Origin of the sequence: Campylobacter sp. IFREMER_LSEM_CL2127 (genome assembly GCF_025771745.1) — a bacterium.
Classification (GTDB): Bacteria; Campylobacterota; Campylobacteria; order Campylobacterales; family Campylobacteraceae; genus Campylobacter_D.
The window spans coordinates 1-105,306 of the sequence record NZ_JAKMQV010000005.1 but is presented as its reverse complement, the minus strand read 5'-3'; the positions used below and the strand labels follow the sequence as shown (position 1 = coordinate 105,306).

Sequence of the window (105,306 nt, the reverse complement as noted above, 5' to 3'; positions counted from 1 at the left end):
AGAAATTAGTTGTTTGTGATAAATACGAAATTATAAATTTTCTTGTTTTAAAGCTTCTGCTTGGTAATAAGCGATTAATGGCTCGATGATCTCATCAAAAAGACCACCTTCCAAAATCGCATCAAGTCTATATAAAGTAAGATTTATTCTATGATCGCTAATTCTATTTTGAGGGAAATTATAAGTGCGTATGCGCTCACTTCTATCGCCACTTCCAACTTGTGATTTTCTTGCCTGGCTTTCTTTTGCTAAGCGTTCTTGTTCTTGCATTTCAAAAAGTCTTGCTTTTAAGACTTTCATAGCACTTTCTTTGTTTTTATGCTGGCTTTTACCATCTTGATTTACTACAACTATACCTGTTGGAATATGAGTAATTCTTACAGCACTATCTGTGGTATTAACACTTTGTCCACCATGACCGCTACTACGCATTACATCGATTTTTAAATCATTTGGATTGATTTGAATTTCAACATCATCAACTTCTGGCATAATAGCCACTGTAATAGCTGAAGTATGAACTCTACCTTGAGATTCTGTTTCAGGTACTCTTTGAACTCTGTGCGTTCCACCTTCGTATTTTAATCTTGAATAAGCTCCATTTCCTTTGATGAGAATGATAATTTCTTTAAATCCCCCTACACTACCCTCGCTAGAACTTACGATTTCGTATTTGTAATCACGATTTTCAGCATAGCGTATGTAGGCTTTTACTAAGTCTCCAACAAATAAAGAAGCTTCATCTCCTCCTGTTCCAGCACGAATTTCTAAAAATATATTTTTATCATCGTTTGGATCTTTAGGCAATAAAAGAATTTTTAATTCTTCTTCAAGTTGTGGCTTTAAGACTTCGAGATTTTTAAGCTCTTCTTTTGCAAGCTCCCCTAGTTCTGCATCAGATAAAAGAATTTTATTTTCTTCGATTTCATCTAAAGTTTTAAGGTATTCTTTTGCTTTTTCTACTATGGGTTCTAAATTCTTTTGCTCTTTAGATAGAGCTGTCATTTTAGAAATATCATTAGAGATATTAACATCGCTAAGAAGAGTATTTAACTCATCAAAGCGTGCTAAAAAAGGTTTGAGTTTATCAGCTAACATTAAAAATTATGCTAATTTATTTACCAATAATGCTAATCTACTCACACGGCGTGATGCAGTTTGTTTTTTCAAAAATCCACGGCTTACCATAGCGTGAATGCTTTTATTAGCTACTTTTAGTGCATTTTGTGCAGCTTCTTTGTCATTGTTTGCTGCTGCTTCGCGAACCGCTTTTGTAATGTTTTTTAATCTTGTTCTATAAAATCTATTTCTTTCAGTTCTTTTGATAGTTTGTCTTGCTCTTTTTTCAGCAGATTTATGGTTTGCCATAATTTTCCTTTTTTATATAAATTAAATTGCTAATTATACAAGATTAAAATTAAAATTTAATTAATTTAAGTAATTTTAAAGTATTAATTAATCATATTCATGGCTTTTACTATGCAAGATTTTTGATCTTGACATTGATTTTCTAATTTTTCCGCAAGAGTTTCTTCATGTGTGACTGCAATAAAAACCATAATTACACTAAAAAGAGTAGTTAGAATTTTCATTAATTTTTCCTTTTTTAAATATTTTGAAAAATTATAAAAATTCTTTGTGGAAATAATGTGAATTTAATATTTTATATTATTTGTTTTTAAAAAATCGCGTAGTTTTTCGTACTCACCATTTTCCAAATAACGATATTTTCCTGCTTTTAACATACCAAGATCTAATGCTCCAAAAGCTACTCTTTTAAGATCCATCACTTCTAAATCAAAATGTCCAAAAAAGCGTCTTAACTCTCTATTTTTACCTTCATTAATGATTACTTTTAGTTTTGTATAGCCACCACTTGAGCCAAAAATTTCAAAGCCTAAAAATGGAGCAAAACTCATTGAGGTTATTTTGGTTTTAGCATGAGCCCCTTTTTTTTCATTTTGAATTTCTAAGCCATTTTGCATTGCTTCGATAACATTTTTATCTATATTACCTTTTACTTTTAAGTAATATTCTCTTTCTAAATCACTATGCATAAGTGCATCTGCTATCACAGGTGAATCAGTTAACAAAAGCAATCCCTCGCTTGCAAAGTCAAGTCTTCCCACGCTAAGCCAAGTGCTAAATTGTTTTGGCAGGGTATGATAGATGGTTTTTCTACCTCTATCATCTTTTTTACTAACTATTTCACCTTTTTGTTTGTGATAAATGATGACTGAAAATTGTGTTTTTTTATGGAGTTTTTTACCATTGATAAAAACTTTATCTTCAGCATTTACGCTATCACTTAGCAAGGCTGTTTTTTTATTGATTTTTACTAAGCCTTGTTTGATTAGCTCATCAGCCTCACGGCGAGAGTATTTGCTATTGTGTGAGATGAATTTATTAATTCTCATAATTTTACTTTACATCACAAAAATAGTTGGTACTATAGTCGGATATTTTTTGATTTTTCTAAAAATATGCTTTCTTAGTACTTGTCTAATTTGAGCTTCTAAAACTTTTGGATTATCTAAAATTTCATCTTTTACATTTGGGAAAAATTGACTTAAAACATCACTCATTTCTTTTGAGAATGCTCCGTCTTGTTTATCAGCTACCAAGCCATAACTAAATACTCTTGGTTTATTAATTAGTGTTTTACTTGCTTTATCAAGCTGGGCGATGATGACAACTATGCCACTATCTGCTAGTTTTTGTCTATCAATTACCACATCATCTGCGATTTGTTTGTTGATTTGATTATCTACAAAGACTTTTCCTGTTTTAACTGTTTTAACGCGTTTGATGTATTTTTGACAAAGCTCTACTTGATCCCCATCACTCATTAAGTAGATATTTCTTTCAGGTATACCACATTTTAGAGCGGTTTCTTTGTGTTTATTGATATGATTATATTCTCCATGCACTGGTAAGAAAAATTTAGGTTTTACCAAAGTTAGCATGAGTTTTTGTTCTTCTATACTAGCATGTCCGCTTACATGGATTTCGCTAAATTCTTGATAAGCTACTTTAGCTCCTGCTTTTAAAAGAAAATCAAGCACAGCAGAAACATTTGCTTCATTACCTGGTATTGCTTTAGCTGAAATGATAACTTGATCGCTAGGTTTGATTTTGATAAATTTATGCTCATCAGTTGCCATTCTATATAAAGCACTCATAGTCTCACCTTGACTTCCTGTGGTGACAATTAGCACTTCGTTGTCTTTGTATTTGCTTACTTCATCAGCGTCAATGAAAATTTTTCTATCAAGTTTGATATAGCCAAGTTCCATAGTGGTATAGAGATTTCTTTCCATAGAGCGTCCTATAACACACACTTTTCTGCCGTATTTTAAACCATAGCTAATAGCTTGATATACACGGTGGATATTAGAGCTAAAGGTGCTCATGATTACTCTGCCTTTAGTTTTGGCAAAAATTTGATCAAAAGTAGGTCCTACGGAGCTTTCACTTTTTGTATAACCCTCTTTATATGAATTTGTGCTATCACTTAAAAGACAAAGCACGCCTTCTTCGCCATATTGAGCTAAACGACTTAAATCCGTTGGATAGCCATCAATTGGTGTTTGATCTATTTTAAAATCGCCAGTGTGTATGATGGTTCCTGCTTTAGTTTTAATAGCCAAAGCACAAGCGTCGATGATAGAGTGGGTTATGTGAATCCATTCTAAGTTAAATTCACCTATTTCATAAATTTGTCTTTTTGTTATAGGTCTAAACCATTTACGCTCAGCTTTTAAACCATGTTCTTCAAATTTATTTGAAATCATACCTAGTGCTAAAGGTGTTGCGTAGATAGGAAATTGAAATTCTTTGAAAAAATACGGCACAGCGCCAATGTGATCTTCATGGGCATGAGTGATGATGATAGCACGAATTTTATTTTTAATTTTTCTTACATAGTCAAAATCAGGTATGATAATATCTACTCCATGCATGGTTCCATCTGGAAAACTCATACCTATATCAACGATAATCGCATCGTTGTTGGTTTCAAAAACAGTGATATTTCCACCGATTTCTCCAAGTCCACCCAAAGGTGTAATACGAATTTTATTTTCGCTTGAGTTGTTGTGTTTTAAAGGGTGAAGTCTTAGCTCGTGCATGATTTTATTAGCTTCTATGCTTTTAGCAAGTTCTATTTGCCATTCTTCATTACCACTTAATTTAGAAGGTAAATTTCTATTTTTTTTCTTTTTCTTTTTTTCTTCGCTAGCTTCAGTTTGAGTATTTTCTACTTTTGTTCCATTTTTATTTTCGCTATTTTGATCTTGATTTTGTGAATCTTTTTTTCTTTTGTTTCTAAATTTATTAAATCTTTTAGTTTTATTTTGCTCTTGAGTTTTGTTTTCTTCGCTCATAGTCATCCTTTAAATAGTCATAAAATTTAAGGTATGAATCAACGCTAATTTCATGAGCTCTTGAGGTAGAAGAGAGATTTAGTGCTTCAAATGCTTTTAAAATTTTTTCTTTTTTATTTTTAAAATTAGATAAGAGTTGTTTTCTAGGATTTTGAAAACAAGCTCTAAGAAATTCTTTAAAAGCTTCTATATTTTCACATTTTTGCTGATAATGAGTAGTTTTTATTAACTTCATTACAGCTGAAGTAACTTTTGGTGGAGGATTAAAGCTTTGTGGTTGTATATCAAAAAGCATTTGTCTTTGGCATATCAATGCACAAAGCACCCCTAAAGCCGAAAAATTACTTTCTTTTTCATTTGCACAAAATTTCTGTGCTACTTCTTTTTGCACCATTACTATAAGCCCAAGACAATTTTGATCTTCTAGGGCTTTTAAAATCAAATTTGTAGCAATATAATATGGTAAATTTGCTACCAAAAAGTACTCTTTATCGCTTAAACTTCCTTGATCAAAAGCATCACTTGCATTTTGATGAATAAGCTCAAAATTTCCACCTTCAATCTCATTTTGAAATTTTTTATTTAAAATAGGAATCAAATCTTTATCAATCTCATAAGCTCTAATATGAGCTTGTGGGATTTTCAAAAGTTCTTGCGTTAAATCACCTAAGCCAGGCCCAATCTCAACTATATTTTTAGTATCTTTGGGTATGGCTTGGATGATTTTATCTACCACGCTTTTATCACATAAAAAATTTTGCCCAAAATGTTTTTTTGCTTTTATCATAAATTTATTTTATCTAAAAAATATTAATTATAGCATTATTTTAAGCGCTAATTAGATAAAATTTGAATTATTTTTTATAAAGGTTAATTTTTGAAAAATCTTATAGTATGTGCAGGAGGAAATGAAGATTTTAAATTTGCACAAAGTATTGGCATAGGTTTGGTTAATTCTGCTTTTTCTCTAGGTAAAATTTTAAGTCAAGTAAAAGTAGATAGAGTGATTTTTATAGGTACATGTGGAATTTACCAAGAAGGAAAAATTTTAGATATTTATGAAAGTTCTAACGCAGCGAATTTAGAATACGCAGATTTATTTGATAGTTTTTATACGCCTATAACAAATGAGATTAGATTAAATGTTTCACATGAAACTATGATTAATTCTTCAAATTATATTTGTAAAGATGAAAATATCGCCCAAGAATTTTTTAAAAAGGGTGTACATATAGAAAATATGGAAGCATACGCAGTGCTTTCTTGTGCAAAAATGCAAGAGATAGAAGGAATTTGTTATTTATGTGCGACAAATTTTTGTAATGAATTTGCACATGAAGATTTTTTAAAAAACCATCAAAAAGCAAAAGAATTATTAAAAGAATTTTTGTTAGATAAAAAACTTATATAGGAAAAAAATTGAGTGAATTAAAAAATATATTAGATTTTACTAAAGAAGAATTAGAAAATTTAGTTCAGCCAAAATTTAGAGCAAAGCAAATTTTTGAATGGGTATATAAAAAATATGCAGATGATTTTTTACAAATGTCATCTTTGCCAAAAGATTTTAGAGTGTACTTGCAAGAAAATTTTCATTTTTCACCTTTAAAATGTGTGAAAGATGAAAAAAGCAAAGATGGTAGTATAAAATATCTTTTTGAACTTTTAGATGGTAAAAAAATAGAAGCTGTTTTGCTACCAATGAAAGAAGAACTTGTAGATGAAAATGGAAAAATCATCAAACATGCAAGATATACTATTTGTGTTTCCTCTCAAGTGGGGTGTAAAAGTGGGTGCAGTTTTTGTCTGACTGCTAAAGGCGGTTTGAAAAGAAATTTGACTGCAGGAGAAATAGTAGGACAAATTTTATGGATTAAAAAACATAACAACATACCTTATGAAAGAAGGGTTAATATAGTCTATATGGGTATGGGAGAGCCTTTGGATAATCTTAAAAATGTTTCTAAGGCAGTTAAAATTTTAGCTGATAATGATACCTTAGCGATAAGTCCTAGAAGACAAACTATAAGTACAAGTGGTTTGGCAAAACAGATTAAAGAGCTTGGAGAAATGAATTTAGGTGTGCTTTTGGCTATTTCGCTCCATGCTGTAAATGATGAGCTTAGAAGTGAATTAATGCCTATTAATAAAGCTTATAATATAGCAAGTATTATGGAAGCGGTGAGAAATTTTCCTATAGATCAGCGTAAAAGAGTGATGTTTGAATATCTTTTAATCGATGGGATAAATGATAAAATAGAACACGCAAAAGAACTAGTCAAGCTCTTAAATGGTATAAAAGCTAAAGTAAATTTAATACTTTTTAATCCACATGAAGGAAGTTTATATAAAAGACCAAGTGTTGAAAATGCGGTTAAATTTCAAGATTATTTAAGTGTAAAAGGTGTTACTTGTACGATAAGAGAAAGTAAAGGACTTGATATTTCAGCTGCATGCGGACAGCTTAAAGAAAGGCAGAGCAAACAATGACTTTTTTAGATATAGCACAGCTTATTTTTATAAGTATAGTGGTGATCATAGGACTTGGTGGGATTATTTATGTATTAAAGAATGAAAATAAGAATGATTAGTTTGGTTAGTTTTAGTCTTTTATATATTGTTCTATTTTAATTATAGTTTGATTTATTATCTCATCAAAGTTTTTTTCATTTAAATCATCTATAAAAACATAATTTTTATCGTAGGTAGACCATAATATACTGTCTTTTTTTGTATATAATCCTATAGTTGGAATTTTTAGATTGCTTGCTATATGTATAGTACCTGTTGAAGGGCTTATTAGACATTCTGTTTTCGAAATAATTTCTACTAAATTTAAAAGGTCATCATCGTTTTTAAATATAAAAATTTTATTTAAAAGTTCTTTATCAAATTTTTGAATTTGAACTATGAAATTATCATGAACTTTGTCATATGTTGGAACAACTATATTAATGTTTTTAGTATTTAAAATTTTTTTTATCATCTTTAAATAAAAAATTATACTATTCTTATTAAATTGACTTATTGCAAAAGGATTTATTGTTATAAATTTTTTTATTTTATATTCTTTTAAAAAATTATTTACTAAATCTTTGTTTGATTGTTTTGTTGTTAAAGTTACATTAAATTCTAAGCTTTTTATTTTTTTGTCAAATATTTCTGGATTAATCTTTCTAGCGTAATAGAGATTTATATTTTCTATATTTTCATTTTTAATTTTTTTTAATAAACTAATCCATACAACCTTGCATTTTAAGCAACAAAATATAGTTTTAAATTTAGATTTTATTATAATATTTTTTACATTTGTTTTTTTTAGTATTTTGATTATATGTTTTGTTGAAATGTAACTTATAAGATAGTCTAATTTATATTTGTTTATCATCTCTATAATGTTTTCTTCATTTATTATTTCTATTTTATCTACAAAATTAAATTCTAAAATATTTTTTAGATAAGGATTTGTAATAAATACTGTAATTTTGGCTTTATAAAGATGTTTTATAGCATAGAGCATTTTAAGAGATAATATATTATCTCCTATTTGAGTAGAACAAAAATATCCTACATTAAAATTTTTATTTTTCATGTTTTTCCTGCATTTTCAAAAATTCACCTTTTATATCTTTTTGAGATTGTATCAAAAATTTTTGATTTTTATATGTAAATTCTAAGCTAAAAGAGTGTAAAAGCAGTCTTTTAGCACCTGTGATTTGAGCTCTTTCGATATCACTCATTTTTCCATCTAATATTTGCTCTATTTGTGTTTTTTCTAAACCATATAAAGGTTCACCTAAAATTTTATGTTTCACATGAAACAAATGTAGTCTTATTTGGTGTTGTCTTCCTGTTAGAGGTTTAGCTAAAATTAAACTGGCATCTAAATTTTCAAAATATTCCAAAGTGTAAAATTGCGTTAAAGCTTCTTTGCCATTTTCACAAATTTGCATCCTAGTTTTGACTGCATCATAGTCTTTAGCTAAATTCATGCTTTTATCTACTATAAATTCTTTTTCAGTTTTTCCTTTTACTAGAGCAAGATAGCTTTTTTGAACTAATCTTTTTTCAAATATAGTTTTTAACTCAATTTGTGCATTTTTATGTTTTGCTATGAGTAAAAGTCCGCTTGTTTCTTTATCTAGTCTATGAGCCACGCAAGCTTTTTCACCCCATAAATGCCAAATTTCATCACAAAGACTATAAGTGCAATTGCGTCCATTAGGATGAGTTAGCACTCCACTTGGTTTTTCTACGATGGCAAAATCTTCATTTTCAAAAACTATTTCTAATCCTTTGGGGTTATTTTCATATACGATTAATTCTACTAAACCATCTAAAAATTTGTTTTTTTCTTCTACCAAATTTCCATTGCAAAATAGTCTTTTTTTATCAATGAGTTTTTGTGCTTCGCGCATAGAAATTTTTAACTCATCCATAAGTAGTCTAAATGCCTTTTTTCCATTATTTGCTAGTTTCTTTTTTATATATGCCATTTAATAACTTTCTTAGGTAATTTATAATAAAATTCAAACTATTTTTTTCATAAAAATTATATAAAAAAAGGTCTTGAAAATGGTTGAAAGATATAGTAGAGAAATCATGGCTAAAAAATGGGACATGCAAGCAAAATATGACGCATGGTTAAAAGTGGAATTAGCTGCTGTGAAAGCGTGGAATAAACTTGGTCTTATTAAAGATGATGATTGTGAAAAAATTATAAAAAATGCAAAATTTGATATAGCAAGAATAGATGAAATAGAAAAAACTACCAAGCATGATGTTATCGCTTTTTTAACTAGTGTAAGTGAAAGTTTGGGCGAGGAAAGTCGTTTTGTGCATTATGCAATGACAAGTTCAGATTGTATTGATACTGCAGTTGCTTTGCAGATTAAAGATAGTTTAGAATTAATCTTGCAAGATTTAGATCAAGTTTTGGCAGCGATTAAAACAAGAGCGTATGAGCATAAAAACACCTTAATGGTAGGAAGAAGTCATGGAATTCATGGAGAGCCTATAACTTTTGGCTTAGTTTTGGCTATTTGGTATGATTCGCTAGTTCATGCAAAAGATTTAATCATTCATGCAAAAGAAGTGATTAGCTATGGAAAAATTAGCGGTGCTATGGGAAATTTTGCTCATGCTCCGCTTGAATTTGAAGAAGAAGTTTGTAAAAACTTAGATTTAAAGCCGGCACCAGTTTCAAACCAAGTTATACAAAGAGATCGTTACGCACAGGTTATCTCGGCTTTAGCTATTTTAGCTTCAAGTTGTGAGCAAATCGCTGTTGCTATCCGCCATTTTCAAAGAACAGAAGTATATGAAGCTGAAGAATATTTTTCTCAAGGACAAAAAGGAAGCTCAGCTATGCCTCATAAAAGAAATCCTGTTTTGAGTGAAAATATCACCGGTCTTTGTAGGATGATAAGAGCTTATGTAACACCTGCTTTAGAAAATGTAGCATTGTGGCACGAAAGAGATATATCACATTCTAGTGTAGAAAGATTTGTATTACCTGATGCTTTTATCACGACTGATTTTATGCTTTCAAGATTATGCGGTGTGATAGAAAAGCTTTTGGTGTATCCAGAAAATATGATGAAAAATTTAAATTTAACCGGGGGACTTGTATTCTCTCAAAGAGTGTTGCTTGAACTTCCATTTAAAGGTATAAGTAGAGAAGAAGCTTACAAGATCGTTCAAAGAAATGCTATGAAAGTTTGGGCTGATTTACAAAATGGCAAGCCTGCGTTAAATGAAAAAGGTGAGAGTTTGTTTTTACTAGCTTTATTAGCTGATGAGGATTTGAAAAAATCTTTAAGTGAAGCAGATATTAGAAATTGCTTTGACTATAACTACTACACAAAGAATGTAGATAAAATTTTTGCAAGAACTTTTAAATAATAAATTAGGGGTTGTGAGTGAAAGTATTAAAAAGAAATGGTAGAACTGAAGAATTAGATGTTTCTAAGATTAAAAAATATACCACCGATGCAGTGGCAAATTTAGAAAATGTTAGCCAAAGTGAGCTTGAAGTAGATGCAAAAATTCAATTTCGTGATGGCATAACAACAGAAGAAATCCAACAAACTCTCATAAAAACAGCAGTAGATAAAATAGATATTGATAGACCTAATTGGACCTTTGTTGCTGCAAGATTATTTTTATATGATTTGTATAAAAAAGTAAGTGGTTATAGTGGTTATAAACATTTAAGAGAATACCTTGAAAAAGGTGAAAAAGAAGGTAGGATTTTAATCGGTTTAAAAGAAAAATACGATTTAGATGATCTTAATGCTTATATCAAGCCAGAACGCGATTTGCAATTTACTTATCTTGGTATAAAAACTTTATATGATAGATATTTGATTAAAGATTCTAAGGGTATGCCTATAGAATTACCACAACAAATGTTTATGGCTATTGCGATGTTTTTAGCGCAAAATGAGTTAGATTCTCAAACTTGGGCTAAGAAATTTTATGATTTAATCTCAACTTTTGAAGTAATGCTTGCAACTCCAACCCTTTCAAATGCAAGAACCACAAGACATCAATTAAGTTCATGTTATATAGGAAGCACGCCTGATAATATAGAAGGGATTTTTGATTCTTATCAAGAAATGGCACTTTTATCTAAATTTGGTGGTGGTATAGGCTGGGATTGGTCTAAGGTGCGTGCTATGGGTGGAAGTATAGATGGGCATAAAAATGCAGCAGGTGGGATCATACCATTTTTAAAAATCACCAATGATATAGCAGTAGCTGTTGATCAACTTGGTACTAGAAAAGGTGCAATTGCTGTATATATTGAACCTTGGCATATGGATATTAATGACTTTTTAGATTTGCGTAAAAACTCAGGTGAAGAAAGAAGAAGAGCGCATGAGCTTTTCCCTGCTTTGTGGATTAATGATTTGTTCATGAAAAGAGTAAGAGCAAATGACAAATGGACGCTTTTTGATCCTGCTGATACAGCAAGTTTGTGTGATTTATACGGTGAAGAATTTGAGAAAAAATATGAAGAATTTGAAAAAGATGAAAGCATAGTCAAAGAAATTGTTGATGCTAAAGAGCTTTGGAAAAAAATTCTTTTATCTTATTTTGAAAGTGGCTTGCCGTTTTTATGTTTTAAAGATAGTGCAAATAGAACAAATCCAAATTCCCATGCAGGAATTATAAGAAGTTCAAATTTATGTACAGAAATTTTTCAAAATACAGAACCAAATTATTATCAAATCAAAATCGTATTTGATGATAAAACAGAACTTCATTTAGATGAGGATGAAGAGCTTACAATAGATGGAGGATATAAAAAGCTTGCTAAAAAAGTTTCTACTTTAGATAGTATTAATGGTAAAAAAGTCTATATAGTAGAAAAATACAAAAATGAAGGAAAAACTGCAGTTTGTAATCTTGCGAGTATAAATTTAAGTAAAATCAATACCAAAGAAGACATCCAAAGAGTAGTGCCAACGGCAATAAGAATGCTTGATAATGTGATTGATTTAAATTTTTATCCTCATGTAAAGGTTAAAAATACCAACCTAAAATCACGCGCTATAGGACTTGGTGTGATGGGTGAAGCGCAAATGCTAGCTGAAGCTCAAATTTATTGGGGTTCTAATGAACATTTTGAAAAAATTGATCGCATTATGGAAATGATTAGTTATGAGGCTATTTTAGCTAGCTCAAATTTAGCCTTAGAAAAAGGAAGTTATCCTGACTTTGAAGGATCAAATTGGAGTAAAGGTATAGTGCCAATTGATGTAGCAAACGAAAATGCCAAAAAGCTTACCGCAAGTGAAGGTTTATTTGATCAAAGTGAGTGCGATTGGGAAAAATTAAGAGAAAAACTAAAAAGAGATGGTATAAGAAATGGTTATTTAATGGCCATAGCGCCAACTTCTTCTATCTCTATTTTAGTGGGTACTACTCAAACAATTGAGCCTGTATATAAAAGAAAATGGTTTGAGCAAAACTTAAGCGGTATGATACCAACTGTGGTGCCAAATCTAAGTGCTAATACTTGGCAGTATTATACCCCTGCTTATGAGCTTGATCAAAAAATCTTAGTAAAAGCAGCAGCGATTCGTGGTAAGTGGATTGATCAAGGTCAATCATTAAATATCTTTGTTTCTTTAGATAAGGCAAGCGGTGGATATTTAAATGAAATTTATCAACTTGCTTGGGAATTAGGTGTTAAATCAACTTATTATCTAAGAAGCGAAAGCCCTGATAGTCAAAAAGTAAATGATGATGTGGTTGATAGAACTATAGAATGTGAAGGTTGTCAATAAAAATGGAGAAACAAAATGCATACAAAAAACTCACTACCGGAGCTTACGCTTAGGGGTATAATACTAGGAAGTATTTTAACGATTATTTTTACTGCCTCAAATGTATATTTGGGGCTTAAAGTTGGTCTTACTTTTTCTACTTCTATTCCTGCTGTTGTGATTGCAATGGCTGTTTTAAAAATCTTTAAAGACTCTAATATTTTAGAAAATAATATGGTTCAAACTCAAGTTTCAGCCGCAGGTACGCTTTCGGCTGTGATTTTTGTTATACCAGGTCTTTTTATGTGTGGATATTGGTTTGAATTTCCACTTTGGCTTACTTTTATGCTCTGTCTTTGTGGGGGTGGATTGGGCGTGCTTTTTACCATACCTTTGCGTAGAGCTATGGTGGTAGAGAGTAAATTAGCTTATCCTGAAGGAAGAGCTGCTGCTGAAATTTTAAAAGTAGCTAATAAAGATCAAGCTGATAAAAAAGGAAAAGTAGGCTTAAAAGAAATCACACTTGGCGTGGCTTTTGCTTCTGTGATAAGTCTTTTTTCAAGTGGTTTTAAACTACTTTCAAGTGGAAGTAGCTTTGCATTTATTTGGCAAAAAATGACTTTTGGCTTTTCTATGGGTTATTCAGTGGCACTTTTGGGTGCTGGATACTTAGTAGGTATAGCTGGAGGTGTTGCATTGCTTGCGGGTATGGTACTTGCTTGGATGGTTTTTGTTCCATATTTTTCTGCTAAAGAAAGTTTTGACGCGAGTTTAAGTGCACTTGATATAGCTAATCAAATTTGGGCTCAAAAGGTGCGTTTAATAGGCACAGGAGCTATTGCCATAGCAGCATTATGGACTTTAATAGAACTTGCAAAACCTGTATATGATGGCATGAAAAATATGCTTAAAAAAACCTCGTTAAATCTTTCACAAGATCCTAAAGATATGGATTTATCTTTAAAAGCTATGCTAGGTTTATTTGTACTTATGTGTATAGGTTTGTTTGTCTCATTTTACGCTTTTGTGGCTGATTCAAATTTAGCAAGTGGCTATCAAATTCTTTTTGCCTTAGTAGGAACTTTAGTGGCTATTTTTATAGGCTTTTTTGTAGCTTCTGCTTGTGGATATATGGCAGGTTTGGTGGGTTCATCATCTTCTCCTATTTCGGGTATAGGGCTTATTGGGATTATGATTTCTTCTTTGATTATTTTACTTTTGGGTTATCAAGTAGATTTATTTAGTGATCCTTTAATGTCTAAATTTGCCATCGCTTTTGCTATATTTACTACTAGTGTTATTTTAGCAACTGCTGCTATTTCTAACGATAATTTACAAGATTTAAAAACTGGCTATTTAGTGGGTGCAACTCCTTGGAAACAACAAATTTCCTTGATAATAGGTTGTGTGTTTGGTGCTTTGGCTATTGCTCCTGTGTTAAATTTATTATATCAAGCTTATGGTTTTGTGGGTGCAATGCCAAGAGAGGGAATGGATGAGGCAAATGCACTTGCTGCACCACAAGCAAATTTGATGAGTACTATAGCACAAGGCATTTTTAACGCTAATATCGATTGGAGTTATATTATAGCGGGAGCTTTTGTGGGCGTTGGTATAATCATCATTGATCGTTTATTAAGAAAGAAAAATATGTCTTTGCCACCTTTAGCTGTGGGTATAGGTATATATTTACCACCTGCTGTTAATATGCCTTTGTTTATAGGTGGATTATTAGCGTATTTAATCAAAAAGCGTTTAGAGCAAAGATATGCTAAAAATGCTCATAAAAAAGAACTCATTCAAGAGCATGAGCAAAAAGGAACCTTATTTGCCTCTGGTTTGATAGTAGGTGAGAGTTTATTTGGAGTGTTAATAGCTGGTTTAACCGTGCTTTCTATTAGTAGAGGTGGGGCTGAAGATCCACTTGCTATTGCAACTTCATTTAAAGACGATGGGATTATAGGTTTTGTAGTTTTTGTAGCGATTATGCTAATTTTTGCAAGAAGAGTACTTAAAAAATGAATTTAGATTATTATTATGCTTTGATTTTAGGAATCATTGAGGGTCTGACAGAATTTTTGCCTGTTTCATCTACAGGGCATATGATCTTGGGTGCTGAAATTTTGGGTTTAAATATAGATGATTTCTGGAGAAGTTTTTTTATCATTATTCAACTTGGTTCTATACTAGCGGTGATTTTTATTTTCAAAGATAAACTAACTCAAAAACTTGATATTTGGTTAAAACTTGCTGTGGGCTTTTTGCCAGCAGGTGGAGTGGGTTTTATAGCATATAAGTTTTTAAAAGAGATATTTAATGGCTATACCGTGGCTACTATGTTAATCATTGGTGGGATTGTTTTTATCATCATAGAGCTTAAACATAGAAAAAAAGACTATGATATACATTCTTTAGATGAGGTAAGTTATAAACAAGCTTTTTTGATAGGTTTAACCCAAGCTCTTGCTATCATACCAGGTACTTCAAGAAGTGGAGCAAGTATTATAGGTGGCTTATTGCTTGGGCTTGATCGTAAAGTGGCTTCTGAATTTTCATTTTTACTTGCAATTCCTACCATGATTATAGCAACAGCTTATAGCATTTATAAAGAACCACAAGTTTTAAGCAATATGAATAATTTCATTCCTTTAGCCATAGGTTTTGTAACAGCTTTTATAGTGGCTTTTGTGGTAATTAAAATATTTTTAAAATTAATCAGCAAAATAAACTTTATACCTTTTGGAATTTATAGGATAATTTTAGGTTTTGTATTTTTATACCTTTTTATGAGTGGTGCCTTAGATATATCAAGAACAGGTGTTTGAAATATAAAAATATCCTTTATTTAAAAAAAGTTTAAGTTTTTCATAGCTAAAATTAGTCTTATATTTTAATTTAAGCTCACAAGGTTAGTGAGTGTTAAGGGTAGAAATGACAAAAGATATAATTGCATATGCAAATAATGAAACTTTGGTAGATACTCAAAGTTTTAACAATGATACAAATTTAACTCCGATTTATTTTGATAACTCTAAAGAAAGTTTAGAAGTTATCCGCCACTCTTGTGCGCATTTAATGGCTCAAGCGATTAAAAGTCTATATCCAGAGGCTAAATTTTTCGTAGGACCTGTGATAGAAGATGGGTTTTATTATGATTTTAGAGTTGATAGTAAGATTTCAGAAGAAGACTTAAGTAAAATCGAAAAGAAAATGAAAGAACTAACAGAAGCAAAGCTAGACATCATAAAATACGAACTTTCAAAGACTGAGGTTAAAGAAAAATTTGCTAATGATGATTTAAAACAAGAAGTTTTACTAAGAATTCCTGATGGAAAAGTAAGTATTTATAAGCAAGGCGAATTTGAAGATTTATGTCGTGGACCTCATGTGCCAAATACTAGATATTTAAGATTTTTCAAGCTTACTCGTGTAGCGGGAGCGTATTTGGGTGGCGATGAAAAAAGAGAAATGCTCACAAGAATTTATGGTACTGCTTTTGCAGATAAAGAAAGTTTAAATGAATACTTAAAAATCATTGAAGAAGCTAAAAAAAGAGATCATAGAAAACTTGGTAATGAAATGAAGCTTTTTGCCTTTGATGATGAAATAGGCGGTGGGCTTCCTATATGGCTTAGTAATGGTGCAAAATTAAGAAGCAAATTAGAGCATTTGCTATATAAAGCACATAGATTAAGAGGCTATGAGCCTGTGCGTGGGCCTGAACTTTTAAAAGCTGATGCGTGGAAAATTAGTGGGCATTATGCAAACTATAAAGAAAATATGTATTTTACGCAAATTGATGAGCAAGAATATGGCATTAAGCCGATGAATTGTGTAGGACATATTAAAATTTATCAAAGTGATGTTAGAAGTTATCGCGATTTACCTTTGAAATTTTTTGAATACGGTGTGGTGCACCGCCATGAAAAAAGTGGAGTTTTACACGGGCTTTTTAGGGTAAGAGAATTCACTCAAGATGATGCGCATATTTTTTGTATGCCAAGTCAGATAAAAGAACAAGTTTTAGAAATTTTAAGCTTTGTTGATACTTTGATGAAGGCTTTTGAGTTTGATTATGAAATGGAAATTTCAACACGCCCAGCAAAAGCAATAGGCGATGATGAAATTTGGGACATAGCTACAAAGGCTTTAAAAGAAGCTTTAGATGAACAAGGTTTAAAATATGGCATTGATGAGGGTGGTGGAGCTTTCTATGGTCCAAAAATCGATATTAAAATTACCGATGCGCTAAAAAGAAAATGGCAGTGTGGAACTATACAAGTAGATTTTAACTTACCAAGCCGTTTTAAACTCGAATACACAGATGCAGATAATGAGAAAAAACAACCTGTAATGCTTCACCGTGCTATTTTGGGTTCTTTTGAAAGATTTATAGGAATTTTAGTAGAGCATTGTGCGGGTGAGTTGCCATTTTTTATAGCACCAACTCAAGTAGCTATAGTGCCTATTTCACAAAATCATCATGATTATGCAAAAGAAATAGCAAGAAAACTTTTAGAACTTGGCATTGATAGTGAAGTGTATAATAAAAATGAAAGCTTAAATAAAAAAATCCGCACCGCCGAAAAAGCACATGTGCCTATGATACTTGTTTTAGGTGATGAAGAAGTAGCAAACCAAAGTGTGGCTTTAAGAGATAGAAGAGCAAAAGAGCAAAAAACAATGACTTTAGATGAATTTATAACCCTAACAAAGGAGAAATTAAGTGAGGTACGCTTTTGAGTAAAGAAAAAGAAGTATTGCTAAATGAAGAAATTCAAGCAGATGAGATCAGATGTATAGGTGATGATGGCAAGGTTTATGGCATTATTAGTAGTGATGAAGCGCTAGATATAGCAAATAGACTAGGGCTTGATTTGGTGATGATAGCCCCCGAAGCCAAACCACCTGTATGTAAGATAATGGATTATGGAAAATTCCGTTATCAACAAGAAAAGAAACAAAAAGAAGCAAAGAAAAAACAAAAAGTTATTGATATAAAGGAAATCAAACTTTCTGTGAAAATCGCTCAAAATGACATTAATTATAAAGTCAAACACGCAAGCGAGTTTTTAGAGCAAGGCAAGCATGTGAAATTTAGAGTGTTTTTAAAAGGTCGTGAGATGGGCTCTCCTGAAGCAGGGGTGGCGTTGCTTGAAAAAATTTGGCAAATGGTTGAAGATATAGCAGATAGAGACAAAGAGCCTTTACTCGAAGGACGCTATGTAAATATGCTAGTAACTCCTAAAAAGAAAAAATAATCACAAGCCTTTTTAAGGCTTGTATTTTAAACTTATGCTAGAAGAAAATCCACAATTTTTAAAAGAACAAATCATAACTTACCTTGGCAATAAAAGATCCTTGCTTGATTTTTTAAATCAAGGCTTTAAATTCGCACAAAATGAGCTTAAAAAAGACAAATTTAGTTTTTGTGATGTATTCAGTGGCTCTGGGGTAGTTTCGCGTTTTGTGAGGCCTTATGCGAGTTTTATCATGGCAAATGATTTGGAAGATTATTCTAAAATCATCAATGAATGTTATTTGAGTAATCAAAACGCACAATTTTTACAAGAATTACAAAAATATTATAATTTTTTAATTTCTGATTTAAAACTCAAAAAAGGCTTTATAAGCAAGCTTTATGCACCAAATGATGATGAGTATATCCAAAAGAATGAAAGAGTTTTTTATACGCTTAAAAACGCTATGTATTTAGACTCTATGCGAGAAAAAATTTCAAGCCTGCCAAGTAATATACAAAAATACTTCATCGCACCACTTATTTATGAAGCAAGTGTGCATGCAAATACAAGTGGGGTTTTTAAAGGTTTTTATAAAGATAAAAATGGAGTAGGAAAATTTGGAGGAAATGGAGCAAATGCGCTTAGTCGTATAAAGGGTGATATAGCTTTAAAAATGCCTATTTTTTCAAATTTTACTTGTGAATATGAGGTTTTTCAAAAGGATGCAAATATTTTAGCTAAAGAGCTTGATAGCTTTGATGTGGCGTATTTAGATCCACCTTATAATCAACACCCTTATGGGTCAAATTATTTTATGTTAAATTTAATTGCTAATTATAAAAAGCCAAAGGAAATTTCAAAGGTTTCTGGCATACCAAAAAACTGGAACCGCAGTGCTTTTAACAAAGAAAAAAAAGCCGAAGATGCTTTGTTTGATTTGATAAGTGATTTAAAAGCCAAGATTGTATTGCTTTCTTATAATTGCGAAGGTTTTGTAAAAAAAGAAAATTTCACAAAAAGACTTCAAAGTCTTGGAGAATGCTTTGTGCTTGAGCAAAAGTATAATGCCTTTAGAGCTAGTAGAAACCTTTCTAAACGCTCTATGCATATACAAGAACAACTTTATGTGTTAAAAAAACACTAATCTTGCATGTATGTATTTAACTGCTCAAAAAGCTTTTCTTTTAAAGCAATAGGTTTGTTTATTTTAATATATGGTATCCAATATCTTATCAAATTTAAAAGTTCATCATCATAAGTATAAAATGCCTTGATGTAAATGAAATTCTCATCCTCATCTATAAATTTGTATTTAGTAAGGGCATTTTTTCTTAAAAAATATTCTTTAGCTTTTTTATCAAGTTTTAAAATAGCTTCTTTGTTTTCTTTGCTAATCCAATTACTTTGATCTTTTTGAATTTGTTTTAAAAACTCTTCTTTTGGGGTAAAAATTTCTTTCTTTTCTACTTTTAGTTGTGTGATTTTAGAAAAAGTAAAGGTTTTTAAAGTATCGTTTTCATCTGCTAAAAGATACCATATGTGATTAATATTAATGAGTTTGTATGGATTAGCTTTTCTGTGTTTTTCTTTGTAGTGAAAGCTAATGGAGTGTTTTGCTATGATAGCTGCGCTTAGTTCTTCAAAAACTTCTCTATCAAGTGTTTCATAGTTTTGGGTTTTGACTAAAAAGGCTTTATTGATTTTTTCATTAAGCAAGTCGTTTAAAAACTCTTTATCTAAACTAGGATAAAGCCTACCTATACCGCTTAAAATAGCAAAATTTTGTATATCTTTAAAGCTTAATTTTCCTAAAACATAGCCTTCTAAAAAGTATTTTCCATTTTCTTTTTTTATAGGGATAAAAGCAAGACGTTCATGCAAGTCTCTTTGTATAGTGCGAATGCTGACATTAAATTCTTGTGCAAGCTCTTCTAAACTAAAACGCTCACCATTGTTTAAACACTGCAGTATAGAAACTAAACGCGTAGAAAGCTTGTCTTTTTCCATATACAACCTTTTTTGTTTATTTTAGCAAATCTTTGATGTTTTGTTTGATTGTTTTTGGATCGTTTTCATAAGTGGCTAAAAGCTCTTGAATAAGCTTTAAAAAATCATTAAAATCATCAGGATTTTCTTTTTTAAATTTAAGCACTCTATCTAGGATGATAAAAGCAGCTTCTGTTTTGTCATTTTCTTTTTCATAAAGCTCTTTTAGCTCTAAAGCAAGCTTAGTGTAAGTATAAGCTTGCTTTGGCTTTGAGATGATATTAAAGATGTTTGATTTATAGCTAAAAAGCAATGAAAAAAGTTGAGGTAGTTTGTTTAGCATGGTTTATTGTTCAATATATCCGCAATCTCTACATTTTCTTTTTCCATTAATAGAAACATCTTTATTTGTAAAAGGAATTTGTACCCAAGAATGCTGTATATCGCCTAAGCGCTCTTTTCCACATTGAGAGCATTTTTCTATTATCTGACACCTTTCATTTTTTCTTACTTTTTCAAATTTGTGATATGTTCCAAATTCTCTGTGCTGACAATAAATACATTTTTCATAACCTCTGCAAGAGTACGGATCTGTTATAACTCTTTCTGCAAAGTTGTGATTGTATTTACTGATATATTCATTACAGTCAGGGCATGTTTTTGAAAGATAGCATTGAGGTTTTCCTTCTTCATTGCTGTAAGTTCCTCCGTGCCACCCAATTCCACATTTTGCACTAATTGCTATAGATTTTAAAGTATCTAAAAATCCCATTTTATTCCTTTTATATTTTTAAATTTTCATTGCTAAACATAAAATCATCAAATTCTTTTCGTGTTTTAAATAAATCATCAACACCAAATTTTTCTGCAAGATTTATAATAGATTGATTTGCTTGTGTATAGTTGCTGTTATTTAAGGCGGTTTGTAATTCTTGAAAACTCATATTGCTAGTATTTTTTAAATCACGCATATAATCATCTATGAAAATTTCCAAAGATTCTTGGTTTTCTATCATTTTAGGCATGATTTTATCAAAAACCATTTCAACTTCTTCTCTTCTTGCTTTAGCTAAATTCGCCTTAGCAAAAATTGCAACAAAGCTATTTATTGTTATTTCAACAGTTTTAGAAAATAAAACCACAGCTAATGAACAAATGAAAATGGATATTCCTATGGATAAAATTTGAGCTAATTGACTTCCACCTAATGCTTGACAAATTTGTTCTTCTAAGGCAATTGCAAATATAGTCATGATAGCTGAAAACAAAGATTTTAATATCACTTTTATAAGTTCATCAAAACTTTTAATTTTACCAGTTATATAAGCATATATTGCATTCCATATAGATTTTAAACTACTTCTTAAATTTTTCCACAAAGCTTTTAAGTGCCCACCAATTCTTTTAAAATATTGCGAAACAATTCCAACAATAACATCTATAATACCATAGCTAGCTCCTCTTATAAAAGCATCTTTCCCGCTTTCAATTACTCTTGATAACAAACGCTTAAATCTTACTTCAAAATCCTCATGTTCTTTTTTTATAAATTCGCTTTTAAGTTCAGCTATAACACCGCTTGCAAATGTACTAAGAACAACAACACCAGCATCACTAGCTCCAGTTTGAAAAACATTTATGGCAGCTTGTTTTGCTTGAATAATATATACTTCTTTTAAGGCCTTATCTTTGTCTGTATGGTTTGTAGGTTCGTTTTTCTTTAAATGATTAAAAATCTCTTTCTTTGTCTCAAGTTCTTTTTTTAAAGACTCTTTTTCTTCTTCGGATGCTTTTTCTATAGTGCTTTCTAATTTTTCTATCTCTTTTTGTGCATTTTCGTATATTTTTTTATTGACTACAATATAATCTATTTCTCCATTTTTAATTTTATTAAAATCATCTTCATGTTTTTTGCTAAATATATCATCACTTTTTTTGATAGTAATAGTTTTATCTTTGCTTTCTTCTTGTGTATAGCCAGCTTTTTCTCTTTCACTACCTTGAGTAAGAAAAGAAAATTTGCTTTTATATTCTTGAAGTTTTTTTTCTAAAGAAGCTTGTTTTTCTTCAGGCGCTTTTTCTATAGCACTTTCTAACTTTTCTATTTCTTTTTGCGCCCTTTCGTAAGTTTCTTTATCAGTTTTAATATAGTCTAAATTTCCATTTTTAATCGCTTCAAAATATCTATTATATTCTTTTCCAAATATACTATCATTAACAGCTTTTAATTGTTCTGTTTTAGCTATTTCGCCTTTTTCGTTTAAAGTTACGGTATCTACTATAGTATGATTTGTTTTGGTTAAGTTGTCTAGATTGACATTGTTTGTCAAATTTTTAATTTCTTCATCGCTATAATTTGCCAAAATTGTCTCTTTTTTGTATAGATCAATATTTTCCCCTTTAAAGACTTTGCTTATTTCGGCAAGCTCATCTGTTGTGAAGCTTCTATTTTTATTTTTATTATATGCGTTGCTGATGTTTTCTTTACCAACTTCTAGTGTTTCATAAAATTGACCAAAACCATTTGGGTTGTTGCCATGTTGTTGCGTAGCTTTTTGCATATTTGTTGTAAGTTTTGCACTTTCCATATAGGCTTCATATGAGTTGACATTAAATATATTGATGGGTAATCTTGCTAAACTTTGTGTCCCTAGTTCTTCTAGTAATTCATCAAACAATGATACAGTATTCATAATATCTTCCTTATTTTAAAAGCGGAAATTCCGCTTTTAAATAGTTTGTATTTCTTTATTTAAATTTTGTGCTATTTGGACAGCTTTTTTAAATTCTTTATTTACTATGCCATCTTCAGTCAGTACATTTACTTTGCAGATACCACTAATTGCTTTTACTAAATTGACAATAAATTGAGTATATGCTTTTTCACCATTAGTAAATTTAGAATAATCACTTTCTCTTATAATCATTAATTTAAAAGTTTGTAATTCTTTAATTAAAATTCCATCTAAATTTTGTATAGCTATAAGAGATTCATTTACAATAGAACTAATTGCTGTTGTTGCAATTCTTGCAGTATCCATTTCACTTGCTGCTGCTTTTGCTTTATGTAGGTTACTTTTTGCTTCGTCCAAAGCTTGCTCTCCAATTTTAGAATATAAAAACCCTCCAACTGCTAAAACAGGCGCAGCTACTATACCACCTAAAACAGCCATTCCACCAGCCATTCCAAATCCACCTGCAGCTAAGCTACCTCCTCCAAGCCATGCTAAAGTAGCATTAGTAGCCGCTGCACCACTTAGTGTAGAAATTAAAGTTCCGGTAGAAGCGCTTGCAAGTAATCCAACACTACCATAAGCTCCAAGACCAGCTAAAGCCCCAGCACCAAGAGATGCTATCCCACCCGTAGCTAATTTTGTAAAGTCAATTACACTTTCTTTGGTAAATTCTATAAATTCATTAATATTAAATTTTAAATCATCTTTGGAAAAATCATCGCTTTCTATATTTTTAAGTTTAGAAAAAATATCAATAAACTCTTTAAAAGAATTTTGATGAATATGCAACTTTGCATGCCCTAAATTTTCCAAAGCTTGTTCAGCATTTTTTCTAGCTATATCTAATTTTTCTTTTGCATAATCAAAAATTGCTTTAGCATTATTATCTAACTCTTCTGCTGCACACTTATCTTGATAACCATCGTATGCTTTTTTAGCACCAAATATACCTGTTGCTAAAGCTATTCCGCCTAAAATAAATGGAACTGCCATTTTAAATCTCCTTTGTTATTAAATTTATTTTGTATTTTTTATCTAGCTTCAATTTATCTTGCAATAAATTACATATTTTTATATTTTCGTTATAAAAATCCTTTTTACTCATAGTGTCTTTAAAATATTTATTGTAAAAATCTTCCACTCTGCATACTAAGGGTCTTTCGTTGTAAATTTTACAAGAGTTATCTTCTTGTAAATTAATGCAAACACCATTTATATTAAAGTGTTTCAACTCTTCAATGCCATTAATATTTTTACAGCATGCTCCACATGAAGTGCAAGGAAAATTATGTTTTAATATTATTTAACCCTCCTTATTATTTTTTTATGTCAATTATATCAATACCCCCCCCCCGTATTGTCAAGGTTTTGTTTAGTATTATTTACTTTTTTTAATTATTCTTGCAAGCACTACTACACCTGATAAAATTAGCACATAAGACACTACTACATTTATAATTCCGTATTTTTCTATTAAAAATAAACTTGGTAATATAACGCACCATAATATAAATATAAATAAAGCCCAAAAGGCTCCGCAGACAATAGTCCATATAGCAGTAGCTATCATGACTATAATGCCAATTACAACCGCCATTTACAACTCCTTTTAATGTGATTGTTTGTTGCTATGATAGATAGTCTTTAGTGTATATTACTAAAATTGCTTTCCAAATACAGCTTCCATTTTTATAGCTATTTCTTCATCTTCTTTTGATTTGTTATTGTTTAGAGTATCCTGCTTTTCGTTGAATATTGAGTTAGGTTTGTAAAAATCACTTGCAGTGTATGTTTTTTTATTATCTTGCATGCTAAAACTTTTATTGTTGTTTTTGAAAACATCATTCTCTTTAGTTTTATCGTACCATTTTTTTATGCCATATCCAGTTGCAGCTAAAGCTACTCCACCTAATATTAAAGGTAGCATTTTTTCTCCTTATTTGTGAAATATTGAATAAATTATATTTAACCCTTGTGACAGGTTGTGTCATATAAAAATTTAATTTTTCTAAAGCATAGTTGTAGTAAAATGATAGCTTTCTTTTATGAAAAAATTGATCCAAAGGATACACATGCCAAAAATGAAAAGCGTTAAAAGTGCTGTTAAACGCTTCAAAGTAGGTAAAAATAAAATCAAAAGAGGCGCTGCTTATAGAAGCCACATTTTGACTAAAAAACCTGCTAAAAGAATGCGTGATCTTCGCACTTCTAAGTATGTTCACTCAACCAATGTTAAAGCGGTTGAAAAAATGTTAGGAATTTAAGCTCGCTTAAATTTAGTTTTTGACGAAAGTCATTCAAACTCCCCTTATTTTTAAAGGGCAAGATTCGTTTAACGAACGCCAATTTGTGAAAGGATAAATATGGCAAGAGTAAAAACAGGTGTTGTAAGACGCCGCAGACATAAAAAGGTTTTAAAACTTGCGCGTGGTTTTTATAGTGGTCGCCGCAAACACTTTAGAAAAGCTAAAGAACAATTAGAAAGAAGTTTGGTTTATGCGTATCGTGATAGACGCCGCAAAAAACGTGATTTCCGTCGTCTTTGGATAGTACGTATCAATGCAGCTTGCAGACTAAATGATATTAGTTATTCAAGATTTATAAATGGTCTTAAAAAAGCAGGCATTGAGCTTGATAGAAAAATCTTAGCTGATTTAGCGATGAATGATGCAGCTGCTTTTGCTAAAATAGCAGATGCTGCTAAAAAAGCACTTTAATCTTACTGCAAGGCTTTTTATAAGCCTTGTTTTTCTTTTTATTCCTTTTTTTAATTCTCTTTTTGCAAAAGATATTTTACTTTTTAAAGTCTATGATGAAAAAACATTTAAAGATGTAAATTTAAGTCATTATCTTATGAGTGAAAAACTTGATGGCGTAAGAGGGCTTTGGAGCGGTAAGTCTATGCAAACAAGGGCAGGAAATGCCATAAAACTCCCTTTGTTTTTCACAAAAAATTTTCCTAAATTCGAATTAGATGGAGAGTTTTGGGTAAAAAGAGCTTCTTTTGAAGAAATTTCATCTTTAATACGCCAAGAAAATCCCGATGAAAAACTCTGGCAAAAAGTAAGTTATAATGTCTTTGATGTGCCAAATGCTTGCAAAGAATTTAAACTTGATCCTTGTACTTTAGAAGCAAGATTGGAAGTTTTAAAAAAGTATTTAGCTAAAAATCCAAATGATTTTATAAAAATCATCCCACAAATTCGCATTAAAGATAAAAATCATTTAAAGCAATTTTACCAAGATATCATTTCGCATAAAGGCGAGGGTGTGATCATAAGATTAAACAACGCACCTTATGAAAAGAAAAGATCAAACAATGCTTTTAAACTAAAACCTTTTGATGATACAGAATGTGTTGTAAAAAAGCATTTTAAAGGTAAGGGAAAATTTGAAGGCAAAATGGGATCTTTGCTTTGTGAAGCAGTGATTGAGGGTAAAAAAGTAAGTTTTAAGATAGGCTCGGGCTTTAAAGAAAGCGATCGCTTAAACCCTCCACCAATTGGTGCTATCATTACTTTTAAATACAACGGCTTAACCAAAAATGGCAAGCCAAAATTTGCTAGTTTTTTAAGAGTACATGAAAATAGCGTTTTAAAGTAAAAGTAAATTTCAACTTTTCTTTAAAAAAGCACTAAAACAAAGATAAAACACAAAAGCTATACAAGCACTAGCTATAATGCATGCTCCACTTGCAAGATTATAATAAAAACTTATAAAAAGCCCTATCACGCAAAAACTTATGCTCAAAAGCGTAGAGATGATCATCATTTGTCCAAGCTTTTTAGAAAAGCTCTCGGCGATAAATGCAGGTATGCTAAGCAAAGCTATCACAAGTATAAGTCCTACTACTTTGATACTTATAACGATACAAAAAGCCATCATCGCGATTAAAAGATAGTGAAAAAGATTGGTTTTAACCCCTCTTAAGCTTGCAAATTCTTTATCAAAGCTTAGAATTTCAAATTGACGATAAAAAAGCAATACTAAAATGATAAAAATCACATCAATCACTGCAAATAAAACTATATCTTGTGTAGGTACAGACAAAATACTACCAAACAAATATCCCATTAAATCACCATTATACCCAGGGGTTAAGTCTATGAGTATGATACCAACAGCCATTCCAAAAGCCCATATAACACCGACTATATTGTCACTTCTAAAAGGATATTTTTGGACTAAAAACGCTACAAGCAAGGCTAAAAAAAGAGTAAATAAACTCGTGCTAACAAGCACTGGCAAACCAAAATAAAATGCTATACCTATACCCCCAAAAGCCCCATGTGTAATGCCTCCTGCCATAGAACTTAAGCGGTTGATCATGATCAAAGTCCCCATAATCCCACAAGCAATGCTAGTTAAAAATGCAGCCAAAAAAGCATTTTGTATAAAAGAGCTAGATAAAAGTTCAAGCATGGTTTTTTCCTTCACAGCAACACTGCTCCAAGCTAAGCTCCACATCACAAAAATGCGTGTGATTTTGGCTTAAATGCGCTAGTAAATGTGCCTTTTTTTCAGGGGTGTTTTCATGCAAGAATAATTCTTTATTTAAATACGCGATTTTATTTGCATAAGCTAAGCTTACATTTAAATCATGGCATATTACTATCACGCCAACCCCGCTTTCGTGTAATTTTTTCAAAAGCTCAAAAATCTGCACAGAGCCTTTAGTATCTATACTTGCAGTAGGCTCATCAAGGATTAAAAGTTTGCATTCACTTGCTAGAGCTCTTGCTATATAAACTCTTTGTCTTTGACCTCCACTTAGTTCGTTGATTTTTTTATCCCAAAAATTTCTCATACCTACTTTTTCTAAGGCTAGCAAGGCTTGCTCTTGATCTTTTTTGGTATAAAAACCAAAGAATTTTTTATCCACCCTTCCCATCATCACCACTTCTAGCACGCGTACTGGAAAGTTTGGATTAGCTAAAGTATTTTGTGGGACATAACCTATATCTTTTAAACTTAAGTTTTCAAAGTTTATGTTTTTATGGCTATTTAGTAAGCCTAGTATGAGTTTTAAAAGTGTAGATTTGCCCCCGCCATTTGGCCCTACTATGGCTAAAAAGTCTTTGTTTTCATAGTTTAGGTTGATATTTTTTAAAACCTCATCTTGATTATATGAAAAGTTTAAATTTTTAATATTGATTTTTATCATTGTAAAACGCTTGCTATATTTTTTGCATCTTTTAAAAGCTCATTTTTATAATCACTTGGCAAATGATCAAGTTCTATGATTTTAAGATTATAATTACTTGCCATAGCTTTAATGGTATTGTTATTAGCTCCTTTTGGTACAAAAATAGCTTTTATTTGCTCTTTTTGTATGAGTTTTGCAAGCTTAGCTAAGTCTTTTGGTTTAGGTTCTTTTCCTTCTATTTCAACAGGAATTTGGCTTAGATGATATCTTTTGGCAAAATACCCCCAAGATGGATGATAGACTAAAAAGTGCTTGTTTTTTGCATTTTTAAATAAAGCTTGTATTTGTAAATTTAATGCATCCATTTCTTTTAAGAAATTTTCTAAATTTTGCTCATAAAATGCTTTATTTTTCGGGTATTGTTCTATAAGTGCTAAAGTGATATTTTTAGCATGAGTTTTTGCTAAAAGTGGATCAAGCCATGTGTGAGGGTCATCTCCATGATGATGGTGTCCTTCATGTGCATGCTCTTGCAAAGGTATAAAATCAATACCATTTTGAGTAGAGATGATTTTGGTATTTTTGAGATTATCTTTAAGTTTTAAAATCCAAATTTTTTCAAATTCTAAATTTGCTGTGAAGTAAATATCGCTTTTTTCAAGTTTTAAAATACCACTTGGTTTAAATTCGAAAGTATGCTCATTTGCATTAGGTGGTATGACTATATTAATATCTAAAGTATCTTTGGCAATTTGCTTTACAAAGTAAGCTTGTGGAGCTATACTAACACTTACCAAATCTTTGGCATATATACTTAAAAATGAAATCAAACACAAAAACAATACACGCATAATTTTCCTTTCTAAAAACAAAAAAATATTATACTATATTAGAAAAAATAAGGAGTGAAGATGAATTTATGGAATAAAAAAGCAAAAAGCTACGCAAGGTATAATCCTAGTTTAAACGAAATTCAAAAAGCTACTTTCTCAAGACTTGGATCTTTACAAGATAAAAGCGTGGTAGATATAGGCTGTGGGAGTGGTGTTTGGACTTTGCATTTAGCACAAAAAGCAAAAAGTATTTTGGGTGTAGATAGCTCTAGTGCTATGCTTGAAATTTTACAAGAAGATGCAAAAACTCATGCTATATCAAATGTAAAAACTTTAAATTTAGATTTTGAAAACTTTTATAAAAACAATAACACGAAATTTGACTTAGCCTTTTTAAGTATGTCTCCTGCTTTGCAAAATGAAAAAGACTATAAAGCTTTTTTAAGCTTAGCTTCTAAAAAGGTGTATTTAGGCTGGGCAAGTAGGCGTAAAAGTAGCTTTTTAGATCCTATATTTGAGCATTTTAATACGCATTTTAAAGGTTTTTATGAAAGTGACTTACAAAGTTTTTTAAATGCGCAAAATATCCCTTATGAGTATGAAGTTTTTAACGAAACTAGAGTGGTAAAAAGAGATAAAGAAAGTGCGATAGAAAATGCTTTGTGGCATTTGAGTATGAATGGTGTTAATGCAAATAAACAAGAGTTAGAAAGCTTTGTAAAAGATGAGGTAGAAGAGCTTATAGAAGCTAAGATAAAACTTCTGATTATTAATTAAATTTCAAGGCTAAATAACCTTGAAATTTAAAGTTTTTCCTGCCATAAATGGCACTACATCACCGTATTTTTGCGCTACTTGCCATTCTTGTTTTTCTAAAGTGATGATTTTATCTTTTTCAAATTTAAGATTATGAATTTTACAAGCATTATCTGAAATAAATTTTTGTAAATTTGCTTCATTTGAGTGTTTTTCAAAAAGTTCAGCCAATACAGGTAAAATCACTGGCGCACTAAATACACCAGCTGCGCACCCACAGCATTCTTTAGTGTGTAATGGATGAGGTGCACTATCGCTTCCAAACATAGCCTTTTCATAACCGCTAAAAGCAAGCTCACATAAAGCATCTTTGTCTTCATAGCGTTTTGCAATAGGCTTGCAAAATAAATGCGGATCCATCTTACCGCCCACTACATCATCAAGCGTTATCATCAAATGGTGTAAAGTGATAGTTGCGTATAAATTTTCATAATCTTCTAACAAATCACATGAAACCTTAGTGGTAATATGCTCCATTACGATTTTTAATTTTGGAAAGTTTTTAGCTAATTTTTCATAAATTTTAGCAAAATTTGCTTCTCTATCCATTACAAAATCATTTGTTTCTCCATGCACAAGCAAAGGCAGTCCAAGCTCACTCATAGCATTTAATGTGGGTTTTAACTTTTCTATATCAAAGCTTGAAATTCCATTATCTGAGTTGGTAGTGATACCTGCAGGATAAAGTTTTATGGCAAAAAGCTCATCTTTGATTTTTTCTAAAAATTGCTCATCATAGTCTTTAAAAAATAAAGTCATCAAAGGCGTAAAATCTTCATTTTTACACGCTTTTAAAATGCGTTCTTTATAAGATTTTAATGCATTTGTTTCGGTAAGTGGGGTGATTAAATTTGGCATGATAACCCCTGCTTTAAAGTCTTTTGCGCTAAATGGAGCTACAAGTTCAAGCATGCTTTCATCGCGTAAATGTAAATGCATATCCAAAGGGTTTTTAAGTGTCATTTTATCTCCTATTTGAGTTTATATAAGCCGTTTTTGAGTTTTTCAAGCAAAGCTTTTTCTTCTAAAAATTTAAAAGTAGAAATGATGGTTGGTTTGCTGATGTTTAGTTGTTTAGAAAGTTCTTCTATGTTTGCAAAGACAAAGCCATCTTCATTAGCATGAAGGGCTAAAAATTCTAAAATTTCAAAGCGTTTTTTACCAAAGATTTTTGCGCATAGCGTTTTTACTTTATCATCCATTCTCTAACCAAATCAAAAAGAATAAAACTCCAAGTAATTATAGCTAAAACCACGCTAAAAAACACCCCAGCACTCGCACAATCTTTTGCTTTTTTAGCTAAGATGTGAAATTCGCTCGTGCAAAGATCCACGCAAGCTTCTATAGCAGAATTTAGCGCTTCTACAATTAAAATTAGTACCAAAACAAATACAAGCACAAAATGCTCTAAAAAACTCACAGGTAAAAATAAGCTTGCAAAAATCAAAGGTAAAATAATGGCAAATTCTATCCTAAAAGCCATTTCATCTTGGAGTAAAAATTTAATTCCACTAAAGGCATAGCTTGCATTTTTAAATAAAGAATATTTCGGCTTCATTAAGGATTTTCCTTTAAATTTTTGCTAAATATATCATAATTTGCCTCATATTCTTTGCTATTTACACCAAAATACCCCAGTAAGCTTGAAAAAAGATTATCTTGAGAAAGTTTATAGTCTTTTTTGCTTTGTAAATCTTGGCTTAATTTGCTATCTTTACTCCAAAATATCATCGGTATGTGTTTTTGATCTTTTGGCGCTATTAAATAAGGCATACCATGAAGATAAATTCCATTTTCACCTAAACTCTCCCCATGATCTGATAAATAAAGTAAAGAAGCTTCTTTGGTAGGATTTTGCTTAAGCATATCTATAAGGCTTTTTATAATAAAGTCTGTATAAAGTAAAGTATTATCATAGGTGTTGATGATTTGTTCGTGTGAGCAGGTATTTAGCTCGTTTGTATCACATGTTGGCATAAATTTTTTAAATGCATTTGGATAGCGTTTGTAGTAAGTTGGCCCATGTGAGCCTTGTAAATGTACAACGATGATTTTATTTGAATTTGCATTTTCAAGTTCTTGTTTTACAAGTTCAAGTAAGCTTTCATCATAGTCTTTTGCAATGAGTTTGTGTTTTATACGATCGCAATTTCCTTTACAACCCCCTGAATTATTACCAAACCAAACACTTTGTATTCCAACCTTTTGCAAGATATCTAAAACATTTTCTTCGTATAATCCATCTTCAAAATTTACTCTTTTGTGTCTTGAAAACATACAAGGCAAACTTCTTGCAGTAGCCGTTCCACATGAGCTTACATCGTTAAAATACACTAAATTTGGCTCATTTTTGGTATAAAAATTCGTATCATTTGTACTATATCCACCTAAAGAATAATTACTCGCTCTAGCAGTTTCACCTATGACTAAAATCATAAGCTTAGTTGTATTGGTATCTTTTAAACTTGCATCATTTGAAATGATAGTTAGTTCTTTTTTACCTGCTAGCTTTTTCTTTGTAAATTCTATGCTTGAGTATATTGGGTAAAATGGCAAATTATACATTCTAACGATATTGTGTGATCTTAAAAAAGGCAAAAGTATTTTTGAGCTAAGAGCCACTAAAGCAAAGCAAAACACCAAAGAAGTCAAAAATAATACACTTTTTTTGAAAAAATACTTTTGATAATCAATCTTAGTAAAAATCACAAGCAAACTAGGAAAAATCACAAAGACTAAAATATACAAAGCAAAGGAAAAATTAAAATAAGAAAAAAATTCCCTATTGTCTGTTTCAACGACATTTTGTATCATATGATCATCGATTAAAACCCCATAATTGCTAACAAAATAACTACAAATAGCACAAGTGCTAAGTAAAAATATGCTTAAAATTTTGGTGATATAGGGAAAATATACCAAAGATAAAACACCCAAAACCAAGAAAAAATAAATTCCAAAAAACACACTAAAAAGCATAGTGTTTTGATCTATCTTTTCATATACAAACTCAAACAACGGGAAATTAAACGCCATGATAAAAATCGTATTAAGCAGGGTAAATTTTGTCCATGAAAGTTTTAGGTGCATTTTTTTCCTTTGGAATAAAATAAAAACTTAGTCTATTTGAATAAAATTAATAAATCGCATATAAAATAGCAACAAAAGAAGATTGGTAAAGGTATTTTATGAAATTATTATCATGGAATGTAAATGGCCTAAGGGCAATTTGTGATAAAAACGCACTGGATTGGATTGAAAAAGAAGAAATCGATTTTATAGGTTTTCAAGAAATCAAAGCACACGAGGATAAATTTCCAAAAAGAATTTATGAATATCCTTTTAAACATATGTATTCAAATAGTGCTAAAAGAGCAGGGTATTCTGGTGTAATGAGTTTGTGTAATTTTGATAGTGAAGTCAAAAAATGTGAATTTTTTGATGATGATGAGGGTAGGGTTTTAGAACATAGTTTCAAAAATGTAGTTTTGTTTAATATTTACTTTCCAAATGGTCAAAAAGATGAAGAGCGTTTAAACTTTAAAATGAAATTTTATAATGATTTTTTAGTGTATTTAGATAAGCTTTTAAAAGAAGGTAAAGAAATTATTATCTGTGGAGATGTAAATACTGCTCACCGTGAGATAGATTTAACTCATCCAAAAGCTAATGAAAAAACTTCAGGCTTTTTGCCGATTGAGCGTGCTTGGATAGATGATTTATTAAAATTAGGCTTTGTAGATACTTTTAGACATATAAATGGTGATATTAAAGAAAAGTATTCGTGGTGGAGTTATAGAATGAAAGCAAGAGAAAGAAATGTAGGCTGGAGGATTGATTATTTTTTCATTTCTAATGGCTTAAAAGATAAGCTCAAAAATGCCTTTATAAGAGATGATATTTTTGGTTCAGACCATGCTCCTGTAGGGATAGAAATAGATATTTAAGGCATTTTTTGATGTCTTAAATAATTATTAAGTAAAAATTGCTATAATTTTGTCTTCAAACTGCAAATTGGCCCATTCGTCTAGCGGTTAGGACATCGCCCTTTCACGGCGGTAACACGAGTTCGAGTCTCGTATGGGTCACCACTCTATATTTTTCTCCACAGTATTATTTTTTTCATTTTTTATCAAAATTCATCTATTTATTTATAATTATTTATTATTTTGTAAATATATGTTTATATTAAGTTAATTTTAAATTAATAATTATTAATATTCCAAATCTTTTGTTTAATTTCATTAAATTTATATTGACTTCACACTTGTTTTTTAAAATATACAAAAAGGAGGGACAAAATGTATAAAGTTAAAAACAAAAATGAGTTGATGAATTTGGTGCACAATGAAAGAATTTCTCTAAGAGATATTGATGTTTCTTTGATAGAAGATTTTTCATTCGTTTTTTATTGTTCTACTAGAAAAGATTTTTTGGGTATTGAGCGTTGGGATGTATCTAAGGCTAAAGATATGTCTTATATGTTTTATTGTTGTGAAAGTTTTAATGCAGACTTATCACGCTGGGATGTTTCAAATGTCGAGAATATGGCAAGTATGTTTTTTAACTGCAAAAATTTCAACAAAGACTTATCAAAGTGGAATACACAAAATTTAAAAGATATGTCTTATATGTTTTTTAATTGTGTTAAATTTAATCATTCTTTATTGCACTGGAAAACCTCTAATGTAATCAGAATGGCACATTGTTTTGAAAACTGCCATGCGTATGAGCATAATGTGGCAAGCTGGGATGTGCAAAATGTAATTACCATGGCCTATCTTTTCCATAATTGTAAAAATTTTCACCACGAGCTAGATGAGTGGAATATCCAAAGAGATTGTAATACTGATAAAATGTTTGGAAATCGTGGTATTGATAAACTTTATGCTGTAAAAGGCGTGGAGTTAAAATAATCAAATTCACACATTTTTTGTGTGAATTTTTCTTTTATTTCTTTAAGTTTTTCATCAAGTTTTTGTACTAAACTTATCTTTTAAAAGTGCTATTTTATAGTGCTTAGAGATTATTTTTTAGGAAAATTTCCATGAGAATAAAATTTATTATAAAAAGAGATAAAAGCCAAGTTGCATTTGATATTTTTAAAATCAAAAATGCTATTTTCAAAGCCAATATAAATTCCACAGATGAAAAATTAAATAATGATTTTTTAGATAAACTTTGCGATGAGGTTGTAGCTTTACTGGATGAAAAACACATACAAGTAGAACAAATTCAAGATAAAGTTGAAGAAGTTTTAATCAAAAATGCCTTAGTCAATACTGCAAAATCTTATATTTTATATCGCCAAAAAAGAGCACAAATTCGCAATGGTAGCTATGATTTGCTAAGTTTATATGATGATTTAACTTTTAAAGATTCTAAAGAAGCTGACTTAAAAAGAGAAAATGCAAATATTAATTCAGATAGCGCTATGGGTATGATGTTAAAATATGGCTCAGAAGGCGCAAAATACTATGTAGATGAGTGTATTTTACCAAAACATATCGCAAATGCACACAAAAACGGCGATATACACATACACGATAAAGACTTTTATATGCTAACACAAACTTGCTGTCAAATAGACTTATTAAAGCTTTTTGAAAATGGTTTTAGCACAGGACATGGAAGCTTGCGTGAGCCAAATGATATCAGATCTTATGCTTCTTTAGCTTGCATTGCCTTGCAGGCTAATCAAAATGAAATGCATGGAGGCCAGTCTATACCCAATTTTGATTTTGCTATGGCAAAAGGCGTGGCAAAGACTTTTCAAAAAGAGTATAAAAAGGCTATAAATGCTTTTTTTGAAATAAAATTAGAACAAAGTTTAGATGAGCAATGCTTTAAAAATGCTAATTTTCAAGCTTTTAGCGAAAAAGAATGCTTCAAAGAGCTTTTAAGGCTTGATTTAAATAGTGATGAGAATTTTTTAAAGCAAGCAAATGCTTATGCTTATAAAAGAGCATTAAAGCAAACCCAAGATGCGACTTTTCAAGCTATGGAGGCTTTAGTGCATAATCTTAATACTATGAATTCAAGAGCAGGAGCCCAAGTGCCTTTTAGCACGCTAAATTATGGCACCGATATATCTTTTGAAGGGCAAATGGTGATAGAAAATTTACTCAAAGCCACGATGAAAGGCTTAGGAAATGGCGAAACACCAATTTTCCCTGTGCAAATTTTTAAAGTAAAAGAGGGTGTTAATTATAATGAAAAAGACCCAAACTACAAGCTTTTTAAGCTTGCTATAGAATGTGCTTCTAAAAGACTTTTTCCAAATTTTAGCTTTTTAGATGCAAGTTTTAACGCAAAATATTATAAAAAGGGCGATTATAATAGTGAAGTAGCTTATATGGGTTGTAGAACTAGGGTTATGGCAAATGTTTATGATGAGAGTAAAGAAATCACAAGCGGTAGGGGAAATTTAAGCTTTACCAGTATAAACCTTGTGCGTTTAGCTATAGAAGCTAAAGGAAATTTAGAGCTTTTTTACTCACTTTTAAAAGAAAAATTAGAGCTTGTGTATGAGCAATTACTTCATAGATATAAAATTCAAAGTCTAAAAAAGATTAAAAATTTCCCATTTTTAATGGGCGAGGGAATTTGGATAGATTCAGATACTTTAAAAGAAAATGATAGCGTAGAAAAAATCATAGCACATGGGACTTTGGCTATAGGTTATATAGGACTTTGTGAGAGTTTAATAGCTTTGATAGGTTCTCATCATGGACAAAGCCAAGAAGCAAGAGAACTTGGCTTACAAATCGTGCGTTTTATGCGTGAATTTGTCGATGAAAAAGCACTCAAAGATAAGCTTAATTTTTCACTCATAGCTACCCCGGCTGAAGGCTTAAGTGGAAGATTTTTAAAGCTAGATCAAAAAAAATACGGCATTTTAAAAGGCATAACCGATAAAGATTTTTATACCAATTCTTTTCATATTCCTGTAGATTTTCCTATTAGCATATATGAAAAAATTCAAATAGAAGCCCCATATCATGAGCTAAATAATGGCGGGCATATTACTTATGTGGAATTAAACGGCGATGTGAGTAAGAATTTAGAAAGTTTTGAACGCATTATAAAATGTATGAAAGAAAGCAATATAGGTTATGGCTCGATTAATTTCCCGCTAGATAGGGATCCAGTGTGTGGTTATAGTGGTGTGATAGATGAGTTTTGTCCAAAGTGCCATAGAAAAGAAGATGATATTAAATTTGAACGCATAAGAAGAATCACAGGCTATTTAGTAGGAACGCTTGATCGTTTTAATGACGCTAAAAAAGCTGAAGTTCATGCAAGAATTAAACACGATTTTTCTTAGATTAGCTGGTGTTATAAAAGAATCCATAGTCGATGGCTATGGTTTGCGTTATGTGATTTTTACTCAAGGTTGCCCTCATCATTGCAAAGGCTGTCATAACCCACAAACGCACGATTTTAACAAAGGATATTTGCAAGATTTAGCGAGTTTATATGATGAGATTTGTAAAAATCCTTTGCTTCAAGGTGTTACTTTTAGTGGTGGAGAGCCTTTTATGCAAGCAAAAAATTTAAGCATTCTAGCAAAACACATTAAGGCTTTAGGGCTTGATCTTACCATATATACAGGCTTTACTTATGAAGAGTTATTAGAAGAAAAATCAAAAAAAGAATTGCTTATCTTAGCTGATGTTTTGATAGATGGGAAGTTTATTTTAGAGCAAAAAGACTTATCTTTAAAATTTAAAGGTAGTAAAAATCAACGCATTATCGATGTAGCAAAAAGCTTAGAGCAAGGCAAAGTAATACTTTTTGAAAAATAAAGACTCATTTAGTCTTTTTTAATTTAACTATGTTAGAATATCCATAAATTTAAAAAAGGAGAACAATATGTTTGAATTAAGAAAACTACCTTATGAAGCAGACGCTTTTGGAGACTTTTTAAGTGCAGAAACTTTTGCATTTCATCATGGCAAACACCATCAAACTTATGTAAATAACCTAAACAATCTTATCAAAGATACTGAATTTGCGGGAAAAGATTTAGTTTATATCATACAAAACTCAAATGGTGGAGTTTTTAACAACGCTGCTCAAGTGTATAATCATGACTTTTATTTTGATTGCATTAAGCCAAAAACATGCTGTGGCTGTGGCTGTTCTTTGAGTGCTGAGTTTAAAGCAGCAGTTGAAAAAGACTTTGGCTCTATGGAAAATTTAAAAGAAGAGTTTATTAAAGGAGCTACAGGGGTATTTGGTTCTGGTTGGTTCTGGTTAGTTTATAACACTCAAAATCAAAAATTAGAATTAGTAGCTACAAGCAATGCTGCTACACCTATCACTGAAGGTAAAGTTCCGCTTTTAGTAGTTGATGTATGGGAGCATGCTTACTATGTAGATCACCGCAATGCGCGCCCTGCGTATTTAGAAAAATTCTACGCGCACATTAACTGGGAATTTGTAGCAAAAGCTTATGAATGGGCTATTAAAGAAGGCATGAACTCAGTAAGCTTTTATGCAAATGAACTTCACCCTGTAAAATAATCAAGTTTTTTTAAGAAAAACCCCGTAAAATAGACTAAATACAAAAATTAGGAGATTTTATGGAGGTTTTTCTTTCTGTCGTGGCTACTTTATTTTGTGTATTTTTAGTAGCCTATTTTATTCTTAAAAAATACAATCCTATCTTTACTTTTTTTCTCTCAGGTATTATTATCTTAATCATCATTTCTTTAGCGACTGGTGAGTCTGTGCTAAAACAAAGCTTAGGAAATCCTGTTTTTGATGTCTTTGGTTTTGTAACTCAAACTTTTAAGACAAATTTAGCTGGTGTGGGGCTTATTATAATGTCTGTTGCAGGTTTTGCAGCTTATATGAAGCACATTAATGCTTCGGCAAAGTTAGCTTTTGTAGCAAATAAACCACTAGGCAAGATTAAAAATAAATACCTAGTTTTAAGTGGAACTTTTGTAGTGGGTATGGCTTTAAAAATAGTTATTTCAAGTTACACAGGATTGTTACTTTTATTGCTTGCTTCGATTTATCCTGTTTTAATCGCCATAGGAATTCGTCCTATCACTGCTGTATCGGTTTTATCATTAATTGCACTTGATTATGGTCCTAAAGATGGAAATTCTATAAATTTAGCAGATATGGTAGGTATTGAAAATGTTGTTGCTATGTTTTTTGAATACCAAATTTATCCTGTTATAGCTTATGTTGTTGTGATAGCTTTGCTTATTCCGTTTTATTATAGTTATATGGATAAAAAAGACTTAGCAAAAGGCGTTGTGGATAATATCGAACATATGGAAATAAAAAACCCAAATTGTCCTTTATTTTATATTTTCTTGCCTTGGCTTCCTATAGTGTTTTTATTTGGTGCTTATTTTGCAAATTTATATGGATATAAAGTGAAGCTAGATGTGGTGAGCGCCAATTTTTTAAGTATAAGTTTGGTTTTTATTTTAGAGTATGCTAGACATAAAGACGCAAAAAAACTTGCAGATGATTTGATGGTGATACTAAAAGCTATGGCAGAAATTTTTGTAAGTGTTGTTTGTATTATCATTGCAGCTTCTATTTTTGCAGAAGGTATTAAAGCGTTAAAAGGTATAGAACATTTAGCCTTAGCAGTTTCTTCTATGGGAGCTTCTGCTGTGTTGCTTACTATTATAGTTTTAAGCTTTATTGTGTATTTTGCAAGTGTGATTATGGGTAGTGGGATTGCTGCTTTTAATGCTTTTGGAAGACTTGCTCCAGATATTGCTCAAAAACTAGGGATTAATCCTATCTCGCTAGCTTTGCCACTTGAGATTGCTTCTTGTTTGGGGCGTGCTGCCTCGCCGATATCGGGTGGAATTTTAGCCTTAGCAGGCTTTGCAAAATTAGATCCTATAGCCATTGTTAAAAGATCTACTCCTATGTTGCTTGTAGGAATGGCTTTAAATATCCTAATAGCTTGGTATTTTGCATAAATTTAGAGTGATGGCCTTTAGGCTATTACTCTAGTATGTTTGTATGAAAATTTATGCAAATTTAAGAGATTTTACAAAAGATAAATAAGCCTAATGTCTTTTAAATTCATCTATCAAAAAAACCATAAATTATAAAAATCTTTAATGTATATATAATATAAATTTATAAAAAATTTATTATTTTTTATTACTATTACGCAAATTTTAATTTCCAAAAGGAGTTTTAATGTTAAATTTCACGGGGGGGGGGAATTGAGAATTCTCAATCAAGCATATCCTCTTTAAAAACATCAAACAATATTTCTTTTACTAAGAAAACCTTCTTATCTTTAGCAACTATATCTTTTTTAGCAACTTGTGCTAATGCTAGTATAACAACTATAGGTGATAAAGCTTCTAATGGTAGTATTACTATCACTAAAGCTAAAAGCACTACAAACAATAACAACAAACAAGTAAAAAATTCTAAAAGTATTAGTGGTGGTGGATGTAATAGTACAATTTGTAATATAGGGAGTGCTGTTAATAATGGTGTTACTATAAGTGGTACAGATGGTGGCACTTTAACTATTACAAGTGATGGTAGTATAAATACTAATAATAACAATAACGCTATCAATGTAAGTCAAGGCGCTACTAATGTAACTATCAATAATGCAGGTAATGTTAATGGTGGAGTATCAAATGGTGCTGCAATTAATATAGGACAAAACAATCAAAATGGTGCTAGTATTAAAGATTTTACCAATAGTGGAACAATAGGTGATGGAAATAATAAATTTGCTATTACTGTTTGGGGTAATGGTAGCAACAAATCAACAATTGAAAAATTTGAAAACTCAGGTTTAATACAATCAGGGAATGGTGAAGCAATATATTTGGGTAATACTACTATAACTAATTTTACTAATGGTGGAACTATTAAATCCACAGGTGGAGTTGGTGTTAATATAGCAAGTGGAACTACTATATCTAACTTAAAAAATACTGGTACTATTAATGGAAGTCATGGTATTAAAGTTAATAGTGCTACATTGCAAAATTTAGAAAACAGTGGGACTATAAGTGGTAGTAGCAATGGTATTCAAATCGATAGTGGTGCTGTAAATACAATAGACAATAAAGGAACTATAGCTTCTGCAAATGGATATGGTATTTATTTTATAGGAAATACTGAGCAAATTTCAAATTCAGGTCTTATTGATGGTAAATCTGCTGGAATGGCTTCTGTTTCAGAAGTTAAAACTATTATAAATGAAGAAAATGGTGTTATTAAGTCTAATGGTGAAGGTATTGGAATGTCATGGACTGGAGGTGGTCGTTATGCTAAAGGAGATCTTATAAAAAATGCTGGCACTATCGAAGCTGGTACTACTGGTATTAAAGTATATTCAGGAGTCACAATAGGAAATATTGACAACTCCGGTATTATTAATGCGGGAAGTAATGGTATTGAGTTGCATGACATAGGCTGGGGGACTAATGCTTCAATCCATGTAAAAACCATTAATAATTCAGGAACTATTATAGCAAAGCGCGATGGTATTGTTTTTTCAGATGGCAGAACAAATGCTAATATATCTGCAATGACTATAGATAATATATCAAACACAGGTACCATTCAAGCAGGAAGATATGGAATTGTATTAAGCGATACTAAAAATGCTTACCAAATCGGTAAAATCAATTTAGGTGGTTTAGTTAGTGGTGGTACAGCTGGATTTTATATAGGAGCTAAGCAAAAACTAACACAGGATATTACTGTAACAGGAACCCTAGCAGGCGGTAGTGGTATTATCAATAAAGGAACATTAGGTAATACTAATAAACAAGGTGGTATTAAGCTAGATGGTGGAACCATAGCCGCAACATCCGAAAGCAATGGTATGATGTATTATAATGCTAATGGTGCTGCTATAAGAAATACTGATAATGGTATTATTTATGGTGATACAGAGTTAAAAAATAAAGCTTCTATGATAGGAGATTTTATTAACGAAGGTAATGGTCAAATAGAAGGTTCTATAAAATTAAGCGATGAATCTAAAATTTTTGGAAATATTAATAATATAGGCACAGGAAATATTAATGGTTCTATAGAATTAACAGATAAATCATACATAGCTGGTATAGTCAATTCAGGCTCAGGAAAAATCACAGGAAACATTAGCGTAGATAGCTCAAGTGAGATAGGTAATATCATCAATGCAGGAAGTGGAGAAATCACTGGTAATGTTAGTGTAAATAATAGCTCTAAAGTTGGCAATATCATCAATGGTACTTTAGCAAATTCTTTTTATGCTGATGGAGTTTCTACTGGTAAAATCACTGGTGATGTTAGCGTTGGCAATAAAAGTATAGTTGGAAATATTATAAATGCTGGACAAGGACAAATCTCAGGTGGTATTAAAGTTGATAATAATAGTGAAGTTACTAATATTTCTAATGCTGGTAATGGGCTTATTAGCAGTGATGTTAGCGTTAATAATGGATCGAAAGTAGGTAATATCTTTAATAGTGATTTTGGAAAAATCACAGGAAATATATCTATAGGTAAAGAATCTAGTGTAGGTGGGGTTGTAAATAGTGGCAATGGTGAAGTTAGTGGAGATATTAAAGTAGAAGAAGGTGGTAAGGTAGAAGAGATTGTCAATGATGGCAATGGACAAATCACTGGTGATGTGAGTGTAGGATCAGGTTCTTCTGTGGGTAATATCACTAATAGCGGTAATGGTAATATAGGTGGTAGTATTAAAAATGATGGAGAATTAGGCTCAATTAATAATAGTGGTTCTATCAGCGGTTCTATTGAAAATAACAATGGTGATTTAGATATTAAAAATGATGGAGAATTAGGTGGATCTATCACTGTAGGGGAAAACGGTGGTAATACTTCTATCTCAAATGGTTCTAATGGTAATATAGGTGGTGGTATAGTTAATAATGGTAATAATGATATTAACATAGATAACCAAGGTACAGTTAAACCTGATAGCAATGGTAATCACATCACTAATAATGGTGGTGGTAATGTAAATGTAGGTGATTGGGTGGTTCAGCCAAATGAAGATGGTAGCTTTGATGGGGTTATTAATGTAGGTGGTAGTGGTAGTGGTTCTACAAATATAGACAATATCACAGTAGATACTTCATCTCCAAACTATGATGCAACTAAACCTATCAATCCTGATAATATAGTTAATAATAATACAAGCGGTAGCGGTGGAGTAGGTAAACCTGGTAATGTTGGTTCAAACAATGATTTATTAAATTTAGTTTATGATCCAATTTCAGGAACTTATAAAACCTTAGCTGATGTAAGTGCTGGTGTGGGTTCTGTTATGGCTCAAACTTTAGTTAATACCTATATAATGAGATCATTCTTTATTGATACTGTAATGGATGATGCTTCAAGAATGGCATATAAACATGCAAGAGTACATGATCATAAGAAAAACAAAGACTTAGTGGGATTTAGCACAGATGAACATTATCATGGCTTTGTATTGCCATATTTTTCATCAAATAGTATTAAACTTTTAGGAACAAGTGATTATTCTAAAGGACATACTAAAGGTATAGTAGCAGGTTTTCATACCTTAAGAGATATAGGTATGCTAGGAGCTTATTTAGGAACTGAAGAAGCTAATATGGATACTAAAGATTATTTCTCTTTAAAAATGCAAACAGTTTATGCAGGTTTGAAATATTCTAATCTTTTATTAGAAGATGAAATGAAAGAAGCTTTCGTTAAAGCACATACTAAAGTAGCTTATACTAAAAATGATGTACAAAAATTCATCGATAAAGGAAAAAAAGAAGCTAATGGTAATACAGATACTTATGGTTATGGAGCAAGTATAGGTACTGGTATGAATTTTTATTTAGATGGTATCAATAATGTTATTACACCTGAAGTATCATTAAACTATGAAGGTGGTTTCACAAAAGCATTTAGTATGCATGGAGAAGGTGCGTTAAATCATGAAAGATATTATGAAAGTAAATTAAATCTTTTCTCAAGTACAGCATCAATTAAATGGTTTAATCAATGGCACCCACAAATTAGCACTTCATTTGAAGCAGGTGCAAGAATTAACTTCAATCCTGAAGTAGATTCAAGAGTAAACTTTGCAAACTTAAAAGCAAGTGAAACTTTAGATTTACCAAGAACTTATCAATATGCTGGTGCATCTTTAATCTTTTCTTTAGCAAAAGATTTAGATATGTCATTTAACTATAATGGCACTTTTGCAAACAATGCTCATTCTCATACAGGGTATTTGCAATTTGATTTTATATTCTAAATATACTAAGCCTTTTAAGGCTTAGTGTTTAATTAATTGCCCAGAGTTTGCTTGAAATAAAATTACAAAACAACAAAAAAAGATTTGAAAAAAAATAATCTAGTAATAGTTTAAGGTATATTAGTTTATATCTTTTAAGTAGTATGTTAAATTAAAATTAAAACTCCTTATTAGGCAAACTCTAAGACATTAAGCTTAAAGCTTTAGTTTATTGCTTTAATGCTTTTAAGCTTAATGTGTGTTAAGTAAGCTCTGGGGAGTTGAATTATTCTAGTATTACCCCTTCATTTAATACAACTTCGCCTATTACATAAGCATCTGAGCTTTCTAAAACTTTTCCTACATTAGATGGATCTACCACCATAACTAAACCCACACCCATATTAAAGCTTCTATACATTTCAGCCTCTTCTACACTTTGGCCTATTTGGTAAAAAATTTCAGGAGTTTTTAGATGATGTTTTCTAATAATTGCGCCTATTCCTCTTGGGAAAACTCTAGGTAAATTTTCTACTAAACCACCACCTGTTATATGAGCTAGTGCATTGATGAATGGTTTTAATTTTAAAAAGTCTTTTACGTAAATTCTTGTAGGTTCAAGTAAAATATCGATTAAATTTTTACCCTCTATTTTATCATCAAACTTAAGCTTTTGTGCTTCAAATAGTACTTTTCTAGCTAAAGAATATCCATTAGAATGAAGCCCGCTACTAGGTAGAGCTAGTAAAATATCTCCATTTTTTACAAAATTTCTTCTATCGATTTCATCTTTTTCGGCCATACCCACTGAAAAACCTGCTAAGTCAAAATCATTGCTATGATACATTCCAGGCATTTCAGCAGTTTCTCCGCCTATTAAGGCACAATTTGCTTTTTTACAACCATTAGCAATCCCTGCTACGACTTTTTTAGCTACTTCTACATCTAATTTTGCAGTTGCATAATAGTCTAAAAAAAACAAAGGCGTAGCAAAATTACAAATTAAATCATTCACACACATTGCTACTAAGTCCTCACCTATAGTGTCAAATTTTTGACTATCAATAGCAAGACGCAACTTCGTACCCACTCCATCAGTTGCTGCTAACATAACAGGATTTTTAAAACCACTTGGCATAGCAAAAGCACCTGAAAAAGAGCCTATGCCACCTAAAACATTTTCATTAAAAGTTTCTTTTACTAAAGGCTTGATTGCTTCTACAAAAGCATTGCCATTGTCTATACTTACGCCCGCATCTTCATAGCTTATATTCATTTATCTTCCTTTAAGAATTTAAAAGGTATTTTAACTAAAAATGTTTTAAGGCTAAATTATGCAAAATGCTTATTTTGTAACTTCAAGTATAGCAGGTGGAAAGTCAAGCTTTATAAAAATAGTTCAAAATTTGGGTTTTGATACTTTAAGCGCAGATGTGATAGCTCATGAGCTTTTAAATGAAAATGCAAATTCCATAGCTAAGCTTTTTGATAACGATGATTTAATCATAGCAGGAAAAATAGATAGAAAAAAACTTGGAACTATTGTATTTAATGACTTAAATGCTAAAAAAAAGCTAGAAGATTTTTTACATCCTAAAATCAAAGAAGTTATTTTACAAAAAGCTCAAATTTTAGATAAAAAAAACAAGGCTTTTTTTATAGAACTGCCTTTATTTTTTGAAAATAATCACTATCAAAATTTAGGAAAAAGTATATTAATTTATGCTCCAAAAGAACTTTTGCTTCAAAGATTAATGCAAAGAGATAATTTAGATGAAAACGAAGCTTTAAAAAGAATTAATTTACAACTTGATATAGAAGAAAAACTAAAAAAAGCAGATTTTGTGATAAAAAATACCTCAGGTTATGAAAATTTTGAGAAAAATGTGCTAAATTTTTTAAAACACACTTTAAAGGTTGAAAAATGAAATTTTACAAGTACTGTGCTAGCGGGAATGATTTTGTGGTGTTTGCAGATAGTGAAAAAAAAGATCGTAGCGAATTAGCTAAAATTCTTTGTAATCGTTATGAAGGCATAGGCGCTGATGGGCTTATAGTAGTTGTGCCTCATGATAGATATGATTTTGAATGGGAATTTTATAATTGTGATGGGAGCAAGGCAAGTATGTGCGGTAATGGCTCACGCGCAGCAGCTCATTTTGCTCATCATTATTTGAAAAAATCTCAATATTTAAATTTCTTAACCGGTGCAGGACTTATAAAATCTTTTGTTGATGATGATATAGTTGAAATCAAACTTAGCGGGGTAAAGGATATTAAAGAAGCTTTTGAGTATAAAGGTAGAATTTGGCAAGGCTGTAATACTGGTGTTCCGCATATAGTAACCTTTGTTGATGATTTAAACGAATTTGATGTAAATTTATGTAAAGAAGTGCGTAAAAGATACAATGCAAATGTTAACTTTGCTAAAGTAGAAGATGATGAATTTATAAGAGTTAGAACTTATGAACGCGGGGTAGAAGATGAGACTTTGGCTTGTGGTACGGGTATGGGGGCTTGTTTTTATCTAGCGTATTTAAATCAAGAAGTAAAAGATGATATTTTGGTAAAGCCAAAAAGTAATGAAAGTTTGTATTTTAGATTAGAAGAGGATCAAATATTTTTTAGAGGAAAGGTAAAGTGCTGTTTTGAAGCTGATTATAATTTTGCTTAGTAGTGTTTTATTTTTAAAAGCTGAATTTATAGCAGGTTTTGATGAGCAATATTATGCTTTAAGTATAAAAGAAAAGCGTGAGGTTTTTATCAAAAAAATCAATGCTTTATTGGATGTTTCTTTTAAAGAGATAGAAAAGGAAAAAGAATTTATAGAATTTTTCTTTAAAGAAGCTATAAAGAATAATTTTAGAAAGCTAAATACTAATTCTGTGCAAAAACTATGGTCTTTGAAGGAAAAATACCGTGTTAAAAATTTATATGATCACAAAGAATACCAAATGCGTGTCCAAAAGGTTCCAAAGTCTTTAGCTATAGCTCAAGCTATTATTGAAAGTGCAACTGGTACAAGTCGCTTTGCTAAAGAGGCAAATAATTTATTTGGAGAATGGACTTGGGGTGAAAAAGGTTTAGTGCCAAAGGAAAGAGGCGAGGGTAAAACTCACAAAATTCGTATATTTGATAGCTTACAAGAAAGTGTGGATTCGTACTTGCTTAATTTAAATCGCCACGATGCTTATAAGGAATTTAGAGCTTGGCGGTGGGATGCTATAAATCAAAATGAAAAACTTGATGGTAAAGAAGCGGCAAGTCATTTAGAAAAATATTCAGAGATTAAAAGTAATTACACTAAGCTTATTTTATCTATCATCGAGCAATATAAGCTTGATGAGTTAGATTAATTACCCAAGGCCCACTCATCAAAAGGTAAAATCATCACGCGCACCCCCTCAATGAAAAACTCATCTCTTTGTGAAAGCGTGATGATATAAATAGTCGAAAGTGCAAGTTGATTTTTACTAAGGATTTTTTTGACTTTTAAACTAAGTAAATCTTTATCTTTAAAGGGTGAGCATAAAAATGCATTTTTAAGACTTGGTAAGTAAAAATCAAAATGCTTAGTATAAAAAATTTCTTGTTTAAATTTAAACAACTCACTTAAAATTAAATTTTCAAACAAAGTACTAAAGTCTTTTTGTATGCTTAGAGAATTTTTTAGTGAAAAGTCCCAAAAATATACTTTTTTTAAATTCTTTTCAAGATTTTTTACAAAATACAAAGTGTAGTTTGATTCCAGTTTTTCTATGCTTTTATATAAGGTATCTTTGGAAATTTTTATACTGTTTTTTAGAGTTTTTAATAACTCATTAACGCTAAATTCACTCCCAAGTTCTAAGGCAATTTGTTTGAGTATAGTAAGCTCTAATGGGGTATAAAAGCTTTTTAAGTATGATGAGTTTGTGTTAAAGTTGTGATTTAAAATCACATTGCGTCCTGTATGTAAAAAATAACTTACCATGGTTTTAGTATCAGCATATTTTTTGTTTAGGCTTAAAAATTCTTCAAAGTCTAAATAATCTAAATGAAGTTCTTCAAACTGATCTAAGCAAAAATTACTATCACAAACGCTTATTATGATTTGCAAATTAAGATGTTTTAAACTAGCAAAGTCAAAATCATGAGTAAAGTTACAAAGTGCTAAAAATTTAATTTGTGGATTATAAGTTAAAAACGAATTTAAACTTATTAAAGCACTTGCTTGAAATTTTAAATCATCACAATCAATAAAGAGTATATTTTCACTTTTATACAAAGATAAAAAATTTAAAATCAAATTTTTCTTACCACTTGCAAAACCACCTTTTATGATGATGTTTTTATGGGTTTGGATTTGAATTTTTCTTTCATCAAATTTTTGAAATTTTGGGTAATTATCGTAAAAAAATTGTAGTGATTTCATAGATTTCTTTATACTAAATGGTGGAGCATAGCGGGTTCGAACCGCTGACCCCAACGCTGCCAGCGTTGTGCTCTCCCAGCTGAGCTAATGCCCCTTTAGATTTTGAAATCATACTATATTTTTTCTTAGATTTTCTTAATGCATAAAAAATCTGATAAATTTTATAAAATTTAATTTTTATCCTTTTTAAAAGGAAAATAATTAAAAAAAATGTATAAATTTCTTGACATAGCAAAGTATGTTTTTATATAATCTCAACATCATTTTATATGGTGGTTAGATTCTTATGGGTCTAACGAGTTCTTTACAAAGGAAAAAATATGGAAAGAATCAGGCTTAAGCTAAAAGCTTATGACCACAGAGTTCTAGATCGCACAGTTGCAGCAATTGTAGAAGCTGTTAAAAGAACAGGTGCTGACATCAGAGGTCCAGTGCCAATGCCTACAAAAATCAAAAGATACACAGTTTTGAAATCTCCACACATCAATAAAGATTCACGCGAACAATTTGAGATGAGAATTCATGCTCGTATGCTTGATATTGTAGCAGCTACTCCAGATACAGTAGATTCACTCACTAAGCTTGACTTGGCTCCAGAGGTCAATGTTGAAGTAAGAGCTATGGGTAAATAAGGATAGAATATGGAATACATTGTAGAAAAAATTGGTATGAGTAGAACAATCAGCACACCAAGCATTCCTGTAACCTTACTTAAACTTGTTCAAACTAAAGTATGTGAAGTAGAAAATGGAAAAGCTTTGGTTGCTTATGTAAAAGGCAAAGCAAATAATAAATGCATTGCAGGTCAGCAAAAAAAATACAATCTTTCAGCTGAATATAATAGATTTGCTTCTTTAGAAGTAGCAAACACAGAAGCAGGTGATATTGATCTTAATCCTTTAAAAGAAGCTTCTATTTTAAAAGTAAGCTTTAATTCTAAAGGTAGAGGTTATAGTGGGGTTGTTAAAAGACATGGATTTGCCGGAGGTCCTGCAAGTCACGGTTCAAGATTCCACAGACGTCACGGATCAATCGGTAACCGCGAATGGCCAGGTCGTGTTCAACCAGGTATGAAAATGGCAGGTCATTATGGTAATGTAAAAGTTACTGTTAAAAATGAAGTAGTTTCATTTGATGAAGAAAATGGCATCTTAGTAGTAAAAGGTGCAGTACCAGGATTTAATGGTGCTATGGGTAAAATAAGGATTGCAAAATGAGTAAAGTAACTGTTTTAAATGATAAATTTGAAAAAGCTAGTGAACTCGATCTTCCAGCAAAATATGCAGAAGTTAATCCTCACAACCTTTATTTATATGTAAAATCTTATCTTGCTAGCCTTAGAGCAAACACAGCTCATACTAAAGGTAGAAGCGATGTAAGCGGTGGTGGTAAAAAACCATGGAGACAAAAAGGTCGTGGTGGTGCAAGAGCAGGTTCAACAAGAACGAATGTTTGGGTTGGTGGTGCTGTGGCATTTGGTCCTACAAACAATCGTAACTATTTCCAAAAAGTTAATAAAAAACAAAAACGTTTAGCGCTTGAAAGAGCATTGGCTGATAAAGCACAAAACAATGCATTATTCTCAGTAGATAGTTTAAGCATTGAAAGCGGTAAAACAAAAGATGCAAATGCAGTTATTAAAAAGCTTGGTTTAAAAGATGCTTTAATTGTAAAAGATTTACTAGATGAAAAAACACTTCTTGCTTTTAGAAACTTAGCAAATTGCTATGTAGTTGATATTAGCGAAGTAAATGCTTATTTAGTATCTGTATTTAATGCTGTTATCATTGAAAAAGCAGCGCTTGAATCTATCGTAAAAGAGGGTTAAAATGGCAGATATTACTGATATAAAAACAATACTTTACACTGAAAAAAGCTTAAACCTTCAAGAGCAAGGTGTTGTAGTTATTCAAACTTCTCCAAAAATGACTAAAAATGGTCTAAAAGAAGTTTTAAGAGAATATTTTGGTGTAACTCCAGTAAGAATTAATTCTTTAAAAATGGATGGAAAAGTAAAGCGTTTTAGAGGTCGTGAAGGTCAAAGAAATAGCTTTAAAAAATTCTATGTTAAGCTACCAGAAGGTGTGAGCTTAGAAAGTTCGGAGGCATAAGATGGCAATTAAAACTTATAAACCATATACTCCAAGTAGAAGATATATCACAGGTGTAAGCTCTGATGATATCACAGCAAAAGCTAGTGTACGTTCATTACTTGTAAAACTTCCAGCTCATGCAGGTCGTAACAATAATGGTAGAATCACAAGCCGTCATAAAGAAGCAGGTGCTAAAAAACTTTACAGAATTATAGATTTTAAAAGAAGAAAATTTGGTATTGAAGGTAAAGTTGAAGCAATCGAGTATGATCCATACAGAAATTGTCGTATTGCATTAATCTCTTATAGAGATGGTGAAAAAAGATACATCTTACAACCAAAAGGTTTAAGTGTTGGTGATGTTGTTTGTGCTGCTGAAAGCGGACTTGACATTAAACCAGGTAATGCAATGAAATTAAGAAATATCCCAGTGGGTACTATCGTACACAATATCGAGTTAAAACCAGGCAAAGGCGGTCAAATGATCCGTTCAGCGGGTGCTTATGCTCAATTAATGGGTAAAGAAGAAAAATACGTTATCTTAAGACTTGCAAGTGGTGAAATGAGACAAGTTTTAGCTGAATGTATGGCAAGTATCGGTGAAGTTGGTAATGAAGAATGGTCAAACGTGACTATTGGTAAAGCTGGTAGAAATCGCCATAGAGGTATTCGTCCTCAAACAAGAGGTTCTGCGATGAACCCAGTTGATCACCCGCACGGTGGGGGTGAAGGTAAGAAAAATTCAGGCCGTCATCCAGTTACTCCATGGGGTAAACCAACTAAAGGTGCTAAAACTCGCCGTAAAAAAGCTAGCGATAAGCTAATAATTTCAAGAAGAAAAGGAAAGTAAGATGGCTAGGTCACTAAAAAAAGGTCCTTTTGTTGATGACCATGTAATGAAAAAAGTCATCGCTGCTAAAAAAGCTAACGATGGTAAGCCAATTAAAACTTGGTCAAGACGCAGCACTATTATACCTGATATGATAGGTTTAACTTTTAATGTTCATAATGGAAAAAGCTTTATCCCAGTATATGTTACTGAAAATCATATCGGTTACAAATTAGGTGAATTTGCACCTACTAGAACATTCAAGGGTCACAAAGGCTCTGTTCAGAAAAAAATAGGTAAGTAAGGGAGATTTATGAGTAGAGCGTTAATTAAATTCATAAGATTATCTCCAACTAAAGCGAGATTGATTGCTAGAGAAGTTCAAGGTATGAATGCAGAGCTTGCATTAGCTAGTTTGAAATTTATGCCAAATAAAGGTGCTAAATTTATAGCAAATGCTATTTCAAGTGCTGTAGCAAATGGCGGATTTGAAGCAAATGAAGTTGTTGTTTCAAGTTGTCGTGTTGATGCTGGTGCGGTTTTAAAAAGATTTAGACCAAGAGCTAGAGGAAGTGCTAGTCGTATTAGAAAGCCAACTTCACACATTTTGGTAGAAGTTAGTAAAGTAGAAGCAAGTGCTGAAAAAACTACAAAAGCTAAAAAAGCATCAGTGAAAAAGGAAAGCTAATATGGGACAAAAAGTAAATCCGATTGGTTTAAGACTAGGAATTAATAGAAATTGGGAATCAAGATGGTTTCCTACAAAAGCTAATTTAGCAGAAAATATTGGTGAAGATTATAAAATCAGAACTTTCTTAAAAAGAAAACTTTATTATGCAGGAATTAGCCAAATTCTTGTAGAAAGAACAGCGAAAAAATTAAGAGTAACTGTTGTAGCTGCAAGACCAGGGATTATTATTGGTAAAAAAGGTAGTGATGTTGATATTTTAAGAAAAGAACTTCAAGATTTAATCAAAAAAGAAGTTAATATCAATATCAAAGAAGAAAGAAAAGCAGGTGCTTCAGCTCAGCTTGCAGCTGAAAGTGTTGCTACTCAACTTGAGAAAAGAATTGCTTTTAGAAGAGCAATGAAAAAAGTAATTCAAGGAGCGCAAAAAGCAGGTGCTAAAGGGATTAAAGTTTCAGTTTCAGGCCGTTTAGGTGGTGCTGAAATGGCAAGAACTGAATGGTACTTAGAAGGTCGTGTTCCACTTCACACTTTAAGAGCAAAAATCGATTATGGCTTTGCAGAAGCACATACTACTTATGGAAACATAGGTATTAAAGTATGGATCTTCAAAGGTGAAGTTTTACAAAAGGGTGTTCAACCTGAAAAAACCGAAGAAAACGCTCCAGCTAAAAAAACTAGAAGAGCAAGAAGAGGTAAATAATCATGTTAATGCCAAAAAGAACAAAATATCGTAAAATGATGAAAGGGCGTAACAGAGGTTATGCCAACAGAGGGATTGAATTTACTTTTGGTGATTTTGCCCTAAAAGCAACTGAAGCTGGCCGTATCAATTCACGTCAAATCGAAGCAGCTCGTATTGCTTTAACTCGTTTTGTAAAAAGACAAGGTAAAACTTGGATTAGAGTTTTCCCAGATAAACCTCTAACTAAAAAACCTTTAGAAACTCGTATGGGTAAAGGTAAAGGTGCAGTTGAGGAATGGGTAATGAACATTAAACCAGGTCGTATCATTTATGAAATGGCAGGGGTTAATGAAGAAATGGCAAGACAAGCTTTAACTTTAGCGATGCACAAATTGCCATTTAAAACTAAGTTTGTTACAAGAGAGAGCCAAAATGAAATATACTGAGATTAAAGATAAAACAGCAGGTGAGCTTGCAACAATGCTAAAAGAAAAAAAGGTGCTTTTATTTACTTTAAGACAAAAGCTAAAAACAATGCAGCTAACTAATCCTAAAGAAATTAGCGAAGTTAAAAAAGACATCGCTAGAATCAATACTGCAATTAGCGCTTTAAAATAAGGATAGAAAATGGCATTTAAAAGAGAAATTCAAGGCGTTGTTGTTCAAATTGCTGGAGATAAAACAGCAACAATTTTGGTTGAAAGAAAAGTGGTTCACCCAAAATACAGAAAAATCGTAAAACGCTTTAAAAAATATTTAATTCATGATGAAAGAAATGAGCTTAAAGTGGGAAATACTGTAGTTGCTATTGAATGTAGACCACTTTCTAAGAGAAAATCATTTCGCTTAAAAACTATAGTATCAGCAGGAGTTGAGTAATGATTCAAAGTTTTACTAGGCTTGCAGTTGCTGATAATAGCGGTGCAAAAGAATTAATGTGTATTAAGGTTTTAGGTGGTAGTAAAAGAAGATACGCTACTGTTGGTGATGTAATCGTTGCATCTGTAAAAAAAGCTCTACCAAATGGTAAAGTTAAAAAAGGTCAAGTAGTAAAAGCAGTTATCGTTAGAACTAAAAAAGAAATTCATAGAGATAATGGTTCTTTAATTCGTTTTGATGAAAATGCAGCAGTTATTCTTGATGCTAAAAGAGAGCCTATCGGAACACGTATTTTTGGACCAGTAGGTCGTGAAGTAAGATATGGTGGCTTTATGAAAATTGTTTCACTGGCACCGGAGGTGTTGTAATGAAATTAAAAATTAAAAAGAATGATATGGTAAAAGTTATCGCAGGCGATGACAAAGGCAAAACAGGTAAAGTTTTAGCAGTATTTCCTAAAACAAATAAAGTAATTGTTGAGGGTTGTAAAATCGCTAAAAAAGCTGTTAAGCCAAGTGATAAAAATCCAAATGGCGGTTTTATCAATAAAGAAATGCCAATGGATATTTCAAATGTAGCAAAGGCAGGAGAATAAGATGATGAGATTGAAAGAAAAATATACTCAAAATATCAAACCTGCTTTAGTAAAAGAATTTGATATCAAAAATCCTATGCTTATTCCTTTTATTGAAAAAGTTGTAATCAGCGTAGGTGCTGGGGAATTAGCAAAAGATCAAAAAGTATTACAAAATGTTGCAGATACTATTTCATTGATTGCTGGACAAAAAGCAGTTATCACAAAAGCTAAAAAATCAGTTGCTGGTTTTAAAGTGAGAGAAGGCTTCCCAGTAGGTGTAATGGTAACATTAAGAAAAGACAATATGTATGCTTTCTTAGATAAGCTTATTACTATAGCTCTTCCTCGTGTTAAAGACTTTAGAGGTCTTCCAAGAGATGGTTTTGATGGAAGAGGAAACTATAACTTTGGTTTAGATGAGCAGTTAATGTTCCCAGAAGTTGAATATGATAAAATCTTAAGAACTCATGGTATGAACATTTCTATCGTTACAACAGCAAAATCAGATAAAGAGGCACAAAAATTATTAGAATTATTTGGCGTGCCATTTGCAAAAGGAAAGTAATATGGCTAAAAAATCAATGATTGCAAAAGCTGCCCGCAAACCTAAATTTAGCGTTAGAGGGTATACTAGATGCCAAATTTGTGGAAGACCACATTCAGTTTATAGAGATTTTGGAATTTGTAGAGTTTGCTTAAGAAAAATGGCAAATGAAGGTTTAATTCCTGGTCTTAAAAAAGCAAGTTGGTAAGAGGAAAGAACCATGATAAATGATTTAATTTCAGATTCACTAACAAGAATTAGAAATGCAGGGATGAGAAGATTAGAAACTACTCAACTTTTGCATTCTAAAGTTATCGAAGCTTTACTTGGAATTTTCCAAGCTAAAGGCTATATTGAAAGCTTTAATGTTATTGAAGAGGATAAAAAGAAATTCATCAATGTAGTTTTAAAATACGATGAAAAAGGTAAAAGCGTAATTAACGAAGTTAAGCGTATTTCTAAACCTGGTCGTCGTGTTTATAAAGGCAAAGATGAGATCAAAAGATTTAAAAACGGTTATGGTACTATCGTAGTAAGCACTTCAAAAGGTGTTTTAGCTAACGACGAAGCTTACAAAGCGGGCGTTGGCGGCGAAGTTTTATGTACTATTTGGTAAGAGTTTCTACTTTTTATGGTATTCGGTATCCATTCTTATAAAGTAGTCATATCGTAGACAAGTAAAAAGGAAAAATGAATGTCTCGTATAGGTAAACAACCAGTTGCTATTCCAAGTGGAGTAGAAGTAAAATTAGAAGGTAACTTGCTAAAATTCAAAAAAGGAAATTTAGCAAAAGAGCTTGATACAAAAGCAAATGTTAATGTTGAGATTAAAGAAGGACAAATTCTTTTCTCTCCTAAAGGTGAAGATAGACAAAGTAGAGCTTATTGGGGAACTTATAGAGCTTTAGCTCAAAACATCATCATCGGTTTAACTGATGGTTTTAGCAAAACTTTAGAAATCAACGGTGTTGGTTATAAAGCTGCGTTAAAAGGTAAAGTTCTTGAACTTGCTTTAGGTTTTTCTCATCCTATCAACTATGCTATTCCAGAAGGCATAGAAATTACTGTTGATAAAAACAATGTTATTATCAAAGGTAGTGATAAACAAGTGGTAGGTCAAGTTGCTGCTCAAATTCGTGAATTTAGACCACCTGAGCCTTACAAAGGAAAAGGTGTTAAATATTCAGATGAGCGTATTATCCGCAAAGCTGGTAAGACATCTAAGAAGTAAGGATAGAATATGAGAGCAAATGTATTAAAAAGAAAAATATCTTTAAGAATTAAAAGAAAAAAAAGAATTAGAGCAAAAATTTCAGGAACACAAGCTCTTCCAAGAGTTTCTGTTTTCAAATCAAACAGAACTTTATATATCCAAGCTATCGATGATGTTAAAGCAGTAACTTTAGCAGCAGTAGATGGAAGAAAAATTGGTGTTAAAGCAAATAAAGAAGGCGCTAAAAAAATAGCAGCTGAATTTGCAAAAGTTTTAAAAGCTAAAAACATAGAAGAAGCAGTGTTTGATAGAAATGGTTATTTATACCATGGTGTGATTGCAGCTTTAGCTGAAGCACTAAGAGAAAACGGAATCAAACTATAACCCAAAAGGAAGATCGATGGAAAAATATAATAGAGAAGAATTTGAAGAAGTAATCGTCGATATCGGCAGGGTTACTAAGGTTGTTAAAGGTGGTAGAAGATTTAGATTTACTGCTTTAGTTATCGTTGGAAATAGAAAAGGTTTAGTTGGTGTGGGCTATGGAAAAGCTAAAGAAGTTCCAGATGCTATAAGAAAAGCAGTTGATGATGCTTTTAAAAACATTGTTGAAGTTAAAACAAAAGGTTCAACTATCCCTCATGATGTAGAAGTAAAATACAACGCAAGTAGAATTTTACTTAAACCAGCAAGCGAAGGTACAGGGGTTATTGCAGGTGGTTCAACACGTCCTATCGTGGAACTTGCAGGTATTAAAGACATTTTAACTAAGTCTTTAGGTTCAAATAATTCAGCAAATGTTGTGCGTGCTACTATCAAAGCACTTACAATGCTTAAAGGATAATCAATGAATTTAACAAAAGCACCAGGTTCAACACATAAAACCAAAAGAATAGGCCGTGGTCAAGGTAGTGGTATGGGTAAAACTTCTACTAAAGGTGGAAAAGGCCAAACTGCTAGAAAAGGTTATAATGAAAAAAGAGGTTTTGAAGGGGGTCAACAACCACTTCAAAGACGTTTACCAAAGGTAGGCTTTACTTCTAAATTTGAAAAACCTTATGTGATTAATGTTGAAAAAATCACAGCAATCAAAGAGCTTAGCGAAATTACATTTGAAACAATCAATAGCATTCATAAGCTTTCAAAAAATGTAAATAAAGTTAAGCTTATTGGAGCAAGCGCTAAAGATCTTGCTAGTAAAATTAAAGACGAGAAGATTACTTTTAGCGGACAAAAATAATGAATAAAACATTGACAAATAAAATTCTCATAACATTAGCTTTTTTATTCGCTTATAGAATATTAGCTTATGTTCCAGTTCCGGGGGTTAATGTCAGTGTTATCAAGGAATTTTTTGATTCTAATGCATCTAATGCATTAGGCTTGTTTAATATGTTTAGTGGAGGTGCTGCTGAAAGACTTAGCATCATCTCTCTAGGCATTATGCCTTATATTACTGCTTCGATTATTATGGAGCTTTTAGCGGCAACTTTTCCTAATATAGGAAAAATGAAAAAAGAACGCGATGGTATGCAAAAATATATGCAAATTATCCGTTATGCTACTATAGCTATCACTTTGATACAAAGTATAGGCGTTTCTATAGGCTTACAAAGTCTTCATGGAAAAGCAGGTCAATCAGCCATTATGATTGATATGAATACTTTTATCGCACTTTCTGCTGTTTCTATGCTTGCAGGTACCATGCTTTTGATGTGGATAGGTGAGCAAATCACTCAACGCGGTATAGGAAATGGTATTTCTTTAATCATCTTTGGTGGTATTGTTTCTACAATTCCAGGTGCAATTAGTGGAACAGTAAATTTGGTAAATACAGGTGAGATGAATTTCTTGACTATCATTGCCATTTTAGTTGTAATTTTACTTACTATTTGGGCTATTATAGTAGTAGAACTTGGAGAAAGAAGAATTCCTATTTCTTACTCAAGAAAAGTAATCATGCAAAATCAAAACAAACGCATTATGAACTATATACCTATTAAGATCAACTTAAGTGGTGTTATTCCTCCTATTTTTGCAAGTGCGATTTTGATGTTTCCAAGTACTATTTTACAAACAAGTACAAATGAATATGTGTTAAAAATTTATGACTTTTTAAATCCAAATGGATTTTTCTTTCATATTTTAACATTCTTACTTGTTATTTTCTTTGCGTATTTTTATGCATCAATTGTATTTAATGCAAAAGATATAGCTGAAAATCTTAAAAGACAAGGTGGTTTCATACCAGGTATTAGACCAGGTGAAGGAACTGCAAATTATCTTAATGAAGTAGCGTCAAGACTTACCTTGTCAGGTTCTATTTATTTAGGGCTTGTAGCTACATTACCATGGCTTATTGTGAAGTTGTTTGGTGTGCCTTTTTATTTTGGCGGAACTTCTGTTTTGATTGTAGTTCAAGTAGCACTTGATACAATGAGAAAAATTGAAGCCCAAATTTATATGAATAAATACCAAACTTTAAGTGCAGTAGGCTTATAAGAAAGTAGATTTTCTACTTTCTTCCTTTTTAAAGGATTTTGATGAGACTAGGCGTTTTTGATAGCGGTGTAGGTGGGCTTAGTGTTTTAAAATCTTTACTTCAAGCAAAACTTTTTAAAGAATATATTTACTATGGGGATACTGCAAGAGTGCCTTATGGGGTTAAAGATAAAGAAACCATCATTAAATTTTCCCTAGAAGCTTTAGAATTTTTCAAAGAAAAAAAAGTCGATATGCTTATTATTGCGTGCAATACAGTTAGTGCACATGCTTTAGAAATTCTAAAAGCAAATGCACCATTTCCGGTTCTTGGAGTTATAGAAGCAGGAGTTTTAGCGGTTAAAAACTCTTTAGAAGATAAAAACTCTAATATATTAGTCATTGCAACACAAGCTACCGTGGATTCTCACGCTTATAAACAAGCTTTAATCAAAGAAGGTTTTTTAAAAGTGGAAGAAAAAGCAACGGGGCTTTTTGTACCTATGGTTGAAGAAGGGATTTTTCAAGGAGATTTTTTAAAAGCTGCTTTTGAGTATTATTTTAATAAGCTCAAATTTCATCCTAATGCTTTAATCTTAGCATGCACACATTTTCCCTTAATCGCTCATTCTTTGGAAGAGTATTTTGGTAAAAACACAAAACTTATTCATTCGGGTGAGGCTATAGCTTTGCAATTACAGCAAGAATTTAACTTAACATCAATCCAAGAAGAAGCTAATATTGAATTTTATGCTTCAAGTGATGTAGAAAAACTAAAAAAAATTGCAAATTTATGGCTTTAAATTAATGGTTATTTACTAAAGTATTTTTTATATTTATAATTTATTTTTATTTAAACATAGTTGCATTATAATCTTTATCATTTCTAATGAAAGGACTAACATGAAAAAAATGTTAATGTGTGCAGCTATGGCACTAAGTTTAGGAGCAGGAATTTTGGAAGCAAAACCAAAAGTTGCGATTTTAGCTACAGGTGGAACCATCGCTGGTTCGATTGATAGTTCAGTAGCTACTACAGGTTATACAGCTGGAGTTTTGGGGGTTGATGCTTTGATTAAGGCAGTACCTCAAATTCAAGATTTGGCAGTAATTAGCGGAGATCAAATTGCTAATATTGATAGCAAAGATATGACAAATGAAATTTGGCTAAAACTTGCTAAAGAAGTTAATAGACTTTTAAAATCTGATGTAGATGGAGTTGTAATTACTCATGGTACTGATACTATGGAAGAAACCGCATATTTCCTAAATTTAACCGTAAAAAGCGACAAGCCTGTTGTTTTGGTTGGTGCAATGCGCCCATCAACTGCAATTAGTGCAGATGGTCCTAAAAATCTTTACAACGCTGTAGCATTAGCAGCAAATCCTCAAGCAAAAAATAAAGGCGTAATGGTGGCTATGAATGATAGAATTCAAAGTGCTAGAGGCGTTATGAAAACTCATAGTTTAAATGTAAATGCATTTAGCTCACCAGATATGGGTGATATGGGTTATATAGTAGATGGAAAAGCATTTTTCTATAATACTAATACAAAATTACACACTAAAAAATCCCCATTTGATGTTAGCAAACTAAAAGAACTACCAAAAGTAGATATTCTTTATAGTTATGCAAATGATGGTAGCGGTGTTGCAGCAAAAGCTTTGTTTGAAAATGGAACTAAAGGTATAGTTGTAGCTGGAACAGGTGCTGGTAGTATTCATGATTATCAAAAAGATGTGTTAAAAGAGTTGCTTAAAAAGGGTCTTAATGTAGCGGTAAGCTCACGCGTAGTAGCTGGTAGAGTTGCAGTAAGTGATGCTGATGCAAAACTTGGTTTCATTGATACAGGTGATATGAGTCCTCAAAAAGCTAGAGTATTATTAATGCTTGCACTAACTAAAACAAGTGATCCTAAGAAAATCCAAGAATATTTCTTAAAATATTAAAACCTTTAACACCCAAATGCTAAAATAACATTTGGGCGGATTTTTCAATAAAAATCTTACTTAATTAATCACAAGGATATTAAATGAAACAATATGAAAGTTATAAATGCCAAAAATGTGGCAATGAAGTAGAAGTACAAAATGTAGGTGGTGGAAAGCTTAGCTGCTGTGGTCAAGAAATGGAGTGTATTACTAAAGATTTAACGGCTGTAAATTTAATGAAAGCTTTTGCTGGTGAATCTATGGCAAGAAATAAATATGATTTATTTGCAGATATTGCTCAAGAGGAAGGTTGGCATGCTATTGCAAAACATTTTAGAGAAGCTGCAGAAAACGAAAAATGGCACGCAAGAGCTGAATTTAAAGCTTATCATGAATTAGTAGATGGTAAAGCTTTAGAAGAGACTGCTAAAAATTTAATCTGCGCAGCAGAGGGTGAAAATTATGAGCATACTACTATGTATCCAAATTTTGCAAAAATCGCAGAAGATGAGGGTAAAAGAAATATAGCAAGATTATTTACAGCTATAGGTAAAGTAGAAATTGAACATGAAAGAGAATATCTAGCGCTTAAAAAAATGCTTGAAGAAGAAGATTTCTTTAACTCAGAAGTAGAAGAATTATGGGTTTGTGAAGTTTGTGGGCATATACACCGTGGTAAAAAAGCACCAAATGCCTGTCCTTTATGTAAAGCTCCAAAAGAATACTTCAAACGCGAATTTTTAGGATAATTTTAAAAACCTTGATAAAAATGATAAAATATTTTATTTTTATCAAGGTTTAATATGCAAATTCTAACTCATCCTTTCAAACCTTTTTTTGATGAAAACTCAAAAGTTTTAATACTAGGTTCTTTCCCATCTATTAAATCAAGAGAAGAAAATTTTTATTACCAACATAGCAAAAATCGTTTTTGGCGTGTTTTTGAAATATTATTTGAGTGTGAGTTAAAAACAGTACAAGTTCAAAAAGATTTTTTAAAAGCAAATCATATAGCACTTTGGGATGTTATAGCAAGTTGCAAGATAAAAAATTCAGATGATAAAACTATTTCTTATGCTAAAGCAAATGATATAAATATGATTTTAGATAAGGCAAATATAGAAAAAATTTGTGTATTAGGTAAAGTTGCAAGTAAATATTTTGCTAAATTTTATCCTGAGCAAGAATTTTTTGAACTCCCTTCAAGCTCTCCTGCTAATATGAATTATTCTTTAGAAAATTTAGTAGAAAAATATAGCATTATAAAGGAAAGATAATGGCTTTAGTTGGAGTAGATGAGGCTGGACGCGGGGCTTTGGCTGGAGATATGCACATAGGAGCTTGCAAGCTTTTAAAAAATATTGATGGTTTGGCTGATTCTAAAAAATTAAGCGCAAAAAAAAGAGAAGAATTATATGGGCAAATTCTTTCTAGCTCAAATTTTTTAATCCTTGCTTTTTCGCCTTTGCAGATTGATACTTTAGGGCTTAGTCAGTGTTTACAGCTGGCTTTAAAAATCATCAAAAAACATTTTAACCAAGATGAGATTTTATATGATGGAAATTTAAATTATGGAGTTTTAGGTATAAAAACCATGATTAAAGCTGATATGAAAGTACAAGAAGTTTCGGCAGCTAGTATATTAGCCAAGGTAAGTCGTGATCAAAAAATGTGTTATTTTTCTAAATTATATAATCATTATGATTTTGATAAACACAAAGGTTATGGCACAAAAGCTCATATAGAAAAGATTAAAGCATTTGGTTATTCTCCCTTGCACCGCAAAAGCTTTATGCTAAAGTGTTTTGAGAAAAGCTTATTTGATTAAAATGTGTGGTTTTTACACTTTTTTATTTTAAATTTTCATTTTCTTTGACAAAAAATAGAAAAATTAACATTTGAAATATTATTATTAAGATAAAAAAATATATTCAAAAAATATTTTTTTGATAATTAATTATTAAATTTTACAATATCAATTAAAAATACAATGTATTTTAAGAAAAATTAATTTTTTTCTATTATAGTATTATAAAAATATTTCAAGGGGTATTATGTCTTTACTTTTAAGTGAGCTAAAGATTGGAAATTTTTATGTAAAAAATCGCATTGTAATGCCCCCTATGGATATGTATGAAACACAAGTTTTAGATGGTAAGATTAATCAATTTCACCTGATACATTATGGAGCCAGAGCTTTGGGTGGTGTTGGGCTTATCATAGTTCAAGCTTGTGCGATTAATGAAAATGCAAAAATAGCTGATAATGATATTGGTCTTTGGGGAGATTTTCAAATTCAAGGACATAAAGAGCTTGTTGAGCTTTGTCATCATTTTGGTGCTAAAATTGCCATTCAGCTAAATCACAGTGGCCGTAAAAATTCGTGTAAAGAAGCCATATCAAAAGCCCCAAGCAATATAGCTTTTAGTGAAAAATTTTCCAAACTTCATGTTTTAAGCAAAGATGAAATTTTACAAATTGAGCAAGAATTTATTCAAAGTGCTAAAAGAGCTAAAGAAGCAGGTTATGACGCAGTAGAGCTTCATAGTGCTCATGGATATTTGCTTAGCTCGTTTTTATCGCCTTTATCAAATCAAAGAGGTGATGAATATGGGGGTAGTTTTGAAAATAGAATACGTCTTTTGTGTGATATCATTAAGCGCATAAAAAAAGAAGTTGATGTTGCTTTATTTGTAAGAATTTCAGCCACGGAATGGCAAGAAGGTGGTTGGAATTTAGAAGATAGTAAAAAACTTGCCTTGATTTTAGAAAAATTAGGTATTGATATGTTAGATGTTTCAGCAGGAGGAAATATCAATAAACCTTCTTTAGTGCCAAACATAGCACCACTTTATCAAGCTCCTTATGCTAAGGCCTTAAAAGAAGTTGTTAAAATTCCTATATCTTGTGTAGGTCTTATAAATAGTGCTAGTGAAGGCGAGGCTTTGCTTTTGGGTGGGGTGTGTGATTTGGTTTGTTATGGTAGAAAATTACTAAGAAATCCAAATTTTGCAAATGAAGCCGCAGTTGCTTTAAATGAAAGAAAAAAAATTATGCCAAATTATACTAGAGCATATTTGTAAAATAATACAAAAAGTTTTTTTAGGTAAAAGCTTTTTTTATTATTTTTTACAAGGAGAAAATGTGGATAATCTTAAGTGGAATTCTTTTGATACGCGTTGGATGCTTTCTCTTTTTGGGACTGCAGTTGGTGCGGGGATTTTATTTTTACCTATTAAGGCAGGTGTTGGTGGTTTTTGGCCAGTTGTTGTGATGGCTTTGATTATTTTTCCAATGGTGTATTTAAGCCATAGAGCCTTAAGTCGTTTTGTGTGCCAAGCAAATGGTAATGATAAAGACATTACTCATGCGGCTGAAGAGTATTTTGGTAGAAAAGTAAGTATTTTTATTTCTGTGCTTTATTTCTTTGCAATTTTCCCAATTTGTTTAGCATATTGTGTAGGTATAACTAATACTTTTGAGAGTTTTATTTATAATCAATTCTTACCACTTTTAGATCCAAATGGTTCTTTTGCAAGTGCAATTAGTGCTATGTATCAAACAAGTGTTAATGAGCAAGGAAAAACTATAGCTAATTTACTTCCTTTTTATAGAGCAGTTTTTGCTTTTGTTTTGGTAAGTATTTTTATGCTTATTATGCTTTTTAGTGAAGAATTAATCACTAAAGTATGTGAATGGCTTGTATATCCTTTATGTGCTATTTTGTTTTTATTTTCTTTATATCTTATTCCACAATGGTCATTTGAAAGTTTTAGTGCTATTCCTGGTACGAAAGAATTTATCACTATAGTGTGGCTAACTTTACCAGTTTTAGTGTTTTCGTTTAATCACTCACCGGCTATTTCTACTTTTTCTCTAAGTGTAAAAAGAGAATATCCTGAAAATTCGGTACAAAAAGCAAATCAAATTTTACTTAGAACCTCTGTAATGTTGCTTGCTTTTGTTATGTTTTTTGTGGTATCTTGTGTGCTTTCTTTAACTCCAGCTGAACTTGCTGAAGCTAGAGCGCAAAACATACCTGTGCTTTCTTATTTTGCTAATAAGCTTGATAATCCATTTATTTCTTATGGTGGTCCATTAATCGCATTTTTAGCAATTTCTAGTTCGTTCTTTGGGCATTATTTTGGTGCTAGAGAAGGTGCTTATGGTATAGTTAGAAAATGTTGCAAATTAGCAGGTAATGAAAACCCTGATTTGAAAAAAATCGCAGTTTATTCTACTTTAGTAATGTATATTGTTATGTTAATTACTGCTTATGTAAATCCAAGCATTTTAGGTTTTATTGAAAGCTTAGGTGGTCCAATTATTGCTGCAATCTTATTCTTAATGCCTATGATTGCAATTTACACTGTTTCTAAAATGAAAAAATTCCAAAATAAAGCTTTAGATGCATTTGTATTTATCACAGGTATTTTGACAATTATCACTGTAATTTATACTTTTTAAGGTGTTAGTGAATGAGTAGTAATTTAAGTATATTTAAAGTTGGTGTTGGTCCTTCATCTTCTCATACCTTAGGACCAATGCTAGCGGGTAATATGTTTTGTGAAAAGATTAAAGATAAAATCACGCAAATTACAAAAATTCAAATCAAACTTTATGGCTCTTTATCGCTTACTGGTAAAGGCCATTTAAGTGATAAGGCTATTATATGGGGTTTGAGTGGCTTAAGAGCAAAAGAACTCAACGCTGCTTTGCAAGATCGTGTGTTTAATAAAATTTTACAAGATAAAATTTTGGTTTTAAATGCTCAAAAAGAATTAAATTTTGATTATGATAAAGATTTGATTTTTGAAAAAGACTTTTTACCTTTACATGAAAATGGGTTAAAAGTAAGTGCTTATGATGAAAATGGAGAAATCATTGCTGAAGAAATTTATTATTCAGTGGGTGGTGGTTTTGTTATGAGTGAAGCTGAGCTTCAAAAACACAAAGATGGGGCTTGTGAGCAAAAACATACTAAATTAGAACTTGATGTTAACAATGCAAGTGATGCTTTAAAAATTTGTGAAGAAAAATCATGGGATCTAGCAAAACTTTCTTATGAATATGAGCTTCAATTTCATACCAAAGAAGAAATTAGAGCTTATTGTTTAGAAATTTGGGAAGTAATGCAAGAAGTTTATTATAATGGTATTCATCCAAGTTCAGATTTTCTTCCAGGAAATTTGCACTTAAAGCGCCGTGCTAAAGGGCTTAATGAGCGTTTGGCTATGACAAGCGATCCTTTGGGGATTATTGATTTTATTTCTTTATATGCTATTGCTATTGCAGAGGAAAATGCAAGTGGAGCTAGAGTAGTAACTGCTCCAACCAATGGAGCTTGTGCTGTTGTGCCTGCTGTAATGCTTTATCTTAAAAACCATACGGTTGGTTTTAATGATGAAAAGGCTATTAATTTTTTACTAACTGCTATGTTAATAGGTTCTTTTTATAAGAAAAATGCAAGCATAAGTGGTGCTGAAGCTGGCTGTCAAGCTGAAATTGGTAGTGCAAGTTCTATGGCAGCAGGAGCTATGGCCACTGTGATGGGTTTTGATGCAAAGATAGCTTGTAATGCTGCTGAAATTGCGATGGAACACCATTTAGGATTAACTTGTGATCCGGTAAGTGGTTTAGTGCAAATTCCTTGTATAGAAAGAAACGCCTTTGGAGCAATTAAAGCTATTTCAGCTGCTAGAATGGCAATGAGTAGAAAATCAACTCCAAAAGTAAGTCTTGATGAGGTTATAAAAACTATGTATGAAACCGGCAAGGATATGAACTCAAAATACAAAGAAACTTCTTTAGGTGGTTTAGCTACTAATCTTACAAGTGTATGTTAAAACCTTAAGTTGTAAAACTTAAGGTTTTTCCTTAAAGCTTTTAAAAGCGCATAAATGCTAAATTTTTAAAAATTTTAAGGAAAACATAAATGATAGAAATCAAAAAACCAGCAGAGATAGAAAAACTACGCAAAGCAAATGAGCTTGTAGCTAGAACGCTTGATTATCTAGAGGGCATTATAGTTCCAGGTATGAGTTTAAAAGAAATTGATATTAAAGCGGAAGAATTTATACTTGATCATGGTGCAAAACCATCTTTTAAAGGTTTATATGGTTTTCCAGGCAGTATTTGTATCTCGCTTAATCAAGCTTGTATTCATGGTGTAGGCGATGAACGTATTTTAAAAGAAGGCGATATTTTAGGTCTTGATGTAGGTACTTGCATAGATGGATACTATGGAGATGCAGCAAGGACTATACCTATAGGTAAAATTTCAGCTACTGATGAGGCGTTAATTGCTTGTGCTAAAGATGCTTTATATTATGCTATAGATATTATCAAAGAGGGTATGCGTTTTAAAGAGCTTTCTTATGAGCTTGGTGAGTTTATTACTAAAAGAGGTTTTGTGCCTTTGAAAGGTTATTGTGGTCATGGTATAGGTAAAAAACCTCACGGTGAGCCTGAAATTCCAAATTATTTAGAACCAGGTGCTAGTGCAAAAAGTGGACCTAAAATCAAAAATGGCATGGTATTTTGCATAGAGCCTATGGTATGTCAAAAAGATGGTACACCGGTGCATTTAAAAGGTAATTGGGAAGCAGGAAGTAAAGATGGTTTAAATGCAGCTCATTATGAGCATTGTGTTGCTATTATAAATGGTAAGGCAGATATTTTATCTAAGTAAGAAAGTTTAATCTTTCTTACTCGAATGTTTTTAATTTTTCTGAAAGTTTGGAAGCATTTTCTAAAACATCTTGTGAAATTTGCGTTAAATCAAGGGAGTAGTTTTTAACACAATTTGCAAGCTCAGTTACTTTTTCTATGTTTTGTTCTAACTCATTCATTTTAGCTTTTGATTCATCGCTTTTTTCTTCCATGATTTTAGTAGAATGGATACTTGTTTTTAATTTTTCTATAGAAGTTCCAACCTCACCTTGTAAGATATTAGCTTTGTTAGATGTATCATTCATGGATTGATGAATTCCATCCATCAAACTTTTATTGTCATTGATTTGTTGTACTATAGTTCTTACGGTGGTTTCTATAGCAACTAAAGATTTTGTGGTTTTATCTGCTAGATTTCTAACTTCATCTGCAACCACAGCAAAGCCACGTCCATGCTCACCTGCACGCGCTGCTTCAATAGCTGCATTTAGCGCAAGCAAATTGGTTTGATCGGCTATGTCTTTTATGGTTGTAGTAACTTCTACTATGCTATCAGCACTTTGTACCAACATATCCATAGCGCTTAAAACACTTTGTTCTTTTTCGCCGCTTAATAATATAAGCTCTACTAATTCTTTAAGTGTAAGCTCAACTTTAGCCATTACTTCTTGCATACCATGCATATCATTTATAGTGTTTTTAGCTAAATTTTGTGTTAAGTCTATATGACTTTCTAAGATAGAACTTATTTCATGGACATTAAAAATTTGCTCATGTTGTAAAAGTGAGCTTTGCTGTAAAACTTCAGCATTTTGAGAAAGCTTTTGTGAGCTTTTGTGGCTTGAATTTGCAGTTTGTATAGCTTCTAAAACCGAATTTTGCACTATTTGTATAAAAGAGTTTATATAGCCAGCACTTGTTGCTAATTCACTTTTTTTATCAATATCTAATCTTGCGCTTAAATTCGCATGCTCACCAGCTAAGTTTGCACTTAGTTTTTCAAGTAAAGATATAGGTATGATTACTTTTTTTAATGTTAAAAGTATGAAGAAAATCAATACAGCTAAGGTGAATAAGAAAATTCCTATAGCGGTGTAAAGATTGTATTTGTTGTTAAGATTAATTTCTTGAGCAATGAAATTTTTATGAGATATGATTTCTTTTTGTAATTCTTGATCAAGAAAACTTTGAGAATTATCTTTTAAAATTTTAATCTGACTTAGTATCATTTTACAATGTGTGCTAAAAAGTTCAAATAATTCTTGTGGAAGCTGTGGATCTTTTGTGTTTAAATTTGCTACTAAACTTTGGAGACGATTTTGTGCTAAAGGTTCTAGTATATCCATAGTTCCTATGATGCTTAATATATCCCCGATAGATTCTATTTGCCTAGCTTCTTGAGTAGTAAGTGCTAGCTTGTTTGTTTGTTTAATGATTTCTTGTTGAATTTCATAAAGATAAAGTTTTGAATTTATAGCAATAGAATTAGCTGATTTAAAATGCTGTAATTGAGCATTTTTTTTCTCAAAAATCGTTTGTATTTTTTTAGTGTCTATTTTATTGGCTTTTAAAATTGCTAAAGTATTTTCAAAATCTTGTATTAAAGCAACACTAGTGTCATAATTTTGCAAATTGAGTTTGTTTTTAAAAATCTCATCTATTTTGGTATCTAGAATTTCTAATTTTTGAAAAGAACCCATGATGAGTGAATTTCTTTTTGTGGTGTTGTAGGTATTAAAGATAAATAATGTCAAAGTTAAAAGTAACACCAAAACCACTATAGACAAAGTGATGAATTGTTTTAAAAAAGAAAAAGATTTTTTATTTGAGTGGGTCATGGTATTCTCCTGTTAAAGAATTTAAAAAAGCAACTATATCATCAACCACATCTTGTTCTAAAAATTTACCAAGTTGATAATAAGCCATAAATTGCACACAAGCATCAAGTGTTGGCATGGAGCCATCATGAAAATAAGGAGCAGTTTTGGCTATATTTCTAAGGCTTGGCACTTTTACTACAAATTGATCATGAGGATCTTGGGTAATCTCATAGCGCCCTTTCCAGTTTGTTCCATTATCATAAGGTACAAATACTCCCATTTTTTGATACATATTGCCACCTATATTTTGACCTTGATGGCATGCTATACAACCATTTGATAAAAAAGCATTATAACCTCTTTTTGCTTGCTCGCTTATTGCGTTTTTATCACCTTTTAAGTAGCGATCAAAAGGAGAATTTGGAGTGAGTAAGGTTTTTTGAAACTCAGCTAAAGCGTGTGTTATATTTTCAAAGCTAATTTCTCCATAAAGTTTTTTAAACTCTTTTTCATAAATTGGGTTAGCTTTTACAATTTGTACTACTTCATTTTCATCTTTTAAGCCCATTTCTTTGGGATTTAATAAAGGATGTTTGGCTTGATCTTGCAAGTCTTTTGCATTGCCTCTCCAAAATTGAGATAGATTAAAAACAGCATTGAAATTTGTAGGTGTATGAAATGGTTCGTCTATTATGCCATTAATACCCGTTGAAAAAGTTTTATTATCAACTCCAAATTTTGTAATATCATGACAAGTATTACAAGATATTTTTTTATCTTTTGATAAACTTGTATCCATGTAAAGCTTTTTGCCTAAGATAGCTTTTTCTTTATCATAAGGAACGCTTTCAGGCAAAGGGGTAATCATTTCAAGTGCTAAAAGTGGTAGTAAAGAAAATATTAAAATAATAAAAGTTTTCATAATCATTTTCCTTTATTTTATAAATTTTTAGTTAATAATTTTTATTAATTATAGCACTAAAATCTTAATCTTTTATAAGTAAATACAGTGGTTAGAAGTGTTATAAATGATAAAAATAAAATATAAATAAAAATTCCATAAACAAAAGGATTCTCAGGTCTTATAGCTAAAGAATGCAACATAAATACAAGCTGAGGTGTAAAACCACCTGCTATAGCATAGGCTATATTATAAGAAAAAGAAATTCCACTAAAGCGAATACTTGGTTTAAAAATTTTACACATTAAAATAGGCGCTAAGGCATTAATGCCGCCAAAAAAACATGCAATAAAATAAAAATATATACTTAAATGTAAAATTTGAGCATAGAAAAAATAAAAATAAAAAAAGCAAGAAAGACTAAAACCTATTGTAAATATCAAACTAGTGATTAAAAAGCCAAATTTATCTACCCAAATTCCAGCAAGCAAAGTTCCACAAGATAAAATTATTATCGCAATCATTTGTATTAAAATAGCATCTGTTTTATCAAGAACTAAAACCTCAGGTATAAAATTTGGCATAAGTAAAATGAGTATAATCACGCAAGCTGTAAGCATCCATGTTAAAAGCATAGAGGCGATGATGTCTAAAAAAATATTTTTTTCTTTAAAAAGTGTCCTTAGCGGAAATTTTTCTAAATTATTTTCTTGATGCATTTTTTGAAAAATCGGTGTTTCTTCTAGAAATTTTCTAAGATATATAGAAATAATGCCAAAAAATCCACCAATAGCAAAAGGAATACGCCAAGCATAATCATAAATTGATTCTTGCTCAAAACAATGATTAATTACCAATGCAACAGCACATCCTAAAAGAATTCCAAAAGCCATAGAAGCATTAATAGCGCTAACACAAAAACCATCTTTCCCATCAGGCGCATGTTCTTTTACAAATACCCAAGCACCAGGTAGTTCCCCACCTATAGCTACACCTTGAGCTATTCTAACAAGTAGTAAAAATACCGGAGCTAGATAACCTATGCTTTCAAAAGTAGGTATAAAAGCTAAAGAAAAAGTTGGAAGCACCATGAGTAATATGCTTAGCATAAACATTTTTTTACGGCCAAATTTATCACCAAAATGCGCCATAACTATACCACCAAGTGGCCTAGCCAAATATCCTGCTGCAAAGGTTCCATAAGTATTTAAAAGTTTCCAAAAATCACTCATATCGCTTGGAAAAAAATTTCTTGAAATATAATTAGCAAAAAAGACAAAAATCACAAAATCATAAAATTCTAAAGCTCCTCCCAAAGAAGATAAGGAAAGTGTTTTATAATCTTTTCTTTTTAAACTTTTTAACATTTAAATACTTTCTTTTATAGTGTTTTGATAATTATAATAAAAAATGCCGTAGTTTGTAAAAAATATTAAAAATTTAACAAGAAAAATTGTGATAAAATAATAGTTTTGTATTTTGTAGAAAGGAGAAAAGCATTGGCAAAAGATGATATTATCGAAATTGATGGTAATGTAATCGAAGCTTTACCTAATGCAACTTTTAAAGTTGAATTAGATAATAAACATGTGATACTTTGTCATATTGCAGGTAAGATGCGCATGCATTATATTAGGATTATGCCTGGCGATAGAGTTAAAGTAGAGCTAACACCTTATAGCCTTGATAAGGGTCGTATTACATTTAGATACAAATAAGTCTAAGTTGTTTAAAAGCAAAAGTAAAGTATAATTAGCACTTTTGCAGAAATTGCAATAAAACTGTATGAAGAAGTATTTTCAAAATCACCACTTATTTTGAAAATAGTTGGTTGCTCTAAAAACCTGGTGCAGTTGTAAAAAAAGTGGAATTTACAATAACAGGAGTAAAGCATGAAAGTTAGACCATCTGTTAAAAAGATGTGTGACAAATGCAAAGTAGTTCGTCGTAAAGGCGTAGTTCGCATTATTTGCGAAAATCCAAAACACAAACAAAGACAAGGATAATTTATGGCTCGTATTGCAGGTGTGGATTTACCAAAGAAAAAAAGAATTGAATATGGTTTGACTTATATTTATGGTATAGGTTTGCATACTTCAAGAAAAATCTTAGATAAAACAGGAATTTCTTACGATAAAAGAGTTCATGAACTAAGTGAAGATGAAGCAGCAGCTATCCGTAAAGAAATTCAAGAAAACTATATGGTTGAGGGTGATCTTAGAAAACAAGTTGCTATGGATATCAAAGCATTAATGGATCTAGGAAGCTTTAGAGGCTTAAGACATAGAAAAGGCTTACCAGTTCGTGGTCAAAAAACAAAAACAAATGCCAGAACTAGAAAAGGTAAGAGAAAAACCGTTGGTGCAAAATCATAAGGATAGAAAATGGCAAAAAGAAAAGTAGTTAAGAAAAAAGTAGTTAAAAAAAATATAGCTAAAGGTATAGTTTATATCAGTGCAACATTTAATAATACTATGGTTACTGTAACTGATGAAATGGGAAATGCTATCGCTTGGAGTAGTGCAGGTGGTTTAGGATTTAAAGGTTCTAAAAAATCAACTCCTTATGCAGCACAACAAGCAGTAGAAGATGCTTTAAATAAAGCAAAAGAACATGGTATTAAAGAAGTAGGTATTAAAGTACAAGGACCAGGAAGTGGTCGTGAGACAGCGGTTAAGAGTGTAGGTGCTATGGAAGGTATTAAAGTAACTTTCTTAAAAGATATTACCCCATTAGCTCATAATGGTTGTAGACCACCAAAACGTCGTCGTGTCTAAGAATAAGATATAAGATTTAGGAGAATTATAATGGCAAGATATAGAGGACCAGTAGAGAAATTAGAAAGACGACTTGGCGTAAGCTTGGCAATGAAAGGCGAAAGAAGATTAGCAGGTAAAAGTGCTTTAGATAAACGCCCTTACGCACCAGGTCAGCATGGACAAAGAAAAGCTAAAATCAGCGAATACGGACTTCAATTAAGAGAAAAACAAAAAGCTAAATTTATGTATGGAGTTAGCGAAAAACAATTTAGAAGATTATTTAGCGAAGCTGCTAGAAAAGATGGCAACACCGGTGCGCTTTTAATCCAGCTTTTAGAACAAAGACTTGATAATGTTGTTTATAGAATGGGTTTTGCTACAACACGCCGTTTTGCTAGACAACTTGTAACTCATGGACATATTTTAGTAAATGGTAAAAGAGTAGATATTCCTAGTTATAGAGTAGAAGCAGGTCAAAAAATCGAAGTGATTGAAAAAAGCAAAAACAATCCTCAAATTTCAAGAGCGATCGAACTTACTGCTCAAACTGGTATAGTTGCTTGGGTTGATGTAGAAAAAGATAAAAGATTTGGAATTTTTACAAGAAAACCTGAAAGAGAAGAAGTTATCATTCCAGTTGAGGAAAGATATATCGTTGAGTTGTACTCTAAATAATAAAGGTTTTTGATATGAGACATATTACAACTTCTGCTTATACACCGACAGAGTTTAGTATTGAAAATATCAGTGATACAGTAGCAAAAGTAAGCGCATGGCCTTTTGAAATCGGCTATGCTATTACTTTGGCGCATCCTTTGCGTCGTTTGCTTTATTCAAGCACAGTAGGTTTTGCTCCAACAGGAGTTAAAATCAAAGGCGTAGCACATGAATTTGATAGTATGCGTGGTATGCTTGAAGATGTAGCATTGTTTATTATCAATCTAAAAAAATTAAGATTTAAACTAAAAACAGATTCTGAAAAAGAAGTTATAACTTTTAGTTTTAAAGGACCAAAAGAAATTTGCGGAAAAGACTTAGATAACGATGTTGTTGAGGTTGTGAACGCAGATAGCTATCTTGCAACGATCAATGAAGATGCAGATTTAGAATTTACCTTAATCATTGAAAAAGGTATAGGTTATGTACCTTCTGAAGAAGTGCAAAATTTCTTAGATCCTGAATTTATAGCACTTGATGCATTCTTTACTCCGGTAAAACATGCAGTTTATGATATAGAAAAAGTGCTTTTTGAAGATAACCCAGATTATGAAAAAGTTGTTTTTACAATCACAACTGATGGTCAAATTTCACCAAGTGATGCTTTTAAAAATGCTTTAGAAGCAATGTATAAACAATTATCAGTGTTTGATAAAATCACTAATGCTCAAAGCGTTGTAAGAAGCCAAACACAAAATAATGAAGTAGAACATGTAAAATTACTTCAAAATATAACTGAGTTAAATTTAAGCGCAAGAAGCTTTAATTGCCTAGAAAAAGCAAATGTGGTTTATATCGGTGAGCTTGCTTTAATGAGTGTAGGCGAACTTGCAGATTTAAAAAATCTAGGTAAAAAATCTTTAGATGAGATTAAAAGTGTGATGGAATCTATAGGTTTTCCTATAGGAAATTCAAAACTCAGTGATAGTGCAAAAGAAACGCTAAAAAGAAAAATTACAGAATTAAAAGCACAAAATGAAGGATAATCAATGAGACATAGACATGGATATAGAAAGTTAGGTCGCACTTCTACTCACCGTGCAGCCTTATTAAAAAACCTTACCATTGCTATTATTAAAGCAGGTAAAATAGAAACAACATTACCTAAAGCAAAAGAATTAAGAGGTTATGTTGAAAGATTAATTACTCGTGCAAGAAAAGGTGATTTCAATGCTCATAGAGCAGTTTTTGCTAGCTTGCAAGATAAAGAAGCTACAAATAAACTTGTAACAGAAATCGCACCTAAATTTGCAGATAGAAACGGTGGTTATACAAGAATTATCAAAACAAGAATCCGCCGTGGAGATGCTGCAGAAATGGCTTTCATCGAATTCGTAGCTTAATTTTTAGCCTTTTTAAAGGCTAAAAACTTCTTAATTTTTATTTATTTACTTACTATTTTTTGTATTTTTATCCATTTTTTGCTACTATTAATCTTTTTAACTACAAAAAAGGAAAAAAATGCAAGAAAATTCAAGATTACGCATAGCTATACAAAAATCAGGTCGTTTGAGTAAAGATTCTATTGCCTTGCTTGAGTCTATAGGTGTAAAACTTCGCATACACGATCAAAGCTTGATTGCTTTTTCTACAAATTTACCTATTGATTTACTTAGAGTAAGAGATGATGATATACCAGGATTAATTTTTGATGGAGTAGTAGATCTTGGCATAGTTGGAGAAAATGTTTTAGAAGAAAATGAACTAGAAAGAAAATCAAAAAACGAAAACGCAGATTTTATAATGCTTAAAAAGCTTGATTTTGGTGGGTGCCGTTTGTCTTTAGCATTGCCAGAAAATAGTGAGTATAAAGGTATAGAAAGTTTTAAAAATTTACGCATAGCAACTTCTTATCCACAGCTTTTAAAGCGTTTTATGGAAGAAAATAACATTCCTTATAAAACTTGTATGCTAACAGGCTCAGTTGAAGTAGCGCCAAGTGCAAATTTAGCTGATGGAATTTGTGATTTAGTTTCAAGTGGTGCTACTTTAAAAGCAAATGGGCTTAAAGAAGTTATGGTGATTTATAAATCAAAAGCTTGCATTATCCAAAGAAAAGAAAGTTTAGCTTCACATAAACAAGAATTAATCGATAAACTACTCATTAGGATTAATGGAGTTATGCAAGCAAGAGAGTCAAAATACATCATGTTGCATGCTCCTATTGAAAAGCTAGAAAAAATCACAGCTTTATTACCAGGTGTTGAAAAACCTACGATTTTACCTTTAGAAAATGATAAAGCTAGAGTGGCGCTACATATGGTAAGTCAAGAAAATTTATTTTGGGAAACTATGGAAGCTTTGAAAAAAGAAGGCGCAAGTGCGATTTTAGTTTTACCTATTGAAAAAATGCTCTCTTAAAGGATAAAAATGCAAATACTTGATTTTGAAAAATTAAACCAAAGCGAACAAGAATTAGCACTCAAGCGTCCTGCTATAAGCGCTAATGCACAGGTTAAAACCATAGTAGAACAAATCATTGAAGATGTCAAAATAAATGGCGATGAAGCTTTAAAACAAATGGCTATAAAATTTGATAAAGTAGAGTTAAATTCCATCAAACTAAGCGATGAAGAGCTTAGTAATTTAGCAGAGCAAATTGATGATGAGTTAAAACAAGCTATTAAAATAGCTTATGAAAATATCTATAAATTCCACAAAGCTCAAGAAAGTAAAACCATAGAAGTTCAAACCTTTGAAGGGGTAACTTGTAAGGTGCTAACAAGAGCTATTGAAAAAGTAGGACTTTATATACCAGGAGGCTTAGCACCACTTTTTTCAACTGCACTCATGTTAGCTATCCCAGCTAAAATTGCAAAATGCAAATTCATAGCCTTAGCTTCCCCAGCACCACTACACCCTGCCATTGCTTTTGTAGCAAAACTTTGCGAAGTTGATGCAGTGTATCAAATAGGTGGAGCAGGAGCCATAGCAGCGCTTGCTTATGGAACGCAAAGTGTGCAAAAAGTAGATAAAATTTTTGGCCCAGGAAATGCCTTTGTAACTGAAGCCAAAAAGCAAGTTAATAATCATGGAGTGGCTATTGATATGCAAGCAGGACCTTCAGAGGTATTGGTTTTAGCAGATGAGTTTGCTAATGCTAAATTTATAGCTTCAGATTTACTCTCACAAGCTGAGCATGGAGCAGATTCTCAAGCGATTTTAGTTTGTACAAGTGAAAAACTAGCCAAAGAAGTAGATAGTGAAGTTGCTTTACAGCTTGAAAAACTCTCGCGTAAAGAAATTGCTTCCAAATCTTTAGCACACTCTAAAATCATTCTTGCAAGAGATATAAAACATGCTATAAGCATTTCAAATGATTATGCACCCGAACATTTGATCATTCATACACAAAATCCATCTAGCTTGCTTGATGATATTATGCATGCAGGTTCAGTATTTTTAGGTGAGTATTCTCCAGAATCCATGGGAGATTATGCAAGTGGGACAAATCATGTATTGCCAACTTATGGTTTTACTAAGTCTTATTCTTCATTAGGGCTTGCTGATTTTATGAAAAGAATGACCGTGCAAGAACTTAGCAAAGAAGGCTTTAAAAAACTTGGGCCTGTGGTAGAAATTTTAGCAGCAGCTGAAGGGCTTGATGGGCATAAAAATGCCGTGAGTTTAAGATTAGAAAGTCTAAAATGAGTGCAAAAATTTTATTTATCGATAGAGATGGTACGCTCATTGATGAGCCAAAAGATGATTTTCAAATCGATTCTTTGGAAAAACTTGAGTTTGAAAAAGGTGCCATCAATGCGCTTTTAAAGTTAAAAAATTTTGGTTTTAAATTTGTTATGGTAAGTAATCAAGACGGCCTAGGCACAAATTCTTTTCCTAAGGAAAATTTTGACAAAGCTCATGAAAAAATGCTAAGTGTTTTTCAAAGTTGTGGCATAGAATTTGAAGATATTTTTATATGCCCGCATTTTGAGCATGAAAATTGCGCCTGCAGGAAGCCAAAAACTGCCATGCTTGAAAACTATATCAAAAATAAACTTTATGATAAAACCAAAAGTTTTGTTATAGGCGATAGAGACAGCGATATGCTTTTGGCGCAAAATCTTGAAATTCAAGGTTTAAAATATGACAAAAACGATTTTAACTGGGAGCAAATCGCTGATTTTATTTTGCAAAATTACCGCAGTGCTTGTATAGAACGTAATACCAAAGAAACTCAAATTCAAGTTAAAATAGCTTTTAATGAAAAAGCAAAAGCTGATATAAAAACAAATATCGCATTTTTTGATCATATGTTAGAGCAAATTGCTACGCATGCAAATATATCTTTAGAGATAAAATGCAAAGGAGATTTAGAAGTTGATGAACATCATAGCGTAGAAGATGTCGCACTTGCTTTGGGTGAGGCTATTAAAAGCGCACTAGATCAAAAAATAGGCATTGCAAGATATGGCTTTGTTTTGCCTATGGATGAGTGCCTGGCAAGTTGTGCGATTGACTTTTGCAATAGGCCACATTTAGTTTATAAGGCTAAGTTTAAAAAAGAAAAACTTGGAGAATTAAGCACAGAAATGATAGAGCATTTTTTCTACTCACTAAGTTATGCTATGGGTGCGAGTTTGCATTTAAAAGTTAAAGGCAAAAACGATCATCACAAAGCCGAAGGACTTTTTAAAGCCTTTGCAAGAGCTTTAAAAATGGCTATAAAAATAGAAAATGAAAACCTAGCAAGCTCTAAAGGAGTGATATGAAACTAGCTATTATAGATACAGGTTGTGCGAATTTAGCTTCACTTGCTTTTGCACTCGAGCGTTTAGGACAAAAAAGTATCATCACGCATGATTTAAAAGAACTCTCACAAGCAGATAAGCTTTTGCTTCCTGGTGTTGGCACTGCAGCTAAAGCAATGGCTAATTTACAAGCACTTAATTTAGAAAATTTTATCCAAACTACTACAAAACCACTTTTAGGCATTTGTCTTGGTATGCAAATTTTGGGTAAATTTTCAGAAGAATTACACCAAAAAACACTCGGCATTATGCCTTTTGATACACAAAAATTCCAAGAAAAAGCAAATTTTACTTTCCCGCATATGGGGTGGAATCAAGTCTTTAGCTCTCATGAGCTTTTTAAAGGTTTAGATGGAGCTTATTTTTATTTTGTGCATAGTTATTGTGTGAGTTTAAATGAATACACCATCGCAGAGTGTGAGTACTCTACTAAATTTAGTGCAAGTTTAAACAAAGACAATTTTTATGGCGTGCAGTTTCACCCTGAAAGAAGCGGCGAAGCAGGTGAAGTATTATTAAAAAATTTCATAAATATGTAGGTAAAAATGCAAACTCAAATCATTCCAGCATTAGACTTAATAGATGGTAAAGTAGTAAGGCTTTATAAAGGAGATTACGCTAAAAAGCAAGAATACAGCTTTGATCCTTTAGCTAAATTTCAAGAGTATGAGGCTCAAGGCATTGCTTGGCTTCACTTAGTGGATTTAAGCGGTGCAAAAGATCCTAGTAAAAGACAACTAAAACTCATAGAAAACCTAGCTTCTAAAATCAAAGTAAATCTTCAAGTAGGCGGAGGAATTCGCACTAAAGATGAGGTTAAAGCTTTATTTGATAGCGGTGTTAAACGCGTAGTTATAGGCTCTTTAGCGGTTAAAAACAAAGCCTTTACACAAGAGCTTTTAAATGAATTTGGTGTAGAAAGTATGGTCTTAGCACTTGATAGTATTTGCGTTAAAGATGAGTTTTTTGTGGCCATTGATGCATGGAGTAAAACAAGCGATGATAAATTATTTGAGCTTTTAAATTTTTATAAAGATGTAAAGCACATTTTATGCACAGATATTTCTAAAGATGGCACGATGAGCGGAGCAAATATCACTTTATATAAAGCTTTATATGAGAAATTTCCACATTTACAAACCCAAGCAAGCGGAGGTGTGGCAAGCTTAGAAGATTTTAAAAAGCTAAATGGCATAGTAAGTGGTATCATCGTAGGTAAAGCCTTGCTTGATAAAGAATTTAGCATAAAGGAGGCTAAAGAATGCTTGCAAAACGCATAATCGCATGTTTAGATGTAAAAGATGGTAGAGTAGTTAAAGGGGTGCAGTTTAAAAACCATGAAGATATGGGCGATATCATCGAGCTTGCTAAATTCTACTCACAAAATGGCATTGATGAGCTTGTATTTTATGATATAACCGCTTCAGCTAAAAATGAGCGCATTGATAGGACTTGGGTAAGCAAGGTAGCACAAAATATCTCTATACCATTTTGCGTCGCAGGGGGTATAAAAAGCGAAGATGACGCAAAAGAGCTTTTAGCAAATGGTGCTGATAAAATTTCTATTAATTCCCCTGCTTTAAATGACCCTGATTTAATCTCACGCCTTGCAAAAAGCTTTGGAGTGCAATGCGTAGTTGTAGGTATAGATACTTTTAAAGATGAAAACAACGAACTTTTAGTCTATAAATACACCGGAGATGAGAGTAAATCTCATCATAGCGGTAAAAAAACACTAGAATGGGTAAAGCAAGTATGCGAGCTAGGAGCGGGTGAAATCGTGTTAAATATGATGAATCAAGATGGTATGAGAAAGGGCTATGATCTAGATCAACTTGCTAAAGTTAGACAGATTTGTCCTGTGCCTTTAGTGGCAAGTGGTGGCGCAGGAGCTAAAGAGCATTTTTTAGATGCTTTTAAACTTGGTGTTGATGGAGCTTTGGCAGCTTCAGTGTTTCATAAAAAACTTATAGATATTAAAGAATTAAAACTATTTTTAAAAGATCAAGGCATACAAATTCGTATTTAAAGGAAAAGCTATGAAGATAAATGAAGAAGAATTCATAAAAAGCATTAACTGGCAAAAGGTTAATAACCTTGTTCCTGTGATCATTCAAGATTATCATTCTTGTGAAGTTTTAATGCAAGGTTTTATGAATGAACAAGCTCTAAGAGAGAGTTTTAAGCATCAAAAGGTTGTGTTTTACTCACGCACTAAAGAGCGTTTGTGGATGAAGGGTGAGCAAAGTGGGAATTTTTTGCATATTATAGATATGGGGCTTGATTGCGATAGAGATTGTATCTTGATTTTAGTTAAACCTAGTGGGGCTACTTGTCATACAGGTGATACTTCTTGCTTTGAAACACTTTCTAAAAAGGCTGATTTTGTATTTTTATCGCGTCTTGAAAGGCTGATTAATTCTCGTAAAACTACCTGTGCAAGCTCTTCTTACACGGCGGAACTTTTTTCAAAAGGTACTAAACGCATAGCACAAAAAGTAGGCGAAGAAGGCATTGAAACGGCTTTAGCTGCTACTGTTAAAGACAAAGATGAGTTGATAAATGAAGCAGCTGATTTACTTTATCATTTAGATGTTTTATTAGCTGATGCGGATTTGAGTTTAAATGATGTGATTGCTAAATTAAAAGAAAGAAATAAAAGTTAAGCGTGATTTCTCACGCTTAATTAAGCAATATTTTTGAAAAGATTCACTGACTATATCGAGTAATTTTAAAAAAACTTTACACATTAAAATCTAATTTTTGATTTATTTTCTAATTTTTAATTTCATTTTATTTGTATTTTTGGAACACTTATTGCTTTATCTTGGCTAAGCAATAGAAGATTGTGAGATATTCACAAAGCAATATTTTTTAAAGGATTTAATTATGATGAGATCTCTTTGGGCTGGGGTTTCTGGACTCCAAGCACACCAATACGCAATGGATGTAGAAGGTAACAACATAGCCAATGTTAATACATTTGGTTTTAAATATTCTCGTGCGGATTTCTCAACGCTTATGAGTCAAACTTCTAAGATAGCTACAGCTCCAGATGGTAACCTAGGTGGTAAAAACCCTATGCAAGTAGGACTTGGTTCTGGTGTAAATTCTACTACTAGAATTCACTCTCAAGGTAATATCCAAACCACAGATAAAAACACCGATATGGCTATTAATGGGGATGGATTTTTCATCGTTTCAAATGATGGTGGTACTACTCAGTATTATACCCGTGCAGGGGACTTTAAAACAGACGCAGTAGGAAATTTCGTAGATAATAACGGCTATACCGTTCAAGGTTGGAACTATAATCAAGAAACAGGACAAATTGACTCTTCAACCTCAGTAGGCGATATAGTGATCCCACCTGGTATGAGTATGCCTGCTAGACCAAGTACTTCAGTAAGCCTTACAGCAAATTTAGATAGTGGTAATACTCTAGGTGCTAATGCTTCTGCTAAAAGACCTATTTATGCATTAGATTCTACTCATGGTATGAGAAATGATACAGGAACAGTAATAGATGAAAATGATACTGGTCATACTGAATTTTACACTACTTCAAAAAGTGGAGCCCAAGTAACAGAAAAAGGTGTTGATATGGGTGTAGTATTTAATGCCCAAGGTGAAGGCTTAAACCTAAGAAGTGGTCAAGGTATATGGGTTAGTTATGCTGATGCGAAGCATACTTCAAATGTTAAAATGAGCTCTGATTTACCTCAAGATAGATCAAAATGGACAGCAAATACTGACTATACATATTGGGGTTTTCAAAATGGCGATACAGTTCAAAATGCAAAATTAAATATTACCATTAATGGTGTAAATATCCAAGCAGAAGGTGTAGGACAAGAAACTTTCATCAATGCTATCAATGCTAAGACAGCTGAAACTGGCGTAGTAGCTTCGGTGGTAAATGGACAAATCACTTTTACAAACGATAATAGCACAGGAACCACAGCAAAGTCAAAAAATTTAGATATTACTATACATGAAGATACTACTGCTGGTGGTCAAATTCGTGTTGGTGAAAATCCTCAAGAAGGTGAGTTAAATACAGTTATAACAGCTAGAGGGACAGCTCGTAGAGCCTGGCTTGGAACGGACGATCCTACAGGTGTAAATGGAAATGCAAAAACTTCAGTGCAGGTAGTTACAGCTCATGAATATATTTATAGTCCAAACAGTGTAGATATAGGACCAAATCCTAATCCAAACGCAGCTACACAAGCAGAAGCAAATATGCCTAGTGCTAATGGTCAAAGAACTTTTCATACTACGGAAGACTTAAGAGAGCTTTTACAAAGAGATGCAAGATGGGCAGTGGATTATGATGGAGATGGAACTATAGAAAATTGGGCAAGTGCTGATGGACTCCAAGGATCAAAAGAGGATGCAAATGCTGCTGTAGAAGTAGTAGTTGAAAGTGATGGTAGATTTAAAATCACAAATCCAAAAACAACAGAATCCAAAGACATGACTTTTAAAGTTACAGGTTATTCTAATGAGGCTAATAAAATCGCCACAAATGATAAATTCACAGCTATGTTTAGTGCCTTAGATGGAAATTTCAATGCAGGTAATAATGAAAAATATTCTCAAGACATGTATCTTTCAGCTCATACTGCTAGTATAGAAATTTTTGACTCATTAGGAACTAGACATGAGCTAACTGTGCAATTTACTAAGCAAAGTAAAACAGCAGATGGTGGAGCTGAATGGTCTATCATCATCTCAGTGCCTGAGCCTGCAGAGATTAATTTTAGTGGTGATGGAGCTCCAGGAAACATAGTAGTAGGAAATTTAAGATTTGGTAATGATGGCTCGCTTCAAAGCTATACGCCAAATGTATTAAATTTCACTGGAAATAACGGCTCAAAACCTGATCAAGTTATAAAACTTGACTTTGGTACAACAGGTGGTTTTGATGGTTTAACAAGCTATGATAAAGACTCAGCTACCACTAAACAAGAAACTGATGGTTACACAGGGGGTAACTTAAAGCCAGATGCATTAAGAACTGATGAGAATGGTTATATCTATGGAGAATTTACAAATGGTAAAACTCTAGCTTTAGCTAAGGTTGCTCTAGCTACTTTCCCAAACAATATGGGTCTTGAAGAAATGGGTAATAACCTTTTTAAAGCAACAGCAAACTCAGGAACACCTACTATAGGTCATGCTGGTGAAGGTGGTAGAGGGGGCTTAAAAGGCTCAGCCATAGAAATGTCAAACGTGGATTTAAGTCGTGCATTAACTGAGCTTATCGTAATCCAAAGAGGTTATCAAGCAAACTCAAAAACGATTACCACAAGTGATCAGCTTTTAAATACTTTGCTTCAATTAAAACAATAATTTTAACCCAAGGTTTTAAAAACCTTGGGATCAAGCTTTACAAGGTTATCGAGGTAGCCTTGTAATACTTGATAGCCTTGAAGCCTTCAATCTATTGCTAACTCACTTCTTTCTTGCCTTAAGGAGTGAGTAGCATGATTTGCATATCGACAAGTTAAAATAAAAATTTATAAACTTTGATTTTTAAAATTTATCATTAATGGTTCTAGCCATTTGGTAGTTTCAAATACTTCTAGCTTATTGTTTTCAAATTCTAAGAGTTTTTTATAATTTTGGGTATTATCAAAAATAGTAATGTGATTACAAAATTTAGCAATGGTGTTAAAATTTTGTAAAGACTCGTAGTATCTTTTTTCTATAAGTTCTTCTTTTATATCATGTCCACCTTTAGCAACGCGAATTTTAACTCTTTGTTTTGCTGTGCTTGGAGAGTCTAGTCCGATGTAGTAAAGATTTATAGTATAAGAATTTTTCTGTAGTTTTTTGAATAAAGATAAAATGCTAGTGCCACAAAGTGTGGTTTCTTGGTTAAAGTCATAAGCTTTTTTGATATAGTTTTCACGCATTTTAATGGCTATCCTTGAAGCTCTAAATTGATCTTCTTGATTTTTCCAGTCGCCAAAGCTACTTACAATTTCATCGATGTTGATTCTAAGTCCAAAGTCTTTGTTTTTTTCAAGTTCATTATAATACAAGGTAGTTTTTCCAGATCCATTAACACCTGCAAAAATAGTAGCTATTTTTTTCATTAATAAAGCCTTTATTGATTGATGAGAAATTTTAACATAAATTATTTATAAGTGTTTTGAAAATAAATATAAAGTTTTTTAAAAAAGGTTCGATATAGTCAGTGAATCTTTTCAAAAATATTGCTTAATTAAGCGTGAGAAATCACGCTTAACTTCTTTTTGATTTTATTTAACTTTCTTTTATTAATCAAACTCAGATAAGAAATCAAAGATAAAAATGCACAAGTTCCTAAAATAAGCGATAAAAATATAGGTGTATTGGCATTTAAAAGACTTACTAAAAATGCCATTATTCCCGCCATAGCAAATTGCGCTGCCCCTAAGAGTGCTGAAGCACTACCTGCATTTTGTTTTGATCTTGCCATAGCTAAAGTGGTGGTATTTGGTAGGATAAAACCCAAACTTGCTATGATTAAACATAAAGGAATTTCAAAAGCCCAAAAACCTAGATCAAAAGTTGCTCCTAAAATAAGTAAAAAAGTTAAAAAGGTAATCATCATAAGCGCTCTTGGTAAAACATAATAAGGCGAGAGTTTAAGAACTATCCTTGCGTTTATATTAGCACATACAACAAAACTTAAAGCATGAGCTCCAAAAAGGGCTGCGTATTGTTGAGGACTGAGTTCAAAAACACGAGTAAAAACAAAAGATGAACCGGTTAAATAAGCAAAAAATCCTGCAAAGATTAAATTCCCACAAAGCAAATACACCACAAAACGACGATCTTTTAAGATTTTTTTGTAACTTTTTGCAACTTCTTTGTGATTAAATTTTTTACCTTGGGTGTTGAGGTTGCTTTCTTTTAGAGAAAAAATAACAAGCAAAAATAAAATAAAACCTAAGATAAACAATGTCAAAAATATACTACGCCAAGAAAAAAACTCAAGCAAAATCCCACCAAAAGTAGGAGAGAGCATAGGAGCTAAAGAAGTAAAAACCATCATTAAAGCATAAACTCCCGCTGCTTCTTTAAGCTCAAAAACATCATTTACTATAGCTCTTGCCACAACTACGCCCACACAACCTCCCAAAGCTTCAAAAAAACGCAAAGCTATAAAAGCATGAATGGAATCAACTAAAACACAAGCAATGCTTGAAGAAATAAAAAGAAAAAGTCCTATATACAAAGGTTTTTTTCTACCATATACATCACTTAATGGCCCATAAAAAAGCTGACCCAAAGAAAAGGCTATAAAAAAACTTGCAAGGGAAAGTTGAGTGTAAAAAGAATTAGTTTGAAAGCTTTTTTCTACTTCATTTAAAGCAGGTAAATACATATCAGTTGAAAGTGGTGCTATGGCAGATAAAAAGCCTAGTATAAAAATGAGTTTGAGTTTTTCAAAACCTTTTATTTGAGTGCGTTTTTGCATACAAAATCCTAAAATATTTTTACCATTGTATAGCAAAAAGTCTAAAATAAACAATAATTTACATTTTTTAAAGGCAAATAAGATAAAATTAAATTAAAAAACAATCAAGGAAAAGTTATGAATATGCCTTTTAGTGATGAGGAATTAATCGAACCTGTAAAAGCAAGTTTGGCTAAAACTATGCATATTTTAGAAAATGATGGTGGAGGACTTGATTTTTTAGGGGTTAAAAATGGCGTGGTTTATGTGAAATTAACCGGAGCTTGTCATGGTTGTCCTTCAAGTGGAACGACTTTGAAATATGGCTTAGAAAAACAGCTTAAAATCGACATACACCCAGATATAACTATAGTAAATTTAGCAGGCGGGGAAAGCGAATTTGCAAAATTATAAAAAAATAGCCATAGAATGCTTTTATAAAAAAGATTTTAAAAACGCTAAGATGTATTTTTCTCTTGCTTATGAAAAGCGTAAAAATAAAAGACTTTTAACTTTTATCAACATTTGTGATTTAGCTTTAAAAAGCCCTGAAGAAGCTTTTGTGTTTTTTGAGTTTTTTATGCAAAATTATAAAAATACTAAAGTAGATAAAGATATTGAAAAACTCATTAGTCTTAGTCAAAGTGTGCAGTTTGAAGAAGAAAGTGAAGACTTTGAGGGGTTGAGTTATCAAGATTTTTTACTTAGCGAAGCAAAATTTGGGTTTAAACAAGCTTTGGAAAATGTTATAATATCGAATAAACTTATCATTAATGATAAAGAAGATTTTGTGGATTTTTTGGAAAAACTTTTAGAGCATGGTTATAAAGATATGCTCGTAGCTTATATGGAAGATGTTTCGGTGCATTTTTATTCTAATTATAGATTTATCAAGCTTAGTGAGAAAATCAAGGAATTAAATTATGATAGTAAAGATTGAAAATACTTTCATTTGTGATAATTCTAATGAATGCGAAAAAGATTGTTTTTTCTTAAAAACTGCTCAAAATGAAAAATTTATTCATCAGGCTTTAGAAAAACAAGCAAAAATTATAAATATAGCTGAGTGTAAGAAACTTTTAAATATAGATGAAAATATAAAAATCATAGGCATTACAGGCACAAATGGCAAGACAACTACTGCAGGGGCTATTTACTCTATTTTGCTTGATTTAGGTTATAAATGTGCCTTGATGGGAACTAGGGGTAGTTTTATAAATGATAAAAATATCACTCCAAAAGGCTTAACCACTGCTCCTATTTTGCAAACCTTAGAGCTTTTATCTTTAGCAAGTAAGGAAAAATGTGAATTTTTAATTATGGAAGTAAGCTCACATGCTTTGGTACAAAACCGCATTGAAGGGCTTGAGTTTAAGGCTAAAATTTTTACGAATATCACTCAAGATCATTTAGATTTTCATGGAAGCTTTCAAAACTATCAAGCGGCAAAAGAAAGTTTTTTTACCGATGAGTGTATGAAATTTATCAATAAAGATGCAAAAGCTATAAATTTTAATGTCAAAGGTGCTTTTACTTATGGAGTAGAAAATCCAAGTTATTATCATATCAAAGCTTATGCTTTAAAAAATGGCATTGAAGCTGTGGTAAATTTTGGCAAAGAAACTTTTATGATTGATTCTTCTTTAGTGGGGCTTTTTAATCTTTATAATCTTTTGGCTGCAAGTGCTTGTGTGAATGAACTTGTTAAGCCAAATTTAAAAGAACTTGAAAAGGCCATTAGTAATTTTGGCGGCATTGAGGGTAGAATGCAAGTAGTTGCAAAAGATGTGATTGTGGATTTTGCTCATACGCCCGATGGTATAGAAAAAGTTTTAGATGCTTTAAAATATCGCGATTTGATTGTGGTTTTTGGAGCAGGGGGAGATAGGGATAAAACTAAGCGTCCATTAATGGCTAAAATCGCCAAACATTATGCTAAAAAACTCATCATCACAAGTGATAATCCACGCTCAGAAGAGCCTATGGATATCATTAATGATATTTTAAGTGGGATAGAAAAAGATGAGAGTGTTTTTATAGAATGCGATAGAAAAGAAGCGATAAAAAAAGCATTAGAGCTTAAAACGAAAAATGATTTTGTAGTGATTTTGGGTAAGGGTGATGAGACTTATCAAGAGATTAAAGGAGTAAAATATCCTTTTAATGATAAAGAAGTAGTATTAGAGATATTAAAAGAAGGAAAATAAATGTTTGAAAATATGGATTTTTCTAAAATGGGTGAGCTTTTAACTAAGGCTCAAGAAAAAGCAAATGAATTAGAGCAAGAAGCTTTAAAAAAAGAATTTAGCGCAAAAAGTGGCGGTGGTTTAGTAAAAGTTAGCGCTAATGGAAAAGGTGAAATCATCGATATAAATATTGATGATTCTTTGCTTGAAGATAAAGAATCTATGCAAATTTTATTAATCGCTGCGATTAATGATGTAATGAAAATGGTAGAACAAAATAAAAAATCAATGGCTAGTAATTTATTTAGCGGAATGGGAATGCTATGAGAATTTTACTTTGTATTTTGGGTATAACTGGTGTGCTTTTTGCCGTGCCAAGACCGACTTTTAATGATTTTTTGGGTTGTTATGAAAAAAATAAAGCTAGTATGTTAATTTATGAGGGTTTACCTGCTTTTGCTTTAAATGAAAACACCCTAGCAGTAGTTAAAACTAAAAATGCAAAATTAAACAGCTATACTAAATATGATCCTTTTTTAAATTTATATTTAGTAAAAACAGACTTTAGTTTAATCCCTGCGCCTATGGGAGATGAAGAAGAATTAACGCGTAATAGCTGGGTGGGAATTTTAGATAATAATCAAAGTTATATAGGACATTTGAAGTATTTTGGACAAAGTTTAACAGAACGTGATCAGCTTGATTTTACTTCTAAAATCGGAGAACTTAACTCACCATGTTGTAAAATGTTAGGTATAACTTTAGAAGATGGCAAACTTATAGGTAATCGCTATTTAAAACACTTTGCAAAATATCCTGATGTTTATTGGGGTGATATAGGTGTGGATTTTGATATGCGTGATGGCAAAATTTATGTTAAAAATGTACGTAAAAATGGACAATTTTTACTTAATGATGAGCTTGTGAGTGTAGATGGACAAGTTTATGATGATATAAGAAAATTAAATGAGAAAATTTTATTTGCTGATCGTGGTGCAACTTTGTATTTTAATATGCTAAGAGATAATAAAGATATAAATATTTCTACGACAGTTTTTGATAAAGATTTGGGTATATTTGCTAAACCTAAAAAAGTAGTTCAAGCTAAGCCAACTTCTTTTTATAGCAATCTAGGATTGCGCGTAGATATGAAAATGAATGTTACAGAGGTAACTCCAAATTCTAAAGCGCAAATGGCTGGATTTTTAAAAGGGGATAAAATTTTAAGAATTAATAATCAAAAAATCAACAATTTCAATGAGCTTCAAGCCATATTAACTCAAGTTAATACTTTTGATATTTTGATCTCAAGACAAGCAAGTAATATCCCTTCAGCGAAAAATAATGATTTTGAGCATTTTAATAAAGGATACTTTGACTTTTTTATAAGGTTAAATAAGTGATTTTAGAAAAATTCAAACAGCATTTAGAGCAAAATTTTCCTAAAACTCAAAGCTTTCATCCATTTTTCAATGAGGCTTTAAAATGGATGCTAGAAGCTGGCGGGAAGCATTTTAGAGCCCAACTTCTTTTGGGTATAGTTAATGCTAAAAATCCTGCTTTGTTTGAAAAGGCTTTAAATGCAGCTTTGGCTTTGGAATTTATCCATACTTACTCTTTAATACATGATGATTTGCCTGCTATGGATAATGCCTCTTTGCGCAGAGGAAAGCAAACTTTACATAAAAAATATGATGAAACCACAGCTATTTTAGTGGGCGATGCTTTAAATACTCAAGCTTTTTTGCTACTTTCTAAACTTGATTTAAAAGAAAATGTTAGATTAAAACTCATAGAAACTTTAGCTTTTAATGCAGGGCTTGGTGGTATGATTATCGGTCAGGCGATTGATTGTTATTTTGAAGATATACCTTTAAATTTAGAGCAAGTTGAGTTTTTGCATATTCATAAAACTGCAAGATTGATTGCAGCAGCTTTAAAAATGGGCTGTGAAATTTGTGAGTTAGATGAAAAAGAATGTGAGCAAATTTATGAAATAGGGCTTTTGATGGGATTAGTTTTTCAAATCAAAGATGACATTATCGATGCGACTTTAGACACGAAAGAAGCAGGAAAACCAACTCATAATGATTTGCATAAAAATTCTTTTGTAAAACTTTTGGGTTTAGAAGGTGCTAAAAAGGCAAAAGATGATAAAATAGCTTTATGCGAAGAAAAAATGAAAAATTTAGATTCTAAGCTTGCTAATGAGCTTCAAATTTTGATTGATAAATATTTAAAAGGTTAAACAATGTTACAAAAACAAGCCAACACTATAAGATTTTTATGTGCGGATATGATACAAAAGGCAAATTCAGGCCATCCAGGTGCACCTATGGGCTTAGCAGATATTATGAGTGTTTTAAGTACTCATTTAGTGCATAATCCAAAAGATCCTACATGGCTAAACCGCGATAGATTAGTTTTTTCAGGCGGTCATGCTAGTGCTTTACTTTATAGCTTTTTACATTTGAGTGGTTATGATGTAAGTTTAGAAGATTTAAAAAACTTCCGTCAATTACACTCTAAAACCCCGGGCCATCCTGAAATTTTTACCCCAGGTGTTGAAATTGCTACAGGGCCTTTAGGACAAGGCATTGCAAATGCGGTTGGTTTTGCTATGGCAGCTAAAAAGGCAAGTTTGCTCTTGGGTGAGGATATTATCAATCACAAAGTATATTGTTTGTGTGGTGATGGGGATTTGCAAGAAGGAATTTCTTATGAGGCTTGTTCTTTAGCAGGACTTCACAAACTTGATAATTTAATCATCATTTATGATAGTAATAATATTTCAATCGAAGGTGATGTGGCTATTGCCTTTAATGAAAATGTAAAAGAGCGTTTTAGAGCGCAAAATTTTGAAGTACTTGAGATAGATGGGCATGATTTTGAGCAAATTGATTTAGCATTAAAAACAGCTAAAGAAAGTAAAAAGCCTTGTTTAATTATCGCTCATACTACCATAGCTAAAGGAGCTTTGGAGCTTGAAGGAAGTCATCATTCTCATGGAGCGCCTTTGGGTGAAGAGCTTATTAAAAAAGCAAAAGAGGCTTTAGGTTTTGATCCACAAAAAACTTTTGAAATCCCAGAAGAAGTTAAAATTCGCTTTAATGCCGCAATAGAGCTTGGAGATTTAGCACAAGCTAAGTGGAATCAAAAAGTGCAAAATTTAAATGCAGAAAAACAAGCTTTATTAAAAGAGCTTTTAGAACCTGATTTTTCAAAAATACAATTTCCTGATTTTAAAGGAAAAGATCTAGCTACTAGAGATAGTAATGGTATGATTTTAAATACTATCGCTAAAGCTTTACCGGGATTTTTAGGTGGTAGTGCAGATTTAGGTCCATCAAATAAAACCGAGCTTAAAGATATGGGGGATTTTCCAAATGGAAAAAATATCCACTATGGTATAAGAGAGCATGCAATGGCTGCTATATCAAATGCTTTTGCTAGATATGGTTTGTTTTTGCCTTATTGTGCTACCTTTTTTATATTTAGTGAGTATTTAAAACCTGCTGCAAGAATAGCAGCTTTGATGAGGGCTAAACATTTTTTCATTTTTACTCATGATAGCATAGGGGTTGGCGAAGATGGCCCAACGCACCAACCTATAGAGCAACTTAGTACTTTTAGAGCTATGCCAAATTCATTAACATTTAGAGTGGCTGATGGGGTTGAAAATGTAAAGGCATGGCAGATTGCACTTAAAACTAATATGCCAAGCGTTTTTGTTTTATCGCGTCAAAAATTAAGCGCTTTAAGCGAGCCTGTTTTTGGAGATGTGGAAAATGGGGCTTATTTATTAGAAGAAAACGCAAATGCGCAATTTACACTTTTAGCAAGCGGTAGTGAAGTATCGTTGTGTTTAAAAGTAGCTAAGGCTTTAAAAGAAAAAGGTGTGATTGCTAATGTGGTTTCTATGCCTTGTTATGAATTATTTATCGCTCAAGAAAAATCTTATAAAGAAAGAATTTTACAAGGTAAGGTTATAGGCGTGGAAGCTGCAAATTCAAATGAACTTTATAGAATTTGTGATGAGCTTTATGGTATAGAAAGTTTTGGTGAGAGTGGTAAAGATAAAGATGTATTTGAGCATTTTGGATTTAGCGAAGAAAAATTAAGCTCATATGTTTTAAGTTTATGTAATGAAAAATAAAATCATCAAAGATGTTAAAAATCAAGAATGCATTTTTAGCGTCTTTGGTATATGGGATAAAACTAGCGTAGGAAAATTGGAAAAATTAGATTTTCCTACTCAAAAAAATATTATTTTTGATTTTACAAATTTAGATTTTATAGATACTGCTGGGATTAGGTATTTTCTAGCTTTAGAAAATGAACTTAAGCAAAAAGGTTTTGAGTTTAGTAGGATAAATCTTAAAAGCGAGCACGCTAAGCTTTTTGAACTTTGTCAAAAACACTATAAAAGTTTTCATAATACTCATGAAAATAAAAAAACACTTAAAGGTTTTTTTGAAAATTTAGGAAAAAAGGTTATTGAATCTTTTACACTTTTGGTGCAGTTTTTAAATTTCATAGGGCTTATCATTTATACTTGTTTTAAAACACTTTTAAACCCTAAAAAACTTCGCTTTAAGGCATTTTTATATCATGTAGAAAATAGTGCTATTAATGCTTTGCCTATTATTATGCTAACCTCATTACTTGTGGGTGTGGTGCTTGCTTATCAAGCTGCGTATCAACTTGCACAATTTGGAGCTAATATTTATATTGTTGATTTAATGGGAATTTCTGCTACTAGAGAGCTTGCACCGTTAATTAGTGCTATTGTTATAGCTGGTAGGAGTGCAAGTTCTTATACAGCTCAAATTGGAGTGATGAAACTTACTGATGAAATTGATGCGATGAAAACTATGGGTTTTAAAGAAAGTGAATTTATCATTTTACCTAGAGTTTTGGCCTTAGCACTTGCCATGCCTTTAGTGGTAATAGTGGCGGATATTTTAAGCATTATAGGTGGAATTGTAGTTGCTTGGTTTAGTTTAGAAATTAGTGCGAGTGAGTTTATGAGTCGCTTTAAAGAAGCAGTGGAGTTAAAACATATCATCATAGGACTTATAAAGGCACCTATTTTTGGATTTTTGATTGCTTCTATTGCTTGTTTTAGAGGATTTTTTGCGCAAAAAACCACCGAAAGTATAGGTGTTTATACGACAAAAAGTGTTGTAAATGCTATTTTTTGGGTGATAGCTTTTGATGCGATTTTTTCTGTATTTTTAACAAAGGCTGGATTTTGATTATAAAGGCTAAAAATATCAGCACTTATTTTGGAAGTAAATGTGTACATGAAGATATTAGCTTTGAAGTGCAAGATAATGAAATTTTTGGCATTTTAGGTGGTAGTGGTAGTGGCAAATCTGTACTTTTAAGACAAATGTTAATGCTTGAGCATTTTGACAAGGGTGAGTATGAAATTTTAGGCAAGAGATTAAAAAATATAAGCGATGAAGATGCTTTATTTTTACAAAAACAATGGGGTGTTGTTTTTCAATATGGAGCATTATTTAGCTTTTTTAATATACTTGAAAACATTAGTATACCTTTAGTTGAATATACAAAACTTAGCAAAAACGATATCAAAGAAATAGCCATGATGAAGCTTAAAATGGTGGGACTTGATGAGAGTGTAGCTAAGCTTTATCCAAGTGAATTAAGCGGGGGTATGAAAAAAAGAGTGGCTATAGCTAGAGCTTTGGCACTTGATTCTAAATTGCTTTTTTTAGATGAGCCAACTTCAGGGCTTGATCCTTATAGTTCGAGAGAATTTGATGAGTTGCTTTTGAGTTTAAAACAAAGCTTTAAATTATGTGTGGTTTTAATTACTCACGATAAAGAAAGTATGAAAAATGTATTAAATCGCTTTTTGATTATAGAGAATAAAAAAGTTGGTTTTTTGGGAAATGTTGAGACTTTACAAGAGCAAAATCCAAGACTTTATGAGAGGTTTATGCAATAATGGAAAATAAAGCAAATTATATTTTGATTGGAATTTTTGTTAGTATATTATTTTTTATTAGCTTGTTTTTTATAGTGTGGTATGGGAATTTAAAAGATGAAAAATCTTTTAAATATTATGAAATTTATATGGAAGAATCAGTTGCAGGGCTTAGCGTCAAAGCTCCGGTTAAATTTTTAGGGGTTGATGTTGGAAGTGTTGAAAATATCAGCATAGATAGTTCAAGTAATCAACTAAGAGTGAAAATCTTAGTCAAGCTTGATTCTGATTTAGCGGTTAAAACAGATACTTATGCAAGCTTACAAATTCAAGGTATAACAGGATTTAAGTTTATTCAGCTTGCAGGGGGTAGTGAGGAAGCTAGTGTTTTAAAAGCAGATGGTGATGTATATCCTATTATAAAATCAAAAGAAAGTTTTTTTGCAAGCATAGATAAACAAACGTCAAATTTATTAGAATTAATTACTAGTTCAAAAATAAAACTAGAAAGTCTTTTAAGTGATAAAAATTTAAAAAACATAGAGCGTATTTTACAAAATACATCTGAGTTTTCTGCGTATTTAAATACTAAAACACCAGTATTTTTGGAAAATTTAAACAAAACAAGCTCTAAACTTGGTAAAAGTTCAGATGATTTTTCAAATTTTTTAAACAATGCTAATGGCCAACTTAATGAGCTTAATAAAAGTAGAATGCTTTTAAATGAAAATTTAGATATTTTAAGAGTTTTGTTTTTAGATTTTACACAATTATTAAAAAATTTAAAGCAAAATCCTTCAGATGTGATTTATAAAGATAAAGCCATTCAATATGCTCCAGGAGAATAAAATGAAATTTTTATATATTAGTTTAATAGCTATTTTTTTTAGTGCTTGTTCTTTGATTAGTCCAAATCAAACTTTGCCTGCAAATAAATATTTTAGCATTAATTTAGAAAAGCTAGAGCAAAGTCAAAATAAAGTAAAAAATTCTACCATCATGGTTTCTTTACCTAAGGGCTTATCTTATACTAATGAAATTTTTTATAAAAAAAATCATGTTGTTAATGCTTATGCTTATCATTTTTGGAAAGAAAATCCTGCTTTGATGATTAAAACTTTTTTGGAATTTCATTTGCAAGATTTAGAAGCATTTAAAGCGGTTTTAAACCAAGATAGTCTAGCTAGTGCTGATTATGTTTTAGAAAGTAAAGTAGATATTTTAGAGCAAGATTTTAGTGATGAGGTGCATTCTAAAATAAAATTAGGTATTAATTTAAATTTGGTACAAATAAATACTAAAAAACTTATAGCAAGTAAGTATTTTTACTATGAAAAAGAATTAAATGATAATAATCCTCAAATTTTAATCCAAAATTATGATGAGGTTTTTTTGCTTTTTGCTAAAGATTTTAGAGTTTGGATAGATCAAAATTTGGAATAAAAAATGCTTTCCTTAGTTATAGCAATAACAAGGAAGGTGTATTATGAGAGATGAATTAGAAATCTTACAAAAGCATTTAGGACAAGTAGGTTCAAATATAGATGGTGCAAATTTAAAGCATCAAACACAAAAATTTAGCGAAGATATTACCGATGCAAATGATTTTGTTGGTGCTTTGCAAATTTTAGATTCTTCGTTGAAAAAAATTTCAAAACTTTTAGAAGATAAAAATTATGAAGATGTGCAAGATAAGGTATTAATTGCAAGTGAAAGTTTAAAAATAGTAGATAATTGCTCGTTTTTAGGAAATGCTTTATTTGATAATAATTATAATGTAAATGTAGGCTCAAAGGCTTTTGCTTTTGAAATTTACAACCCTTTAAAAATTTTAGAAACTAGTGATTATGAGGGTATGAAAGCTTATATAATAGATAAAAGAGAAGAAATAGCTTCTATGCTTAGTGAGCTTGCAGTGGCTATTGCTACTTATAGTCCTAGTCAAAGTTTTGGCGGGTCAAGCCATGATTTTATGAATGATTTAGATTTTACTAAGCTTTTTAAATAATACTAAAGGCAAAAAGCCTTTAGTATGTGTTTTATTTAATAACTCCACAAGCCATTCTAGCGCCACCACCGCCAAGTGCTGCAGGATGATCACTATGATTATCTCCTCCAAAATGTATCATTAAAGAGTGATTTTTAAGCTCATCAAGAGTTTTGATTTTTGGTGCTAATACAGGATTAGTTGCTTTGCCATCTTTTTCTACATAAAGTGGTGGTAAATCACCTCTGTGGCCTTTATCATCCCATGGGCTTGAGTGTGCGTCAGTTTTTTCAGGATCCCAGTGACCACCAGCTTTCATACCTAAACCTTTATCAGTTGCTCCACAATCAGCGTTTACATGAACATGAAAACCATGAATTCCACTTTCTAAACCTTGAAGATTTGGGTAAAACGCTACCCCATAAGGAGTTTGTACTGCTACTACTTCACCTGCGTTTTTGTTGGCATTTTTATCAAGAATTTCCATTTTGATAACTAAATGATCTTTTTGTGCTTTTGGATCAAAATTTTCCAAATTTGCCCCAATTAAAAAACTTGATGCTAGTAAAGATCCTAGAATTATTTTTCTCATTTTTTCTCCTTTTGTTAAAAATTATTTTATTGTAGCATATATTATTAATAAAAAGTATTTTTTGATAAATAAAAATAATATAGAAGTAAAAATGAGGGTTTAAGTAAAACTTTTAAGCCTTTTGGCTTAAAAGTCAAATAATTCTCCAAGCCAACTTTCTTTTTTCTTATATTTATAACCACTATTGTGATGGTAGTTTGCTTGTTGGTTGTAATTTGGTTGTTGAGATTGTTGCGGCGTGCTTTGAGATGTACTTCTTTCTATGATTTTATCAAGTTCACCACGATCAAGCCAAACACCACGGCATTTTGGACAATAATCAATCTCAACTCCATTTCTTTCACTCATTAATAAAGCTGTATTTGCACAAACTGGGCAATTCATATTTATCCTTTATAAAAAATTTCATTAAAGTATATAGGCTTAAAGTAAATTATGAGTTTAAATCCCAATCAATAGGACTTTTGCCAAGTTTTAATAAAATTTCATTGCTTTTTGAAAAATGTTTACAACCTAAAAAAGCATTCCTTGCTAAAGGTGATGGATGTGCTGCTTCTAGGATAAAGTGTTTTTGAGGGTTGATTAAAACTTTTTTATTTTTAGCATAATTTCCCCAAAGCAAAAACACTAATCCCTCTTTTTCATCGCTAAGTTTTGATATAACTGCATCGGTAAATTTTTGCCAGCCAAAATGTGCATGTGAAGCAGGTTTGTTTGCTTCTACGCTTAAGATAGAGTTTAAAAGTAAAATTCCTTGTTTAGCCCATTTGCTAAGATCTCCATGTCTTGCTATAGGAATGTTTAAATCATCTTGTAATTCTTTGTAGATATTAAGTAAAGATGGGGGAATTCTAACTCCTATTGGTACGCCAAAGCTTAAACCCATAGCTTGATTTGGGTTGTGATAAGGATCTTGTCCTAAAAGTATGATTTTTAAATCCTGTAAAGGAGCTAGGTTAAATGCATTAAAGATTAAATTTGCTGGCGGATATATAGTTTTTCCTTCGTTTAAGGCATTGATATAATGAGTTTTTATCTCTAAAAAATAAGGTTTTAAAAACTCATCTTTTAAAAAATCTTTCCAAGTTTGTTCTATTTTTATTTTTTCTAAACAAATATCCATTTTTATCCTTACCAAGAAAGTATAAACTCACTTCCCTCATTTTCTTTACTTAAAACTTTAATGTTGATATTGTTTTTATCAGCTATTTGCTTGACTAAGTTTAAACCTATACCAAAACCACCTTGATCCTGATTAAAGCGTTTGTAGCGTGTAAAAATTTGAGCTATTTCTTTAGTACTCATACCTTGACCCTCATCTTTAATGGTAAGTGTTTTTTCTTTTAAGTAAATATAGATTTTTTTATGAGCATTGGTGTATTTTATGGCATTGCTTAAAAGATTATCGATTAAAATTTGCATTTCTTCTTTATTAGCATAAAAGTTTTGCTCTAAAAGATTTTTTTCAATGATGAGATTTTTTTGCGTGATTAAAGTTTCAAAGTATTCTAACCTTTGTTCCAAAAGCTCTTTTAAATTGATATCTTCTTTTGTATTTTCTTTTTGCAAGAAAAAATTCAAGGCTATGAGATTTTGATAGATGTGGTTTAAATTTTTACTTGCTAGTTTGATATGATTTAGTTTTTTTATGTTATTTGGATTTAAATTTGTATCATCAAATTTTTTAGTACTAGCTAAAATCACACTTAAAGGCGTATTAATTTCGTGCGTAGTGTCTTTGATAAAATCATTAAGTGCTTTAAATTGTTCTTTGATATTTTTAAAGACAAGTAAGATGAGTATGTAAGCAACCACAGCAAGCAACAAAATACATATAAGAGTATAAAAAATAGTTTTTAATTTTAATTTCCAAAGCTCATGGGAAAAATCATTGATGTCTAGATTATTATAATTATCTTTGCGGTATTGTTCTTTTTTAAAACCAAGATCATCAGTTTCTATAATGATATGAATATTTTTATGTCTTAAGAAATGAGAATGGTGTTTTGGTTTTTTTAGATTACTTGTGTCTATATAGGTGTTGAGATTTCTAATCCTTGAAAAATCTATAAATAATCTTTTGTTTTCATTGTAAATAAAATCATTTTTTTTAAGTTGTGTTAATATTTTTAAAGCATCAAAAGTTAAATTGCTAAAAATAACTTGGTTATTTGCGATAATGGCAAATTGAGTGTTGAGTCTTTTGGATATATAGGAAAAATCTTCTTGATTTAAATATGTTCTATCGTGTCTTGCTTCGATGATATTTTGCAAAATATAATTATAGTGAGTGTATGAATGTGTTATTTGATTTAATCGTATGTAGTTTGCTTCTTTTTGATAAAAAGTGATAAAAAAAATCGTTAGAAATACACCACTTGTGATGATATAAAGGGCTAGAATTTTAAAAATAGTATTATTAAAATTTTCACTTTTCATTTTCTAGCCTTATGGCATAGCCTATGTTTCTTTGATTGATAATAAGGTCTTTGCCAAGAATTTTTCTTAAATTTTTTACATAAACTCTAAGGCTCATAACTGCTGGCTCTTCATCCAAACTCCAAATTTCATCAAAAATGGTTTCTATGCTTACAAAGTGTGGGCGTTTTTTTAAAAGCAAGGCTAAGAGCTCTTTTTCTTTGTTGGTAAGATTGATGATTGTTTTATTTTGATAAAGAGTTTTATTAAGCGGATCAAAAGAAATGTTTTTTGAAGAGCTAAGCAAAATCAAATCTTCTTTTTGGTGGCTAAAATTTCTTTTAATGATATTTTTAACACGGATAATTAATTCATCTATGTCAAAAGGTTTTTTAACATAATCATCACAACCTGACAAAAATCCTTGTTTTACATCATCAAGCATAGATAAAGAAGTTAAAAATATAGCAGGGGTGTTTTTAGTACTTTCTCTTAATTCTTTTAAAACTTCAAAACCATTGCCTTTTGGAACTTTAACATCAAAAATCCAAAGATCAAAATTTTCTTCATAAGCTTTTTCTAGTGCCTCTTGTGCATCATACACACAAGAGACTTTAAAGCCCTCATCGCTTAAGGCTTCATCTATAATTTCATTTAAACTTAAATCGTCTTCTAAGAGCAGAATTTTTGCTGCCATTTTATCTCATCGGACAATTTGCATGGTACGCTCTTAAACCATGATGATTTTTATGGGAATGGGTGTTATTGTAATGGTGCAAATTTAACTCTCTTATTTCTTTGCCACTCATTTCATCGGTTAGTTTTTGCATATCTTCTTGAACGATAACTCTTCTTTGGTTTCTTTCTTGAGTAGAAAGTTTAGAGATGTTTTCGTGTAAATTAGCCCTAAATTGTTGATGAAAATCTTTTGCATCTTTGTATTTCATTTCATTCATTCTTTTTTTCATCTCGATAACCAAATCAGCTTGATCTTGCGCTTTTACACTTTTTGCAAGATTTAAAATCTCATCATTACTTTTTTTAGAAAAATCAGCTCCTAGGACAAATGAAGCAGCCAAAGAACCCACGATAAATAAACTTACAATTTTTTTCATTGTTTCTCCTTTAAATTAATGATGAGAAATTATAAAAGCTCAAAATAAAGCCAAAATGAAATTTATTGACAAATAAAAAGCACATTAGCTCTTAAATTTTGTTTTTCACTTTTAATAATAGGCAATACAACACTATCTGCACTAGCTGCTAAACTTGGAGTATTGTGTTTGATGTTGCAACTATCAAAATGAATGTTTTTTATCACGCAAGTTTTTGCCAAAGTTTTAGAATAATATTGAGCCTTTTCAAAAGCTTTTTTAAATGCAAGATCATATAAATCTTCTTTATTTGCTTCTAAAATAGCCTCATCAAAACCAGCTTGCAAAGCTTTGGTGTTAAAAGAAATTAAAGTATTAGTAGCACTAATATTTTCTATATCTTTTATAAGATTTTCATAGTCTTTATTTTTGTTTTGCGGGATTTGACAAGCAAAATTAGAGTGCAATCTATATCCATTTAGCGTTTTTACTCCTTGATAGTAATTATAACTTGGTTCTAAAGTATAACTTCCACCTTTGCAATAATTTTCTTTAGCAATACGATCTGAGATTTCTTTAAATGTTTTAGCAATATGATTTTTTTCTTCACTAGAAACAATGGTTTTTTTACTAAGTTCTTCGCTAGCACTAAAATTTAAAGTAGCATTAAAGATATTTGGCATGATTTCATTAGATACTTCTATGCTTCTTGAAAATTCTATATTTTGTTTATCGTGATTTTTTAAGCCTAAAAATTCAGTGTTAAAAACTACTCCTAGTACGAATAATACCAAACAAAGTAGTCCTAAGCCTAAGCCTTTTAAAAAACTTTTCATTTTTGCTCCTTTTTAAAAATATTTTTTAATTTTAACATAAAGCCTTTAAGAATAGATTGTATAATTTTTTTAAAAATAAAGAAAGTTTTAATGCAAAAAATTCATGAAAATATTTTGAAATGGTATGATCAAAATGGTAGGAAAAGTCTTCCTTGGCGTATTTTGCATGATGAGTGGAAAAAATACGCTAAAGCAGATGATTTAGAAAAATTAAAAAATATTGATATTGCTTATGCTGTTTATGTTAGTGAGATTATGCTTCAGCAAACTCAGGTAAAGAGTGTTTTGCAAAATTATTATTTTCAGTTTTTAGCTAAATTTCCTTCTTTAAAAGCACTTTCTATGGCAAGTGAAGATGAGGTTTTAAAAGCTTGGCAAGGACTTGGGTATTATACTAGAGCTAGAAATATGCACAAATGTGCAAAAATTTGTGTGCAAGAATTTGATGCAAAATTACCATTTGAGATTAAAGAGCTTCAAAAACTTCCTGGTATTGGAGAATATACAGCTGGCGCTATAGCTTGTTTTGGTTTTTTACAAGCTAAGTCTTTTGTGGATGCAAATATTAAAAGAGTTTTGGGTAGATTTTATAGTTTGCAAAATCCAAATTCTAAACTTTTAACACAAAAGGCAAAAGAATTTTTAAACTATGACAATGCATTTGATCATAACCAAGCTTTGTTAGATATAGGGGCTTTGGTTTGCTTGCCTAAAAATGCAAAATGTGAAATTTGTCCTTTAAAGGGTTTTTGTGCTGGAAAAAATGAACATGAAAAATTTAACTCATCTAAAAAAATTCAATATGAAAACATTGTTTTAAAAATACTTATAGTGCAAAAAAATGAGCAATTATTACTTGTTAAAAGTGAGGAAAAATTGTATTTTAATATGTATAATTTTTTAGAATATAAAAATCAAAAAAAAGCAAAATTTATAGGAGAATTTAAGCATTCTTATACCAAATACAAAATCAATGCTAAGGTGTATTTTTTAAAAGATGATGATTTTGAAGATTTAAAAGCAAAAGCGTTTTCTTATAAAGATTTAGAGCATCTTGCTCTTTCAAAACTTGCTCTAAAAACACTTGAGCTTTTTAAAAAGAGTGATTATGCATTTTGAGAAAATTTATATAGAATTAAGTGATACTTGCGGGTTAAAATGTGATTTTTGTCCTAGCCAAAAAGCCCAAAGAAAACAAATGAGCCTTGAAAATTTTGAAAAAATTTGCAAAAGCGTGCATAATCATGCCAAGCTTTTTACTTTTCACGTGCTTGGAGATCCTTTAAGGATTTTAAATTTAACGGAGTATCTAAAAATAGCTTTAAAATTTAATATGCAAATAGAGCTTACTACAAGTGGGTTTTATTTTGATGATGAGAAGATAAAACTCATTTTAGATTCTAAAAACGTGCGACAAACCAATATTTCCTTAGGTGCTTTTTTATCTCAAAGCAAAATGAGTTTAAAAGAATATTTTGAACCTATTTTGAAACTTATTTTTTTACACTTGGAAAATAAAAATAATTCTTTTATCAACTTAAGACTTTGGAATTTAGATAAAAATTTCAATCCACCTTTGGAAAATGAGAAAATTTATGATTTTTTAGAGCAAATTTTTAAAATAAAAATTCAAAAGCAAAAAGTTAAAAATCGCTTAGAAAGGCATATTATCTTACACCAAGCTAGACTTTTTAAATGGCCTTCTTTGAAAGATGAGATTATTAGAGAGAATGGATATTGTCATGCTTTAAATGGGCAAATTGCTATTTTAAGTGATGGGACTTTAGTACCTTGTTGTTTGGATACTAAAGGGGATATAAAACTTGGAAATTGCTTTGAAAAAGATCTTAATGAGCTTTTAAATTCCTCTTTATATATAGAACTAAAAGAAGGTTTTAAACAAGGAATTTTAAAAGCCGAGCTTTGTAAAAGGTGTGAGTTTTTAGAGGCTAAAAACCTAAATTAATTTCATCTTCATCATTGATTTGATGATTTGTATCCAAGTCTTGTTTTGTTTCTTCTTGATTGTCTTTAGAATGTTTAAAAATATCTTCAGTAATTTTTGTAGCAATACCTCTAAGAGCTTTTTGTTTGCTTGAACTACTTGTAGAGCTCATTTTAAACTCTAAAGTATTAGAAGATTTGCTTTCATTTGTAGCAAATTCTATTAAGCGATAATCAATGATAATATCATAAGATTGAGTGTTGTTTTCATTTTGTATTTGTTGTATTTTTGGGTTTAAAATGAGCAAAAAATCAGCTTCTAAAGTCTTATAAAGCTTTACAAGTTCTTCATCGCTTGAATTTTTAGAAAGCAAAAATTTTTCCTGATTATAAAGATCAAGATTTGTTTTATCTAAGATTTTAAATTTTTTATTCTGAAGTAAAACACTTAAAAGTTCTTGTTCAAATTTGGCTGAAAGTCCAGTTTTGATTCTATTAATGATGATTAGAGAGCTTTTGTTTTCAAGACTTTTATCGCTATAAAGTTTTTTATAGATTAAAACTTTTGCATGAAATTCACTTTGATTTGTTTGAGTTAGAGACTTTATATCATAACTATTAAAAACACCATTACTAACAAAGTCAAGTTCTTCATCATAACCTATATTAAAATTTCCATTAAAATTAAATTCAAATTTTTTTAATTTGACTTGTTTTAAACCTTCTGTTTTTCCCAAGGCATCATTAATAGCGTTTTTAATCGCTTCACTTCTTGTATTTCCAAAGCCTTCTCCAAGGCTTTCTTTGTTTAAAACAGCCTGTGCTTGATAAGTACAAACAAGACTTAAAAAAAGTATAAGTAGTTTTTTTATCATAACTATTCTCTTTTTGTTTTTAAATAATAAAATAAATATTTTATTTTTATTTTAACATTATAAAGTTTAATCATATCTTGACTGCAAATTTTATACTCAAGATTAAATATCCAGAAAGTCTATAAAATTTTTATTATAAATTTAAAAAAATAAGTTATAATTTTTAATTTTAGAGAGGTGTCCGAGCGGTCGAAGGAGCACGCCTGGAACGCGTGTGTGGGGCAACTCACCGAGGGTTCGAATCCCTTCCTCTCTGCCACTATGCACTTTTGTTATACTGACTTCCTATGTAATCTTGTGATACATTTTGTGTGTATGATTTTATAGCTTTGGAATTTGAATTTGTTTTTTCCTCATTCTCATTTTTACTTTTTTTATTTTGTGCTTTTAGTTCTTCTGCCTTTATCTTAGCTTGTTCAGCGCGTGCGTCATTTTGCATTTGCATAGCATTAGCTGCTACTTTGTAATCTTGTGGACTAGGATCAGCTGGTGCCATAGCTGCAGCAATGACTTGCATGGCGTTTGCTATAGTTTCTTCAGGAGTATTGCCTTTTTGCATTCTTATAGGCACTTCCCCTTCGACTGCATACATTTTATTATCAGGACCCCTTGTATAGCCAAAGCTCGCAGCACCAGCTAAAGCTCCGCCAGCTGCTTGATGGGCTGCTTCATGAGCTCTTACTTCTCTGTCGATTTTTTCAAGTTCTCGTACTTGTTTTACCTCTTCAGTGCTTAAATCTTTACCATTGATTTTTTGAGTTTTTTCTTCTTTTTCTTGATTGTTTTTATTTTCTTTTGTTTGCTGTGGATTTTCTTTTTCAGAAATGTTTTCTTTGATTTCTTCTTTGTCTTTGTTTTGATAAGGATTTTGTGTATAAAAAGCATTGTTATAACTTGAGCTTATTTGCATAAAAATCCTTTCTAATATAATTTCATATTTTTATCACAAAAAAGTTGAAAAATTTATAAAATAAATGTTTTATAAAATGTTAAGCAAAATAAAGTATAATTTTAACTTCTTTTTTATGTCAGGGTAGCTCAGCTGGCTAGAGCGCTGGTCTCATAAGCCGGAGGTCGGGAGTTCAAGTCTCCCCCTTGACACCACTAGAGTGTTATTTTTGCAAATTAAATTAAGAAATTTATCAAAGAAAAGTATTTAAAAACACCCTTGTATATAAACAAAGGTGTGTAGAATGCTAGTGCCAATCTAAAATTTTAATTTTCTCTGTTGTATTATAGGAAATACCAGAGCCTTTTGTTCTATTTTTTATGTACCCATATTTTAGAGTGAAAAAATGATCCCCTATATCTTTAGCACTAACTCCTTTGAAGGTTACGCTTGCATGTCCGTTATCGTCTGCTTTTATATCTTGTGAGTAAGGAATTATATAGGCTGAAACAATAAATATATTGGTTTGTGGGCCACAATTTTCAAAATCTATAACAAATGGCATACCTTCTATGACGCTTTTTTCCTGGCCTTTTGAATTGGGGTATATTACATTAGGTGTAAAATCATAAAATAATTTTTTAGAATCAGAATAGCCACTGCAATATACAAATTTAATTACAGGATCAGTATACAAAGGAGTTTTAGATATTATAGTAATTGTTGCTATTCCTTGCTCGTTGAAAGTCTTATCTGATTCAACTATATTAGCATCTCCATAAACATCCCATTCTATTTTAGTATTTGGTTTTCCATCTTTTACAGTTAATGTTGTTTTTTCTCCAACCTTTCCTGTGATTAAATCAGGAGAATCTATAAATTTAGGAGTATATTGATAAAGATAAAGTTGTACATTGACTGTATCTATTTTGTCAAAGTCTTTAAAATATTTAATTGAAAAACTTAAAGACTTGATATGATAATTATTAACTTTGTAAAATTCCAAAATAGCTTCACCTTTTTCATTTGTAATATAAGACATTTTTTTTGGAATCGCAGAATGTGGATCTATTATTTGTATTGAAGATTTTGGTTTTAATCCGCTTACCTTGATGTTGAAATCTTTTTCATAATCGATGGTTTTTTCTTGTCCTTTAAAGCTAGGATATTCTATTTGAGGAGTATAAACATGATGTTTAAAAGCAATCGTCTTACTTATCTTTTGATTCATTGCTTCAGCACTAATAATTAATTGTTTTTCATAAGGAGATTTTGTATCAATCGTCATTGATGCCCAGCCATCTTTATCAAATTTATCATCCATTTTCCTTATAACACCATCTCCACTTAAGCCCCATGATACTTTAACACCTTCTTTCCCGCCATATAAAGGAATTTGTATTATAGTTGAACTTTCGATAACATCTGGAAGATTTCTAAAAAATAG

At 31.3% G+C, this 105,306-nt stretch carries 124 protein-coding genes and 4 tRNA genes; 86 read left to right on the top strand and 42 right to left on the bottom strand.

Translation table 11 applies throughout. From position 1 onward, the window contains the following. Positions 1-30 precede the first annotated feature (30 nt). The 6 genes from prfA to rsmA form a co-directional block, all read right to left on the bottom strand. Positions 31-1,098 carry a peptide chain release factor 1 gene (gene prfA / locus L8V77_RS05155; protein WP_263707005.1) on the bottom strand — a complete coding sequence of 356 codons (1,068 nt, stop codon included), beginning with the start codon at positions 1,096-1,098 and terminating at the stop codon, positions 31-33. Between the two features lie 6 nt (positions 1,099-1,104). Continuing rightward, positions 1,105-1,368: a 30S ribosomal protein S20 gene (gene rpsT / locus L8V77_RS05150; protein ID WP_039617063.1), complete on the bottom strand. Its 264-nt coding sequence runs from the start codon at positions 1,366-1,368 to the stop codon at positions 1,105-1,107. Positions 1,369-1,451: 83 nt separating this feature from the next. Beyond that, entirely contained in the window at positions 1,452-1,592 is a 141-nt protein-coding gene (locus L8V77_RS05145) for a hypothetical protein (protein WP_257396458.1), read from the bottom strand. Positions 1,593-1,655: 63 nt separating this feature from the next. Next, a complete protein-coding gene (locus L8V77_RS05140) occupies positions 1,656-2,417 on the bottom strand; it encodes a pseudouridine synthase (RefSeq protein ID WP_263679295.1) in 762 nt (253 codons plus the stop codon). A 9-nt stretch (positions 2,418-2,426) separates the two neighbouring features. Beyond that, the gene (locus L8V77_RS05135) at positions 2,427-4,385 is read right to left on the bottom strand and encodes a ribonuclease J (protein ID WP_412175139.1); all 1,959 of its coding nucleotides are present in this window, start codon (positions 4,383-4,385) and stop codon (positions 2,427-2,429) included. Then, positions 4,351-5,172, bottom strand: coding sequence for a 16S rRNA (adenine(1518)-N(6)/adenine(1519)-N(6))-dimethyltransferase RsmA (gene rsmA, locus L8V77_RS05130; RefSeq protein ID WP_263707003.1), 822 nt, complete (start codon positions 5,170-5,172; stop codon positions 4,351-4,353). The genes L8V77_RS05135 and rsmA overlap by 35 nt, the downstream gene beginning before the upstream one ends. A 90-nt stretch (positions 5,173-5,262) precedes the next feature. Here rsmA and L8V77_RS05125 point away from each other — a divergent pair, with 90 nt between their 5' ends. The 3 genes from L8V77_RS05125 to L8V77_RS05115 are packed head-to-tail and all read left to right on the top strand — an operon-like array spanning position 5,263 to position 6,976. Next, positions 5,263-5,796 carry a purine-nucleoside phosphorylase gene (locus tag L8V77_RS05125; RefSeq protein WP_263707002.1) on the top strand — a complete coding sequence of 178 codons (534 nt, stop codon included), beginning with the start codon at positions 5,263-5,265 and terminating at the stop codon, positions 5,794-5,796. An 8-nt stretch (positions 5,797-5,804) separates the two neighbouring features. After that, entirely contained in the window at positions 5,805-6,875 is a 1,071-nt protein-coding gene (rlmN, locus tag L8V77_RS05120; RefSeq protein WP_263707001.1) for a 23S rRNA (adenine(2503)-C(2))-methyltransferase RlmN, read from the top strand. Beyond that, the gene (locus L8V77_RS05115) at positions 6,872-6,976 is read left to right on the top strand and encodes a hypothetical protein (protein WP_263660408.1); all 105 of its coding nucleotides are present in this window, start codon (positions 6,872-6,874) and stop codon (positions 6,974-6,976) included. The genes rlmN and L8V77_RS05115 overlap by 4 nt, the downstream gene beginning before the upstream one ends. Positions 6,977-6,987: 11 nt before the next feature. On the opposite strand, the gene L8V77_RS05110 is transcribed toward L8V77_RS05115, so the two are convergent. Further along, complete coding sequence (locus tag L8V77_RS05110; protein ID WP_263706999.1) at positions 6,988-7,977, bottom strand: glycosyltransferase family 9 protein; 990 nt, start codon at positions 7,975-7,977, stop codon at positions 6,988-6,990. Then, a complete protein-coding gene (locus L8V77_RS05105) occupies positions 7,967-8,881 on the bottom strand; it encodes an RluA family pseudouridine synthase (RefSeq protein WP_263706997.1) in 915 nt (304 codons plus the stop codon). The genes L8V77_RS05110 and L8V77_RS05105 overlap by 11 nt, the downstream gene beginning before the upstream one ends. A 79-nt stretch (positions 8,882-8,960) precedes the next feature. On the opposite strand from L8V77_RS05105, the gene purB reads away from it, so the two are divergent. The 7 genes from purB (at position 8,961) to L8V77_RS05070 (ending at position 19,048) form a co-directional block, all read left to right on the top strand. After that, positions 8,961-10,289, top strand: coding sequence for an adenylosuccinate lyase (gene purB, locus L8V77_RS05100; protein WP_039667804.1), 1,329 nt, complete (start codon positions 8,961-8,963; stop codon positions 10,287-10,289). Positions 10,290-10,306: 17 nt separating this feature from the next. Further along, positions 10,307-12,682: a ribonucleoside-diphosphate reductase subunit alpha gene (locus tag L8V77_RS05095; protein ID WP_263663691.1), complete on the top strand. Its 2,376-nt coding sequence runs from the start codon at positions 10,307-10,309 to the stop codon at positions 12,680-12,682. A 15-nt stretch (positions 12,683-12,697) separates the two neighbouring features. Next, a complete protein-coding gene (locus tag L8V77_RS05090) occupies positions 12,698-14,683 on the top strand; it encodes an OPT family oligopeptide transporter (protein ID WP_263706994.1) in 1,986 nt (661 codons plus the stop codon). Continuing rightward, a complete protein-coding gene (locus L8V77_RS05085) occupies positions 14,680-15,486 on the top strand; it encodes an undecaprenyl-diphosphate phosphatase (protein WP_263706992.1) in 807 nt (268 codons plus the stop codon). The genes L8V77_RS05090 and L8V77_RS05085 overlap by 4 nt, the downstream gene beginning before the upstream one ends. Positions 15,487-15,592: 106 nt before the next feature. Continuing rightward, positions 15,593-17,404, top strand: coding sequence for a threonine--tRNA ligase (thrS, locus tag L8V77_RS05080; RefSeq protein ID WP_263706990.1), 1,812 nt, complete (start codon positions 15,593-15,595; stop codon positions 17,402-17,404). Next, the gene (infC, locus tag L8V77_RS05075; RefSeq protein WP_039617082.1) at positions 17,401-17,922 is read left to right on the top strand and encodes a translation initiation factor IF-3; all 522 of its coding nucleotides are present in this window, start codon (positions 17,401-17,403) and stop codon (positions 17,920-17,922) included. Before thrS ends, infC begins: the two co-directional genes overlap by 4 nt. A gap of 34 nt (positions 17,923-17,956) precedes the next feature. Next, positions 17,957-19,048, top strand: a complete 1,092-nt coding sequence (locus L8V77_RS05070) for a DNA adenine methylase (RefSeq protein WP_263706988.1) — start codon at positions 17,957-17,959, stop codon at positions 19,046-19,048. On the opposite strand, the gene L8V77_RS05065 is transcribed toward L8V77_RS05070, so the two are convergent. From L8V77_RS05065 to L8V77_RS05030, 8 genes are all read right to left on the bottom strand, one after another. Continuing rightward, a complete protein-coding gene (locus tag L8V77_RS05065; protein ID WP_263706987.1) occupies positions 19,045-19,911 on the bottom strand; it encodes a helix-turn-helix transcriptional regulator in 867 nt (288 codons plus the stop codon). The genes L8V77_RS05070 and L8V77_RS05065 overlap by 4 nt on opposite strands. Before the next feature lie 16 nt (positions 19,912-19,927). Further along, on the bottom strand, positions 19,928-20,233 hold the full coding sequence (locus L8V77_RS05060; protein ID WP_257937862.1) for a hypothetical protein: 306 nt from the start codon (positions 20,231-20,233) through the stop codon (positions 19,928-19,930). 3 nt (positions 20,234-20,236) lie between these two features. Continuing rightward, positions 20,237-20,662 carry a hypothetical protein gene (locus tag L8V77_RS05055; protein WP_257937863.1) on the bottom strand — a complete coding sequence of 142 codons (426 nt, stop codon included), beginning with the start codon at positions 20,660-20,662 and terminating at the stop codon, positions 20,237-20,239. A 10-nt stretch (positions 20,663-20,672) separates the two neighbouring features. After that, positions 20,673-22,583, bottom strand: a complete 1,911-nt coding sequence (locus tag L8V77_RS05050) for a hypothetical protein (protein ID WP_263706986.1) — start codon at positions 22,581-22,583, stop codon at positions 20,673-20,675. A 36-nt stretch (positions 22,584-22,619) separates the two neighbouring features. Further along, positions 22,620-23,618: a hypothetical protein gene (locus tag L8V77_RS05045; RefSeq protein WP_263706985.1), complete on the bottom strand. Its 999-nt coding sequence runs from the start codon at positions 23,616-23,618 to the stop codon at positions 22,620-22,622. Position 23,619: 1 nt separating this feature from the next. Beyond that, positions 23,620-23,925, bottom strand: coding sequence for a YkgJ family cysteine cluster protein (locus L8V77_RS05040; RefSeq protein ID WP_139471045.1), 306 nt, complete (start codon positions 23,923-23,925; stop codon positions 23,620-23,622). Between the two features lie 78 nt (positions 23,926-24,003). Then, positions 24,004-24,222, bottom strand: coding sequence for a hypothetical protein (locus L8V77_RS05035; RefSeq protein ID WP_039640451.1), 219 nt, complete (start codon positions 24,220-24,222; stop codon positions 24,004-24,006). Between the two features lie 60 nt (positions 24,223-24,282). Beyond that, positions 24,283-24,552 carry a hypothetical protein gene (locus L8V77_RS05030; protein WP_263706984.1) on the bottom strand — a complete coding sequence of 90 codons (270 nt, stop codon included), beginning with the start codon at positions 24,550-24,552 and terminating at the stop codon, positions 24,283-24,285. Positions 24,553-24,697: 145 nt separating this feature from the next. On the opposite strand from L8V77_RS05030, the gene rpmI reads away from it, so the two are divergent. The 3 genes from rpmI to L8V77_RS05015 all read left to right on the top strand — a co-directional run bounded on the left by rpmI (position 24,698) and on the right by L8V77_RS05015 (position 26,228). After that, positions 24,698-24,889: a 50S ribosomal protein L35 gene (gene rpmI / locus L8V77_RS05025; RefSeq protein ID WP_039617094.1), complete on the top strand. Its 192-nt coding sequence runs from the start codon at positions 24,698-24,700 to the stop codon at positions 24,887-24,889. A gap of 99 nt (positions 24,890-24,988) precedes the next feature. Continuing rightward, positions 24,989-25,342, top strand: a complete 354-nt coding sequence (gene rplT / locus L8V77_RS05020; protein ID WP_039617097.1) for a 50S ribosomal protein L20 — start codon at positions 24,989-24,991, stop codon at positions 25,340-25,342. Next, positions 25,320-26,228, top strand: a complete 909-nt coding sequence (locus L8V77_RS05015) for a DNA ligase (protein WP_263706983.1) — start codon at positions 25,320-25,322, stop codon at positions 26,226-26,228. The genes rplT and L8V77_RS05015 overlap by 23 nt, the downstream gene beginning before the upstream one ends. Before the next feature lie 9 nt (positions 26,229-26,237). Here the strand turns inward: L8V77_RS05015 and L8V77_RS05010 are convergent, their stop codons facing one another. The 3 genes from L8V77_RS05010 to L8V77_RS05000 are packed head-to-tail and all read right to left on the bottom strand — an operon-like array spanning position 26,238 to position 28,622. Beyond that, on the bottom strand, positions 26,238-27,047 hold the full coding sequence (locus L8V77_RS05010; RefSeq protein ID WP_263706982.1) for a metal ABC transporter permease: 810 nt from the start codon (positions 27,045-27,047) through the stop codon (positions 26,238-26,240). Then, a complete protein-coding gene (locus tag L8V77_RS05005; RefSeq protein WP_263706981.1) occupies positions 27,040-27,789 on the bottom strand; it encodes a metal ABC transporter ATP-binding protein in 750 nt (249 codons plus the stop codon). The genes L8V77_RS05010 and L8V77_RS05005 overlap by 8 nt, the downstream gene beginning before the upstream one ends. Further along, on the bottom strand, positions 27,786-28,622 hold the full coding sequence (locus L8V77_RS05000; protein ID WP_263706979.1) for a metal ABC transporter solute-binding protein, Zn/Mn family: 837 nt from the start codon (positions 28,620-28,622) through the stop codon (positions 27,786-27,788). Before L8V77_RS05000 ends, L8V77_RS05005 begins: the two co-directional genes overlap by 4 nt. A gap of 60 nt (positions 28,623-28,682) precedes the next feature. Here L8V77_RS05000 and L8V77_RS04995 point away from each other — a divergent pair, with 60 nt between their 5' ends. After that, positions 28,683-29,381 (top strand): class I SAM-dependent methyltransferase, encoded by a 699-nt coding sequence (locus L8V77_RS04995; RefSeq protein ID WP_263706978.1) that lies wholly within the window; start codon positions 28,683-28,685, stop codon positions 29,379-29,381. A gap of 9 nt (positions 29,382-29,390) precedes the next feature. On the opposite strand, the gene pyrC is transcribed toward L8V77_RS04995, so the two are convergent. Genes pyrC through L8V77_RS04975 form a run of 4 tightly spaced genes read right to left on the bottom strand, consistent with a single transcriptional unit; the run spans position 29,391 to position 32,510 of the window. Further along, entirely contained in the window at positions 29,391-30,383 is a 993-nt protein-coding gene (pyrC, locus tag L8V77_RS04990) for a dihydroorotase (protein WP_263706977.1), read from the bottom strand. Between the two features lie 8 nt (positions 30,384-30,391). Further along, positions 30,392-30,622, bottom strand: a complete 231-nt coding sequence (locus L8V77_RS04985; protein ID WP_039617109.1) for a helix-turn-helix domain-containing protein — start codon at positions 30,620-30,622, stop codon at positions 30,392-30,394. Next, positions 30,607-30,978: a diacylglycerol kinase gene (locus tag L8V77_RS04980; RefSeq protein ID WP_087699066.1), complete on the bottom strand. Its 372-nt coding sequence runs from the start codon at positions 30,976-30,978 to the stop codon at positions 30,607-30,609. The genes L8V77_RS04985 and L8V77_RS04980 overlap by 16 nt, the downstream gene beginning before the upstream one ends. After that, a complete protein-coding gene (locus tag L8V77_RS04975; RefSeq protein WP_263706976.1) occupies positions 30,978-32,510 on the bottom strand; it encodes a phosphoethanolamine transferase in 1,533 nt (510 codons plus the stop codon). The genes L8V77_RS04980 and L8V77_RS04975 overlap by 1 nt, the downstream gene beginning before the upstream one ends. Positions 32,511-32,608: 98 nt before the next feature. On the opposite strand from L8V77_RS04975, the gene L8V77_RS04970 reads away from it, so the two are divergent. The 7 genes from L8V77_RS04970 to dcuC all read left to right on the top strand — a co-directional run bounded on the left by L8V77_RS04970 (position 32,609) and on the right by dcuC (position 39,382). After that, the gene (locus tag L8V77_RS04970) at positions 32,609-33,367 is read left to right on the top strand and encodes an exodeoxyribonuclease III (RefSeq protein WP_263706975.1); all 759 of its coding nucleotides are present in this window, start codon (positions 32,609-32,611) and stop codon (positions 33,365-33,367) included. A 69-nt stretch (positions 33,368-33,436) separates the two neighbouring features. Continuing rightward, positions 33,437-33,511: transfer RNA gene (locus L8V77_RS04965), tRNA-Glu, on the top strand. A 210-nt stretch (positions 33,512-33,721) separates the two neighbouring features. Then, positions 33,722-34,336: a BspA family leucine-rich repeat surface protein gene (locus tag L8V77_RS04960; RefSeq protein WP_263663709.1), complete on the top strand. Its 615-nt coding sequence runs from the start codon at positions 33,722-33,724 to the stop codon at positions 34,334-34,336. A gap of 131 nt (positions 34,337-34,467) precedes the next feature. Next, positions 34,468-36,747 (top strand): anaerobic ribonucleoside triphosphate reductase, encoded by a 2,280-nt coding sequence (locus L8V77_RS04955; RefSeq protein WP_263706973.1) that lies wholly within the window; start codon positions 34,468-34,470, stop codon positions 36,745-36,747. Further along, entirely contained in the window at positions 36,719-37,228 is a 510-nt protein-coding gene (nrdG, locus tag L8V77_RS04950; RefSeq protein WP_263706972.1) for an anaerobic ribonucleoside-triphosphate reductase activating protein, read from the top strand. Before L8V77_RS04955 ends, nrdG begins: the two co-directional genes overlap by 29 nt. Before the next feature lie 67 nt (positions 37,229-37,295). Continuing rightward, entirely contained in the window at positions 37,296-37,949 is a 654-nt protein-coding gene (gene sodB, locus L8V77_RS04945; RefSeq protein WP_263706970.1) for a superoxide dismutase [Fe], read from the top strand. Between the two features lie 59 nt (positions 37,950-38,008). After that, positions 38,009-39,382, top strand: coding sequence for a C4-dicarboxylate transporter DcuC (dcuC, locus tag L8V77_RS04940; protein WP_263682886.1), 1,374 nt, complete (start codon positions 38,009-38,011; stop codon positions 39,380-39,382). A 262-nt stretch (positions 39,383-39,644) separates the two neighbouring features. Here the strand turns inward: dcuC and L8V77_RS04935 are convergent, their stop codons facing one another. Continuing rightward, positions 39,645-40,001, bottom strand: a complete 357-nt coding sequence (locus L8V77_RS04935; protein ID WP_263706968.1) for a hypothetical protein — start codon at positions 39,999-40,001, stop codon at positions 39,645-39,647. A gap of 259 nt (positions 40,002-40,260) precedes the next feature. Here L8V77_RS04935 and L8V77_RS04930 point away from each other — a divergent pair, with 259 nt between their 5' ends. Next, the gene (locus L8V77_RS04930; protein ID WP_263706967.1) at positions 40,261-43,689 is read left to right on the top strand and encodes a hypothetical protein; all 3,429 of its coding nucleotides are present in this window, start codon (positions 40,261-40,263) and stop codon (positions 43,687-43,689) included. A gap of 265 nt (positions 43,690-43,954) precedes the next feature. Here the strand turns inward: L8V77_RS04930 and purM are convergent, their stop codons facing one another. Next, positions 43,955-44,944 (bottom strand): phosphoribosylformylglycinamidine cyclo-ligase, encoded by a 990-nt coding sequence (gene purM / locus L8V77_RS04925; RefSeq protein ID WP_214098353.1) that lies wholly within the window; start codon positions 44,942-44,944, stop codon positions 43,955-43,957. A 58-nt stretch (positions 44,945-45,002) separates the two neighbouring features. Here purM and coaE point away from each other — a divergent pair, with 58 nt between their 5' ends. The 3 genes from coaE to L8V77_RS04910 are packed head-to-tail and all read left to right on the top strand — an operon-like array spanning position 45,003 to position 47,024. After that, the gene (gene coaE / locus L8V77_RS04920; protein ID WP_263706965.1) at positions 45,003-45,596 is read left to right on the top strand and encodes a dephospho-CoA kinase; all 594 of its coding nucleotides are present in this window, start codon (positions 45,003-45,005) and stop codon (positions 45,594-45,596) included. Further along, positions 45,593-46,342 carry a diaminopimelate epimerase gene (gene dapF, locus L8V77_RS04915; RefSeq protein WP_263663716.1) on the top strand — a complete coding sequence of 250 codons (750 nt, stop codon included), beginning with the start codon at positions 45,593-45,595 and terminating at the stop codon, positions 46,340-46,342. The genes coaE and dapF overlap by 4 nt, the downstream gene beginning before the upstream one ends. After that, on the top strand, positions 46,317-47,024 hold the full coding sequence (locus tag L8V77_RS04910; RefSeq protein ID WP_263706963.1) for a glucosaminidase domain-containing protein: 708 nt from the start codon (positions 46,317-46,319) through the stop codon (positions 47,022-47,024). The genes dapF and L8V77_RS04910 overlap by 26 nt, the downstream gene beginning before the upstream one ends. Here the strand turns inward: L8V77_RS04910 and L8V77_RS04905 are convergent. Further along, positions 47,021-48,082: an ATP-binding protein gene (locus tag L8V77_RS04905; protein WP_263706962.1), complete on the bottom strand. Its 1,062-nt coding sequence runs from the start codon at positions 48,080-48,082 to the stop codon at positions 47,021-47,023. The genes L8V77_RS04910 and L8V77_RS04905 overlap by 4 nt on opposite strands. 18 nt (positions 48,083-48,100) lie before the next feature. Continuing rightward, a tRNA-Ala gene (locus L8V77_RS04900) sits at positions 48,101-48,176 on the bottom strand. Positions 48,177-48,402: 226 nt separating this feature from the next. Between L8V77_RS04900 and rpsJ the strand changes: the two genes are divergently transcribed. The 30 genes from rpsJ to map all read left to right on the top strand — a co-directional run bounded on the left by rpsJ (position 48,403) and on the right by map (position 66,694). Then, complete coding sequence (rpsJ, locus tag L8V77_RS04895; RefSeq protein ID WP_012660810.1) at positions 48,403-48,714, top strand: 30S ribosomal protein S10; 312 nt, start codon at positions 48,403-48,405, stop codon at positions 48,712-48,714. Between the two features lie 9 nt (positions 48,715-48,723). Then, positions 48,724-49,299, top strand: coding sequence for a 50S ribosomal protein L3 (gene rplC / locus L8V77_RS04890; protein WP_012660811.1), 576 nt, complete (start codon positions 48,724-48,726; stop codon positions 49,297-49,299). Beyond that, positions 49,296-49,910, top strand: coding sequence for a 50S ribosomal protein L4 (gene rplD / locus L8V77_RS04885; RefSeq protein ID WP_039617137.1), 615 nt, complete (start codon positions 49,296-49,298; stop codon positions 49,908-49,910). Before rplC ends, rplD begins: the two co-directional genes overlap by 4 nt. Position 49,911: 1 nt before the next feature. Next, entirely contained in the window at positions 49,912-50,193 is a 282-nt protein-coding gene (locus L8V77_RS04880) for a 50S ribosomal protein L23 (RefSeq protein WP_039617139.1), read from the top strand. Between the two features lies 1 nt (position 50,194). After that, positions 50,195-51,025, top strand: coding sequence for a 50S ribosomal protein L2 (gene rplB, locus L8V77_RS04875; protein ID WP_039617141.1), 831 nt, complete (start codon positions 50,195-50,197; stop codon positions 51,023-51,025). A gap of 1 nt (position 51,026) precedes the next feature. Then, positions 51,027-51,308 (top strand): 30S ribosomal protein S19, encoded by a 282-nt coding sequence (gene rpsS, locus L8V77_RS04870; protein ID WP_039617142.1) that lies wholly within the window; start codon positions 51,027-51,029, stop codon positions 51,306-51,308. A 9-nt stretch (positions 51,309-51,317) separates the two neighbouring features. Beyond that, positions 51,318-51,692, top strand: coding sequence for a 50S ribosomal protein L22 (rplV, locus tag L8V77_RS04865; protein ID WP_039617143.1), 375 nt, complete (start codon positions 51,318-51,320; stop codon positions 51,690-51,692). Position 51,693: 1 nt separating this feature from the next. After that, a complete protein-coding gene (gene rpsC, locus L8V77_RS04860) occupies positions 51,694-52,395 on the top strand; it encodes a 30S ribosomal protein S3 (protein ID WP_039617145.1) in 702 nt (233 codons plus the stop codon). Between the two features lie 2 nt (positions 52,396-52,397). Next, positions 52,398-52,823 (top strand): 50S ribosomal protein L16, encoded by a 426-nt coding sequence (gene rplP / locus L8V77_RS04855; RefSeq protein ID WP_263706961.1) that lies wholly within the window; start codon positions 52,398-52,400, stop codon positions 52,821-52,823. Then, positions 52,810-52,995, top strand: coding sequence for a 50S ribosomal protein L29 (gene rpmC / locus L8V77_RS04850; protein WP_012660819.1), 186 nt, complete (start codon positions 52,810-52,812; stop codon positions 52,993-52,995). Before rplP ends, rpmC begins: the two co-directional genes overlap by 14 nt. A 9-nt stretch (positions 52,996-53,004) precedes the next feature. Continuing rightward, positions 53,005-53,256: a 30S ribosomal protein S17 gene (rpsQ, locus tag L8V77_RS04845; protein ID WP_039617148.1), complete on the top strand. Its 252-nt coding sequence runs from the start codon at positions 53,005-53,007 to the stop codon at positions 53,254-53,256. Next, complete coding sequence (gene rplN, locus L8V77_RS04840; protein WP_012660821.1) at positions 53,256-53,624, top strand: 50S ribosomal protein L14; 369 nt, start codon at positions 53,256-53,258, stop codon at positions 53,622-53,624. Before rpsQ ends, rplN begins: the two co-directional genes overlap by 1 nt. Next, entirely contained in the window at positions 53,624-53,851 is a 228-nt protein-coding gene (gene rplX, locus L8V77_RS04835) for a 50S ribosomal protein L24 (RefSeq protein ID WP_012660822.1), read from the top strand. Before rplN ends, rplX begins: the two co-directional genes overlap by 1 nt. A 1-nt stretch (position 53,852) precedes the next feature. Then, positions 53,853-54,398 carry a 50S ribosomal protein L5 gene (gene rplE, locus L8V77_RS04830; RefSeq protein ID WP_012660823.1) on the top strand — a complete coding sequence of 182 codons (546 nt, stop codon included), beginning with the start codon at positions 53,853-53,855 and terminating at the stop codon, positions 54,396-54,398. Position 54,399: 1 nt separating this feature from the next. After that, on the top strand, positions 54,400-54,585 hold the full coding sequence (locus tag L8V77_RS04825) for a type Z 30S ribosomal protein S14 (RefSeq protein WP_012660824.1): 186 nt from the start codon (positions 54,400-54,402) through the stop codon (positions 54,583-54,585). Between the two features lie 12 nt (positions 54,586-54,597). After that, a complete protein-coding gene (rpsH, locus tag L8V77_RS04820) occupies positions 54,598-54,993 on the top strand; it encodes a 30S ribosomal protein S8 (protein WP_039617152.1) in 396 nt (131 codons plus the stop codon). Between the two features lie 78 nt (positions 54,994-55,071). Continuing rightward, positions 55,072-55,608 (top strand): 50S ribosomal protein L6, encoded by a 537-nt coding sequence (rplF, locus tag L8V77_RS04815; RefSeq protein ID WP_039617154.1) that lies wholly within the window; start codon positions 55,072-55,074, stop codon positions 55,606-55,608. Between the two features lie 9 nt (positions 55,609-55,617). Beyond that, complete coding sequence (rplR, locus tag L8V77_RS04810; RefSeq protein WP_039617157.1) at positions 55,618-55,974, top strand: 50S ribosomal protein L18; 357 nt, start codon at positions 55,618-55,620, stop codon at positions 55,972-55,974. 16 nt (positions 55,975-55,990) lie between these two features. Further along, complete coding sequence (gene rpsE / locus L8V77_RS04805; RefSeq protein WP_039617161.1) at positions 55,991-56,434, top strand: 30S ribosomal protein S5; 444 nt, start codon at positions 55,991-55,993, stop codon at positions 56,432-56,434. Positions 56,435-56,437: 3 nt separating this feature from the next. Next, positions 56,438-56,830, top strand: coding sequence for a 50S ribosomal protein L15 (gene rplO, locus L8V77_RS04800; protein ID WP_039617163.1), 393 nt, complete (start codon positions 56,438-56,440; stop codon positions 56,828-56,830). Beyond that, the gene (gene secY, locus L8V77_RS04795) at positions 56,830-58,092 is read left to right on the top strand and encodes a preprotein translocase subunit SecY (protein ID WP_039667833.1); all 1,263 of its coding nucleotides are present in this window, start codon (positions 56,830-56,832) and stop codon (positions 58,090-58,092) included. Before rplO ends, secY begins: the two co-directional genes overlap by 1 nt. A gap of 41 nt (positions 58,093-58,133) precedes the next feature. Next, positions 58,134-58,874 (top strand): glutamate racemase, encoded by a 741-nt coding sequence (gene murI, locus L8V77_RS04790; protein ID WP_263663720.1) that lies wholly within the window; start codon positions 58,134-58,136, stop codon positions 58,872-58,874. Positions 58,875-58,989: 115 nt separating this feature from the next. Beyond that, a complete protein-coding gene (locus L8V77_RS04785) occupies positions 58,990-60,021 on the top strand; it encodes a type II asparaginase (protein ID WP_256374651.1) in 1,032 nt (343 codons plus the stop codon). 83 nt (positions 60,022-60,104) lie between these two features. Continuing rightward, on the top strand, positions 60,105-60,752 hold the full coding sequence (locus tag L8V77_RS04780) for a ferritin family protein (protein ID WP_012660833.1): 648 nt from the start codon (positions 60,105-60,107) through the stop codon (positions 60,750-60,752). Positions 60,753-60,806: 54 nt separating this feature from the next. Beyond that, on the top strand, positions 60,807-61,280 hold the full coding sequence (locus L8V77_RS04775; protein ID WP_263706959.1) for a DNA-deoxyinosine glycosylase: 474 nt from the start codon (positions 60,807-60,809) through the stop codon (positions 61,278-61,280). Next, positions 61,280-61,831, top strand: a complete 552-nt coding sequence (locus L8V77_RS04770) for a ribonuclease HII (protein WP_263682895.1) — start codon at positions 61,280-61,282, stop codon at positions 61,829-61,831. Before L8V77_RS04775 ends, L8V77_RS04770 begins: the two co-directional genes overlap by 1 nt. 226 nt (positions 61,832-62,057) lie before the next feature. Then, a complete protein-coding gene (locus L8V77_RS04765) occupies positions 62,058-63,086 on the top strand; it encodes a tRNA-dihydrouridine synthase (RefSeq protein ID WP_263706956.1) in 1,029 nt (342 codons plus the stop codon). A gap of 100 nt (positions 63,087-63,186) precedes the next feature. After that, positions 63,187-64,470, top strand: coding sequence for an aromatic amino acid transport family protein (locus L8V77_RS04760; RefSeq protein ID WP_412175141.1), 1,284 nt, complete (start codon positions 63,187-63,189; stop codon positions 64,468-64,470). An 11-nt stretch (positions 64,471-64,481) separates the two neighbouring features. Next, positions 64,482-65,849: an L-serine ammonia-lyase gene (locus tag L8V77_RS04755; protein WP_263682900.1), complete on the top strand. Its 1,368-nt coding sequence runs from the start codon at positions 64,482-64,484 to the stop codon at positions 65,847-65,849. A gap of 89 nt (positions 65,850-65,938) precedes the next feature. Next, positions 65,939-66,694 carry a type I methionyl aminopeptidase gene (map, locus tag L8V77_RS04750; RefSeq protein ID WP_263706953.1) on the top strand — a complete coding sequence of 252 codons (756 nt, stop codon included), beginning with the start codon at positions 65,939-65,941 and terminating at the stop codon, positions 66,692-66,694. 16 nt (positions 66,695-66,710) lie between these two features. Here the strand turns inward: map and L8V77_RS04745 are convergent, their stop codons facing one another. Genes L8V77_RS04745 through L8V77_RS04735 form a run of 3 tightly spaced genes read right to left on the bottom strand, consistent with a single transcriptional unit; the run spans position 66,711 to position 70,763 of the window. After that, entirely contained in the window at positions 66,711-68,513 is a 1,803-nt protein-coding gene (locus L8V77_RS04745; protein WP_263706951.1) for a methyl-accepting chemotaxis protein, read from the bottom strand. After that, positions 68,497-69,420, bottom strand: a complete 924-nt coding sequence (locus L8V77_RS04740; RefSeq protein ID WP_412175001.1) for a cytochrome-c peroxidase — start codon at positions 69,418-69,420, stop codon at positions 68,497-68,499. Before L8V77_RS04740 ends, L8V77_RS04745 begins: the two co-directional genes overlap by 17 nt. Before the next feature lie 53 nt (positions 69,421-69,473). Next, on the bottom strand, positions 69,474-70,763 hold the full coding sequence (locus L8V77_RS04735; protein ID WP_263706946.1) for an MFS transporter: 1,290 nt from the start codon (positions 70,761-70,763) through the stop codon (positions 69,474-69,476). A 132-nt stretch (positions 70,764-70,895) separates the two neighbouring features. On the opposite strand from L8V77_RS04735, the gene infA reads away from it, so the two are divergent. The 15 genes from infA to flgE all read left to right on the top strand — a co-directional run bounded on the left by infA (position 70,896) and on the right by flgE (position 82,984). Beyond that, positions 70,896-71,114 carry a translation initiation factor IF-1 gene (infA, locus tag L8V77_RS04730; RefSeq protein WP_012660842.1) on the top strand — a complete coding sequence of 73 codons (219 nt, stop codon included), beginning with the start codon at positions 70,896-70,898 and terminating at the stop codon, positions 71,112-71,114. Positions 71,115-71,288: 174 nt separating this feature from the next. Continuing rightward, positions 71,289-71,402: a 50S ribosomal protein L36 gene (gene rpmJ / locus L8V77_RS04725; protein ID WP_002781429.1), complete on the top strand. Its 114-nt coding sequence runs from the start codon at positions 71,289-71,291 to the stop codon at positions 71,400-71,402. Positions 71,403-71,405: 3 nt separating this feature from the next. Continuing rightward, positions 71,406-71,771: a 30S ribosomal protein S13 gene (gene rpsM / locus L8V77_RS04720; protein ID WP_012660843.1), complete on the top strand. Its 366-nt coding sequence runs from the start codon at positions 71,406-71,408 to the stop codon at positions 71,769-71,771. Positions 71,772-71,780: 9 nt separating this feature from the next. Continuing rightward, positions 71,781-72,173 carry a 30S ribosomal protein S11 gene (rpsK, locus tag L8V77_RS04715; RefSeq protein WP_012660844.1) on the top strand — a complete coding sequence of 131 codons (393 nt, stop codon included), beginning with the start codon at positions 71,781-71,783 and terminating at the stop codon, positions 72,171-72,173. Between the two features lie 30 nt (positions 72,174-72,203). After that, a complete protein-coding gene (gene rpsD / locus L8V77_RS04710; protein ID WP_039617184.1) occupies positions 72,204-72,830 on the top strand; it encodes a 30S ribosomal protein S4 in 627 nt (208 codons plus the stop codon). A gap of 14 nt (positions 72,831-72,844) precedes the next feature. Further along, on the top strand, positions 72,845-73,858 hold the full coding sequence (locus tag L8V77_RS04705) for a DNA-directed RNA polymerase subunit alpha (RefSeq protein ID WP_263663730.1): 1,014 nt from the start codon (positions 72,845-72,847) through the stop codon (positions 73,856-73,858). Between the two features lie 3 nt (positions 73,859-73,861). Then, positions 73,862-74,215 (top strand): 50S ribosomal protein L17, encoded by a 354-nt coding sequence (rplQ, locus tag L8V77_RS04700; protein WP_012660847.1) that lies wholly within the window; start codon positions 73,862-73,864, stop codon positions 74,213-74,215. 118 nt (positions 74,216-74,333) lie between these two features. Then, positions 74,334-75,233, top strand: a complete 900-nt coding sequence (gene hisG / locus L8V77_RS04695; protein ID WP_039667846.1) for an ATP phosphoribosyltransferase — start codon at positions 74,334-74,336, stop codon at positions 75,231-75,233. A 9-nt stretch (positions 75,234-75,242) separates the two neighbouring features. Beyond that, positions 75,243-76,523 carry a histidinol dehydrogenase gene (hisD, locus tag L8V77_RS04690; protein ID WP_263706942.1) on the top strand — a complete coding sequence of 427 codons (1,281 nt, stop codon included), beginning with the start codon at positions 75,243-75,245 and terminating at the stop codon, positions 76,521-76,523. After that, complete coding sequence (gene hisB / locus L8V77_RS04685) at positions 76,520-77,587, top strand: bifunctional histidinol-phosphatase/imidazoleglycerol-phosphate dehydratase HisB (RefSeq protein ID WP_263706941.1); 1,068 nt, start codon at positions 76,520-76,522, stop codon at positions 77,585-77,587. The genes hisD and hisB overlap by 4 nt, the downstream gene beginning before the upstream one ends. After that, positions 77,584-78,165, top strand: coding sequence for an imidazole glycerol phosphate synthase subunit HisH (gene hisH / locus L8V77_RS04680; protein WP_087684808.1), 582 nt, complete (start codon positions 77,584-77,586; stop codon positions 78,163-78,165). Before hisB ends, hisH begins: the two co-directional genes overlap by 4 nt. 6 nt (positions 78,166-78,171) lie before the next feature. Beyond that, entirely contained in the window at positions 78,172-78,906 is a 735-nt protein-coding gene (gene hisA / locus L8V77_RS04675) for a 1-(5-phosphoribosyl)-5-[(5-phosphoribosylamino)methylideneamino]imidazole-4-carboxamide isomerase (protein ID WP_263706940.1), read from the top strand. Next, the gene (gene hisF / locus L8V77_RS04670) at positions 78,888-79,655 is read left to right on the top strand and encodes an imidazole glycerol phosphate synthase subunit HisF (RefSeq protein ID WP_039625107.1); all 768 of its coding nucleotides are present in this window, start codon (positions 78,888-78,890) and stop codon (positions 79,653-79,655) included. Before hisA ends, hisF begins: the two co-directional genes overlap by 19 nt. A gap of 10 nt (positions 79,656-79,665) precedes the next feature. Beyond that, on the top strand, positions 79,666-80,292 hold the full coding sequence (gene hisIE / locus L8V77_RS04665) for a bifunctional phosphoribosyl-AMP cyclohydrolase/phosphoribosyl-ATP diphosphatase HisIE (RefSeq protein ID WP_263706939.1): 627 nt from the start codon (positions 79,666-79,668) through the stop codon (positions 80,290-80,292). A 223-nt stretch (positions 80,293-80,515) separates the two neighbouring features. Further along, entirely contained in the window at positions 80,516-82,984 is a 2,469-nt protein-coding gene (flgE, locus tag L8V77_RS04660; RefSeq protein ID WP_263706938.1) for a flagellar hook protein FlgE, read from the top strand. A 167-nt stretch (positions 82,985-83,151) separates the two neighbouring features. Here flgE and L8V77_RS04655 read toward each other — a convergent pair whose 3' ends face one another. Together L8V77_RS04655 and L8V77_RS04650 are read right to left on the bottom strand one after the other, a co-directional pair. After that, on the bottom strand, positions 83,152-83,733 hold the full coding sequence (locus tag L8V77_RS04655) for a zeta toxin family protein (protein WP_263706935.1): 582 nt from the start codon (positions 83,731-83,733) through the stop codon (positions 83,152-83,154). A gap of 128 nt (positions 83,734-83,861) precedes the next feature. Then, positions 83,862-85,103 (bottom strand): multidrug effflux MFS transporter, encoded by a 1,242-nt coding sequence (locus L8V77_RS04650; RefSeq protein ID WP_263706933.1) that lies wholly within the window; start codon positions 85,101-85,103, stop codon positions 83,862-83,864. 123 nt (positions 85,104-85,226) lie between these two features. On the opposite strand from L8V77_RS04650, the gene L8V77_RS04645 reads away from it, so the two are divergent. From L8V77_RS04645 to L8V77_RS04590, 12 genes are read left to right on the top strand one after another with little or no spacing between them, the layout of a single operon-like run. Then, the gene (locus L8V77_RS04645; RefSeq protein WP_041570315.1) at positions 85,227-85,496 is read left to right on the top strand and encodes a NifU family protein; all 270 of its coding nucleotides are present in this window, start codon (positions 85,227-85,229) and stop codon (positions 85,494-85,496) included. Further along, a complete protein-coding gene (locus tag L8V77_RS04640) occupies positions 85,483-86,022 on the top strand; it encodes a histidine kinase (protein WP_263706931.1) in 540 nt (179 codons plus the stop codon). Before L8V77_RS04645 ends, L8V77_RS04640 begins: the two co-directional genes overlap by 14 nt. Continuing rightward, positions 86,006-87,289 (top strand): UDP-N-acetylmuramoyl-L-alanyl-D-glutamate--2,6-diaminopimelate ligase, encoded by a 1,284-nt coding sequence (locus tag L8V77_RS04635; RefSeq protein ID WP_263706930.1) that lies wholly within the window; start codon positions 86,006-86,008, stop codon positions 87,287-87,289. Before L8V77_RS04640 ends, L8V77_RS04635 begins: the two co-directional genes overlap by 17 nt. Continuing rightward, complete coding sequence (locus L8V77_RS04630; protein WP_039667857.1) at positions 87,290-87,595, top strand: YbaB/EbfC family nucleoid-associated protein; 306 nt, start codon at positions 87,290-87,292, stop codon at positions 87,593-87,595. It begins immediately after the preceding gene. Next, positions 87,592-88,671 (top strand): PDZ domain-containing protein, encoded by a 1,080-nt coding sequence (locus tag L8V77_RS04625; RefSeq protein WP_263706929.1) that lies wholly within the window; start codon positions 87,592-87,594, stop codon positions 88,669-88,671. The genes L8V77_RS04630 and L8V77_RS04625 overlap by 4 nt, the downstream gene beginning before the upstream one ends. Further along, the gene (locus L8V77_RS04620) at positions 88,671-89,516 is read left to right on the top strand and encodes a polyprenyl synthetase family protein (RefSeq protein WP_263690368.1); all 846 of its coding nucleotides are present in this window, start codon (positions 88,671-88,673) and stop codon (positions 89,514-89,516) included. The genes L8V77_RS04625 and L8V77_RS04620 overlap by 1 nt, the downstream gene beginning before the upstream one ends. A 3-nt stretch (positions 89,517-89,519) precedes the next feature. Beyond that, a complete protein-coding gene (gene tkt / locus L8V77_RS04615; protein WP_263706928.1) occupies positions 89,520-91,424 on the top strand; it encodes a transketolase in 1,905 nt (634 codons plus the stop codon). 1 nt (position 91,425) lies between these two features. Then, positions 91,426-92,526, top strand: a complete 1,101-nt coding sequence (locus tag L8V77_RS04610) for an MlaE family lipid ABC transporter permease subunit (protein ID WP_412175140.1) — start codon at positions 91,426-91,428, stop codon at positions 92,524-92,526. After that, positions 92,523-93,245, top strand: coding sequence for an ABC transporter ATP-binding protein (locus tag L8V77_RS04605; protein WP_263679224.1), 723 nt, complete (start codon positions 92,523-92,525; stop codon positions 93,243-93,245). The genes L8V77_RS04610 and L8V77_RS04605 overlap by 4 nt, the downstream gene beginning before the upstream one ends. Beyond that, a complete protein-coding gene (locus L8V77_RS04600; RefSeq protein ID WP_263706926.1) occupies positions 93,245-94,072 on the top strand; it encodes an MlaD family protein in 828 nt (275 codons plus the stop codon). The genes L8V77_RS04605 and L8V77_RS04600 overlap by 1 nt, the downstream gene beginning before the upstream one ends. A gap of 1 nt (position 94,073) precedes the next feature. Further along, positions 94,074-94,667: a hypothetical protein gene (locus L8V77_RS04595; RefSeq protein ID WP_263706924.1), complete on the top strand. Its 594-nt coding sequence runs from the start codon at positions 94,074-94,076 to the stop codon at positions 94,665-94,667. 43 nt (positions 94,668-94,710) lie between these two features. Then, complete coding sequence (locus tag L8V77_RS04590; RefSeq protein WP_263663750.1) at positions 94,711-95,232, top strand: flagellar FLiS export co-chaperone; 522 nt, start codon at positions 94,711-94,713, stop codon at positions 95,230-95,232. Positions 95,233-95,263: 31 nt separating this feature from the next. Here the strand turns inward: L8V77_RS04590 and L8V77_RS04585 are convergent, their stop codons facing one another. The 7 genes from L8V77_RS04585 to L8V77_RS04555 all read right to left on the bottom strand — a co-directional run bounded on the left by L8V77_RS04585 (position 95,264) and on the right by L8V77_RS04555 (position 100,151). After that, positions 95,264-95,803: a superoxide dismutase family protein gene (locus tag L8V77_RS04585; protein WP_263706923.1), complete on the bottom strand. Its 540-nt coding sequence runs from the start codon at positions 95,801-95,803 to the stop codon at positions 95,264-95,266. Positions 95,804-95,929: 126 nt separating this feature from the next. Beyond that, a complete protein-coding gene (locus L8V77_RS04580) occupies positions 95,930-96,187 on the bottom strand; it encodes a zf-TFIIB domain-containing protein (RefSeq protein ID WP_263663752.1) in 258 nt (85 codons plus the stop codon). 49 nt (positions 96,188-96,236) lie between these two features. Further along, positions 96,237-96,926 carry a uracil-DNA glycosylase gene (gene ung / locus L8V77_RS04575; protein ID WP_263706922.1) on the bottom strand — a complete coding sequence of 230 codons (690 nt, stop codon included), beginning with the start codon at positions 96,924-96,926 and terminating at the stop codon, positions 96,237-96,239. Between the two features lie 8 nt (positions 96,927-96,934). After that, positions 96,935-98,242, bottom strand: coding sequence for a sensor histidine kinase (locus tag L8V77_RS04570; protein ID WP_263706921.1), 1,308 nt, complete (start codon positions 98,240-98,242; stop codon positions 96,935-96,937). After that, positions 98,232-98,918 (bottom strand): response regulator transcription factor, encoded by a 687-nt coding sequence (locus tag L8V77_RS04565; RefSeq protein WP_263706919.1) that lies wholly within the window; start codon positions 98,916-98,918, stop codon positions 98,232-98,234. Before L8V77_RS04565 ends, L8V77_RS04570 begins: the two co-directional genes overlap by 11 nt. Before the next feature lies 1 nt (position 98,919). Next, positions 98,920-99,336 carry a DUF1104 domain-containing protein gene (locus L8V77_RS04560; protein WP_263706917.1) on the bottom strand — a complete coding sequence of 139 codons (417 nt, stop codon included), beginning with the start codon at positions 99,334-99,336 and terminating at the stop codon, positions 98,920-98,922. Between the two features lie 62 nt (positions 99,337-99,398). Beyond that, positions 99,399-100,151 carry an SIMPL domain-containing protein gene (locus L8V77_RS04555; RefSeq protein WP_263706916.1) on the bottom strand — a complete coding sequence of 251 codons (753 nt, stop codon included), beginning with the start codon at positions 100,149-100,151 and terminating at the stop codon, positions 99,399-99,401. A gap of 75 nt (positions 100,152-100,226) precedes the next feature. On the opposite strand from L8V77_RS04555, the gene mutY reads away from it, so the two are divergent. Beyond that, the gene (mutY, locus tag L8V77_RS04550; protein WP_263707006.1) at positions 100,227-101,270 is read left to right on the top strand and encodes an A/G-specific adenine glycosylase; all 1,044 of its coding nucleotides are present in this window, start codon (positions 100,227-100,229) and stop codon (positions 101,268-101,270) included. Beyond that, positions 101,260-102,117 (top strand): radical SAM/SPASM domain-containing protein, encoded by an 858-nt coding sequence (locus tag L8V77_RS04545; protein WP_263706915.1) that lies wholly within the window; start codon positions 101,260-101,262, stop codon positions 102,115-102,117. The genes mutY and L8V77_RS04545 overlap by 11 nt, the downstream gene beginning before the upstream one ends. On the opposite strand, the gene L8V77_RS04540 is transcribed toward L8V77_RS04545, so the two are convergent. Next, positions 102,101-102,970: a hypothetical protein gene (locus L8V77_RS04540; protein ID WP_263663759.1), complete on the bottom strand. Its 870-nt coding sequence runs from the start codon at positions 102,968-102,970 to the stop codon at positions 102,101-102,103. The two genes, L8V77_RS04545 and L8V77_RS04540, sit on opposite strands and share 17 nt — an antisense overlap. A gap of 171 nt (positions 102,971-103,141) precedes the next feature. Between L8V77_RS04540 and L8V77_RS04535 the strand changes: the two genes are divergently transcribed. Next, positions 103,142-103,229 (top strand) — tRNA-Ser (locus L8V77_RS04535). Here the strand turns inward: L8V77_RS04535 and L8V77_RS04530 are convergent. Continuing rightward, a complete protein-coding gene (locus tag L8V77_RS04530; protein ID WP_263706914.1) occupies positions 103,230-103,880 on the bottom strand; it encodes a putative metalloprotease CJM1_0395 family protein in 651 nt (216 codons plus the stop codon). 117 nt (positions 103,881-103,997) lie between these two features. On the opposite strand from L8V77_RS04530, the gene L8V77_RS04525 reads away from it, so the two are divergent. Next, positions 103,998-104,074, top strand: a tRNA-Met gene (locus tag L8V77_RS04525). A gap of 92 nt (positions 104,075-104,166) precedes the next feature. Here the strand turns inward: L8V77_RS04525 and L8V77_RS04520 are convergent. Continuing rightward, positions 104,167-105,306, bottom strand: a 1,140-nt coding sequence (locus tag L8V77_RS04520) for a hypothetical protein (protein ID WP_263706912.1), incomplete at its 5' end; no start/stop codon positions are given.

Bases quoted from the DNA above. Each gene is read 5' to 3' on its own strand.
- hisB (WP_263706941.1), top strand. From the start codon at position 76,520: ATGAGTGCAAAAATTTTATTTATCGATAGAGATGGTACGCTCATTGAT.
- L8V77_RS04760 (WP_412175141.1), top strand. From the start codon at position 63,187: ATGCTTTCTCTTTTTGGGACTGCAGTTGGTGCGGGGATTTTATTTTTA.
- L8V77_RS04705 (WP_263663730.1), top strand. From the start codon at position 72,845: ATGAGACATATTACAACTTCTGCTTATACACCGACAGAGTTTAGTATT.
- rplV (WP_039617143.1), top strand. From the start codon at position 51,318: ATGAGTAGAGCGTTAATTAAATTCATAAGATTATCTCCAACTAAAGCG.
- L8V77_RS05035 (WP_039640451.1), bottom strand. From the start codon at position 24,222: ATGGCGGTTGTAATTGGCATTATAGTCATGATAGCTACTGCTATATGG.
- L8V77_RS05010 (WP_263706982.1), bottom strand. From the start codon at position 27,047: ATGCTTGAACTTTTATCTAGCTCTTTTATACAAAATGCTTTTTTGGCT.
- L8V77_RS04980 (WP_087699066.1), bottom strand. From the start codon at position 30,978: ATGAAGCCGAAATATTCTTTATTTAAAAATGCAAGCTATGCCTTTAGT.
- L8V77_RS04955 (WP_263706973.1), top strand. From the start codon at position 34,468: ATGAGAATAAAATTTATTATAAAAAGAGATAAAAGCCAAGTTGCATTT.
- L8V77_RS04970 (WP_263706975.1), top strand. From the start codon at position 32,609: ATGAAATTATTATCATGGAATGTAAATGGCCTAAGGGCAATTTGTGAT.
- rplB (WP_039617141.1), top strand. From the start codon at position 50,195: ATGGCAATTAAAACTTATAAACCATATACTCCAAGTAGAAGATATATC.
- rpsH (WP_039617152.1), top strand. From the start codon at position 54,598: ATGATAAATGATTTAATTTCAGATTCACTAACAAGAATTAGAAATGCA.
- L8V77_RS04645 (WP_041570315.1), top strand. From the start codon at position 85,227: ATGCCTTTTAGTGATGAGGAATTAATCGAACCTGTAAAAGCAAGTTTG.
- L8V77_RS04635 (WP_263706930.1), top strand. From the start codon at position 86,006: ATGATAGTAAAGATTGAAAATACTTTCATTTGTGATAATTCTAATGAA.
- L8V77_RS04765 (WP_263706956.1), top strand. From the start codon at position 62,058: ATGTCTTTACTTTTAAGTGAGCTAAAGATTGGAAATTTTTATGTAAAA.
- rpsC (WP_039617145.1), top strand. From the start codon at position 51,694: ATGGGACAAAAAGTAAATCCGATTGGTTTAAGACTAGGAATTAATAGA.
- hisIE (WP_263706939.1), top strand. From the start codon at position 79,666: ATGAAGATAAATGAAGAAGAATTCATAAAAAGCATTAACTGGCAAAAG.
- L8V77_RS05060 (WP_257937862.1), bottom strand. From the start codon at position 20,233: ATGCTAAACAAACTACCTCAACTTTTTTCATTGCTTTTTAGCTATAAA.
- rpmC (WP_012660819.1), top strand. From the start codon at position 52,810: ATGAAATATACTGAGATTAAAGATAAAACAGCAGGTGAGCTTGCAACA.
- L8V77_RS04630 (WP_039667857.1), top strand. From the start codon at position 87,290: ATGTTTGAAAATATGGATTTTTCTAAAATGGGTGAGCTTTTAACTAAG.
- hisD (WP_263706942.1), top strand. From the start codon at position 75,243: ATGCAAATACTTGATTTTGAAAAATTAAACCAAAGCGAACAAGAATTA.
- rpsQ (WP_039617148.1), top strand. From the start codon at position 53,005: ATGGCATTTAAAAGAGAAATTCAAGGCGTTGTTGTTCAAATTGCTGGA.
- ung (WP_263706922.1), bottom strand. From the start codon at position 96,926: ATGGATATTTGTTTAGAAAAAATAAAAATAGAACAAACTTGGAAAGAT.
- L8V77_RS05015 (WP_263706983.1), top strand. From the start codon at position 25,320: ATGCTGCTAAAAAAGCACTTTAATCTTACTGCAAGGCTTTTTATAAGC.
- murI (WP_263663720.1), top strand. From the start codon at position 58,134: ATGAGACTAGGCGTTTTTGATAGCGGTGTAGGTGGGCTTAGTGTTTTA.
- L8V77_RS05140 (WP_263679295.1), bottom strand. From the start codon at position 2,417: ATGAGAATTAATAAATTCATCTCACACAATAGCAAATACTCTCGCCGT.
- hisH (WP_087684808.1), top strand. From the start codon at position 77,584: ATGAAACTAGCTATTATAGATACAGGTTGTGCGAATTTAGCTTCACTT.
- L8V77_RS05065 (WP_263706987.1), bottom strand. From the start codon at position 19,911: ATGGAAAAAGACAAGCTTTCTACGCGTTTAGTTTCTATACTGCAGTGT.
- rplO (WP_039617163.1), top strand. From the start codon at position 56,438: ATGAATTTAACAAAAGCACCAGGTTCAACACATAAAACCAAAAGAATA.
- hisG (WP_039667846.1), top strand. From the start codon at position 74,334: ATGCAAGAAAATTCAAGATTACGCATAGCTATACAAAAATCAGGTCGT.
- L8V77_RS04745 (WP_263706951.1), bottom strand. From the start codon at position 68,513: ATGACCCACTCAAATAAAAAATCTTTTTCTTTTTTAAAACAATTCATC.
- thrS (WP_263706990.1), top strand. From the start codon at position 15,593: ATGACAAAAGATATAATTGCATATGCAAATAATGAAACTTTGGTAGAT.
- rpmJ (WP_002781429.1), top strand. From the start codon at position 71,289: ATGAAAGTTAGACCATCTGTTAAAAAGATGTGTGACAAATGCAAAGTA.
- L8V77_RS05105 (WP_263706997.1), bottom strand. From the start codon at position 8,881: ATGGCATATATAAAAAAGAAACTAGCAAATAATGGAAAAAAGGCATTT.
- L8V77_RS04585 (WP_263706923.1), bottom strand. From the start codon at position 95,803: ATGAGAAAAATAATTCTAGGATCTTTACTAGCATCAAGTTTTTTAATT.
- rsmA (WP_263707003.1), bottom strand. From the start codon at position 5,172: ATGATAAAAGCAAAAAAACATTTTGGGCAAAATTTTTTATGTGATAAA.
- L8V77_RS05070 (WP_263706988.1), top strand. From the start codon at position 17,957: ATGCTAGAAGAAAATCCACAATTTTTAAAAGAACAAATCATAACTTAC.
- L8V77_RS04555 (WP_263706916.1), bottom strand. From the start codon at position 100,151: ATGAAAAGTTTTTTAAAAGGCTTAGGCTTAGGACTACTTTGTTTGGTA.
- L8V77_RS04530 (WP_263706914.1), bottom strand. From the start codon at position 103,880: ATGCAAATAAGCTCAAGTTATAACAATGCTTTTTATACACAAAATCCT.
- L8V77_RS04880 (WP_039617139.1), top strand. From the start codon at position 49,912: ATGGCAGATATTACTGATATAAAAACAATACTTTACACTGAAAAAAGC.
- tkt (WP_263706928.1), top strand. From the start codon at position 89,520: ATGTTACAAAAACAAGCCAACACTATAAGATTTTTATGTGCGGATATG.
- L8V77_RS04905 (WP_263706962.1), bottom strand. From the start codon at position 48,082: ATGAAATCACTACAATTTTTTTACGATAATTACCCAAAATTTCAAAAA.
- L8V77_RS05090 (WP_263706994.1), top strand. From the start codon at position 12,698: ATGCATACAAAAAACTCACTACCGGAGCTTACGCTTAGGGGTATAATA.
- dcuC (WP_263682886.1), top strand. From the start codon at position 38,009: ATGGAGGTTTTTCTTTCTGTCGTGGCTACTTTATTTTGTGTATTTTTA.
- L8V77_RS04825 (WP_012660824.1), top strand. From the start codon at position 54,400: ATGGCTAAAAAATCAATGATTGCAAAAGCTGCCCGCAAACCTAAATTT.
- L8V77_RS04565 (WP_263706919.1), bottom strand. From the start codon at position 98,918: ATGGCAGCAAAAATTCTGCTCTTAGAAGACGATTTAAGTTTAAATGAA.
- L8V77_RS04655 (WP_263706935.1), bottom strand. From the start codon at position 83,733: ATGAAAAAAATAGCTACTATTTTTGCAGGTGTTAATGGATCTGGAAAA.
- hisF (WP_039625107.1), top strand. From the start codon at position 78,888: ATGCTTGCAAAACGCATAATCGCATGTTTAGATGTAAAAGATGGTAGA.
- L8V77_RS04770 (WP_263682895.1), top strand. From the start codon at position 61,280: ATGGCTTTAGTTGGAGTAGATGAGGCTGGACGCGGGGCTTTGGCTGGA.
- L8V77_RS04735 (WP_263706946.1), bottom strand. From the start codon at position 70,763: ATGTTAAAAAGTTTAAAAAGAAAAGATTATAAAACACTTTCCTTATCT.
- L8V77_RS04580 (WP_263663752.1), bottom strand. From the start codon at position 96,187: ATGAATTGCCCAGTTTGTGCAAATACAGCTTTATTAATGAGTGAAAGA.
- secY (WP_039667833.1), top strand. From the start codon at position 56,830: ATGAATAAAACATTGACAAATAAAATTCTCATAACATTAGCTTTTTTA.
- L8V77_RS04595 (WP_263706924.1), top strand. From the start codon at position 94,074: ATGAAATTTTTATATATTAGTTTAATAGCTATTTTTTTTAGTGCTTGT.
- L8V77_RS05115 (WP_263660408.1), top strand. From the start codon at position 6,872: ATGACTTTTTTAGATATAGCACAGCTTATTTTTATAAGTATAGTGGTG.
- rplR (WP_039617157.1), top strand. From the start codon at position 55,618: ATGAGAGCAAATGTATTAAAAAGAAAAATATCTTTAAGAATTAAAAGA.
- pyrC (WP_263706977.1), bottom strand. From the start codon at position 30,383: ATGACACTTAAAAACCCTTTGGATATGCATTTACATTTACGCGATGAA.
- L8V77_RS05145 (WP_257396458.1), bottom strand. From the start codon at position 1,592: ATGAAAATTCTAACTACTCTTTTTAGTGTAATTATGGTTTTTATTGCA.
- L8V77_RS04570 (WP_263706921.1), bottom strand. From the start codon at position 98,242: ATGAAAAGTGAAAATTTTAATAATACTATTTTTAAAATTCTAGCCCTT.
- hisA (WP_263706940.1), top strand. From the start codon at position 78,172: ATGCAAACTCAAATCATTCCAGCATTAGACTTAATAGATGGTAAAGTA.
- L8V77_RS05000 (WP_263706979.1), bottom strand. From the start codon at position 28,622: ATGCGTGTATTGTTTTTGTGTTTGATTTCATTTTTAAGTATATATGCC.
- L8V77_RS04590 (WP_263663750.1), top strand. From the start codon at position 94,711: ATGAGAGATGAATTAGAAATCTTACAAAAGCATTTAGGACAAGTAGGT.
- L8V77_RS04960 (WP_263663709.1), top strand. From the start codon at position 33,722: ATGTATAAAGTTAAAAACAAAAATGAGTTGATGAATTTGGTGCACAAT.
- prfA (WP_263707005.1), bottom strand. From the start codon at position 1,098: ATGTTAGCTGATAAACTCAAACCTTTTTTAGCACGCTTTGATGAGTTA.
- L8V77_RS04785 (WP_256374651.1), top strand. From the start codon at position 58,990: ATGTGTGCAGCTATGGCACTAAGTTTAGGAGCAGGAATTTTGGAAGCA.
- rpsT (WP_039617063.1), bottom strand. From the start codon at position 1,368: ATGGCAAACCATAAATCTGCTGAAAAAAGAGCAAGACAAACTATCAAA.
- L8V77_RS04780 (WP_012660833.1), top strand. From the start codon at position 60,105: ATGAAACAATATGAAAGTTATAAATGCCAAAAATGTGGCAATGAAGTA.
- L8V77_RS05055 (WP_257937863.1), bottom strand. From the start codon at position 20,662: ATGGGATTTTTAGATACTTTAAAATCTATAGCAATTAGTGCAAAATGT.
- L8V77_RS04625 (WP_263706929.1), top strand. From the start codon at position 87,592: ATGAGAATTTTACTTTGTATTTTGGGTATAACTGGTGTGCTTTTTGCC.
- rplC (WP_012660811.1), top strand. From the start codon at position 48,724: ATGGAATACATTGTAGAAAAAATTGGTATGAGTAGAACAATCAGCACA.
- rplT (WP_039617097.1), top strand. From the start codon at position 24,989: ATGGCAAGAGTAAAAACAGGTGTTGTAAGACGCCGCAGACATAAAAAG.
- L8V77_RS04755 (WP_263682900.1), top strand. From the start codon at position 64,482: ATGAGTAGTAATTTAAGTATATTTAAAGTTGGTGTTGGTCCTTCATCT.
- L8V77_RS04650 (WP_263706933.1), bottom strand. From the start codon at position 85,103: ATGCAAAAACGCACTCAAATAAAAGGTTTTGAAAAACTCAAACTCATT.
- L8V77_RS05030 (WP_263706984.1), bottom strand. From the start codon at position 24,552: ATGCTACCTTTAATATTAGGTGGAGTAGCTTTAGCTGCAACTGGATAT.
- L8V77_RS05085 (WP_263706992.1), top strand. From the start codon at position 14,680: ATGAATTTAGATTATTATTATGCTTTGATTTTAGGAATCATTGAGGGT.
- rplX (WP_012660822.1), top strand. From the start codon at position 53,624: ATGAAATTAAAAATTAAAAAGAATGATATGGTAAAAGTTATCGCAGGC.
- rplP (WP_263706961.1), top strand. From the start codon at position 52,398: ATGTTAATGCCAAAAAGAACAAAATATCGTAAAATGATGAAAGGGCGT.
- purM (WP_214098353.1), bottom strand. From the start codon at position 44,944: ATGAATATAAGCTATGAAGATGCGGGCGTAAGTATAGACAATGGCAAT.
- map (WP_263706953.1), top strand. From the start codon at position 65,939: ATGATAGAAATCAAAAAACCAGCAGAGATAGAAAAACTACGCAAAGCA.
- rpsS (WP_039617142.1), top strand. From the start codon at position 51,027: ATGGCTAGGTCACTAAAAAAAGGTCCTTTTGTTGATGACCATGTAATG.
- L8V77_RS04975 (WP_263706976.1), bottom strand. From the start codon at position 32,510: ATGCACCTAAAACTTTCATGGACAAAATTTACCCTGCTTAATACGATT.
- L8V77_RS04775 (WP_263706959.1), top strand. From the start codon at position 60,807: ATGCAAATTCTAACTCATCCTTTCAAACCTTTTTTTGATGAAAACTCA.
- L8V77_RS04540 (WP_263663759.1), bottom strand. From the start codon at position 102,970: ATGATAAAAAAACTACTTATACTTTTTTTAAGTCTTGTTTGTACTTAT.
- L8V77_RS04560 (WP_263706917.1), bottom strand. From the start codon at position 99,336: ATGAAAAAAATTGTAAGTTTATTTATCGTGGGTTCTTTGGCTGCTTCA.
- L8V77_RS04985 (WP_039617109.1), bottom strand. From the start codon at position 30,622: ATGGATGATAAAGTAAAAACGCTATGCGCAAAAATCTTTGGTAAAAAA.
- sodB (WP_263706970.1), top strand. From the start codon at position 37,296: ATGTTTGAATTAAGAAAACTACCTTATGAAGCAGACGCTTTTGGAGAC.
- rpsM (WP_012660843.1), top strand. From the start codon at position 71,406: ATGGCTCGTATTGCAGGTGTGGATTTACCAAAGAAAAAAAGAATTGAA.
- rpmI (WP_039617094.1), top strand. From the start codon at position 24,698: ATGCCAAAAATGAAAAGCGTTAAAAGTGCTGTTAAACGCTTCAAAGTA.
- flgE (WP_263706938.1), top strand. From the start codon at position 80,516: ATGATGAGATCTCTTTGGGCTGGGGTTTCTGGACTCCAAGCACACCAA.
- L8V77_RS05135 (WP_412175139.1), bottom strand. From the start codon at position 4,385: ATGAGCGAAGAAAACAAAACTCAAGAGCAAAATAAAACTAAAAGATTT.
- L8V77_RS05050 (WP_263706986.1), bottom strand. From the start codon at position 22,583: ATGAATACTGTATCATTGTTTGATGAATTACTAGAAGAACTAGGGACA.
- rplF (WP_039617154.1), top strand. From the start codon at position 55,072: ATGTCTCGTATAGGTAAACAACCAGTTGCTATTCCAAGTGGAGTAGAA.
- rplQ (WP_012660847.1), top strand. From the start codon at position 73,862: ATGAGACATAGACATGGATATAGAAAGTTAGGTCGCACTTCTACTCAC.
- L8V77_RS04600 (WP_263706926.1), top strand. From the start codon at position 93,245: ATGGAAAATAAAGCAAATTATATTTTGATTGGAATTTTTGTTAGTATA.
- rplE (WP_012660823.1), top strand. From the start codon at position 53,853: ATGATGAGATTGAAAGAAAAATATACTCAAAATATCAAACCTGCTTTA.
- coaE (WP_263706965.1), top strand. From the start codon at position 45,003: ATGCAAAATGCTTATTTTGTAACTTCAAGTATAGCAGGTGGAAAGTCA.
- nrdG (WP_263706972.1), top strand. From the start codon at position 36,719: ATGCAAGAATTAAACACGATTTTTCTTAGATTAGCTGGTGTTATAAAA.
- rplD (WP_039617137.1), top strand. From the start codon at position 49,296: ATGAGTAAAGTAACTGTTTTAAATGATAAATTTGAAAAAGCTAGTGAA.
- rpsK (WP_012660844.1), top strand. From the start codon at position 71,781: ATGGCAAAAAGAAAAGTAGTTAAGAAAAAAGTAGTTAAAAAAAATATA.
- rpsE (WP_039617161.1), top strand. From the start codon at position 55,991: ATGGAAAAATATAATAGAGAAGAATTTGAAGAAGTAATCGTCGATATC.
- L8V77_RS05045 (WP_263706985.1), bottom strand. From the start codon at position 23,618: ATGGCAGTTCCATTTATTTTAGGCGGAATAGCTTTAGCAACAGGTATA.
- dapF (WP_263663716.1), top strand. From the start codon at position 45,593: ATGAAATTTTACAAGTACTGTGCTAGCGGGAATGATTTTGTGGTGTTT.
- purB (WP_039667804.1), top strand. From the start codon at position 8,961: ATGGTTGAAAGATATAGTAGAGAAATCATGGCTAAAAAATGGGACATG.
- L8V77_RS04995 (WP_263706978.1), top strand. From the start codon at position 28,683: ATGAATTTATGGAATAAAAAAGCAAAAAGCTACGCAAGGTATAATCCT.
- rplN (WP_012660821.1), top strand. From the start codon at position 53,256: ATGATTCAAAGTTTTACTAGGCTTGCAGTTGCTGATAATAGCGGTGCA.
- rpsD (WP_039617184.1), top strand. From the start codon at position 72,204: ATGGCAAGATATAGAGGACCAGTAGAGAAATTAGAAAGACGACTTGGC.
- rpsJ (WP_012660810.1), top strand. From the start codon at position 48,403: ATGGAAAGAATCAGGCTTAAGCTAAAAGCTTATGACCACAGAGTTCTA.
- L8V77_RS05005 (WP_263706981.1), bottom strand. From the start codon at position 27,789: ATGATAAAAATCAATATTAAAAATTTAAACTTTTCATATAATCAAGAT.
- L8V77_RS05110 (WP_263706999.1), bottom strand. From the start codon at position 7,977: ATGAAAAATAAAAATTTTAATGTAGGATATTTTTGTTCTACTCAAATA.
- L8V77_RS04545 (WP_263706915.1), top strand. From the start codon at position 101,260: ATGCATTTTGAGAAAATTTATATAGAATTAAGTGATACTTGCGGGTTA.